At 68.1% G+C, this 113,410-nt stretch carries 107 protein-coding genes, 11 tRNA genes and 1 pseudogene (2 of these 119 only partly in view); 58 read left to right on the forward strand and 61 right to left on the reverse strand.

The genetic code is table 11. From position 1 onward, the window contains the following. The 4 genes from V9K99_RS13550 to V9K99_RS13565 all read left to right on the forward strand — a co-directional run. Positions 1–1,806, forward strand: partial view of a heparinase II/III domain-containing protein gene (locus tag V9K99_RS13550; RefSeq protein ID WP_337001668.1) — the 3' portion only. Its footprint begins 135 nt before the window's first position; only the last 1,806 of its 1,941 coding nucleotides appear in the window; its start codon lies off the left edge, out of view; the stop codon is at positions 1,804–1,806. Between the two features lie 120 nt (positions 1,807–1,926). Further along, the gene (locus V9K99_RS13555; RefSeq protein WP_337001666.1) at positions 1,927–2,736 is read left to right on the forward strand and encodes a hypothetical protein; all 810 of its coding nucleotides are present in this window, start codon (positions 1,927–1,929) and stop codon (positions 2,734–2,736) included. A gap of 39 nt (positions 2,737–2,775) precedes the next feature. Then, positions 2,776–3,552 carry a hypothetical protein gene (locus V9K99_RS13560; RefSeq protein WP_337336392.1) on the forward strand — a complete coding sequence of 259 codons (777 nt, stop codon included), beginning with the start codon at positions 2,776–2,778 and terminating at the stop codon, positions 3,550–3,552. Between the two features lie 347 nt (positions 3,553–3,899). After that, positions 3,900–5,798: a heparinase II/III domain-containing protein gene (locus V9K99_RS13565; protein ID WP_337001662.1), complete on the forward strand. Its 1,899-nt coding sequence runs from the start codon at positions 3,900–3,902 to the stop codon at positions 5,796–5,798. 115 nt (positions 5,799–5,913) lie between these two features. Here V9K99_RS13565 and V9K99_RS13570 read toward each other — a convergent pair whose 3' ends face one another. After that, on the reverse strand, positions 5,914–6,492 hold the full coding sequence (locus V9K99_RS13570; RefSeq protein ID WP_337001660.1) for a mycothiol transferase: 579 nt from the start codon (positions 6,490–6,492) through the stop codon (positions 5,914–5,916). A 57-nt stretch (positions 6,493–6,549) separates the two neighbouring features. Here V9K99_RS13570 and V9K99_RS13575 point away from each other — a divergent pair, with 57 nt between their 5' ends. After that, positions 6,550–7,035, forward strand: coding sequence for a GNAT family N-acetyltransferase (locus V9K99_RS13575; RefSeq protein WP_337001658.1), 486 nt, complete (start codon positions 6,550–6,552; stop codon positions 7,033–7,035). Here V9K99_RS13575 and V9K99_RS13580 read toward each other — a convergent pair. From V9K99_RS13580 to V9K99_RS13600, 5 genes are all read right to left on the reverse strand, one after another. Then, positions 7,032–7,367, reverse strand: coding sequence for a hypothetical protein (locus V9K99_RS13580; protein ID WP_337001656.1), 336 nt, complete (start codon positions 7,365–7,367; stop codon positions 7,032–7,034). The two genes, V9K99_RS13575 and V9K99_RS13580, sit on opposite strands and share 4 nt — an antisense overlap. Next, on the reverse strand, positions 7,364–8,080 hold the full coding sequence (locus tag V9K99_RS13585; protein WP_337001654.1) for a hypothetical protein: 717 nt from the start codon (positions 8,078–8,080) through the stop codon (positions 7,364–7,366). Before V9K99_RS13585 ends, V9K99_RS13580 begins: the two co-directional genes overlap by 4 nt. 102 nt (positions 8,081–8,182) lie before the next feature. Beyond that, entirely contained in the window at positions 8,183–8,587 is a 405-nt protein-coding gene (locus V9K99_RS13590; protein WP_337001652.1) for a hypothetical protein, read from the reverse strand. A gap of 140 nt (positions 8,588–8,727) precedes the next feature. Continuing rightward, positions 8,728–9,681 (reverse strand): hypothetical protein, encoded by a 954-nt coding sequence (locus tag V9K99_RS13595; protein ID WP_337001650.1) that lies wholly within the window; start codon positions 9,679–9,681, stop codon positions 8,728–8,730. A 108-nt stretch (positions 9,682–9,789) separates the two neighbouring features. Then, entirely contained in the window at positions 9,790–10,608 is an 819-nt protein-coding gene (locus tag V9K99_RS13600; RefSeq protein WP_337001648.1) for a hypothetical protein, read from the reverse strand. Between the two features lie 437 nt (positions 10,609–11,045). Between V9K99_RS13600 and mraY the strand changes: the two genes are divergently transcribed. Next, on the forward strand, positions 11,046–12,131 hold the full coding sequence (mraY, locus tag V9K99_RS13605; protein ID WP_337001646.1) for a phospho-N-acetylmuramoyl-pentapeptide-transferase: 1,086 nt from the start codon (positions 11,046–11,048) through the stop codon (positions 12,129–12,131). Positions 12,132–12,651: 520 nt separating this feature from the next. On the opposite strand, the gene V9K99_RS13610 is transcribed toward mraY, so the two are convergent. Continuing rightward, positions 12,652–13,359 carry a response regulator transcription factor gene (locus tag V9K99_RS13610; RefSeq protein ID WP_337001644.1) on the reverse strand — a complete coding sequence of 236 codons (708 nt, stop codon included), beginning with the start codon at positions 13,357–13,359 and terminating at the stop codon, positions 12,652–12,654. Next, positions 13,350–15,311 carry a sensor histidine kinase gene (locus tag V9K99_RS13615; RefSeq protein ID WP_337001642.1) on the reverse strand — a complete coding sequence of 654 codons (1,962 nt, stop codon included), beginning with the start codon at positions 15,309–15,311 and terminating at the stop codon, positions 13,350–13,352. Before V9K99_RS13615 ends, V9K99_RS13610 begins: the two co-directional genes overlap by 10 nt. 134 nt (positions 15,312–15,445) lie before the next feature. Between V9K99_RS13615 and V9K99_RS13620 the strand changes: the two genes are divergently transcribed. Next, a complete protein-coding gene (locus V9K99_RS13620) occupies positions 15,446–16,108 on the forward strand; it encodes a hypothetical protein (RefSeq protein WP_337001640.1) in 663 nt (220 codons plus the stop codon). A 253-nt stretch (positions 16,109–16,361) separates the two neighbouring features. Here the strand turns inward: V9K99_RS13620 and V9K99_RS13625 are convergent. Continuing rightward, a tRNA-Thr gene (locus tag V9K99_RS13625) sits at positions 16,362–16,437 on the reverse strand. 670 nt (positions 16,438–17,107) lie between these two features. Between V9K99_RS13625 and V9K99_RS13630 the strand changes: the two genes are divergently transcribed. The 15 genes from V9K99_RS13630 (at position 17,108) to V9K99_RS13700 (ending at position 22,203) form a co-directional block, all read left to right on the forward strand. After that, positions 17,108–17,176 (forward strand) — tRNA-Trp (locus V9K99_RS13630). A gap of 178 nt (positions 17,177–17,354) precedes the next feature. Next, a tRNA-Pro gene (locus V9K99_RS13635) sits at positions 17,355–17,430 on the forward strand. Between the two features lie 92 nt (positions 17,431–17,522). Then, positions 17,523–17,596, forward strand: a tRNA-Arg gene (locus tag V9K99_RS13640). A 2-nt stretch (positions 17,597–17,598) separates the two neighbouring features. Next, positions 17,599–17,672, forward strand: a tRNA-His gene (locus tag V9K99_RS13645). 190 nt (positions 17,673–17,862) lie between these two features. After that, positions 17,863–17,941: transfer RNA gene (locus V9K99_RS13650), tRNA-Leu, on the forward strand. An 80-nt stretch (positions 17,942–18,021) separates the two neighbouring features. After that, positions 18,022–18,468 carry an HNH endonuclease gene (locus tag V9K99_RS13655; protein WP_337001638.1) on the forward strand — a complete coding sequence of 149 codons (447 nt, stop codon included), beginning with the start codon at positions 18,022–18,024 and terminating at the stop codon, positions 18,466–18,468. A gap of 32 nt (positions 18,469–18,500) precedes the next feature. Beyond that, a tRNA-Gln gene (locus V9K99_RS13660) sits at positions 18,501–18,573 on the forward strand. 106 nt (positions 18,574–18,679) lie between these two features. Continuing rightward, positions 18,680–18,771 (forward strand) — tRNA-Ser (locus tag V9K99_RS13665). A gap of 28 nt (positions 18,772–18,799) precedes the next feature. Then, positions 18,800–19,993 (forward strand): RtcB family protein, encoded by a 1,194-nt coding sequence (locus V9K99_RS13670; protein WP_442914709.1) that lies wholly within the window; start codon positions 18,800–18,802, stop codon positions 19,991–19,993. A gap of 266 nt (positions 19,994–20,259) precedes the next feature. Continuing rightward, a tRNA-Ser gene (locus V9K99_RS13675) sits at positions 20,260–20,348 on the forward strand. Between the two features lie 91 nt (positions 20,349–20,439). Next, a tRNA-Glu gene (locus tag V9K99_RS13680) sits at positions 20,440–20,512 on the forward strand. Positions 20,513–20,613: 101 nt separating this feature from the next. Next, positions 20,614–21,447: an alpha/beta fold hydrolase gene (locus V9K99_RS13685; RefSeq protein WP_337001636.1), complete on the forward strand. Its 834-nt coding sequence runs from the start codon at positions 20,614–20,616 to the stop codon at positions 21,445–21,447. A gap of 5 nt (positions 21,448–21,452) precedes the next feature. Beyond that, positions 21,453–21,875 (forward strand): methyltransferase family protein, encoded by a 423-nt coding sequence (locus tag V9K99_RS13690; protein ID WP_337001634.1) that lies wholly within the window; start codon positions 21,453–21,455, stop codon positions 21,873–21,875. Then, positions 21,872–21,955: transfer RNA gene (locus V9K99_RS13695), tRNA-Tyr, on the forward strand. The genes V9K99_RS13690 and V9K99_RS13695 overlap by 4 nt, the downstream gene beginning before the upstream one ends. Before the next feature lie 53 nt (positions 21,956–22,008). Beyond that, positions 22,009–22,203, forward strand: coding sequence for a hypothetical protein (locus tag V9K99_RS13700; RefSeq protein WP_337001632.1), 195 nt, complete (start codon positions 22,009–22,011; stop codon positions 22,201–22,203). A 158-nt stretch (positions 22,204–22,361) separates the two neighbouring features. Here the strand turns inward: V9K99_RS13700 and V9K99_RS13705 are convergent, their stop codons facing one another. The 7 genes from V9K99_RS13705 to V9K99_RS13735 all read right to left on the reverse strand — a co-directional run bounded on the left by V9K99_RS13705 (position 22,362) and on the right by V9K99_RS13735 (position 32,851). Further along, positions 22,362–23,735: an FAD-binding oxidoreductase gene (locus V9K99_RS13705; RefSeq protein ID WP_337001630.1), complete on the reverse strand. Its 1,374-nt coding sequence runs from the start codon at positions 23,733–23,735 to the stop codon at positions 22,362–22,364. Further along, positions 23,732–24,598 (reverse strand): U32 family peptidase, encoded by an 867-nt coding sequence (locus V9K99_RS13710; protein WP_337001628.1) that lies wholly within the window; start codon positions 24,596–24,598, stop codon positions 23,732–23,734. Before V9K99_RS13710 ends, V9K99_RS13705 begins: the two co-directional genes overlap by 4 nt. After that, positions 24,595–25,851: a DUF2088 domain-containing protein gene (locus V9K99_RS13715; protein ID WP_337001626.1), complete on the reverse strand. Its 1,257-nt coding sequence runs from the start codon at positions 25,849–25,851 to the stop codon at positions 24,595–24,597. Before V9K99_RS13715 ends, V9K99_RS13710 begins: the two co-directional genes overlap by 4 nt. A gap of 92 nt (positions 25,852–25,943) precedes the next feature. Further along, the gene (locus V9K99_RS13720) at positions 25,944–27,776 is read right to left on the reverse strand and encodes an IlvD/Edd family dehydratase (protein ID WP_337001624.1); all 1,833 of its coding nucleotides are present in this window, start codon (positions 27,774–27,776) and stop codon (positions 25,944–25,946) included. After that, positions 27,773–29,224: an aldehyde dehydrogenase (NADP(+)) gene (locus tag V9K99_RS13725; RefSeq protein WP_337001622.1), complete on the reverse strand. Its 1,452-nt coding sequence runs from the start codon at positions 29,222–29,224 to the stop codon at positions 27,773–27,775. The genes V9K99_RS13720 and V9K99_RS13725 overlap by 4 nt, the downstream gene beginning before the upstream one ends. After that, a complete protein-coding gene (locus tag V9K99_RS13730; RefSeq protein WP_337001620.1) occupies positions 29,221–30,123 on the reverse strand; it encodes a fumarylacetoacetate hydrolase family protein in 903 nt (300 codons plus the stop codon). The genes V9K99_RS13725 and V9K99_RS13730 overlap by 4 nt, the downstream gene beginning before the upstream one ends. 13 nt (positions 30,124–30,136) lie before the next feature. Further along, positions 30,137–32,851 (reverse strand): UxaA family hydrolase, encoded by a 2,715-nt coding sequence (locus tag V9K99_RS13735; RefSeq protein ID WP_337001618.1) that lies wholly within the window; start codon positions 32,849–32,851, stop codon positions 30,137–30,139. Between the two features lie 114 nt (positions 32,852–32,965). Here V9K99_RS13735 and V9K99_RS13740 point away from each other — a divergent pair, with 114 nt between their 5' ends. From V9K99_RS13740 to V9K99_RS13750, 3 genes are all read left to right on the forward strand, one after another. Further along, complete coding sequence (locus tag V9K99_RS13740; protein ID WP_337001616.1) at positions 32,966–33,646, forward strand: GntR family transcriptional regulator; 681 nt, start codon at positions 32,966–32,968, stop codon at positions 33,644–33,646. A 36-nt stretch (positions 33,647–33,682) separates the two neighbouring features. Next, positions 33,683–34,324 carry a hypothetical protein gene (locus V9K99_RS13745; RefSeq protein ID WP_337001614.1) on the forward strand — a complete coding sequence of 214 codons (642 nt, stop codon included), beginning with the start codon at positions 33,683–33,685 and terminating at the stop codon, positions 34,322–34,324. Between the two features lie 210 nt (positions 34,325–34,534). After that, positions 34,535–34,879: a VOC family protein gene (locus tag V9K99_RS13750; protein ID WP_337001612.1), complete on the forward strand. Its 345-nt coding sequence runs from the start codon at positions 34,535–34,537 to the stop codon at positions 34,877–34,879. Positions 34,880–34,951: 72 nt separating this feature from the next. Here V9K99_RS13750 and V9K99_RS13755 read toward each other — a convergent pair whose 3' ends face one another. After that, complete coding sequence (locus tag V9K99_RS13755) at positions 34,952–36,436, reverse strand: MFS transporter (RefSeq protein WP_337001610.1); 1,485 nt, start codon at positions 36,434–36,436, stop codon at positions 34,952–34,954. Positions 36,437–36,522: 86 nt separating this feature from the next. Between V9K99_RS13755 and V9K99_RS13760 the strand changes: the two genes are divergently transcribed. Further along, positions 36,523–37,158 (forward strand): TetR/AcrR family transcriptional regulator, encoded by a 636-nt coding sequence (locus V9K99_RS13760; protein WP_337001607.1) that lies wholly within the window; start codon positions 36,523–36,525, stop codon positions 37,156–37,158. A 195-nt stretch (positions 37,159–37,353) separates the two neighbouring features. Here V9K99_RS13760 and V9K99_RS13765 read toward each other — a convergent pair whose 3' ends face one another. The 13 genes from V9K99_RS13765 to V9K99_RS13825 form a co-directional block, all read right to left on the reverse strand. Continuing rightward, positions 37,354–38,550, reverse strand: coding sequence for a Gfo/Idh/MocA family protein (locus V9K99_RS13765; protein WP_337001606.1), 1,197 nt, complete (start codon positions 38,548–38,550; stop codon positions 37,354–37,356). Between the two features lie 310 nt (positions 38,551–38,860). Further along, complete coding sequence (locus V9K99_RS13770; protein WP_337001604.1) at positions 38,861–39,748, reverse strand: RNA polymerase sigma-70 factor; 888 nt, start codon at positions 39,746–39,748, stop codon at positions 38,861–38,863. A 15-nt stretch (positions 39,749–39,763) separates the two neighbouring features. Beyond that, positions 39,764–40,951 carry an NAD(P)/FAD-dependent oxidoreductase gene (locus tag V9K99_RS13775; protein ID WP_337001602.1) on the reverse strand — a complete coding sequence of 396 codons (1,188 nt, stop codon included), beginning with the start codon at positions 40,949–40,951 and terminating at the stop codon, positions 39,764–39,766. 86 nt (positions 40,952–41,037) lie between these two features. After that, complete coding sequence (locus V9K99_RS13780) at positions 41,038–41,286, reverse strand: hypothetical protein (protein ID WP_337001600.1); 249 nt, start codon at positions 41,284–41,286, stop codon at positions 41,038–41,040. Between the two features lie 38 nt (positions 41,287–41,324). Continuing rightward, positions 41,325–42,344: a 2-hydroxyacid dehydrogenase gene (locus tag V9K99_RS13785; protein WP_337001598.1), complete on the reverse strand. Its 1,020-nt coding sequence runs from the start codon at positions 42,342–42,344 to the stop codon at positions 41,325–41,327. Then, positions 42,341–43,804 (reverse strand): FGGY family carbohydrate kinase, encoded by a 1,464-nt coding sequence (locus V9K99_RS13790; RefSeq protein ID WP_337001596.1) that lies wholly within the window; start codon positions 43,802–43,804, stop codon positions 42,341–42,343. The genes V9K99_RS13785 and V9K99_RS13790 overlap by 4 nt, the downstream gene beginning before the upstream one ends. A 9-nt stretch (positions 43,805–43,813) precedes the next feature. After that, a complete protein-coding gene (locus tag V9K99_RS13795) occupies positions 43,814–44,614 on the reverse strand; it encodes a DeoR/GlpR family DNA-binding transcription regulator (protein WP_337001594.1) in 801 nt (266 codons plus the stop codon). After that, positions 44,611–45,228 carry a histidine phosphatase family protein gene (locus V9K99_RS13800; RefSeq protein ID WP_337001592.1) on the reverse strand — a complete coding sequence of 206 codons (618 nt, stop codon included), beginning with the start codon at positions 45,226–45,228 and terminating at the stop codon, positions 44,611–44,613. Before V9K99_RS13800 ends, V9K99_RS13795 begins: the two co-directional genes overlap by 4 nt. Continuing rightward, on the reverse strand, positions 45,225–46,562 hold the full coding sequence (locus V9K99_RS13805) for an FGGY-family carbohydrate kinase (RefSeq protein WP_337001590.1): 1,338 nt from the start codon (positions 46,560–46,562) through the stop codon (positions 45,225–45,227). Before V9K99_RS13805 ends, V9K99_RS13800 begins: the two co-directional genes overlap by 4 nt. Before the next feature lie 181 nt (positions 46,563–46,743). Then, entirely contained in the window at positions 46,744–46,977 is a 234-nt protein-coding gene (locus V9K99_RS13810) for a hypothetical protein (protein WP_337001588.1), read from the reverse strand. 250 nt (positions 46,978–47,227) lie between these two features. Continuing rightward, positions 47,228–47,839, reverse strand: a complete 612-nt coding sequence (locus V9K99_RS13815) for an excalibur calcium-binding domain-containing protein (RefSeq protein WP_337001586.1) — start codon at positions 47,837–47,839, stop codon at positions 47,228–47,230. 47 nt (positions 47,840–47,886) lie between these two features. Next, complete coding sequence (locus V9K99_RS13820; RefSeq protein ID WP_337001584.1) at positions 47,887–50,544, reverse strand: hypothetical protein; 2,658 nt, start codon at positions 50,542–50,544, stop codon at positions 47,887–47,889. Between the two features lie 25 nt (positions 50,545–50,569). Beyond that, entirely contained in the window at positions 50,570–50,794 is a 225-nt protein-coding gene (locus tag V9K99_RS13825) for a hypothetical protein (RefSeq protein WP_337001582.1), read from the reverse strand. 130 nt (positions 50,795–50,924) lie between these two features. On the opposite strand from V9K99_RS13825, the gene V9K99_RS13830 reads away from it, so the two are divergent. After that, a complete protein-coding gene (locus V9K99_RS13830; protein ID WP_337001580.1) occupies positions 50,925–52,331 on the forward strand; it encodes a family 43 glycosylhydrolase in 1,407 nt (468 codons plus the stop codon). 348 nt (positions 52,332–52,679) lie between these two features. On the opposite strand, the gene V9K99_RS13835 is transcribed toward V9K99_RS13830, so the two are convergent. The 4 genes from V9K99_RS13835 to V9K99_RS13850 are packed head-to-tail and all read right to left on the reverse strand — an operon-like array spanning position 52,680 to position 59,438. Next, positions 52,680–56,396 carry a hypothetical protein gene (locus V9K99_RS13835; RefSeq protein WP_337001579.1) on the reverse strand — a complete coding sequence of 1,239 codons (3,717 nt, stop codon included), beginning with the start codon at positions 56,394–56,396 and terminating at the stop codon, positions 52,680–52,682. Between the two features lie 2 nt (positions 56,397–56,398). Then, a complete protein-coding gene (locus tag V9K99_RS13840) occupies positions 56,399–57,226 on the reverse strand; it encodes a carbohydrate ABC transporter permease (RefSeq protein ID WP_337001577.1) in 828 nt (275 codons plus the stop codon). Continuing rightward, the gene (locus V9K99_RS13845; protein ID WP_337001575.1) at positions 57,223–58,155 is read right to left on the reverse strand and encodes a carbohydrate ABC transporter permease; all 933 of its coding nucleotides are present in this window, start codon (positions 58,153–58,155) and stop codon (positions 57,223–57,225) included. The genes V9K99_RS13840 and V9K99_RS13845 overlap by 4 nt, the downstream gene beginning before the upstream one ends. Next, the gene (locus V9K99_RS13850) at positions 58,152–59,438 is read right to left on the reverse strand and encodes an ABC transporter substrate-binding protein (RefSeq protein ID WP_337001573.1); all 1,287 of its coding nucleotides are present in this window, start codon (positions 59,436–59,438) and stop codon (positions 58,152–58,154) included. The genes V9K99_RS13845 and V9K99_RS13850 overlap by 4 nt, the downstream gene beginning before the upstream one ends. 317 nt (positions 59,439–59,755) lie before the next feature. Here V9K99_RS13850 and V9K99_RS13855 point away from each other — a divergent pair, with 317 nt between their 5' ends. Then, complete coding sequence (locus tag V9K99_RS13855; RefSeq protein WP_337001571.1) at positions 59,756–60,457, forward strand: hypothetical protein; 702 nt, start codon at positions 59,756–59,758, stop codon at positions 60,455–60,457. 119 nt (positions 60,458–60,576) lie between these two features. Next, positions 60,577–61,323: a hypothetical protein gene (locus V9K99_RS13860; RefSeq protein ID WP_337001569.1), complete on the forward strand. Its 747-nt coding sequence runs from the start codon at positions 60,577–60,579 to the stop codon at positions 61,321–61,323. 200 nt (positions 61,324–61,523) lie between these two features. Here V9K99_RS13860 and V9K99_RS13865 read toward each other — a convergent pair whose 3' ends face one another. Next, on the reverse strand, positions 61,524–63,044 hold the full coding sequence (locus V9K99_RS13865; protein ID WP_337001567.1) for a serine/threonine-protein kinase: 1,521 nt from the start codon (positions 63,042–63,044) through the stop codon (positions 61,524–61,526). 94 nt (positions 63,045–63,138) lie between these two features. On the opposite strand from V9K99_RS13865, the gene V9K99_RS13870 reads away from it, so the two are divergent. The 5 genes and pseudogenes from V9K99_RS13870 (at position 63,139) to V9K99_RS13890 (ending at position 67,854) form a co-directional block, all read left to right on the forward strand. Beyond that, the gene (locus V9K99_RS13870) at positions 63,139–63,699 is read left to right on the forward strand and encodes an RNA polymerase sigma factor (RefSeq protein WP_337001565.1); all 561 of its coding nucleotides are present in this window, start codon (positions 63,139–63,141) and stop codon (positions 63,697–63,699) included. 200 nt (positions 63,700–63,899) lie between these two features. Beyond that, complete coding sequence (dhaK, locus tag V9K99_RS13875) at positions 63,900–64,904, forward strand: dihydroxyacetone kinase subunit DhaK (protein WP_337001563.1); 1,005 nt, start codon at positions 63,900–63,902, stop codon at positions 64,902–64,904. A gap of 2 nt (positions 64,905–64,906) precedes the next feature. Continuing rightward, positions 64,907–65,530 carry a dihydroxyacetone kinase subunit DhaL gene (gene dhaL, locus V9K99_RS13880; RefSeq protein WP_337002317.1) on the forward strand — a complete coding sequence of 208 codons (624 nt, stop codon included), beginning with the start codon at positions 64,907–64,909 and terminating at the stop codon, positions 65,528–65,530. Then, positions 65,527–65,937: pseudogene (gene dhaM, locus V9K99_RS13885) on the forward strand (dihydroxyacetone kinase phosphoryl donor subunit DhaM); the annotation flags it as partial. The gene dhaL and the pseudogene dhaM, both read left to right, overlap by 4 nt. Before the next feature lie 54 nt (positions 65,938–65,991). Continuing rightward, positions 65,992–67,854 (forward strand): HPr family phosphocarrier protein, encoded by a 1,863-nt coding sequence (locus tag V9K99_RS13890; RefSeq protein ID WP_337336394.1) that lies wholly within the window; start codon positions 65,992–65,994, stop codon positions 67,852–67,854. Here V9K99_RS13890 and V9K99_RS13895 read toward each other — a convergent pair. Both V9K99_RS13895 and V9K99_RS13900 read right to left on the reverse strand, forming a co-directional pair. After that, a complete protein-coding gene (locus V9K99_RS13895; RefSeq protein ID WP_337001561.1) occupies positions 67,836–68,489 on the reverse strand; it encodes a hypothetical protein in 654 nt (217 codons plus the stop codon). The two genes, V9K99_RS13890 and V9K99_RS13895, sit on opposite strands and share 19 nt — an antisense overlap. Further along, entirely contained in the window at positions 68,486–69,034 is a 549-nt protein-coding gene (locus tag V9K99_RS13900) for a GNAT family N-acetyltransferase (RefSeq protein ID WP_337001559.1), read from the reverse strand. The genes V9K99_RS13895 and V9K99_RS13900 overlap by 4 nt, the downstream gene beginning before the upstream one ends. A 112-nt stretch (positions 69,035–69,146) precedes the next feature. Between V9K99_RS13900 and V9K99_RS13905 the strand changes: the two genes are divergently transcribed. After that, positions 69,147–69,761, forward strand: coding sequence for an RNA polymerase sigma factor (locus V9K99_RS13905; protein ID WP_337001557.1), 615 nt, complete (start codon positions 69,147–69,149; stop codon positions 69,759–69,761). After that, positions 69,748–70,596, forward strand: a complete 849-nt coding sequence (locus V9K99_RS13910; RefSeq protein WP_337001555.1) for a hypothetical protein — start codon at positions 69,748–69,750, stop codon at positions 70,594–70,596. Before V9K99_RS13905 ends, V9K99_RS13910 begins: the two co-directional genes overlap by 14 nt. Before the next feature lies 1 nt (position 70,597). Here V9K99_RS13910 and V9K99_RS13915 read toward each other — a convergent pair whose 3' ends face one another. Then, on the reverse strand, positions 70,598–71,089 hold the full coding sequence (locus V9K99_RS13915; protein ID WP_337001553.1) for a DUF1707 SHOCT-like domain-containing protein: 492 nt from the start codon (positions 71,087–71,089) through the stop codon (positions 70,598–70,600). Positions 71,090–71,206: 117 nt separating this feature from the next. Here V9K99_RS13915 and V9K99_RS13920 point away from each other — a divergent pair, with 117 nt between their 5' ends. Genes V9K99_RS13920 through V9K99_RS13935 form a run of 4 tightly spaced genes read left to right on the forward strand, consistent with a single transcriptional unit; the run spans position 71,207 to position 73,632 of the window. Next, a complete protein-coding gene (locus V9K99_RS13920; RefSeq protein ID WP_337001551.1) occupies positions 71,207–71,515 on the forward strand; it encodes a hypothetical protein in 309 nt (102 codons plus the stop codon). A gap of 7 nt (positions 71,516–71,522) precedes the next feature. Continuing rightward, entirely contained in the window at positions 71,523–73,031 is a 1,509-nt protein-coding gene (locus V9K99_RS13925; RefSeq protein ID WP_337001549.1) for a C2 family cysteine protease, read from the forward strand. Positions 73,032–73,033: 2 nt separating this feature from the next. Beyond that, positions 73,034–73,279 (forward strand): hypothetical protein, encoded by a 246-nt coding sequence (locus tag V9K99_RS13930; RefSeq protein WP_337001547.1) that lies wholly within the window; start codon positions 73,034–73,036, stop codon positions 73,277–73,279. After that, entirely contained in the window at positions 73,276–73,632 is a 357-nt protein-coding gene (locus V9K99_RS13935) for a hypothetical protein (protein ID WP_337001545.1), read from the forward strand. The genes V9K99_RS13930 and V9K99_RS13935 overlap by 4 nt, the downstream gene beginning before the upstream one ends. 38 nt (positions 73,633–73,670) lie before the next feature. Here the strand turns inward: V9K99_RS13935 and purL are convergent, their stop codons facing one another. Genes purL through purS form a run of 4 tightly spaced genes read right to left on the reverse strand, consistent with a single transcriptional unit; the run spans position 73,671 to position 78,910 of the window. Continuing rightward, complete coding sequence (gene purL, locus V9K99_RS13940) at positions 73,671–75,932, reverse strand: phosphoribosylformylglycinamidine synthase subunit PurL (protein WP_337001543.1); 2,262 nt, start codon at positions 75,930–75,932, stop codon at positions 73,671–73,673. A gap of 1 nt (position 75,933) precedes the next feature. Next, positions 75,934–77,991 (reverse strand): hypothetical protein, encoded by a 2,058-nt coding sequence (locus tag V9K99_RS13945; RefSeq protein WP_337001541.1) that lies wholly within the window; start codon positions 77,989–77,991, stop codon positions 75,934–75,936. After that, entirely contained in the window at positions 77,991–78,662 is a 672-nt protein-coding gene (gene purQ, locus V9K99_RS13950) for a phosphoribosylformylglycinamidine synthase subunit PurQ (protein WP_337001539.1), read from the reverse strand. The genes V9K99_RS13945 and purQ overlap by 1 nt, the downstream gene beginning before the upstream one ends. Continuing rightward, on the reverse strand, positions 78,659–78,910 hold the full coding sequence (gene purS / locus V9K99_RS13955) for a phosphoribosylformylglycinamidine synthase subunit PurS (protein ID WP_141855837.1): 252 nt from the start codon (positions 78,908–78,910) through the stop codon (positions 78,659–78,661). The genes purQ and purS overlap by 4 nt, the downstream gene beginning before the upstream one ends. Before the next feature lie 124 nt (positions 78,911–79,034). Here purS and V9K99_RS13960 point away from each other — a divergent pair, with 124 nt between their 5' ends. From V9K99_RS13960 to V9K99_RS13980, 5 genes are all read left to right on the forward strand, one after another. Further along, positions 79,035–79,556, forward strand: a complete 522-nt coding sequence (locus V9K99_RS13960) for a PadR family transcriptional regulator (protein WP_337001533.1) — start codon at positions 79,035–79,037, stop codon at positions 79,554–79,556. Positions 79,557–79,674: 118 nt separating this feature from the next. Beyond that, complete coding sequence (locus tag V9K99_RS13965; protein WP_337001531.1) at positions 79,675–80,358, forward strand: ABC transporter ATP-binding protein; 684 nt, start codon at positions 79,675–79,677, stop codon at positions 80,356–80,358. Continuing rightward, positions 80,358–81,683 carry a hypothetical protein gene (locus V9K99_RS13970; protein ID WP_337001529.1) on the forward strand — a complete coding sequence of 442 codons (1,326 nt, stop codon included), beginning with the start codon at positions 80,358–80,360 and terminating at the stop codon, positions 81,681–81,683. Before V9K99_RS13965 ends, V9K99_RS13970 begins: the two co-directional genes overlap by 1 nt. Positions 81,684–81,726: 43 nt before the next feature. Then, positions 81,727–82,356 (forward strand): CDP-alcohol phosphatidyltransferase family protein, encoded by a 630-nt coding sequence (locus tag V9K99_RS13975; RefSeq protein WP_337001527.1) that lies wholly within the window; start codon positions 81,727–81,729, stop codon positions 82,354–82,356. Positions 82,357–82,465: 109 nt separating this feature from the next. Beyond that, positions 82,466–82,954, forward strand: a complete 489-nt coding sequence (locus tag V9K99_RS13980) for a hypothetical protein (RefSeq protein WP_337001525.1) — start codon at positions 82,466–82,468, stop codon at positions 82,952–82,954. 95 nt (positions 82,955–83,049) lie between these two features. Here V9K99_RS13980 and V9K99_RS13985 read toward each other — a convergent pair whose 3' ends face one another. Together V9K99_RS13985 and V9K99_RS13990 are read right to left on the reverse strand one after the other, a co-directional pair. Then, on the reverse strand, positions 83,050–83,916 hold the full coding sequence (locus tag V9K99_RS13985) for a phosphoribosylaminoimidazolesuccinocarboxamide synthase (protein WP_337001523.1): 867 nt from the start codon (positions 83,914–83,916) through the stop codon (positions 83,050–83,052). Between the two features lie 31 nt (positions 83,917–83,947). Continuing rightward, positions 83,948–85,027 (reverse strand): FAD-dependent monooxygenase, encoded by a 1,080-nt coding sequence (locus tag V9K99_RS13990; protein WP_337001522.1) that lies wholly within the window; start codon positions 85,025–85,027, stop codon positions 83,948–83,950. Between the two features lie 53 nt (positions 85,028–85,080). Between V9K99_RS13990 and V9K99_RS13995 the strand changes: the two genes are divergently transcribed. Then, positions 85,081–85,659: a TetR/AcrR family transcriptional regulator gene (locus V9K99_RS13995; protein ID WP_337001520.1), complete on the forward strand. Its 579-nt coding sequence runs from the start codon at positions 85,081–85,083 to the stop codon at positions 85,657–85,659. Here the strand turns inward: V9K99_RS13995 and V9K99_RS14000 are convergent. The 4 genes from V9K99_RS14000 to V9K99_RS14015 all read right to left on the reverse strand — a co-directional run bounded on the left by V9K99_RS14000 (position 85,656) and on the right by V9K99_RS14015 (position 90,336). Then, positions 85,656–86,078, reverse strand: coding sequence for a hypothetical protein (locus V9K99_RS14000; protein ID WP_337001518.1), 423 nt, complete (start codon positions 86,076–86,078; stop codon positions 85,656–85,658). The genes V9K99_RS13995 and V9K99_RS14000 overlap by 4 nt on opposite strands. Before the next feature lie 257 nt (positions 86,079–86,335). Then, positions 86,336–86,848: a hypothetical protein gene (locus V9K99_RS14005; RefSeq protein ID WP_337001516.1), complete on the reverse strand. Its 513-nt coding sequence runs from the start codon at positions 86,846–86,848 to the stop codon at positions 86,336–86,338. Between the two features lie 169 nt (positions 86,849–87,017). After that, complete coding sequence (locus V9K99_RS14010) at positions 87,018–89,102, reverse strand: glycosyltransferase family 39 protein (RefSeq protein WP_337001514.1); 2,085 nt, start codon at positions 89,100–89,102, stop codon at positions 87,018–87,020. A 1-nt stretch (position 89,103) separates the two neighbouring features. Then, on the reverse strand, positions 89,104–90,336 hold the full coding sequence (locus V9K99_RS14015) for a bifunctional glycosyltransferase family 2/GtrA family protein (RefSeq protein WP_337001512.1): 1,233 nt from the start codon (positions 90,334–90,336) through the stop codon (positions 89,104–89,106). Positions 90,337–90,480: 144 nt separating this feature from the next. On the opposite strand from V9K99_RS14015, the gene V9K99_RS14020 reads away from it, so the two are divergent. After that, positions 90,481–91,896, forward strand: a complete 1,416-nt coding sequence (locus tag V9K99_RS14020) for an FAD-dependent oxidoreductase (RefSeq protein ID WP_337001510.1) — start codon at positions 90,481–90,483, stop codon at positions 91,894–91,896. Here the strand turns inward: V9K99_RS14020 and V9K99_RS14025 are convergent. From V9K99_RS14025 to purD, 6 genes are read right to left on the reverse strand one after another with little or no spacing between them, the layout of a single operon-like run. Continuing rightward, entirely contained in the window at positions 91,879–92,271 is a 393-nt protein-coding gene (locus V9K99_RS14025; protein ID WP_337001508.1) for a hypothetical protein, read from the reverse strand. The two genes, V9K99_RS14020 and V9K99_RS14025, sit on opposite strands and share 18 nt — an antisense overlap. Before the next feature lies 1 nt (position 92,272). Further along, complete coding sequence (locus V9K99_RS14030; RefSeq protein WP_337001506.1) at positions 92,273–92,629, reverse strand: hypothetical protein; 357 nt, start codon at positions 92,627–92,629, stop codon at positions 92,273–92,275. Positions 92,630–92,632: 3 nt separating this feature from the next. Beyond that, a complete protein-coding gene (gene purB, locus V9K99_RS14035; protein WP_337001504.1) occupies positions 92,633–94,078 on the reverse strand; it encodes an adenylosuccinate lyase in 1,446 nt (481 codons plus the stop codon). Between the two features lie 12 nt (positions 94,079–94,090). After that, the gene (locus tag V9K99_RS14040) at positions 94,091–94,690 is read right to left on the reverse strand and encodes a hypothetical protein (protein WP_337001502.1); all 600 of its coding nucleotides are present in this window, start codon (positions 94,688–94,690) and stop codon (positions 94,091–94,093) included. Next, the gene (locus V9K99_RS14045; protein WP_337001500.1) at positions 94,683–95,174 is read right to left on the reverse strand and encodes a SigE family RNA polymerase sigma factor; all 492 of its coding nucleotides are present in this window, start codon (positions 95,172–95,174) and stop codon (positions 94,683–94,685) included. Before V9K99_RS14045 ends, V9K99_RS14040 begins: the two co-directional genes overlap by 8 nt. Positions 95,175–95,211: 37 nt before the next feature. Next, complete coding sequence (purD, locus tag V9K99_RS14050; protein WP_337001498.1) at positions 95,212–96,489, reverse strand: phosphoribosylamine--glycine ligase; 1,278 nt, start codon at positions 96,487–96,489, stop codon at positions 95,212–95,214. 113 nt (positions 96,490–96,602) lie between these two features. Between purD and V9K99_RS14055 the strand changes: the two genes are divergently transcribed. Continuing rightward, the gene (locus V9K99_RS14055; protein WP_337001496.1) at positions 96,603–97,451 is read left to right on the forward strand and encodes an SMP-30/gluconolactonase/LRE family protein; all 849 of its coding nucleotides are present in this window, start codon (positions 96,603–96,605) and stop codon (positions 97,449–97,451) included. Between the two features lie 7 nt (positions 97,452–97,458). Here V9K99_RS14055 and V9K99_RS14060 read toward each other — a convergent pair whose 3' ends face one another. Together V9K99_RS14060 and V9K99_RS14065 are read right to left on the reverse strand one after the other, a co-directional pair. Further along, the gene (locus V9K99_RS14060) at positions 97,459–97,734 is read right to left on the reverse strand and encodes a hypothetical protein (RefSeq protein ID WP_337001494.1); all 276 of its coding nucleotides are present in this window, start codon (positions 97,732–97,734) and stop codon (positions 97,459–97,461) included. 3 nt (positions 97,735–97,737) lie between these two features. Next, a complete protein-coding gene (locus tag V9K99_RS14065; RefSeq protein WP_337001492.1) occupies positions 97,738–98,454 on the reverse strand; it encodes a hypothetical protein in 717 nt (238 codons plus the stop codon). A 122-nt stretch (positions 98,455–98,576) separates the two neighbouring features. Between V9K99_RS14065 and V9K99_RS14070 the strand changes: the two genes are divergently transcribed. The 4 genes from V9K99_RS14070 (at position 98,577) to V9K99_RS14085 (ending at position 101,527) form a co-directional block, all read left to right on the forward strand. Continuing rightward, the gene (locus V9K99_RS14070; protein ID WP_337001490.1) at positions 98,577–99,440 is read left to right on the forward strand and encodes an alpha/beta fold hydrolase; all 864 of its coding nucleotides are present in this window, start codon (positions 98,577–98,579) and stop codon (positions 99,438–99,440) included. Positions 99,441–99,583: 143 nt separating this feature from the next. Beyond that, entirely contained in the window at positions 99,584–99,955 is a 372-nt protein-coding gene (locus V9K99_RS14075; RefSeq protein ID WP_337001488.1) for an FKBP-type peptidyl-prolyl cis-trans isomerase, read from the forward strand. A gap of 226 nt (positions 99,956–100,181) precedes the next feature. After that, positions 100,182–100,814 carry a hypothetical protein gene (locus V9K99_RS14080; protein ID WP_337001486.1) on the forward strand — a complete coding sequence of 211 codons (633 nt, stop codon included), beginning with the start codon at positions 100,182–100,184 and terminating at the stop codon, positions 100,812–100,814. Next, complete coding sequence (locus tag V9K99_RS14085) at positions 100,796–101,527, forward strand: MBL fold metallo-hydrolase (RefSeq protein ID WP_337001484.1); 732 nt, start codon at positions 100,796–100,798, stop codon at positions 101,525–101,527. The genes V9K99_RS14080 and V9K99_RS14085 overlap by 19 nt, the downstream gene beginning before the upstream one ends. A gap of 200 nt (positions 101,528–101,727) precedes the next feature. On the opposite strand, the gene V9K99_RS14090 is transcribed toward V9K99_RS14085, so the two are convergent. From V9K99_RS14090 to V9K99_RS14100, 3 genes are read right to left on the reverse strand one after another with little or no spacing between them, the layout of a single operon-like run. Further along, on the reverse strand, positions 101,728–102,966 hold the full coding sequence (locus V9K99_RS14090; RefSeq protein ID WP_337001482.1) for an ABC transporter ATP-binding protein: 1,239 nt from the start codon (positions 102,964–102,966) through the stop codon (positions 101,728–101,730). A gap of 3 nt (positions 102,967–102,969) precedes the next feature. After that, entirely contained in the window at positions 102,970–104,016 is a 1,047-nt protein-coding gene (locus V9K99_RS14095) for a FecCD family ABC transporter permease (protein ID WP_337001480.1), read from the reverse strand. Beyond that, the gene (locus V9K99_RS14100; RefSeq protein WP_337001478.1) at positions 104,013–105,083 is read right to left on the reverse strand and encodes a FecCD family ABC transporter permease; all 1,071 of its coding nucleotides are present in this window, start codon (positions 105,081–105,083) and stop codon (positions 104,013–104,015) included. Before V9K99_RS14100 ends, V9K99_RS14095 begins: the two co-directional genes overlap by 4 nt. A gap of 113 nt (positions 105,084–105,196) precedes the next feature. Here V9K99_RS14100 and V9K99_RS14105 point away from each other — a divergent pair, with 113 nt between their 5' ends. After that, positions 105,197–106,024: a siderophore-interacting protein gene (locus tag V9K99_RS14105; protein ID WP_337001476.1), complete on the forward strand. Its 828-nt coding sequence runs from the start codon at positions 105,197–105,199 to the stop codon at positions 106,022–106,024. Positions 106,025–106,100: 76 nt separating this feature from the next. Beyond that, positions 106,101–107,882, forward strand: a complete 1,782-nt coding sequence (locus tag V9K99_RS14110; RefSeq protein WP_337001474.1) for a PA14 domain-containing protein — start codon at positions 106,101–106,103, stop codon at positions 107,880–107,882. A gap of 120 nt (positions 107,883–108,002) precedes the next feature. On the opposite strand, the gene V9K99_RS14115 is transcribed toward V9K99_RS14110, so the two are convergent. Further along, the gene (locus V9K99_RS14115; protein ID WP_337001472.1) at positions 108,003–109,220 is read right to left on the reverse strand and encodes an alginate lyase family protein; all 1,218 of its coding nucleotides are present in this window, start codon (positions 109,218–109,220) and stop codon (positions 108,003–108,005) included. A gap of 193 nt (positions 109,221–109,413) precedes the next feature. On the opposite strand from V9K99_RS14115, the gene V9K99_RS14120 reads away from it, so the two are divergent. Next, on the forward strand, positions 109,414–110,526 hold the full coding sequence (locus V9K99_RS14120; protein WP_337001470.1) for a glycoside hydrolase family 88 protein: 1,113 nt from the start codon (positions 109,414–109,416) through the stop codon (positions 110,524–110,526). 25 nt (positions 110,527–110,551) lie between these two features. Here V9K99_RS14120 and V9K99_RS14125 read toward each other — a convergent pair whose 3' ends face one another. Continuing rightward, complete coding sequence (locus tag V9K99_RS14125) at positions 110,552–111,142, reverse strand: TetR/AcrR family transcriptional regulator (protein ID WP_337001468.1); 591 nt, start codon at positions 111,140–111,142, stop codon at positions 110,552–110,554. A gap of 88 nt (positions 111,143–111,230) precedes the next feature. On the opposite strand from V9K99_RS14125, the gene V9K99_RS14130 reads away from it, so the two are divergent. The 3 genes from V9K99_RS14130 to V9K99_RS14140 form a co-directional block, all read left to right on the forward strand. After that, positions 111,231–111,932: an SDR family oxidoreductase gene (locus tag V9K99_RS14130; RefSeq protein ID WP_337001466.1), complete on the forward strand. Its 702-nt coding sequence runs from the start codon at positions 111,231–111,233 to the stop codon at positions 111,930–111,932. Positions 111,933–111,984: 52 nt separating this feature from the next. Beyond that, complete coding sequence (locus V9K99_RS14135) at positions 111,985–112,884, forward strand: SAM-dependent methyltransferase (RefSeq protein WP_337001464.1); 900 nt, start codon at positions 111,985–111,987, stop codon at positions 112,882–112,884. 299 nt (positions 112,885–113,183) lie between these two features. Beyond that, positions 113,184–113,410 carry the 5' end (the start) of a serine/threonine-protein kinase gene (locus V9K99_RS14140; protein ID WP_337001462.1) on the forward strand. The gene runs 1,849 nt beyond the window's last position, so only the first 227 of its 2,076 coding nucleotides appear in the window; it begins with the start codon at positions 113,184–113,186; its stop codon lies off the right edge, out of view.

The following is a 113,410-nucleotide window of genomic DNA, read 5'->3' on the forward strand; positions in this document are numbered from 1 at the left end:
GGGGCAACGAATGTGATTCCGGCGACCGAGGTGCCGGCGAAGGACATCACGGCGGAGAGCGCGGCGAAGACGCTGGCGGAAGCGGCGGCGGCCGGGACGTACACGTGTCCCGGGTTCAGCTCGGTCGACGACTGGACGCCACTGTCCTACATTCTGCAGGACTACTACGCCTGGGGCGGGTTCAAGCCGTACAAGGTCGGCAACGGCAGCGGCAACATCAACTGGAAGCTCAACCCGTACGGCAATCCCAGCTGGTACATGTGGTTCCACTCACTTCGTTGGCTGGGGCAAGGAATCATCGCGGCCGGCAAGGGTGACGCGAACGCGATCGCGCACGTCACCACGATCGTGAGCGACTGGGTGCTCGACAATCCGTACTCCTGGAAGGCGAACATCGGCGCCTGGGAGTCGACGATGCACCGCACCAACGTCATCATTTGCACAAGGCAAGCAGTCCTGTCCGGCCTGAAGGTCACCACACTGCCGGCGCGGTACCTCTGGCTCGACACCGCGTTGCTGAACCACGCCAGATTCCTGGTCTACAACTGGAGCGGCGCCTGGAACCACGGCACCGACGAGAGCATCGCCCTGTTCGGAGTCGGCTGCACACTCAACCGGTCGGACTACAAGACGCTCGCTCAGCAGCGTCTCGCGGCCGGCATCACGACCGCGATCGACTCGCAGGGTTCGACCAACGAGCAATCGACGGCGTACGCACAGTTCAACTACTCACTCTGGGGCCGCGCGGTCGACGTACTGCGAGCCTGCGGCGCCGACCCCGGTACGACGATCACCACGAGACGCACCCTGATGGCGAAGTGGCTGGCCTTGGCCACGAACTCGATGGGCAATCTCCACCAGATCGGCGATTCCGAGGTCGTGCGTACGGCGCCCGTCGCCGGGACCCCACTCGAGTACGCCGGCAGCCTCGGCGCGAGCGGGACCGCACCGGCCCAACGTGTCGGGTTGTACTCCGCGGGCTACGTCTTCGGCCGCTCCGGTTGGGGCACGAGCGCCACGTTCGCGGCCCAGGCGTCGTACAGCATCAGGTACGGGCCGTCGCGCAAGCTGCACGGGCACAGCGACCACATGTCGCTCACGTACGCCGCCCGCGGTAGAGACATCGTGATCGACGGCGGTCACGCCGGCTACCAGAACGACGTCTGGCGCACCTGGGCGAAGAGCCCGTTCGCGCACAGCTCGATGACGACACCGCTGTCGGCCGACCGGCTGCCGGCCACCAAGCTGACGCGGTACTCACTGAAGTCGACGTCCGACTTCTACGAGTTCTCCGACGTACCCGGGACCGGGATCAGCCGCGTCCGCGCCGTACTGGTGGTCAGAAGTCCGGACCTGGTCGTCACGCTCGACCGTGCGTCGTCCACGACCTCGCAGCAGTTCCAAACGCTGTGGCACCTGCCGTCGGACCAGAAGGCGACGGTGTACTCGCGGACGACCGCACTGGCGATGCGGGCGGGTGACGACACCCGGACGATCCTGTTCCAGGTGCCGTACCGGCAGGCCCTCCCGCGCGGGGCCATCCTGCTCAAGCAGGCGCAGACCCAGCCGATCCAGGGCTGGCACTACCCGAAGATCACCATCCGGCGGTCGGCCCCCACGCTGATGTTCGCACGGGCCGGGAAGTCGGCGTCGATCCTGTCGTTCATCGCGCCGGTGCGGGCGACCGGTTCGGTCACCTACCGCACCCGCTGGTCGGGTACGACGTACGTCGTCGACCTGAGCGTGGCCGGCGTACGGACATCCATCGGAATCACCGCTGGCGGGTCACTTGTCCGCATTGCTTGAATTGATCGGAAATCGGAGGGCCCGCCACCCGGCGGGCCTTCCGTGATGCAACGGAACGAACCGCTCATCGCGTCGAGACATATAGAGGGGTAGGACTTGAGCCTGGGGGGAGTGGGGTCCTTGAGACACCGACGCGGATTCCGTGAAGCGGTCGTCGGCCCGTTCGTCGCCATGACGGTCACGCTGAGCGTCATGGCGGCGACGGGCGGTGTGCTGGTCTTGCTCGAGCCGGGCAGACCACACGTGACATCACCGGTCAGCAGTGTGTCCGACACCGGGGCGCGATCGATCAGTCCCGGGGCCTTCGGTTCGGGGACGCTGGGGCCGTGGCAGGACCTGGTCAAGCGCATCTCGCCCGATGACGAGATCCAGGACGCGCTGATGTTCAACGGGGTGTTCATGTTCGGCGACAGCATCGCCGTCCAGGACGGCGCGGCCCTGGAGAAGCTGCTCCGAGACCGGAGTGGTGACTCCATCGCCGTACACGACTGGTCCGGTCAGCCGGCCTCTGCGGCCGTCGACGCGCTGGAGGACTGGGAACGACAGTTCGGCCTGCCCAGCCGGATCGTGATGGCGGTGGGCTCGAACGACATCTTCGATCCGCCGGCGTTCGCCGCGCAGGTCGAGCGCGCGATGCACATCGCGGGGCCCTCGCGAACGGTGTACTGGGTCAACGTGCACGTCAGCCGGGTCCGTCAGCCGGCCGCGATCCGGGCCGCCGATCAGGCCAACAGCGCGTGGATCAACCAGCAACTCGGGCAGGCCGCCGTACGGCACCCGAACCTGCGGATCGTCGACTGGGCCGGGTTCGTCGCGACCCAGCCGGGCGGGGCGGCGAAGTACCTGCGGGACGGCATTCACACCTCTGAGCCGGATGGCCAGGACGCTCGCAACCAGCTGATCGTCGAGGCGCTCGAAAGCTCCCGCTGAGCCTGGCAACCTCCTCGCCGGTTCCCGCGTTATCAAGGTGTGCCTCGAAATCACCCGCTCACCGCCCGCGGCACCGTGACATCCGCAGTCATCATCGTGGTGCTGCTCGTCACCCTGCTGACACTGATCCACCTGGAGACGCCGACCGCGCACGCGAAGAACAGCACACCCCAGACGGCAAGCACAGGACGTTATGGGTCGGGCACGCTCGGTCCATGGCAGGCGCACGCCAAGGTGATCTCGAGTGCCGCGCACATCCGGCACGTGGTGGCGACCAACGGGGTGGTGCTGTTCGGCGACAGCATCGCCGTACAGGACGGAGACACGCTCGGGCGGCTCCTTGCTCGGCGAGCTGGTACGACGTTCGCCGAGCACAGCTGGTCCGGTGAGCCGACCTCGGCCGCGGTCGACGCGATGGCTGCCTGGGCGCAGGAGTTCGGGTTGCCGCACCGGATCGTGATGGCGGTCGGGTCGAACGACATCTTCGATCCGCCGGCCTTCGCCCCCCAGGTCGAGCGGGCGATGCGGATCGCCGGGCCTTCGCGGACGGTCTACTGGGTGAACGTGCAGGTCCGGCGGACCGACGAACCCGCCGGGATCCAGGTCGCCGACCAGCGGAACAGCGAGTGGATCAACCTGCAGTTGGCGCAGGCGCAGCGGCGCCACCCGAACCTGCGGATCGTGCACTGGGCCGAATACCTGGCCGCGCGTCCCGGACGGTTGCGGACGGATCTGCGGGACGGTCGGCACACAACGGTGCCCGCCGGGCAGACCGCGCGGAACGACCTGATCCTGCAGGCGATTCTGGACCACTGACCTTGCCCGGACAGGCAACGCCGGAACCGGAGTAGGGAGTCCGGGCAACTTTGTCGGGTGCCAAGACATCAATACAGACAGAGGAACCAATCGACTTCCGGGGGGAACCGATGACGGCGAGCACCATGCTGGAGTGACTAGCGGTACGACGCCTCGGCCGCGATGCAACGTCAGACCTGCCGCCGGGCGTTAGTAAGACAAGACCTGTTGGAGCAACAGCCCTGAGTGCCGCCATCTCGGGCATCGCGACGAAAACCACCTGACCAGTCCCAGGGCCCCGTCCGGCCTGAATTCAGGTCTAGGCCAGAACAAGCATGCCCTTGGGGGGCTGCAGTGAGGAACCAACCATGCTCGCGCAACGCCTTCGCAAGGGCGGAACGACCCTGCGACTCAGCATCGCTCTGCTGCTGAGCGCAGCCGTCGTCGTGACGTCGCTGGTGATTCCCTGGGGTGGCTCCACTCCCGAGGCGGCACCCGACCCGACGGTTGGCCGGACTCCCGAACCAGCCACCCCGACCGTGACTCAGCCGCCGAGGCAGAACGTCTACACCTGCCCGGCGTACAGCGGGATCGACGGGAAGAACCCGGTTGCGAACCTCTATCGCGACACGTTCGCCTGGGGCACTGGAGCGCCGTACAAGGTTGGCAACGGCAACGGTGATGTCGACTGGAGCCTGAACCCGTACCAGAACCCGAGCTGGTACATGTGGTTCCACTCGCTTCGTTGGCTGGGGCAAGGAATCGTCGCCGGCGGCAAGGGTGACAAGCGCGCGTTGGCCCGGGTGAGCGCGATCGCCCAGGACTGGGTCAAGGACAATCCGTACACCTGGAAGTCGAACGTCGGGGCCTACGAGTCGACCATGCACCGCACGAACGTGCTGATCTGCTTGCGGCAGGCAACGTTGACCGGGCTGCGGGTGGCAAAGCTGCCGCTGTCGTACACGTGGCTGGACAAGGCGCTGCAGCAGCACGCGTGGTTCCTGCAGAAGAACTACAGCGGCGACTGGAACCACGGCACCGACGAGAGCCTGGCCCTGTTCGGCATCGGCTGCACGCTGAACCGGCCCGACCTGAAGAAGATCGCCGCCGATCGGCTGTCCAGCGCGATCAAGACCTCGATCGACACGCAGGGCTCCACCAACGAGCAGTCGACGGCGTACGCGCAGTTCAACTACTCACTCTGGGGCCGCGCGATCGACGTACTGCAGAAGTGCGGTGTCGACCCGGGTACGACGATCAAGGCACGCCGGCGCGAACTGGCCAAGTGGCTCGCGCTCGCGACCAACTCGCTCGGCAACCTGCACCAGATCGGCGACTCCGAGGTGGTTCGCACGTTCCCGGTCGAGGGAACGGTGCTCGAGTACGCCGGTACGCTCGGCAAGAGCGGGATCCGGCCGAGCCAGCGGATCGGGATCTTCGACGCCGGGTACATCTTCGGCCGGACCGGGTGGGGTGAGACCCGGCCGTTCACGCAGGAATCGACGTACAGCATCCGGTTCGGGCCGGCGCGGAAGCTGCACGGGCACGAGGACCACACCTCGGTCACGTACACCTCGCACGGTCGCGACATCCTCATCGACGGCGGCCACTCCGGCTACAAGTGGGACGACTGGCGGAGCTGGGCGAAGAGCCAGTTCTCCCACAACCAGATGACGGTGTTGTCGACGGCAGCGGAACACCCGGTCACCAAGCTGAACCGGTCGTCGATCTCGGCAACGTCGGAGTTCTACGAGCTGAGCGACTCGCTGGGCAAGGGGATCAACCGGACGCGTGGGGTGCTGGTGCTGAAGGGCCCGGATCTGATGGTGGTGCTGGATCGCGGTACGTCGCCGTCGAACGAGGAGTACCAGACGCTGTGGCATCTGCCGTCGGACCAGACGGTTCGGGTCGTCGGTGATGGTTCCGCGGTGGCGGCGCGGCCGGGTGATCGGGTGAAGACTGTGTTGCTGCAGGTGCCGTTCCAGCAGGAGACGACGCCGATCCAGGTGGCGACAGGTGCGACCGACCCGATCCAGGGCTGGCACTACGAGAACATCAACACCCGCAAGCCCTCCCCGGTGGTGAAGTTCAACCGCTCCGGGCGGTCGGCGTCGATCCTGTCACTCATCGTCCCGGTCCGCACGAACGGCGCCGTCACCTACACGACAACCCAGCAGGGTGGTCGACTTCGGATCAATCTGATTGTCGACAAAGTCAAGACGACGATCGCCATCGCCCCAGACGGAACCATGCAACGCGTGAAGTAGTCAGGTATGCAGGTTCTGCCAGTGCGCCGCGCCGGGCTGCTGAGGTCAGCTCGCAGCGCTCTGGCGGGCTGGGCGGTTGAGCTCAGCCCGCACCGGCAGCGGGCTCGATTGGTGCTCAGCTCGTCGTGGTGGTGCGGGCGCCGACGGGGTGCCAGCCGGGGGGTGGGTCTTCGCCTACTCGGCCGTCGACGGCCTCGCGGAGGAGGTCGGCGTGGCCGGTGTGGCGGCCGTACTCCTCGATCAGGTCGCAGACGAGGCGGCGGAGGCTGGCATGGCGTCCGTCGGGCCAGGTGATGTGCGCGGGCTGATCGAGTCCGCCGTCGGCGATGGCGGCCGCCAAGGTTGCGCGGGAGCGTTCGACGGCGCCGTCCCAGAGTGCGTAAAGCTCCTCGGGCTTGTCGTCGGCGGCGGAGTCGAACTCCCAGTCGTTGTCGTCCTTCCACCCGTTGCCGACCCACGGCCCACCCATCGGCTCACCGCGGAACTTGACGTTGAACAGGTAGTCCTCGTTCGCCGCCAGATGTTTCAGCAGTCCGCCGATCGTCAACGACGACACACCGATCCGCGTCTGCAGCCCGGCCGCGTCCAGGTCGTCGGCTTTCCAACGGAACGTCGTACGCAACCGATCGAGCGCCCCGACCAGGTGCTCGACGTCGGTGCCGGCAACCGGAGGTTCCCACCAGATGTCAGTCATAGCGCCACGCTAGACCCGGTTCCGGACGATCCCCTTCCGGAACTATTGTCGACAATCATGATCTGCCTCGAGATGACGTCACCGACCCAACTCATCCCCGGCAACCCACCGCCCGCCCCACTGACACTCGAAGAGCCACCCGCGGATGCCGCACCACTGATTCGCGCGCTCTACAACCGCATCTGGGACCCGATCGGTTCGAGCGGCCGAAGCGCCTGGACCGACGCCGAATGGACCGGGGAACTGTCGCAGCCAGGAATCCACACCTGGCTGGCCCAGGTGACCGACGAGGTAGCCGGCTTCGTCGAACTCTCAGTCGAACCGGACGGCGATGTGGGCGTCGTCGTCTTCGGCCTGGTCCCCGAGTACCAGTCCAAGGGGTTCGGCAGCGCCTTCCTCACCCTCGCCACCCAAACCGCCTGGTCCCTCAACTCCCCCACGACGCGCGTCTATCTCCACACCAACCCCGACGAACACCCCCACGCCCTACCCAACTACCAATCCCGCGGCTTCCGAATCGTCGACAACGGCCCGCGCGGTTAGACGTGCACGGGAGTCCACTGCGTGTTGTGATTCCAGCCGGGGAGTTCGAAGGCCCAGCCGGTCAGCAGTTGATGGGCTGCGCGCATGTCGGCGACAGAGGTGCCGTAGTGCCGATCAGCGCTGCCCTCGCGGTGCTCGACGACGTACGAACCGTCCTCACAGCGCAGGGCTTGGGCGTACGTGTGCCCACTGGCATCGGTCGTTCGCTCGATGATGAGGTAGTTGCCTTCACCTCGTTCGACATCCGACAGCAGTTCGAAGAGCAGATCCTCCGACGGGTCGTCCCACCGCTCGTTCGATTCGGTGATCGCGCGCAGTATCGGCGTACTCATGAGGACATGTTGCCAGTCCGACCCTCGAGGTAATCAAGGTATTCGAGGTACTCCGTCAGCCGGGGATCCGCCGCCGGGACCCGCACGAGTCGCGGCCGCGCGTCCTCGAGGAACCATCGCTTGACGTCTGCCGTGATGTCGATCGTCTCGGAATAGCCGACCTTCAGTTCGTTTCCCATCAAGTACGGCGCCCAGTCGAGGAAGAGATCCGCGGCGTGCCCATCCGCCGGACCGTGCGGCTGCGCGTTCCACACCTCGAGCCAATGAACCAGAGGTACGGGCGTCGTCGCGAGGAAACTGAGCACGACACGAGCCTCCGGCTGACGCGGGTACGACGACAACGTCGCCTCCCACCAAACGTTGCATAAGGCAAGCATCGCCGCACGCTCATCCTCGGCCCAAGCACTCCAGCACCCAACTTCGACAAGACGCTCCGCGACCAACTCCTCGTCGACGTGAAGGTCGTCATGAACCAGCAGCGCCATGATGCGAGGTGTCAGCTTCTTGTACAGATTGGCAAAGTCGCCGAAATGATCCGGCACCTCGAGGGCAACCGAAGGCAGCAGATGCGAAGGGATCGAAGCGACTGGGCCGGCGAGCGCAGCCGCGTCCTGCTCGCTGTAGCAATGGCTGCAGTAGTCACTGACATCAGCCTTCACCCCCGCCAGCACATCACCCAACCGCTCCAACGCACCTTCAACCGCAGACTCCATCACACCTGAAATCATCCAGGTGTCCCCTCAATCCCGCCACCACAATTGGCACCAGCGCGACTGGCGGCGATCCAGCGCTCGGCGGACGATCGACCGGCCACGTCACGTCTCGTCGCAGTAGACCTCGACTGCCGTCGGTAGCGCCGACTCCAGGACGGGCCATTCCGGACGCTGGTTCACCGCGGCAAACCACTCCGGCAGCTGTCTTCCGTCGCCGCGGAACCACCACTCCGAGTGTGAACCCAGCACCTCGAGCCGAGGCGTCGGCAGGTACTGGAGATCGCAGTGGAACTGCAGATACTCCTCGGAGTCACGCAAGCCGAACTGCCTGGTCAGATCGAGGTGAAAGCGCGGCTCGCCGGAGAAGTCATAGATCCCGAACTGGTACAGGAGACCGTCGGAGTCCGGCTCCCGCGGCACATCGAACTCGATCCCGCTGAACGAGCCGAACACCGACCACGCGCTCGCCGCGGTCAGCGACTCGACCGTCAAACCCGTCTGACGCACAAGAGTGCGAAACACCTCGGGAGAACCCGACGGACTCGGCTGCCGACCATGCATCACAAGACCCCAATCCCATGCACCAGTTGACCAACCTATGGCAACGAGCCGACCGCTGCGGCCACCGGCGCTGGGGTCAAGCACTTCTACTTGATCTGAGGGTTGGGGAAGAGCCTGATGCCGGTGGATGCGCTGATCACTGCGCGGTCTCCGAGTGGGGCGGCCAGGGCGACGACCGCGGCTGACCGACGCAGTGCCGCCGTACATGCGGTGCCGGCCGGCGGCTGGTCGTGGCTTCCTCCGACGACCACCAGGTCGTCGAATTCGAGAACGTGAGCTCGGAGGTTGCCATCGCAGTCCCCGTGGTTGAGGAAGAAGGTGAGCGTGCTGCCTTCGACCCGGGCGAGGATCTCGGCGTGGAGCAGGCCCGGTGCGGGATCGTCGAGCCCGGGCGGCGGGACCGGCATGGCCGGCGTCTTGAGTACGTCTTTGGAAACTGCGACGACGACGATCTTTCTCGACAGGCGCTTCGCGGTGAAGGACCACGCGGGTACGGTCGCGGGACCCCGGCTCGTGACGACCTCGGCTGTTCCCAGCGAAGCGGCGGTGATCGTGAGGGTGCACGACGATGCCGGTATGCCCCTGCAATTGCTCTGGGTGAACCCGATCTCGCCGGTAAGGGCAGGGCGAGCGTCGACCACGCTCACCGGAACGCTCGATCCGTCCGCGAAATCGATGCGGGATGTACCGCCTGATCCGAGCCGAACGCCCGGGGCCACGACGACCTTCCCGGCCGACCACGCAAGCTTCTGCTCGGTCGTGTCGAACGCGAGGTCCGGCGTCCGGGACGAATGCAGGAAGATCCCTTCCGGAGGCTTCGGGATCCCCGCGGCCCGGACAACCTCCGCGACGGCGCGCGCCCGCTCTTCAAACGCCGCAGTCGCCGGAGCTGCCGGAACGGCACCACGGGGCACCGTCGGCGCCACGCTGGGCGTCGCGTCGCTTGCACCAGAGGTTGGTGGGACCTCGGCTCCACACGCCGTGAGGGCGAACCCGATCACCACGACGGCAGAACCGACGTACCCACGACTGCGGTTCATGAGCCTCATACTCCGTGGACGCCTCAGGCCCGGCGAATCGTTGCATTGACCGTCGTAGGCCGAGTGTCCACTTCCAGGGGCCGCCCGACCGGGCGGCCCCTGCGGTTCCTACTTGCCGCGTAGCAGCACGGGGCCCGACTCGATGCCGAACCCACATTCGATGGGGCTGCAGACGGTCGCGATCGTGTCGCTGGCCGCCTTGCCTCCGGCGAACTTGCTGCCGTCCGGCACCACCTGCACGCTCCATGACTGCACCGTGGTGTCGCACAGAAGGGTGTTGATACCGCTGCCACGAACGGTGAAGCGCCCGGCCTGCTGCGTCAGTCTGACCTCCACGATCCCGAAGGCCGGATCGCCGGTGCACGTCGCGGTCCCGCTCACCGTCGCCGAACCGGTCCGACTGTTGAAGCTTGCGACCGGGTTCACGGTGATGTCCACCGTGGGTGGCGGCGGGAGCACATCGATCGTGAGGTTGAGTGTCCCCCCGTTACCCCCTCCGTCGAACTGGTTGTCGAAGACCAGCATCGTGTACGTCGTACCGGCGGTCGCCGTCCACGTCACCGCACCGAAGCCACAGGCCACCAGGCTCCAGTTCCCCGGGCTGCCGGTCGCAACGTTCGCGGTGGTTGAGTACGTCGACGAAGACACGTCGGCCCGGAGAGGGCCGTCCGCGGTCGGGGTGATCTCGTACCAGACGCTGGCATCGGTCGGCAGCGGCGCGGGTGTTCCACAGAAGTCAGTGCTGATGTCGTCGCTGTCGGTGGTTGCCTCGGTGGTGTCGAGGCTGTCGGTGAACGGGATGGCGCCGACCACGGTGCGGCCGCCGTAGGTGTCGTTGCCCGGCGGGGCCGCGAGCGCCGTACCCGCGGATGTGATCAGGGTGCCGAGCACGAGCGCGGCAAGAGCCGCGCTCCGAAGGTGTCTCATGTTCCCCCTCCTGAAGGTTGCTTGCGGACGCAAGCAGGCGCCCGCAACTGGACGCTGTCCCCGGCGGCCGTCGCCCGGCAGACCCCGATCCCTCCCCGGCCCCAGAGCGGCGCCGGCATCCTCACCCAGCAGGCCTCCATCCACCGGGGCACCGCCCTACCGGCCATGATGCACCGCTGCACCGGCTGGTGTCCGCAGCTGGGAAACGCCGAATCGAACCGACGACCTTCTCATACGAGGAGGAAGCTCAGCGTCGCATTTCGCCCTCTAGCAGCGCTTCCAGCAAGGCCGGCCGCTGACCTGGTTCGATCCACGTCGCGGCCTGCTGGGACCCACGTCTTCGCTATGTTTGACCGACTTGCCGTTTCCCAGAATCGGCGAGACGACTCCCTCTTGCCTTGAAGGGATCGACCACCTGGCCGAGAGGGCGGAATGGAATGCGGGCAATACTCCTGAGCGGCACGCTGGCGACGGTCTGCTCGCTGCTGGGGACCCGGATCGCCATCGGATGGTTCGCCCGGCACGGCTTCGGCCAGCCGATCAGGCACGACGGACCGACGACACATCATGTGAAGCGGGGCACGCCGACCATGGGCGGTCTCGTGATCCTGCTGAGTGCCACTGCGGCCTATTTGGCGGCAACGATCTTGACCGGCGGGTGGCCGAGTGCCAGCGCTTGGCTCCTGGTGTTGCTGTTCTTCGGCTGCGGGGTAGTGGGGTTCCTCGACGACTTCATCAAGGTCTACACCCAGAACAACCAGGGTCTGAGCAGTCGGGCCAAGATGGCGGGTCAGACGCTGGTCGCGCTCGTCTTCGGGGTCCTGTCCACGCAATTCTTCGCCGACGAGCGCGGTGTCAGGCCGGCGTCGCAGTACATCTCCACCACTCATGACTGGGGGATCAAGCTGCCCCTGATCGTGATCCTGCTACTGATCTGGTTCCTCGTCACCGCGACCTCCAACGGCGCCAACCTCACCGATGGCGCCGACGGGCTGCTCGCCGGCGCCTCGGCGTTGATCTTCGGCGCGTACACCATCGTGAACATCTGGCAGAACAACCAGCTGTGCGACTCCTCGCGGCCCACCGTGGTGGAGTCACAGTGCTACCAGGTGCGCGACCCTCTCGACCTCGCGGTCTTCGCAGCCGCCATCACTGCGGCCTGCATCGGCTTCCTCTGGTGGAACGCCAAGCCCGCACGGATCATCATGGGCGACGTCGGCTCCCTCGCCATCGGTGGCGCCTTGGCCGGGCTGGCGATCATGTCTCGAACCGAGCTCCTGATGGCCGTCATCGCCGGACTGTTCGTGCTCGAGACCCTGTCCGTGCTACTGCAGATGATCTGCTTCAAGCTGACCAAGCGACTCACGGGCACGGGCCGTCGCATCTTCCGAATCGCTCCCATTCACCATCACTTCGAACACCTGGGATGGGACGAGGTGACCGTCGTGATCCGCTTCTGGATCGTCGCCGGGGTCTTCGTCGCGACCGGGCTCGGGATCTTCTATGCCTCGTGGCTGGCCTGAGCTCGCACCACGACCCGCACCACGTGATCCGGAAACGACGAAACCCCCGGGCGAGGACCTGGCCTCTGACCTGGGGGTTCGGGTGGAGCCGCCTGTCGGATTCGAACCGACGACCTTCTCATCACGACAAGGAACGTCGTCGTCGCATCCCCTGACTCGCGAGCGAGCACCAAGCTGGGTGGTTCTCGCGATGGTTGGGTTGGACCCGCGAGTGATGCGGCGGAGGTTGCGGCCATGGGGTCCATTGTGCAGAGGGCGCAGCCTTATACACGGGTAGCCCGCTGGGCTGCCTCTGTATCGGCGCCGCGCCGCCGGCGATGGGCCAGCCGCGTGGGCGAGGGATCGGCACGGCCTCAGGGTGCATCCTGTTGTAGCGACCTCCGGGTGCTGGCCACCCGCGCAGCACCCGTCATGCCACCGCCAATGCCCGGTTCCGGGGCGAGTACGTCGGAAGGCCGTTGTGTCCTGTGCGCTCGCGGGCGGGCTGTGTGGACGCATTCGGCCTGCACAGCGAGCGATCTCAATGTGTAGGTGGCGCTGTTGTGTAGCCCGATGCTGCGGAGCGGAATCCGTCGGTGAGGGGTGCGGTGCGCACGCCGAGGTGCAGGAGGACCGCGAGCACCCGCCGGTTGGCGTCCTCGGTGTCGGCGATGCCGAGCTTGATGAGCAGTCGCCGGACATGTGCTTCGACGGTCCGTTCGCTGAGGACCAACCGTTTGGCGATACCAGTGTTGGTCATCCCTTGCGCCATCAAGCGGAGCACTTCGTTCTCCCGCTCGGTGAGCTGAGCGAGGTTTTCCCGGCGTGCGGTGCGGTTGAGTAGTGCGGCGACCACCTGTGGGTCGAGCGCCGAGCCTCCCTCGGCGACTCGAGTGAGAGCGGCGAGGAACTCCGAGACGTCCAGCACCCGGTCCTTGAGCAGGTAGCCGAACCCGCCCAGGCCGGCGAGTTCCACGCTGTGGGCCGTCTCGATGTGTTGCGAGAGCAGGAGGACGCCGAGGTCGGGCCGGGTCGATTTGAGTGCGGCGGCCGCGCGGGTGCCCTCGTCGGTGAAGGAGGGGGGCAGCCGGACGTCGAGAATGACGACGTTGGGTGAGTGCTTCCGGACCGCATCCTCAATGCCGTCGCAGTCGCCGAGCGAGGCGACGACGTCGTGTCCTGCGTTGCGGATCAGTCCGGCAAGGCCTTCGCGCAGCAGTGCCTGGTCCTCGACCAGGATCACCCGCATGGCAGTTCCGCGGTCAGCAGTGTGCCCTGGGTGCCGGACTCGATGTGCAGCCGGCCGCCGACCGCGGCCACCCGGTCGGCCAGACCCGCCAGTCCGGAACCTTCGCGCGCTAGCGCTCCGCCTACGCCATCGTCGGCGACGGAGACGAACAGCGAGCCGTTGCGGTGTACGGCGCGCATGGTGGCCGCGGTGGCCCGGGCATGCTTGATGACGTTGGTCAGGCCCTCACATCCGACGAAGTAGGCGGTTGTCTCCAGATTGCGGTCCAGACGTTCGGGGTCGGCGTCGACGACGACGGGGATCGGGGCGCGTCCGGCAAGCTCTCGGAACGCCGCGGCGATTCCGGCATCTAGCTGGGGCGGGGGTAGCCGGTAGGTCAGCATGCGCAGCTCCTCGATGGTTGCGGCCAGGTCCGCCACCAGCCCGTCGACATGGTCGGCGTCCTCATGTGCGCCCGTGGTTCTCAGCCTGTCTTCGATCCCGCGAAGCCCGATGCCGATGGTCACCAGCCGCTGTTGGGCACCGTCGTGCAGGTTGCGCTGGATTCGGCGCCGCTCGTCGTCCGCGGCCTCGGCGATGCGCGCCCGTGATCGGTCGAGCTCGTCGAGCTGCCGGTTGAGCTCGACGCTCAACCGCGCCACCTGCAGCGCCAGCCGGCCGTGCTCCACCAGGTGGCGGACTCGTGACTGGCGGGATGGGTCCCCCGTGTCGCGGTACTGGACGACGGCTTCCGGCACCCCGGCACGATCCACCTCGACAACCGCCAAGCCGGGATTGAGCTCCGCCGGGCGGCCGCGCATGTCGGCGTAGCCACCGGACGCCGGCAGATAGACCAGCAGCCGCAGCTGCGGGTCACGCAGCGCCTCCCGGAGCACGTCCTGGATGCGGTCCGGGCGGTCGGTACCCGATCGCAGGCGCTCGAGAAAGGCGTCGACGCGTAGTCGGGCGGAATGGCCGTCCTGGTCGAAGCGTCTGTCCAGGACCAGCCGCACGGCCCGCAGGGCGGGCCGGAAGACCGTGGCCGCGGCCAGGGTCGCCGCGGCCACCTGCCAGGCCGAGGACCCTCCGACGACCGCACCCAGCACGACGCTCACGGCCGCATAGACGGCCAGAACCAGGATCGACGCGCCGGCGTAGGCGACCGACCGCAGGATGATGAGGTCGACGTCGAACAGCCGGTAGCGCAGCACCGCGGCGCCGAGCGCCAGGGTCATGACCGACAGCGTGAGCGGCGAAATCTCCCGCAGGAGCGGTGACACGTACCACAAGGCGAAGGACACGGGAAGGAACAGCGCGAGGACTACCCCGGCGAGACTGACCCACTTGAGCTGCTGGCGTACGACCTGCTCCGCGTGCCAGAACCGCACAAACAGCGACACCAGCGCCCCCACCGCCGACAGGGACATCAGCGTAGCGCCGACGACGGTGAGATGCTGGCCGGGCAGCCAGTCAACGGCGAAGCGGTTGCGTTCTCCGGTGTTCGCGTTGATCGACGACGGGCTGAACGACCAGCCGACGACATAGGTCAGCGTACCCGCGACGCCGGCCCATACGACGATCCGCCACCGCCGGCTGGGCAACCGGCCGGTGGGGGTGTACAGCAGGGCAAGGACCCACATCAGGGCCCCCGGACACCAAGCCACCAGCCCGACCCACTGGGCCACCTCGCCAGCGGGCCAGCCCTGCTCGACGGCCCGCAGACCCCAGCCGGTCGCCAGATCCGAGGTCACCGCGCCCTGCACCCCGAACAGACAGAGAATCCACCCAACCGGGTGACGTGGCAGCCGACGCACGATGAGCGCGCCCACTGCGGTCAGCGTGATCTCGTAGAGGGCGAAGAAGACCGAGTAGTACGACGGCAGGCCCCACGACAGGGCCACCGCACCCACCTCGGCGAGCACCGTCAACCCCAGACACGCTGAGGCCAGGGTCACAGGCCGAGTGACTCGCACCCGATCATCATGACCCGCGCGCCGCCCGGAGACATCAGTGTCAGCACTACATAGCAGGTGAAGTGGTACCGCCGATGCCGCAAACGCCCGGCGTACCTAGCGTCGATGGCATCCACTCGACGAAGGGGACTGTCATGACCAGCAACCTCACCGCACCAGCGACCGTGCGGGCATCCGCACGCTCCGAGGCGCGCGCCCTTAGCCGGCTCCTGCCAGGCGCCGCCGGCCTCCTGTACGCCGGGATTCAACTCGACGGCGGGATCTTCGTCGCCGTCTACCGTGGCGTCTCCACCGTGCCCGACGACCGGCTCAACTTTCCGTTCTCCGGAACGCTCGCCACCACGACGTCGCTGACCTGGGGGCTCGGCCAGGCGCTGTTCGTCGTCACCCTGTGGGCATTCGCGCGCAGCGCGGCCGTCGGCGCGAGCCGACCCGGTCGCATCGGCGCCTGGCTCGCGCTAGTCGGCGGCATCGTGTTCGTCGCCGCACACGCGGTGAGCCTGATCTTCAGGGACGCCCGCGTGGACGACCCCGCCGGCGCGGCCGCGGTCACCCTGTTCGCGTCGGCAACCGTGCTGACCGCCGTCGGGTTCATCGCCGCCGGGGTGGCCGTCGCCCGGGCGGGGCAGTGGACCTCCTGGCGGCGCTACACCGTTCTCACGGTCGGAATCTGGCTGCTGTGCCTGATCCCGCTGCAGTTCACGCCCCTGCTGCCGCTCGCGATCGTGGTCTTCGCCGCGACGATGGTCGCCTTCGCCCTCGCTCTCCTCGCCGAGCCCGAGGAGCCTCGGCCCTGAGCTATCGCGCGAAGCCCCTCGTCGCAGCCGGGGGACTCGTCGATGTGGCCGGCGAATCGCGGTGACGACTTGACACGCACCCTGATGGACCCCGATGGCAGTGCCTCATCGTTGCCGGGCTGGCGCTTCTTCTTGCCATCACCCTTAGCCATGCCGCACATCGTAAGCAGCTTCGTGCCGCGAACCATGCCACGCGACTAGGAATGAAGAAACCCCCGGGCGAGGAAACTGGCCTCTGACCTGGGGGTTCGGGTGGAGCCGCCTGTCGGAATCGAACCGACGACCTTCTCATTACGAGTGAGACGCTCTGCCGACTGAGCTAAGGCGGCGGGTGGCCCGGGGGCCGAGGCAAGAGTGTAGCGGGAGGGTGGGGGTGTTTCCGAATCGGATAGCTCGACGGGGGCGATCGGCGGCAGTTCGCGGGGTGCTGCGGCGGGGGCCCGTGGTGCTGCGGCGGGCCGCCGGTGGGGTTCGGCGCGCGGTCGGCGGGGGGGGTCGCGGGGTATGCGGCGGGGGGCTCGGTGCGTGGTCGGGTGCGGTTCGGTTGGCTGTTGGTGGGTGGATGGTGGCTGGTTGTAGTGGGCGGGCGGCGGCGGGTCCGGGGTGGAACCTGTTGTTGGTGGGGTGCGTCCGAAGGGCGGGAAATGGGAGTGGGAACAATTGATTGAGGAAATGCGTTGACTTCTTTGTGGGAGTTGGGTGAGACTAATGCCCGCAAGGAACTACAGACCGAGGAGATCACCGTGTACGGGAAAGCGAACGCACGAGAGGCGTGGCAAGCCGCCATCGTCTTGTCGGCGTGCCCGCGACCCGTGCGCGACGACCGATCCGCCAGTGATGAAGCCTTCTATCACCAGCTCGCCAGCGAGCTGGGCCCGAGCCCGGGCGGCCCACCTGTGTGATCTCCAGCGGGAGATCATCCCAGGAGAGCCGTCTGAGCCGGGCATCCGGCATCAGGCGGCTCTTTTCTTGTGTCCGCACTCAGACACTTCTGACCACGTCGGTGAGCAATGGTTGCTGACCGGATTCCAAACCCGCGTTGCGAGGGTTCGATTCCTTCCACCGATGCATTGTTCGGCATTTACGAATGCCGACTCGAACAATTGACAACTGGATATTCATCGCATTTTCCGCCGGGCCGCCGAGGCCGGGCGGACCTTCCCTGCGGCGCCGTCCGTGCGCCGGGGAAGACGCCCGGGCGCGTCCCGGGCAACCGTCCCTGGGACCGCGCGTCCCGGGGACGCGACCAGCTGTGGGCCAGCGGCCAGGCCACCTCATTTGGGATGAGGACGACGGGGGTTCGAGTCCCTCCAGCTGGACCAGGCGCCCGCAGGATGCTCAGCTACCGGCCGAGCGGGCGCCACGAACGTGCCCTGTGACGGAAATCCGCACCACATCCGGCGCAGGGCACCCGACGCCCGTGGCTCAACAGGAGAGAGCACCGGTCTACGAAGCCGGGGAGTGCAGGTTCGAGTCCTGCCGGGCGTGCTGTGTCCGAAGCGGAAGTGGGCGATGCGCCGGGACGTGGACCCGGAGGAAGCGGGTTCGAGCCCCGCCGGACACCCCGAGTACGGCCAACCACATCACCTCGTACGGCGTACGTCGTACGAGCAGACCCGTAGGACGACAAATCACATCACCTCGTACACCGGACGTCGTACGAGCACACCGTACGACGACCAGCCCACACGGCACGCCGTCGTACCAGCAGCACCTGTGCGGCAGAGCGTCGTACACGGACACAACGAGTACCTGCGGCCCTCGCCCAATTTTGGTAGAGGCAGCTGGCTTAGAACCAGAAGGTTCGGGGTTCGAGTCCCCGGGGCCGCACCACACGACCGACCCACGACCGACACCGAGATCACCGACCTGGCGGCGCGCTGTCGGGCACACTGGAAGGGAGGAGGAACCACATGAGCGGTGTGATCGTGCTCAACGCCTCGTATGAGCAACTGCATGTCGTGTCGATCCAGCACGCCATCCGGATGCTCGTCCGGGAGGTCGCCGTCGTCGAAGAGGCGCACGACGGCGCGAGCATCGGCCCGTTCCCTCTCCCCCGCGTGCTGCGGCTGGTGCGCTACGTCGTGACCAAGTGGCGGTACGCCGCCGGACGGCTTCAGTACACGCGGGCCGGCGTACTGAAGCGCGATAAGCACACGTGTGCGTACTGCGGTAAGCCGGGCGCCACCACGATGGACCACGTGGTGCCGCGGTCCCGTGGTGGACGTGGCGAGTGGCTGAACGCTGTCGCCGCGCACGCGTCCTGCAACGAGAAGAAGGGCTCACGCACGCCCGAGGAGGCCGGTATGCCACTGCTGTGGCAGCCGTGGATCCCCTCGCGTGCTGAGCTGGCGATCTGACGCGGTACCCACCCGGTGCCGCGTCAGCGCGATGCCAGGTGGGCGACGGTGACCCACCCTCGGTTCTGACCCGAGGTCCCGCAGGTTCGAGCCCTGCCCTGGCAGCTGGTACTGCGCTCATCGCGCAGTCCACGGGGATCGCGTCGGCACGCGAGCGACTCTTGCACAGTCGCCTCACCGGGTTCGACACCCGGGATCTCCACGCGAGCCGGGCGGAATAAGCCGAGTTTCGGCCTAACGGCAGCCGTTTCGAAAACGGTCAGCCCTTCAGCGGGCGTGCAGGTTCGAGACCTGCTTCCGCCGCATGCACAGCAACGAGGAGAGTGGGGAGATGAACGTGGAGTTTCCGGTGGAGCTGAGCGGGGCCAAGAGCTCTACGCTCATGTGGGCTCAGGAGCATGAGGTGGGGGCGCAGGCGCTGCAGCAGCTGCGGAACATCGCGGCGCTGCCGTGGGTGCACGGGGTCCGGGTGATGCCGGACGTCCACCTCGGCAAGGGCGCGACCGTCGGGTCGGTGATCGCGATGAAGCAGGCGGTGTCGCCGGCCGCGGTCGGGGTCGACATCGGGTGCGGGATGGAAGGCGTTCTCACCTCGCTGACGGCCGCGGACCTGCCGGACGACCTGTCGGCGATCCGGTCGCGGATCGAGGCCGCCGTACCGGTCGGGTTCCGGGCGCACGAGGACCCGGTCAGCGTGCGCAAGCTCGGGCTGGACCGCGGTTGGGACCGGTTCTGGGGTTCGTTCTCGAGCCTGCACGACGGGGTGCAGGACCGAGAGAAGAAGGCGCAGCAGCAGATGGGGTCGCTGGGTGGCGGCAACCACTTCATCGAGGTCTGCCTCGACGACGAGGACCGCGTCTGGCTGATGCTGCACTCGGGCAGCCGCAACATCGGCAAGGAACTCGCCGAGCGGCACATGCGGATCGCCCGGACCCTGCCGCACAACGCGGACCTGCCGGACCGTGACCTGGCGGTGTTCCTGTCCGGTACGCCGGAGATGGACGCGTACCGGCGGGACCTGACGTGGGCGCAGGAGTACGCGTCGCGGAACCGGGCGGTCATGCTGGCGCTGGTGATGCAGGCGGTGCGGGAGTCGTTCGCCCAGGAGATCCGGTTCGAGCAGCCGATCTCGTGCCACCACAACTACGTGGCCGAGGAGCACATCGACGGGCTCGACCTGCTGGTCACCCGCAAGGGCGCGATCCGGGCGGGGCGCGGGGACCTCGGGCTGATCCCGGGGTCGATGGGCACCGGGTCGTACGTCGTCCGCGGGCTCGGCTCGGAGCAGTCCTTCTACTCGGCCTCGCACGGGGCAGGCCGGCGGATGAGCCGCAACGAGGCGAAGCGCCGGTACACGGTCGAGGACCTGATTGCCCAGACCGCCGGGGTCGAGTCCCGCAAGGACGCCGGTGTGGTCGACGAGATTCCCGCCGCGTACAAGGACATCGAGTCGGTCATCGCCGCCCAGTCCGACCTGGTCGAGGTCGTCGCCCACCTCAAGCAGGTCATCTGCGTCAAGGGCTAGGCGGTCGGTCGGCAGCAGTCGGATGTCGGGCGTGCGCCTGCCTGCCGTGCGCCTCTTCCTTTTCACTAAGCGTACAAGTGAACGGCCGAAAGGCGCGGAAGTTATCCACAGGAAGGGTACGGCGGCCGCCGTCGTCAGGGGAGACGGCGGCCGCCGGGGTGCGGAAGGACAGGAGGTAGTAGAGATCCGGCTCGGCAAGCGAGCGGGAGTCGGGCGGCCGCAGGGTCCGCCAAGGGTGCTACCTCCTGTCGTTCGGTCCCCATCGAGGTGAGGTCCGCCTGTAGGCAGGGGCAGCGGTTTGCTAAACCGTCGGTCGGGTTCGCTTGGCCCGCGAGTTCGAATCTCGCCCTCACCGCGCAACACGAGCCCTGTTGGGCGCAGCACGAGCGCAGTTGGTGCGGCACGAGCCCCGTTGGTGCAGCACGAGCGCAGTTGGTGCGGCACGAGCCCCGTCGGTCTAGCGGTCAGGACGTCCGGTTCTCAGCCGGAAGATCACCGGTTCGAATCCGGTACGGGGTGCGCAGTTCTTCGCAGTGCCGGGTCCACCGGCTTGGGTACTTCTTCCGACGCGGTGCGGCGCAGGCCGTCCCTACGCTGAGCACAGCGAGGGGGTTGGAGCCATGCGAGACAAGGCACGTGATCGGCTGGTGCGGGACCTGCCTGTCAAGGAACGACGAGTCGACGTGAACGGCGTTTCGACAGTTGTTCTGGAGGGCGGCGACGGGCCTCCGATGGTGTTGCTGCATGGCGGCATCGAGTGTGGTGGCGTCTACTGGGCGCCGGTTGTCTCACGGCTCGCGGAGGATCGCCGGCTCGTCGTACCCGACGTCCCAGGGCTTGGGGAGTCCGATCCGGTCGACCGACTGGATGACGCGGCGTTCGCCGACTGGATGGTGGACCTGATGAGGTTGACGTGCGACGAGCCGCCGATGCTCATCGCGCACTCGTTGGTCGGGACGTTGGCTGAACGGTTTGCCGTCAGTCATGGCGATCTGCTGCAGAGGTTGGTGCTCTACGGTGCGCCGGGAGTCGGGCCGTACCGGATGCCGCTCGGGCTCCGAGTCGTGGCGATCCGGTTTGCGCTGTGGCCGTCCGAGGGGAACATGGAGCGGTTCGAGCGGTTTGCCTTCGCTGATCTCGACCGGGTACGACGGCGGGACCCGGACTGGATGGACGCCTTCACCACCTATACCCGGAGCCGAACACGCGTGCCGCACGTCAAGCGGACGATGCGCTACCTGGTGGGGACATGCACCAAGGAGGTGCACGGGCACATCGACATACCGACGACACTGCTGTGGGGCGCGAAGGACCGATTTGTGCCGCTGAGCCTCGCGGAGCAGGCGAGCGGCAGGTTTGGCTGGCCCTTGCGGGTGATCGATGGTGCAGGGCATGTTCCTCATATCGAACGACCCGACGCATTCCTCGAGGAAGTCACACGAACGCCAAGCTGACCGCAGTGCTGCGGAACGTGCCGATCCCTGAGGAGAGCCTGGCTGGGATCGCAGCCGGCCTCGCGCTCGAGCAACTGCGCCCGTGGCAGCTGAAGAGCCGACGGTCCGTGGGGTGGGCCCTCGTCGCCGCGGGAAGCATGGTCGTCGCGGGCTCGTTGAAGGCGGCGGGAACCACGGAGCTGGACAAGCCTCAAAGCCTGGTCACGAGCGGCCCGTACGCCGTGAGCCGCAACCCGATGTACGTCGGATGGGGCCTGCTGCAGCTCGGGATCGGAGTCATCGCCGGGTCCGGGTGGGTGCTGGCGACGTTGCCGCTCGTGGGGGCGGCCGTCCATCACGGCGTACTGCAGGAAGAACGACGGCTCGAAGAGATCTTCGGAGATGAGTACCGGCAGTACGTCGCGAAGGTACGTCGGTACGTCTGGTAGGAGCGCCACCGTGGGAGAGGTGGGGCGGGCTGTAAACCCGTTGCCGCAAGGCTGAGCAGGTTCGAATCCTGTCTCCTGCACCCAGGGGCATCGTTGCCCAGGACAACAACACGAAGAGAGAGGAGGACCGGCCATGGCCGACCTCAGGAACAGGAAGCGAGTGCCCGGCGGTAGGACCGGTGCTCCAGTGAAGCAGGGTCACGCGTTGCGCCGGGTGCGACTCGCCTGTGGGCACGTTCAGCGTGATCGGATCGCCCACGCCGGCGATCACGTCTGGTGTGAGGCCGACTGCTCCGACTGGACCCGCGTCGTCTCGGTCGAGGAGTAGCACTCGGGTACGCCGTCCAAGGCGGCGTACCCACAACCCTCTGGTGACGGATGCACGCCTGGCTCTCCGAAGGCCGGGTCCCTGGTTCGACTCCAGGCAGGGGGACAACGACCGAAGAAATGTGGGTCAGGAGCCACACTTCTTCGGACGCAAGCGTGTCAGAGGAACAACTTGTCGGGGTTGAGCAGGTTGGTGGGGTCGAAGACGGACTTGATCTCGCGTTGCAGGCGCAGGCCGACCGGGCCGAGTTCCCGGGCCAGCCAGTGGCGCTTGAGTTTGCCGATGCCGTGTTCGCCGGTGATGGTGCCGCCGAGGGCGAGACCGAGGTCCATCACCGCGCCGAAGGCTTCCAGAGCACGTGCTTCGGCGGCAGGATCGTCGCGGTCGAAGACGACGGTCGGGTGCATGTTGCCGTCACCTACGTGCCCTGGGCAACAGATCAGGACGTCGTACTTCGTGCCGATCTCGGCGACCCCGCGCAGCAGGGCAACCAGTTTCGACCGAGGTACGGCGACATCGTCGACGAGCGTGACACCCAAAGGCTCCAACGAGGCGTTCACCAATCGGCGTGCCTCGAGCAACATCCGGGACTCCTCGGCGTCCGACGCCTCCGCCACGTCGACCGCACCGAACGACGAACAGATTTCGGCGATCCGCGCGACGTCCTCGGCGGCGCGCGGCCCGCGGTCCGACTGCGCGATCAGCAGCGACCCAACATCCGCCGGCAGGCCCATATCCCGATAGTCCTGGATCGCCCGAGCCGTAGGCCCGTCCAGGAACTCCAGCAGCGACGGCCGCAACCCAGAGGCCATCACCGCGGCAGCGGCAGCGATCCCGTCCTCGATGGACAGGAACGTGGCCGCCGCGGTCAACGCTGCTTCAGGCGCAGGCCGCAGCGCCAGCGTCGCCTCAGTGACGACGCCGAGCGTTCCCTCGGATCCGACGATCAACCGCGTCAGGTCGTACCCCGCGACGCCCTTGGCCGACCGGCGGCCGGTCCGGACGACCTCACCCGACGCCAGCACCACCTCCAGTCCACGCACGAAGTCCGCTGTCACGCCGTACTTCACACAACACAGCCCGCCGGCGTTGGTCGCGATGTTGCCACCCACCGTGGACATTTCCCACGACGACGGATCCGGCGGGTAGAACAAGCCCTTGTCCAGCACGGCCCGGGACAGCACGGCGTTCACCACTCCCGGCTGTACCACCGCGACCTGATCCTCGACCGAGACCTCCAGGATCTCGTTCATCCGCGACGTCGACAGCAGCAAGCACCCGTCAATGGCGTTCGCAGCGCCGGACAGTCCGGTGCGCGCGCCCTGCGTCACCACCGGCACGCCAAACGAGCCGGCGGCCTTCAGCACCTCAGACACCTCGGCCGTCGAGGACGGCCTGACCAGCACCCGCGGTACGCCGGCCGTGCAGAAGGTCGCGTGATCGTTGCGATGAGTGTCCAGTACGTCGGGATCGTCCAGGACAGCCTTGCCACCCAGCGCCGACCGCAGCCGGGCGACCAGCGGATCCGTCATCCTTCGTCCTGCTCGGCGAGCAGGCGGAGGATCAACTCTGCCCGGCGGACTCGCTCGCGGCCGAGTGCTTCCGCCGTACCGGAGAGATGTGCGCCGACCGGGTAGATGTTCGGCGCGTTCCGCAAGCCCATCTTCAGGTAGACCGGCGCCGCGACGCGGACGACATCCGGTACGTCGTAGAAGCGCACGTGGCCGCCCTGGTCGTCCGGGACCTCGATGTACATGTCGATCGGCACCGACGTCACCGACCGGATCTCCGCCAGCACCGACACCGGCAGGTCGGTCGACACGTTCAGGCTGGTCGCACCCAACCGCTCGTACAGCCGCGCCGTCGGAGCATTTGCCAACGGCATCAACACCGACGTCTTCAGCACCAGGTCCGAAGGCAACGATCCGTCGATCTTCAACTCACCAAGGAGTTCCAGTACGCCGAGATCCCCGACGAGCAGGCTGCGCACTCCGAGCTCGACTGCCCGGAACGCGTCACACAGCGACGCGGCAACCATCTCATTGCCTCGGGCAACACCGCCGACGGCGGCCGACACCTTGGCTTGGCCGCCGATGTCCCAGGCGCCGCGCGGCCCGAGGAACAGGCAGACCTCGACGCCGGCATAGGAGCCGAGCGAGAGCATCTCCTCGATCTCGCTGTCGGTCAGCATCATCACGCCGCTGCCCTGCGACACCCGGTCGATGGTCACGCCGCGGGTCTTGGCCTCCTCCAGAACGGCGGCCATCACCCGCGGCCCTTCACAGCTGGGGATCTCGACCTTGTACGGCGATCCGTCCGGGAACGTGGCCGTGGACGTGTCGCCCGGGCCGAAGCCGCGATCGGCCAGTAGCGCGTGTGCCTCGCGAAGGTTCATGTGTCGCTCCAGGGTGCGAGTCGGCCGGCCGACGTCAGGTTCCGCGCCGTCCCGGTGATCTCCAGGTCGAACCGGTCACTCGCCTCGGTCAGCAGGGCAGGCGTGACCATCAAGTCGCTCGGGGACAGGGTGTCCTTGATCCGGGCCAGCCGGAGCTCGGACCAATCACGCCGCCCGCACATCGTCGCGGCGGCGAGTATGGCGGCCTCGTCGTCCTCCATCACCATCGGCAACCGGGACCGACGTGCTCCCCCGGCACCTGACGTCAGCGCGTTCACGTAACTCGCGTGCAGGTCGATCTGCTCCAGCATCCGGGCCGGGATCACGTCGGCCAGGCCGAGGCCGGACGCATTCCCGTGCGACGCAGTCGAGAGCGAGTGCACGGTGATCGCCGCGATCGATGGCGACTCGAACTCGGGGATCCCGTGCACCCAGCACCGGCCGATCACGTTCGTGTCCATTCCGGCCCCGGACTTGTCCTTGCCCATCTCGTCAACGACCAGCACGTCCAGCTCGTCGAACGGCAGCCGCCCGAGCAGACCGCCCGCTTGTTGCAGCAAGGTGGTCTCGGCCGGCCCGGCGATCCCATCCGCGTCGACGAACTCGACCGCCGCCGTACGTTCCAAGGCATTCTCGAGGATCCCGAGACCACCCAGGATCTTGCCCTGGGCAATGACCATCCGGGCCGCGGCCTCGATCGAGCTGCCGAGCGACGGGATCCCACCGGCGTGCAGGGAAGCCGCGCCGGCGTGGTTGCCCAGGCCGATGGCCAGGATCTTCGCCAGCCCGCTCTCGATCGGACCGCGGAAATCGGTGTGCGGTTTGACCCGGTTCACCAGTAGTACGCCGTCCGCTTTGGCGGCCAGCGCGTCGTGATGGACCGGCGTACCGTCGGGCAAGGTGCCGACGACAACGGTCTCCATCGTTGCCTCGATCGGGCAACCAACCGACTCCGGCGTGATGCCGAGGCCGGCCAGCATCTCCCGCTGCCCGTCGGCGGTGGCATCACCGTGCGATCCCATCGCGGGTACGACGAACGGCACCGCACCGACCGACGACAGCCAGTCGACCGCCGCCTTGACCACGGGTACGAGATCGTGGATTCCCCGGCTGCCCGCGGTCACCGCGATCCGTGCACCGGGAAGGATCCGCTCCCGGAGTGGCTCGAGTGCGGACTGTGCGTCGGCGTACGGGTCGGACGAGCTGGGCAGGTCCGGCAGCAGCCGGCGGATCGGCGTGACCTGAGGGATCACGCCGGCCGGCCGCAATCCCCGGATCGCTTCGAAAGGCCCAAGCTGAGCCGAGCGAGGCGGAGGTGGGGGCCCCGGCGGCTGTGCGGGGGACATCAGTGACTCTGCCGGGCCACGGCTGAACCGGTGCGGCCGACCAGGAAGTCGAGGTCGCAGCCCTGGTTCGCCTGGGTGACGTGGTCGACGTACAGCCGGGCCCACCCACGATCCGACGGCGGCGTCGGCGGCTGCCAGTCGGCCCGCCGCTTCTCCAACTCCTCCTCCGGTACGTCGAGGTGCAACCGCCGCGCCGGTACGTCGAGCTCGATCCAGTCACCAGTCCGAACCAGCGCCAACGGACCACCGACGGCTGCCTCCGGCGTGACATGCAGTACGACGGTGCCGTACGCCGTACCGCTCATCCGCGCATCCGAAATCCGCACCATGTCGTCGATCCCCTGCTCGGCGAGCTTGCGCGGGATCGTCATGTTGCCGACCTCCGGCATGCCCGGATAGCCACGCGGACCGGCGTTCTGGAGCACCAGCACGGTGTCCTCGTCGACGTCGAGATCCGGATCGTCGACAGCCTTGTCGTAGTCCTCGATGGCGGCGAACACCAGCGCTTTGCCACGGTGCCGCAGCAGCCGCTCCGACGCCGCCGACTGCTTGATGACGGCACCGTCCGGCGCCAGGTTGCCCTTCAGTACAGCGGTTCCCGCGCCACTTCCCAAGGGATTGCCGACCGCCCGGATCACGTCGGTGTCAACCGTCCGCTCGGCCTGAGCGACGTTCTCGCCGATGGTCTTGCCGGTCACCGTGATCGCATCGGTCTTGAGCAGCGGAAGGATCTCCTTCATCACCGCGGGCAGCCCGCCGGCGTAGTAGAAGTCCTCCATCAGGTACTTGCCCGACGGTTGCAGGTCGACCAGCCACGGCACGCCGCGGGCCCACTCGTCGAGGTCGTCCAGGGTCACGTCGACGCCGACCCGGCCGGCGATCGCGAGCAGGTGGATGACGAAGTTCGTCGAGCCGCCGATCGCCGCGTTCGCCCGGACCGCGTTCGCGAAGGCGTCCCGGGTCAGGATGTCGCTCGGCTTGAGGTCCTCGTGCACCATCTGGACGATCCGCTGACCGGTCTGCTGGGCGATCGAGTAGCGCCGCGAGTCGACCGCGGGAATGGCTGCTCCCCCGGTCAACTGCAGGCCGAGCGCCTCAGCCATGCAGGCCATCGTGGACGCCGTGCCCATGGTCATGCAGTGCCCGTTGCTGCGGGACATGCCGGACTCGGCCGCGGCGTAGTCCTCCTCGGACATCCGCCCGGCGTTGCGGTCCTGGGTGAACCGCCAGACCGCCGTACCCGAGCCGATGTCGCAGCCGCGGAACTTGCCGTTCAGCATCGGGCCGCCGGTCACCACCATCGTGGGCAGGTCGACGCTGGCGGCACCCATGATCGAGCCCGGCGTGGTCTTGTCGCAGCCGGTGAGCAGGACCGCGCCGTCGATCGGGTTGCCGCGGAGCGACTCCTCGACATCCATGCTGAGCAAGTTGCGGAACAGCATCGCGGTCGGCCGGAGCATCGTCTCGCCGAGCGACATCACCGGGAACTCCAGCGGGAACCCGCCGGCCTGCCAGACGCCGCGCTTCACCGCGTCGGCGACCCGGCGCAGGTGCGCGTTGCACGGGGTCAACTCGGACCACGTGTTGCAGATGCCGATCACCGGACGGCCGTCGAACACCTCCTCGGAGAAGCCCTGCGCGCGCATCCAGGACCGGTGGATGAACCCGTTGCGGTCTTTCTCACCGAACCAGTGGTCGAAGCTCCGCCGCCCGATCGGCGCGTCCGGCCTTTCACCGCCGAAGCCCCCGGTCTTCTCGGGCGTCGGCTGACCAGGTACGTCGGCCGGGAGTTCGGCGTCGACCGGGTCGTTGGTCGGAGGAAGATCGCTCATCGAGGCACCTCACCTGTTGTCACAGTCCCGTTCACCCGGCGGCTGATCGCGGCTGGGTTCGCGTCCTTCAGTACGGCGGGCAGCACCACATCGGGTGCGTCTTGGTACGCCACCGGCCGCTGGAACCGGCGGGCCGCGGTCACCCCGACGCTGGTGTGGATCGAGCCAACGGTCGAGGGGAACGGGCCACCGTGGTGCTGTGCCCAGGAGACCGCGACACCGGTCGGCCAGCCGTTCCAGAGCACTCGGCCAGCCCTTGCCGTCAGCAACGGAAGCAGCTCTCCGGCCAGCTCGGTGTCCGACGGCTCCGCGTGCAGCGTCGCGGTCAAGTTGCCCTCGAAGGCCTCGACGGCGGCCTTCAGTTCGTCGAGACCGTCGTACTCGACGACGATCGAAACTGGGCCGAAGCACTCTTCGAGGATCTCGTCGCGGCGGGCCAGTAGTTCGGTGACCGTTGTCTGCAGCAACGTCGCGCCGCCGGACGCCCAGACGCGAACACCTTCGACCTTCTGCAACCGGTCGAGCCCGGAAGTGAAGCCGTCCTTGATCCGGTCGTTCAGCATCGGGGCCTCGGCCACTCCACCGGCAGCCTCGGTCAGCTGCTCCTGCAGGCCGTGGCCCGACGGCAGGAAGAGCAGGCCGGGCTTGGTGCAGAACTGACCGACGCCGAGGGTGAAGGAACCGACGTACCCGGTCGCGATGTCCTTGCCCCGGGCATCGATCGCGGCCTGGGTGACGAAGACCGGGTTCAGGCTGCCGAGCTCGCCGTAGAACGGGATCGGCTCGGGCCGGGTGACTGCGATCTCGTGCAGTGCCTTGCCGGCCGGCACCGAACCGGTGAAGCCGGCGGCGGTGATCCGCGGGTCCTTCAGCGCGGTGACGCCGACATCGAACCCCTGGATCAGGCCCAGTGTGCCAGCCGGAGCACCGGCGACCCGCAGCGCCTCGATCATCACCTCAGCCGTTCGCACCGACAGCGAGGGGTGGCCGGGGTGCGCTTTGACGATCACCGGGCAACCAGCGGCCAGCGCGGAGGCCGTGTCGCCGCCGCACACGCTGAACGCGAACGGGAAGTTGCTGGCCGCAAACACCAGCACCGGCCCGAGTGGGACCAGCACGCGCCGAAGATCCGGACGCGGCACCGGCTTGGCGTTGGGGTCGGCCGTGTCGATGACGACTTCCAGCAGCGAGCCCTCTTCGAGCACCTCGGCGAACAGCCGCAGCTGACCGCTGCTCCGCGCGACCTCGCCGCGCAGCCGCGGTTCGGGCAACGACGACTCCCGCATCGCGATCGGCACCAGCTCGTCGGCGGCCGCGTCCAGCGCGTCCGCCACGGCGCGGATCCACCCGGCCCGGACAGCGGGCTCCGCGGCGCCGAGCGCCGGTGCGGCTGCCGCCGCGTCGGCCAGGGCCTGCTCGAGCTCGGCGGGCGTGGTGTCCGGGATCATCGGTTCTCCTCCAGGTTTTCGGTTGCCAGGAACGCGAACGGTTCCCGGCCTACAGCCACCGTATTCGTCAGCGTTCCGACCTCGGCGATGGTGATCGTGATGACGTCGCCCTCGGCCAGCGCGAAGTCCAGCTCGGGCACGATCCCGGTGCCGGTCGCCAGGATCACGCCGTCCGGGAAGTCGTTGGGCAGGAACAGTACGTCGATCAGGTCCTGCAGCTCACGGACGAGTTTCGCGGTGGACGTCGTGCCCGCGAACACCTCGTCACCCGCGCGCTCGATGACCAGGTCGATGCTGAGGTCCTTCGGGTTCTGCACCTCCCAGACCGGGCGGATCCCGGCGGCCAGCGCGCAGCCGCCGGCGAACAGCTTGGCCTGCGGGACGTAAAGCGGGTTCACGCCTTCGATCGAGCGCGAGCTCATGTCGTTGCAGACGGTGAAGCCGACAATCTCACCGAGGCTGTTGGCCACGACGGCGAGTTCTGGCTCGGGTACGTCGTGACCGGAGTCGACCCGGATACCCACCGGCTCGCCGTCCGCGACCACCCGCCAGGCCGGCGCCTTCTGGAACAGCTCGGGCCGCTCGGCCGTATAGACCTTGTCGTATACGGACTGCTCGGCGCTCTCCTCCATCCGCGCACCACGCGACCGCTCGTAGGTGACACCCGCGCACCAGACCTCACCGCGACCGTCGAGCGGCGGCAAGAACCGTACGCCGTCGACCGGCACCGGCTCGCCGACCTTCGCGACCGCGGTCTGCAGCTCGGCGACGGTCAGCCGGAGCAGCTCGGCGACACTGCCGACTCCTTCGACCGGGGCGACGGTGTCACCGGTGCGCACACCGACGACCGGGCCCTCAGGGGATTGGTAACGGACCAGGTGCATATGTTCGCCCTTCATCTAAAAAGCACAGCTACATTGACGTGCCGAGCAGACCACGGGTGATCTGGAAACCGATGTTGCCGGAAGCAACCGCTTTGGGAACCATCCGCCGGCTCGCCACGGCCGCGATCGTGTCCAGGCCGACTCTGGCCTGGTCCGCCGCGTCGCCGGTGGCCACCGCGTCGAGGTCGTCGCCGTACTTCACCACCGTCTCCGGGTCGTTGCTGAACTCAACGACCGGGACGAACCGCTGCGCGGACAAGGTGCCGCCGGCAACATGCGCGAGGATCTGCTGGACCCCGCCGGCACCGAAACCGGTCGCGGTCTCCATCCAGTCGGTGCCGGGCATCCGCATCACATGCCAGCCCGGCTCGGCGAACCGCTGACCGTGCGCGATCGTCGAATCGACCTGGCCGGCCGATCCGAAGGCGGTGTGACGGAAGATGTCGTGCGCGAGCAGCGCCCCGCGCGAGGACAGTACGACGGAACCGCCTGAGCCCACGATTTCGCGGCCGATCAGTGCCAGCGCCTCGGCCGTCTCGTCGGACAACGGTCCGCGGGCTTCGAGTCCGATGGTGAGGTCACCGAGCGTGCCGTCGTACTCGATCGGAGCTGACAGGTCGAAGCTGTTGAACCAGTCCTTGACTCTCGTGCCGACGGCCTCGAGTCCACCGTCGGCCTGGATGCTGGCCCAGCCGAACCGGGACGGATCCGCGCCGGCCTCGACCAGGCGCGACCTGAAATAGTCGTTGTGGGTCTTCTCGCAGCCGTGCTCGAGGAGCAGCGCCATCCGCGTGTTCGGGTGCAACAGGTAGCCGAGCATCGTGCGCGCGAACGTCTCCTCGGAGGCGCCGCCGCTGCTGCCACAGCCCTCGGTGTGCGGGAGCGCGACCATCCTCGTGACCGCGTCACCGGCCCATTTCTCCAGCTCCGCTTGGGCTGCGAGCCTCAGCGCGATCTGCCCCGAGCACAGGCTGGTCGGCAAGATCAAGCCGACCGACTCTGGCACCAACCGGTCGTCGACCTGGAGCAGTCGCGCGGCGGTCTGACCGGCACCGCTTAGTCCCTGCAGCGGAAGACCGTCGAGAGGGGCGTCGCGGTCCTCGGCGGGGAGGTCGGTCAGCTTGCGGCTCATCCGGCCGTCGGTCGTGATCGAGATGCCCTCGCGCGGTCCGCTCTGCCGCCAGTTCCGCCAGATCGACACCTGGCTGTGGCCGGCCCGCTCCCCCGCACTCGGCTCACCGGACGCGACCCGGACGGTGAGGTCGAACGTCTCCGCGGTCAGGTCGGCCATCGACGTACCGGTGAGATAGCGGCCCGCGTCCACGTCCATCTCGGCGTGCAAACGCTCGTACCTGGCCGAGGTCGTGACGAACTTCAGGGTCGGGACGAACGGGAAGTTGGTGATCGAGCCGTTCCCGGTGGTGAAGAAGATCAGGTTGCAGCCGCTGCCGATCTGGCCGGCGACCGACTCGAGGTCGTTGCCGGGGCTGTCCATGAAGATGTAGCCGTTGCCCGGCAGCGGCTCGCCGTAGTCGATCACGTGGTCGAGCCGGACCTCGCGCGGGAGTTTGCGGGCGGCGCCGATCGACTTCAGCACGATGTTGTAGAGACCGCGGTACACGTTGCCGCCGGACGGATTGCCCTCGGCGGTGTGACCGTGCCAGCCGACGCGCTCCTTGAACGACCGGACAGTCGCGAGGAAGCGCTTCGCCGTCGCCAGATCGCGGACGTTCTTCAGTACGTAGCCCTCAGCGCCGATCAGCTCATCGGTCTCCGCGAGTACGGCGGCGCCACCATGCTTGATCACCTCGGCACCGACCAGACCGGCCAGCGGGTTCGCCGAGATCCCGGAGAACGCGTCGGACCCGCCGCACTGCAAGGCGATCTTCAGGTCCGCGAGCGGGACCTGGGTGCGCATCTGATTGTCGACAATCGGCAGCCAGGGTTCGACCAGCGCACCGGCCGTGGTGAGGTCGTGCTCGAAGCCGGCCTGACGGGTGAAGTACGCGTGCGGAACCTTGATCGACGGATAGCCGTGCTCCGCCATGAAGTCCTTGATCGCCTGGCCGGACACCACGTCGTCCTCGGTGTCGACGATCAGGACGGCGCCGACGTTCGGGTTCAGGGCGAAGCCGGCCAGCGTCGCGAGCAGGAAGTGCAGGTTGTTCGGGACCTCGTCCTCGCCGCCCTCGGTATGTGCCACGGGTACGACGCCATCGCCGGCGGCCGCGCCGTCGAACCGCCGGGCGAGCTCGGTGACGAACCCACTGCTGCGCGAACTGGTCGCCATGATCACCACGTGGTTCCGGGTGCCGGCCGCGCCCTGCTCACGCGGGTACCCGAGGAACGTGCCGGGCTGCTCGACGCTGGTCACCTGGGCGCCGAAGTTCAGCGCGGACTCGTCCATCCGGTACGGGTCGAGCGGCTCGTTCGTGGCCGATGGCTCGGTCGGGAGGCCTTCGACCCCGCGTGCGGTGACTGCGGCAAGGCTGGTCGGCGTACACACGTAGTCGCCGATCTCGAGGTCGCGGGAGGCCCGGGCGAACGGGGTGTTCCAGGAGGTGATCGCCTCGCCGGTACGGACCGGGCGGACGATGAATCGGTGGCCCTCGAGGATGGTGTGCGGCAGCGTGATCACGGTGCCGTCGAGGTCGATCGTCGTACCGGCCTCCACCCGGCGGGAACAGATCGCCGCGTTGTCCTCAGGCTCAGGCAGTACGCCGACCTCGTCGAACCTCAGCATGCGTCGCCTCTCTGGCTCTCGGACCCCAAATCATGCATGATGCATGATTACCAGTGCCACCCTGCCGAAGCCGACCGGCCGGGTCAAGACCGCGACCAGGATCCGGAGAGCGCGATGACGGAGATCGTGGAGCCGCAGGACCGGCGGCTGCTGCGGCGGCAGATGCTCGCCGACGACGTGTACGAGGCGATCAAGACGATGCTGATGGACCACGTCATCCGGCCCGGCGGGCGGATCTCGATCGACGGGCTGGCCCGCGAATTCCAGGTGTCGTCGACCCCGGTCCGCGAGGCGCTGGCCCGGCTGGAATCGGAGGGGCTCGCGGACAAGGAGCCGCTGAAGGGGTACCGGGCGACGCCGCTGCTCTCGCTGGCGGAGTTCGACGACCTGTACCGGTTCCGCCGATTGCTCGAGCCGTGGGCGGCGCGACGGGCGGCCGAGCTGATCGACGACGACGGCCGCGCCCGGTTGAAGGCCGAGCTGGCGACGGCGGTCGAGCCGACGTCGGAGGACTACGCCGGCTACAAGTCCCTGACCGTGCACGACAGCCGGTTCCACCTGCTGATCGCGTCGCTCTCAGGGAGTGAGCAGGTCCAGCTCGCGTTCGAACGGACCCATTGCCACCTGCACATCTTCCGGCTCCACTACGACCGCGACATCGGTCCCGAGGTCCTCACCGAGCACCGCAGCCTGGTCGACGCGATCAGCTCAGGCGACCCGGACGCCGCCGAGGCCGCGATGAACCAGCACATCGACAACTCGATGTCTTTGCGGTTGCGCAAGATCTACGAGTAGGCGTTTCGGAAGGCGCCGTACGGGCACGCGCAGAGGATGAAGGCACCGACCCTGCCGGCGCCGCGCCCGGTTCTCTGGCCGCTTCGTCCGCCGGATTCCGCCACGGTCCGGACCACCGCGGACGAGGGCCGGACCGTGGTCACCATCCGCCACGCCCTGCTCGCCGACGTCACGCCGGAGATGCTCTCGTGGTGGTACGGCCACGTCTCGGGAACGATGCGCTACGCCGGCCAGGTCTGGCCCCGGTACCTGGTCTGGCATCCGCTGGACCACATCGCGTACGACGTCACGAGCCCCGGCAGTGTGGTCGGCCCCGGTGCCCGCCTCCACATCACCGAGGCCCCCGGCCGCGACCTCGACCAACTGATCGACATCAAGGTCGGCGTAGAACAGGTCGACCCCCAGGCCGCGATCATCTCCTCCCGCGTCCTGGGTACAGCGCTGGTCCGCCTACAGAACGAATTCACCGCAGCCCGCGGCGGAACCCGCTACGTGACCCGCATGACCATCGGCGACACCACCCCAGCCGGCCGACTCGTCCTCAACCGCCTCGCCCACACCCGCGCCTTCCCCCCGGCCAAACTCGCCGCCTGGATCCGCCACCACATCGAGGAAATAGGCAACCTCGAAAACTTCCTCCCCGACCTCTTCCGCTACCGCGCCGACCACGAACCGTAACTCCAACCCACGCGCGCCACGGCTGCTGAGAGGCGGACCTCCGCCACTCACCAAGCATCAGCCGCACGCCTGCTGAGCAGCTTGGCAAGCGTGCGGCCGTGCTGTCGGCCCACGTTGATGAGTGGTGCAGGTTCAGCGGCAGGCGCCGAACGTCACCCACGGCTTCGCGAGTACATGCCGCGTGGTCCGGCGTACTGGCTACGATCCCGTATGGCTCTTGATCTGTTTGCCGGTATCTCGGTCAGCGACTACGACACGGCCGTCGCCTGGTACGAGAAGCTGTTTGGCGCGTCGCCGAGCTTCCTGCCCAACGACATCGAGGCGGTGTGGGAGCTGGGCGAGCACCAGTTCATCTACATCGAAGTCGTCCCAGAGCACGCCGGGCACGCTCAGCACACGCTCTTCGTCGAGGACTTCGAAGGCACCCTCGGCGCCATCGCCGACCGTGGCCTGGAACCCGCCGTCCGCGAGACCTACGACAACGGCGTCCGCCACGCCACCTACTACGACCCCGACGGCAACGAGATCTCCTACGGCGGCCCGCCAGTTTCCTGACCAGTAGGCCGAAGCGCCGCCGCTCCGGGGGATGGAGCGGCGGCGCTCAGGGTGCCGGGCGGTTGGGTGGCGTCAGTGCTCGGTGCCGGGGCGGGTGGTTTTGGGGAGGAGGAAGCCGACTGCGAAGGCGAGCAGGATGCCGGCGACGGTTGCGAGGAGGGCGGCCTGGGTGCCGTCGAGGGCGGCCAGGGCGCGGCTTGCGGGGGCGGCGTGGGCGACCTTGCCCATGAAGATGGTGCCGATCACCGCGATTCCGAGGGCGATGCCGACCTGCTCGAGCGAGCCCAGCATGCCGGTGGCCGAGCCGACCTCCTGGTCGCGGACGCCGCTCAGGATGATGTCGAACAGGGGGACGAAGACCATGCCCATCCCGGCCCCGCCGATCAGGTTGGGTACGACGAGGTCCCAGTGCCCGACGTTCAGTCCGGTCAGTGACAGGACGCCGTACAGGCCGATCAGTCCGAGCGCCATCAAGGCGAGGCCGATGTGCAGGAGCTTGCGGCCGTACTTCTGCATGGTGATCCCGGAGACCGCCGAGCCGATCAGCGCACCGAAGGCCCAGGGCGCCATCGCCAGGCTCGCGTGGATCGGGGTGTAGCCGAGGCCGACCTGGAGGAACATGCCCAGGACGAACGTGCCGGCCAGCGCACCGAAGAAGACGACCGCGAACAGTACGCCGGACAGGTACGAGCGGCTCCGCAGCAGCCCCGGCTCGATCAGCGGGGTCGCGCCGCTGCGCTGCCGGCGGGACTGGTAGACACCGAACCCGGCGAGCATCGGCACCGAGGCGACCAGCAGCGCCTTCGACCACAGCGGCCAGCCGATCTCGTGACCCTGGACCAGCGGGTACACCAGGGCGACCAGGCCGGCGCCGGCGATCAGCAGGCCGGGAATGTCCAGCGAGATCCGGCGGCCGGTGGGCTGGGTGTTCGGCAGGTACTTGGCCGCGACGACGAAGGTGAAGATGCCGACCGGGATGTTGACCAGGAAGATCGCTCGCCAGCCGGTACCCAGCAGGTCCGCGTCGAGCAGCGTGCCGCCGACGATCGGGCCGATCACCGCCGACAGACCCATCACCGGACCGAAGAACCCGAACGCCTTGGCTCGCTCGTCCGGTTCGAACAGGTCTCGCGCCAGTCCGAAGCCCTGCGGCAACATGATCGCGGCGAACGCGCCCTGCGCCACCCGGGCGGCGATCAGCATCTCCGATGACACGGCCAGACCGCAGAGGAACGAGGTCACGGCGAACCCTCCGACGCCGATCAGCAGCGCCCGCTTCCGGCCGACCAGGTCACCGAGGCGGCCGCCGACGAGGAGCAGGACGGCCAGGGCCATCGTGTACCCGGCGGCCATCCACTGGAGGCTCGCGTAGGAGCCGCCGAGGTCGGCGCGAATGGCGGGAGCGGCGACGTTCATCACGGTCGAGTCGAGGAGGTCCATCACCGACGCGGTGATGACCGCGGAGAAGGCGAGCCAGCGCCGGCGAAGGCGCCGCGGGGCGACCTCGGGGACGGCGGTGGCTGCTGCGCTGCGGGGGAGTTCTACGACTGCGGTCATCATCGTCTCCAGTTCAAACGGAACGAAGTGTTCTGTTCCAAGACTAGCGGAACGGAGCATTCCGTTCAAGTGCTAATCTTGGTGACATGACGAGAGCTCTCAGCGGCCGGCAGGCGCAGGCGGCCCGCAACGACGAAGTGATCCTGGCCGCGGCCCGGGCGGTGTTCATCGCCGATCCCGGCGCCCCGATCTCGGCGGTGGCGGAGCGCGCCGGGGTCGGTATCAGCGCGCTCTACCGGCGGTACGCGAGCAAGGAGGAGTTGCTCCGCAAGCTCTGCAGCGACGGTCTGGCCCGGTACATCGAGGAGTCGGAGAAGGCGCTCGCCGACGACCGCGAGCCGTGGGTTGCGTTCGAAGCGTTCCTGCACGCGCTGGTCGACGCCGATACCAACTCACTGACCCAGCGACTCGCGGGGACCTTCACCCCGACGCCCGACCTCTGGCAGGACGCCGCCCGGGCGGGTGAGCTGAACCAGGCCATCTACGCGCGGACGAAGGAGTACCTCCGGCCGGGGATCGTGGTCGAGGACTTCGGCGTGATCCTGGAGCAGATCACGTCGATCAAGCTCGGCGACGAGGCCCGGACGAACCAGCTCCGGCATCGGTACCTCACGTTGATGCTGGAGGCGATGCATCGGCCCGGGGAACAACCGGGCGACGGTTCGGAACTCCCGGGACCGCCGCCCAGCAATGAAGAACTGACCAACCGCTGGCGGGCCTGACCGGCACCGCAACCGCGATTGCGCTTGGTTTCCCGCGTACGTTCGCTACTTCCCCGGGCTGAGCCGAGGGCCTGACACGACGACCGTCGTACCCGCGCCACAGCACCGCCCAGCTGAGGTCGGGGACTGACAACGTCCGAAGAACTGTGGGTTATAGGCCACAGTCCTTCGGACGTAACTTGCCGGACGCCTGGGTTAGGCGGGGGCGTCTCCGTGGTCGGGGATTTCTAGTTGTACGCCGCCTTGGAGAGCGGACTGGTGGGCGTAGATTCCGGGGAGGGTGTAGCGGGCGGCGACCCAGGCGTTGACCGGGGGAAGGGTTTTGTCGGCGATCGCGCGGACGAAGTCGTCGGCGAGGAAGTGGTGAGAACCTTCGTGGCCGTTGTGCAGGCCGTCGAACTCGGCCGGCAGCCGGCTGCGGTCGTGGACTGGTGAGAGCCCGGACCGGAACGCGTCCCGCAGGGCCGGGTCCACGTTCGCCAGGTCCTCGTCTTGCAGCGAACCGCTCGGCTTGGTCTCCATCAGCTGGCTGACGTCCTCGACGCCTTCCTTGGTCTGCCAGAGCGTGGTCGTGGCCAGCTGCTCGAAGCTGCCCTCGGTCCCGAACACGCGCAGCCGGGACTCACGGATGTGCGACGGGTAGCCGACGCGGCGCATCTCGTTCGTCCGCATCACGCCGCCGTCGGCGAGCTTGAACAGCGCGGTCGCGTTGCTGAAGTCGTTGTCGAACTGGCTGATCTCCTTGTCGAAGACGCCGTCACCGCGGTCGTCCTGGACACCGATGCAGGACACGTGCGTGGCGTGCTGCCCGGTCACCGAGAGCACGTTGCCGACGGCGTGCGTCGGGTACAGCATGGGCGGGAACGAGGCGGTCTTCTTCCAGTCGTCACCGCCGCTGTACTGGTACGCCGCGTAGAACCCGAGATCCATGTCGTGGACGTAGTCGCCCTCGGCGTAGAAGACCCGGCCGAACTCACCGGCGGCCAGCTTCTGCCGGCAATACACCGATGACGGGTAGTAGTAACTGGTCTCGCCCATCATGTACGTCAGGCCGGTCTCCTTGACCAGCTCGATGATGCGGGCGATCTGGTCCGCCTCGATCGCCATCGGGACGGTCGAGTACACGTGCTTGCCGGCCTCGAGCGCACGGATCGCCATCTCGCCGTGCAGCCACCGCTGAGTGAAGATCGCCACCGCGTCCACGTCGGACGCGAGCATCTCCTCGAACGACTGGTACGTGAGGGTGATCCCCTGCTTGGCCGCCATCTCCGCGGTTCTTTCCGGTACGACGTCGGTCAGCCGTACGTCGGACACGTCAGGATGCGCGGACCACAGCCGCAGGAACGACGGGGCGAACTGCCCCGCTCCGACCACACCAATGCTGATTCCCATGCGCCAAGGCAATCACACATTTATGTTCCACGGAAGAACAAATTCACACGTTGGAATCTGTGGCCGACGCCGGCCCGAGAGCACTTTGTGCACCAGATTCGCACTCGAGGCCCCCCGACGTACGCATCTCGTGCACAAAGTCAGCCCGGAGACCGGCCGGTGAGAGGGCTGGGAGGTGGAGGGCTGGGAGGCCGTGGAGCGGTGCCGCGCGTTGGCCGGCTGGGCGGTTGCGACGGGCGGAGGGGTTGGGCACGCGGAGCTGGCTGTCGCGGCTTGAGGTAGGTACGGCGGGTGGTTCTTGGGGCTTGGGTCAGTGGAGGGTTAGGGGGGTTTCGCGGGTGAGGCGGGAGAGTTTGGCTGGGTTGCGGATGTAGTAGATGCCGGTGATGTGGTCGTCTTCGATCCGCAGGGCGACGACGCCGTCGAGGTTTCCGTCGAAGCTGAACAGGAGTGCTGGGCTTCCGTTGATCACGGTTGGTTCGGTGGTGAGGGTGCCGCCGATCTTCTGCATGCTTCCGACGAACATGCGGATCACCTTCTCGGCGCCGACGATCGGCTTGAGCGCGGTCAGTTTGAGTCCGCCGCCGTCGCTGACCGCGACCACGTCGGGCGCGAGCACGTCCATCAGGCCCTGCAGATCGCTGGCCTCGACCGCGCGCTGGAAGGCCTCGAGCACCGCCTGTCCTTCGCGCCGGGAGACCACCTTGCGGGGGCGGCGGGCGTCGACGTGCTGCCGGGCGCGGTGCGCGATCTGGCGCACCGCCGCCGGACTCTTGTCGACGGCCGCCGCGATCTCGTCATACCCGAGTTCGAACGCCTCGCGCAGCACGAAGACGGCGCGTTCGGTCGGCGAGAGTGTCTCGAGGACGAGCATCATCGCCATCGAGACACTCTCGGCCAGCTCGATGTCCTCCGTCGAGTCGGGTGTGGTGAGCAGCGGTTCGGGCAGCCAAGGACCGACGTACGCTTCCCTGCGCCGCTGCAGGGTGCGCAGGCGGTTGAGCGACAGGCGGGTGGTGATCCGGATCAAGTAGGAGCGCTGATCGCGGACCTGATCCAGATCGACCTTGACCCACCGCAGCCAGGTCTCCTGCAGAACGTCCTCCGCGTCGGCCGCCGATCCGAGGATCTCGTAGGCGACGGTGAAGAGCAGATTCCGGTGGACAACAAACGCCTCGGTCGCCGGTTGGTCGCTCATTCTCGCCATCCCTCCTCAAGAGGGCCGGACAGCCGGCGCCAACCCGGCCAGCACCTTCTGGCGTCGCCGATCCTTGAACCATAGGTCGAGCTGGCCGGGGTGGCGCGCCTCCTGCCTCATCTGCCAGACAGTGCTCCAGCAGACAGTCTCCTTGAGCATGGCCATGGATTTGCCGCCCTCGTAGTACGCCCTGGACACGGTGTCGTCCTTGCCGGCGAGCTGGACGATCCCGGCGCGGCGACCCAGGCTGATGCACTCGCCGAAGAACCCGACGCTGAAGTTCTTCGGCTGCTTGCCGGCGATCCGGCTCAGCACTGTCTCGCCGGCCTGTGGGCCCAGCTGTACCGCGGACTGGCAACTCATCCGCACCGGCAGGTCCGATGGCGCCACCGAGTCCCCGGTGGCGATGATGCGTGCGTCGTCGACGCTCGTGAGCGTTTCGTCGGTGAGCAGCCGGCCCAAGGCATCTGTGCTCAGCCCGCTCCGGGCAGCCAGGTCAGGTACGCCGAATCCGGCGGTCCAGATGGTCACGTCGCTGGCGAACTCGCGGCCGTCGGCGAGCTGGACCGCATCACCTGTCACGCCCGTCACCGTCGCGCCGGAACCTTCGAGTACGGTCACTCCGAGCTTGGCGAACCGCTTGGCCACCGCCCGCCGAGCCCGCGGATGCAGGTAGGGCCCGAGGATCTGTCCGCACACCAGCGTCACCTTCCGGCCCTGCTCCGCCAGCTCCGAAGCGGTTTCGAGGCCGGTCGGCCCGGCTCCCACCACTGTCAGCGCGGCCGACGCGGCCGCGGCCTCGATGACCGGCTGCAGCCGTTGGGCTTCTTCAAGGGTGGAGATCCGGTAGGCGTGCTCCGCCGCGCCGGGCACGTTCGGTACGGCGCTGCCGCTGCCGACGGCGTAGATCAGGTAGTCGTAGTCGAGGCTGCCACCGCTCGCCAGGATCACCCGACGCCCGGCCGCGTCGATCCGGGTCACGGTGTCGACCACCAGCCCGACGCCGCCGGCCAGAATCTTCTGGTAGTCCACCACCGCGTCGTCCGACCCGGTGACGAGCTGGTGCAGGCGGATCCGCTCGACAAAGGCCGGACGAGGGTTGATCAGGGTCACATTCACGCCGTCGCGCCGGGTCAGGCGGTTGGCTGCCATCACGCCGGCGTATCCGCCGCCGACCACGATGACATCGGTGTTCTCGCCCATGGCTACTCCTTCGATCCAAGGTGCAGCCCTAAAGACACCGGCCACCCGGCGGTTGTGACAGGTGTGACCTCAGACGTTGGAGCGGGTCAGGACGTGGGGGTTGTCGGTGGTGATGCCGTCGACGGCCAGCTCGACTGCCCGTTCCAGGGTCGCCGGGTCGGGAACTGGCCACGTGGTGACGTCCAGTCCGGCCGCCTGCAGCTCCTCACACCCTCCGGCGTCAGACCGGCGATACCGCAGAGCGCCGTACCTGCCTCCGCCGCCCGGGTCAGCGACAGTACGTCGGCGATCGCGGGAGTGCGGCCGAAGATCAGGCCGGTGCTTGCGGAAGGCATGGCACGCCGTACGGCGAGGAGACTAGAAAATCACGTGATCAGGCAGAGACCAGGCCCGCCGGATCCTTTCCGGCGAGGTAGGCGGCTACGGCCTCGGCGGCGATCGAGCCGGCCCGGTGGGCCGTTTGGCGGGTTGCGCCGGCCAGGTGCGGCGTCATCACGACATTAGGGGCCGTTAGCAACCGTGAACCGGCCGGCAACGGTTCGGACGGGAACACGTCGAAGGCGGCCGCCCCGAGCTGACCGGATTCCAGCGCGTCGACGGTCGCGTCGTAGTCGAGCAGACCGCCGCGCGCGGTGTTCACGAGTACGGCGCCTCGTGGCATCAGTGCGATCTGGTCGGCGCCGATCATTCCCCGGGTCTGGTCGGTCAGTCGCGCGTGCAGGCTGACCACGTCGGACCGCCGCAGCAGACCGTCCAACTCCACCAGCTCGATGCCCTCCGGTGCCTGGTCGATGAAGGGATCGGCGACCAGGACGTGAGCACCGAAGGCGAGCATCACCCGGGCGACCCGTTGCCCGATCGCGCCGTACCCGACCAGCCCGACCGTCGACCCGTCGAGCTCCACGCCGCATTCGTCGTACGCGTAGAGGTCGCTGCGCCACTCCCCTTGCTCAAGCGTCCGTTGCAGCCGAGGAAGGTTGCGGAGGGCCCCCATCATCAAGGCGACCGCGTGCTCGGCGGCGGCGACCGCGTTGCGTCCGGGCGTGGAGGCGACGATGATGCCGCGCTTGATGGCGGCGGGCACGTTCACGTTCACCGGTCCGCCGCGGCAGACGACGAGGAACCGCAGGTCGGTCGCGGCGGCCAGGACGCGTTCGGTGAACGGGCCCATCTGGGTGACCGCGATCTCGACCCCGGACAGCGCCTCGATCAACTGGTCCTCGGCATCGCTCGCCTCGTCCACCTCGGCCACCCGCCCGTACGGCGTCAACGGCCACGGCAACGTGACTTCGCGGAAGTCGAAGCTGACGTCGTCGAGGGAGGACAGAGCCGTCGCGAGCAGATCGTTACGGACGAAATGGTCACCGGCGAGCAATGTCTTGACGGTTCTCATCGAACTCCTGAAGTGAAGGTGGGTGCTGGGTCGGACCAGCGTGGGCGGGCCGACTCGATCCGGCGCAGGTAGTGGGCGTAACCCTCGGCGTAGAAGGCGGCGCGGGCGGGATCGGGATCGACCTGACGGGTCTCCGCGATCCACTCGGGCCCGGCACTGTCCGGGTCGACCGCACGTCGCGCGCAGATCACGGCACCGCGCGCGGCGACCTGCTCCGCCTCGGCCGTGTGCAGCGGCGCGTTCAGCACGTCCGCGAGGATCTGCGTCCACTCGGTACTGCGGGCACCACCGCCGCAGACGGCCACGCGTCCGGTCCAACCGGCCGCGTCCAGGCAGTGGCGAGCGGCGTACGCGATGCCCTCACAGGTCGCGCGGACCAGGTCGGCCGTGGTGGTCGACAGCGAGATCCCGTCGATCGTCCCGCGAGCCCCGGTGTCGACGAACGGCGCCCGCTCGCCGGCCTCGGAGAGATAGGGAAGGACAGTCACGCCCTGCGCGCCGACCGGGCTCTCGGCAAGCAACGACGGCAACTGGTCCGTCCCGACGCCAACCAGTGCCAGCACCCGATCGAGCGCGGCAGTGCCGACCATCGCGGGCATCGCCCGCAGCCAGACGCCGGGGGTCCACGTGCCCAGGAACAACCCCGCCGGCTCGCCGTCCACGGGCAGCTCGCGCGTCACCACTTGGCACGCGAGCGTCGTACCGACAGTAAGTAAGGCATCGCCGGGCTCGTCGACGCCGGCGCCGGCTGCTGCAGCTGGGAGGTCATACGGTCCAGCGGAAACCCTGGTGCCGCGGGCCATTCCGGTCGAGTCGTCGCGCAGTTCACCGACCGGACCGGCGGGGTCCACCGGCGCCAGCAAGTGCTTCAGCTCGGAGAGTCCGGTCGCCTTCAGGGCCTCGTCGTCGTACTGGTTCGTCCTCGGGTCGAGGAACGGCGCGGACGCATCGGACACATCGGTCGCACGTACGCCGGTGAGCTGCTGCATCACCACGTCCTTGCAGTACGCCGCCGTGCCCGCACGGGCGATGACGTCGGGCTCCTCGGCGAGTACGGCGGCCAGCAGCGGACCGGCGGCACCGGGGAACATCCGGTTGCCGGATCGCCGGAAGACGCGTTCGGCGACACCGTCGGTGGTCCAGCGGTCGAGGATCGCGCTGCTGCGCGCGTCCAGCCAGGAGATCGCCGGGCGGACCGCCGTACCGGCCGGGTCGACCAGCCAGAGGCCGTCGCCCTGGGCGGTGATCGCCAGGACGCCGGGCCGGTCCCCCACCGTGCCGGCCAGCTCACCGACCACCTCGTTGACCGAGGCAACGATCTCGGCGGTCTCGTGCTCGAACCGCCCGATCCCGGGCCGGACCAGTCTGGTCGGCCGGGACGCCTCGGCCACCGGCCGGCCGTCGTCGTCGAACGCGACGGCCTTGGTGACGGTGGTGCCGACGTCCACTCCGACGTCCATGCGCCCTCCCTAGAGTTTGGCTACCTCCACGGTGGCGCCGTGGTCGCGCAAAGGTTTGATCAGGTCTTGAGGGGTCTTCTCGTCGACCACCACGACGTCGAAGTCGGTGAGTGGGGCGAGGCGGTGCAGGGCGGTGCGCTGCAGCTTGGCGTGGTCGACCAGCAGCACCTTGGTCTTCGCCGACCGCAGCATCGCCCGCTTCACCAGCACGATCTCCTCCTCCTGGTGGAAAGCGTGCGTCGGCGACACCGCGGAGACCGAGCAGAACAGCAGATCGGTGTGCAGCGCCTCGACCGCCTCAGCGCACGGCATCCCGCCGAACGAGTCGTGCGTCGCGGAGTAGATGCCGCCGAGGGCGAGCAAGGTGATGTCGCGCAGCGCGGTCAGCTTGGTGATCGCGGGCAGGAAGTTCGTTGCCACCGTCAACGGGGTGATGTCCTCGAACAGGTCGACCAGGGCCAGCGCGCTGGTCGAGTCGTCGAGCATCACCGACATCCCGGGCTCGATCATCGCGCGGGCGTGCCGGGCCAGCGCGGCCTTCTCGGTCTGCGCGGTGTTCAGCCGGTACGCGACGTTGCTCTCGAACACGCTGGTCGGCTGCGCGCTGACGCCGCCGCGGTACTTGCGCACCACGCCCTGCCGCTCGAGCTCGTCCAAGTCGCGGTGCACCGTCATCACGCTCACCCCGAACGCCTCGACCAGATCGTTGGCCGAGACCGAGCCGTGCTCGACCACGTAGGCCGCGATCTCGGCCTGCCGGCGGGCGGGACGACTCAGTTCGGTGGTGTCACCGTCGACGTCGGATGTCATGCCGGGGTCTCCATTCGGACTGCGGGAACGTTGTACGCCTCGAGACCCACTGTGCCGTCCTGCCAGCGGAAACGCACCAACGCCGCGGGACCGAGAGCAGGTAGCAGTCTCCTGTAGTCGTTCAGCCGCAGTCCGAGCACCCGGCAGGTGAGCAGCCGGATGAGGGTGTTGTGAGCGACGACGAGCACCTTCTGGCCCTGGTGTGCACGCCCGATTTCCTGAAAGACCTCGTGCACCCGATCGGCCGCGTCGGCCGGATTCTCGCCGCCAGGGAAGTGGTCGCGCACCGGGTCCAGCTGGAAGGCCTTGGCCACGGCCGGCGGAAGTTCGCTGAGCATCTTGCCCTCGGCCGAACCGAAGTCGACCTCCCGCAGCCTGGCGTCGAGCGTCGGCGTCAGGCCGAGCGCTTCCGCGGTCGGCGTGATGGTCTGGCGGGCTCGCAGCATCGGTGACGCCCACAGCGCGTCCGGTGCGTAGTCGGCCGCCCACAGCGTGAGCTGTTGTGCCTGCTGTACGCCGACCTCGTCGATCGGAAGGTCGGTCGAACCGGTGTACCGGTTGCCGTGGTGCCATTCGGTCCGGCCGTGCCGGGCCAAGACGATCGTGGTCCTCATCCGCGATACCCCCGGCGATCCAGTTCGGCGACGAACGCGCCGTACAGATCCTCGAGCCTGTGTGGCCTTGGCTCGAGGATGTGGTCTGTCCTGACCATTCTGCGCGCGGTCTCGGTGAGCGAGCCGCCGGACGACGCGGCCAGGACGGCCATTCCGTACGCCGGGTCCGGGGCGGCCGGAAGCTCGACGGGTACGCCGAGGACGTCGGCGCGGAGCTGGTTCCAGTAGCCGCTGCGGACGGCGCCACCGGTGAGGGAGACGGAGCGGAGCGGGTCGGCGCCGAGGTTGACCAGGTGCTCGAAGGCGAGTCGTTCGATGAAGGCGACGCCTTGCAGGACGGCGGCGTACGTGTGCAGGTCGTCGGGTACGTCGCCTAACGTGAAGCGCTCGGCCTGCGGCGCCACGAAGGGGAAGCGTTCGCCGGTCTTGGTGAGCGGGTAGATGACGGCGTCGATCGGGCCGGCCGCTTTGTCCAGAGCGTCGAGGTCAGCGTTGGGGAGTAGTTCTGTGAGTACGCCGGCGCCAGTGCTGGATGCGCCACCGGGGAGCCAGCCGCCGTCGGGGTGACGGTGGCTGTAGACGGCACCGGTGGGGTCGACGAGAAGGTCGTCGCTGACGCCTTTGAGGACGAGCGTCGTACCCAGGACGGAGTTCCAGGCGCCGGGGGTGAGCGCGCCGGCGGCGATCTGGGCGGCGCAGCCGTCGGTCATGCCCGCGTAGACGGGGACGCCGGCCGGAGTGCGGCCGAGCTCGGTGCCGGGGAGGACGACGTCGGGGAAGATGCCCGCCGGGAGGTCGAGCTTGTCGAAGGCGGCCTGCGGCCAGGCGTCGGCGACGAGGTCGTAGCCCGTCTTGAGCGCGTGGCTGGTGTCGGTGGCAACCGGGTGGCCGACGAGGTGGGCCGCGACGAAGTCTGCGCTGTGGACGATCCGGTGGCTGTCCGATGCGTTCAGCCAGAGGAGCTTCGGCAGGGCCCAGGTGGGTTGCATCGCGGTCGCCCAGCGATCCGGGTCGGCGTCCACGATGCGGTCACGCTGGTCGGCTGCACGGGCGTCGTCGTACATCAGAGCCGGGGTGACCGGGCGGCCCCGGTCGTCGGTCAGCAGGAAAGTGCCGGAGGTGGAGCAGATCGCGATGCCCTCGATCTCAGGGCCGGCGACTTCCGCCAGGACGGCATCGACGGCGTCGAGCCAGCTCTGCGGGTCTTGCTCGTGGCGCGGTCCGTCGCGGTGGCTGACCAGCGGCCGGGCGGCCCGGGCCAGGACGGTTCCGTCGGCATCGGCGAGTACGGCGCGCACACTCTGCGTGCCGAGGTCAACGCCGATCCAGCCCACGTCAACGCCTCCCGAATCCAGTGTTATCTACGCTGATAACATAACATCAGAAGACGATAAGAACACGCCAGTCCGCGTCCGAACCCGGACACAACACGGCTCCCGCAGCTGGGAAGCATGCGGGAGCCGGGCGGTCCGGCCGACTGCGCCTGTGCCGGCGGGACGGTCGAGAGTTGGCAGGTCAGGAGTGCATCAGGAGCAAGGACGGGTCGATGGCGGCGAACTCGACCCGGCCGGCGCCGACGGCTCCGTAGGCGCCGATGGGCCCACTGGCCGGGCGGCCGTGGCGGTTGATCCAGAAACCCCAGCCCGCCGGCGCGGCCGGCCAGTCGGGGTCGGGCTCCCAGCCCGGCGGCGGACGCCAGGTGTCGGTGGGAGGTTCGGGCCAGTCAGGTGGCGGGTTGAATCGATGCACGGGCGGTCCTTCCCAGATTCCCCAGCAAAATCTGCCCCAGCGATCCGCTCTGCACGGAACTGTCTGACAGATCAACGACCTAGCGCGCCGAACGTCACGCCCTAAGTTTCGGTAAAGATTCTCCGACGCACGGCCACCAATCCCACCACCGCACCGGGCGATAGGCAACCATCCGCTCACCAGGCGGACTGCACGTGCATCCGCACCCGCATCGTTGCCTTGTCCACAGGGTTATTCACAGGCAACCGGGTCATTCACAGGCCACACCGTCGTGGTCTCGATCCAGGTGCGAGGCATAGCCGGGATCCCCGGTGTACAAGGGTGTGTCACCCGCGGCCCGGGCCTCCGAGCAGTTCGCGTAGTAGACGGAACCGGCGTCCTCGGTCGACCTGGCCTGCGGTGCCTCCCGGGTCGCCGTGATCGTTGCCTGCGGCGCCTTGACCGTCACGGTTCGTGCCGGGAGCGGCGGCTGGGTGATCGTTGCCGTCGGCCCAGGCACTGTCTGTCGCACGGTCGTGGTCGCCGTCGTCGTCACCGTCGGCCCGGTGACGGTCGCCGTCACGGTGGGGCCGGGCACCGGCGAGGACGAGGCCGTCGACGATGCGCTGTTGCTCCCCCCGATCGCGGCGAGGATGGTGATGAAGGCGACGCCGGCCGCCACCCAGCCCGCGACCAGTCTGACCGGCGTCTCAGCGCCGTACCGGCCGTTCGGGCCGCGGGTCCGGAGACCGCGGGCGTTCAGCCAGAAGCTCCAGCCAGGTGGCGCGGGCGGCCAGGCCGGGTCAGGTTGCCAGCTGGGTGGTGGTTGCCAGTCCGGCGTCGGCGGATCGGGCCAGCCTGGTGGTGTATTGAACGTGTGCATGGTGAGTTCCCCCTCAGGGGGTTACATCCAGTTACCGTGACGGAGTGTTACAAGTCCTCGAGCCGGTCACGGACCCGGTGGTGCTCGGTGAGTGATTCGGCCAGGTTGTACCCGAGTGAGCGGTACGCCTCGAAGTCCCACTCGTCGTACAACTGGTCGCCGGTGGTCCGGCGCGGGAAGTCCGGGTGACCGACGGCGTACTGCTCGATGTCCCAGCCGAGGTGACCGGCCAGCACCGCCTTCAGGAAGAAGATCTCGGTCTTGTACGGCTTCTCCTGACCGTCCTTCAGCGGATGGGTGGCGATGCCGTACGCCCAGGCCCGGTCGGCGCGCGGTTTGCTGCCGCGGATCATCGGCGACGGGTCGATCTCGATCTGGATCCCGTGGTCCATCCGGGCGGTCGCGATCGCCTCGGCCAGCGCGGTGAACCGGTCCTCGGCATCGTTCGACGCGTCGATCACGATCACCTGGGCCGGCTCCCGGCGCAGCGCCTCGACCAGGCCGAGGTTGTCGTAGTGACCGCCGTCGGTGACGTAGATCCGCCGGTCGTACATCGACGGCTGCCCGATCCCCTCCAGCAGCAGCCGGTACGGCCCGGGTTTGTCGATCACGCTGCCGAAGTACCGCCGTACCTTCTTGACGACCCCGTGGACCTCGGGGAACGCGGGGTCGGGCCGGTTGTTCCAGTACGGGTTCGGCAGCCACACACCCAGCCGCGCATTCAGTACGGCGAGCAGCAGCCGGACCGGCCGGGTCCGTGCGTTCACCCGACCGGTGAGCGGACTGAACGCGGCACCGCTGATCGCCATCGCGGCCGGCACGGTCACCTCGCGCTTGAGGACGTCGGCCTCGCGCTCGTAGTCGCCGGTCGTCCGCCGGCCGCCGTCCGGAAGTGAGCGGTCGCCGACGATCCCGATCTGCTGCGCGTCGAAGACGAACGGCACACAGTCGCGTTGGCTCGGTACGAAGTCCGCGTCGGACACGTTCGCGACGCCCGCGATGACCAGCTGCGGTCCGCCGTTGACCGGCTTTGCCCAGTCGGAGTACCGCAGCCGCAGGTGGTAGTCGAGCGCGACCGCGGCACCGTTGTCCTTCCGCGTCACCAGGAACGCGCGCGACAGCCGCTCCCGGTAGAACGAGTGCAGCGAGGTCCGGTTCGCGTCGGTGAGCACCTTGATCGCAACCGCGATCGCGGCCAGGATCAGCGCGACGTTCCAGTCCTCCTGGTAGCCACGGTCGATCGCGTAGCCAGCAGTCCAGCGCAGTAGCACGACGACCGCCGCGACCACGATGATCGTGGTGCCGGCCCATGGTGCGAGCTTGGTCCGGCCGAACGCGAGCAACCGGGCTCGCATCCCGGCCGACTCCTTGCCCTCGACCGCGAGTCCGTTCCACACGGTCTTGCCGAGTCCGATCAGTACGACGACCAACGCGCTGAACGACGCGAGTCCCTGTTTCGTGGGGTCGACCAACGCCAGCAACGCCGACGGGAGACTCGGCTGGTCGGCGGACTCACCGGGCAGTTGTCCCAGCAGATAAAGGCCTCCCGGTACGCCGAGCAGCAGTACGGCGAGCGGGACACCGAACCGGAGTGACACGTTCCCGATCGTGGTCAGCACCATCCGGACCACGTCGGGCATCCGGGCCCAGCGGTCCCACACCTTCTCCAGCACGAACATCGCCGCGCTGAGGGCGAGCGCGAACGACGACAGCCCGAGGAAGAACCAGGAGTCGTTCGGCGTCCAGTCGACCCGGAGCTCGGTGGACCGCTCGACGATCACCTGCTGGTCGGCGAGGAACCAGCCGAGCACCCAGGCGATCGCCCGCAGCACGATCCCGATCAGCAGCAGGTTGACGACCAGCCCGAACAGCACCGACAGCGCGGCCCGGAACATCGCCCGGCCGCCCTGCAACAGGTAACGGGTCTGCCGCCGCAACCGCGCGAGCTCGGGTGATCCCGGCGAGAACGGATCGGCGCAGGTCCGCCGCAGGATGTGGAATGCGGCGGCCATGTAGCCGCCGCCGCTGACGCCGATCACGGTCGACGCCTTGTCGTAGAAGCCCTTCTCCCGCAGGAGTTGCAGCGCGCCGAGGCAGAACGACGCGGACCGGATGCCGCCACCGGAACAGGTGATCACCAGCCGGCCGTCGTCCTTGCCGTCGTCCGTGATCCGCCGGAACGTGGCCGGCGGATCGAGCCGGACGCCGTACAACTTCCGCTGGCCGAAACGGCTGGACGCGAAGTAGGCGACAGCGAGGATGAGTGCGCCGACGAGACCGGTACCGCGCATCAGCCAGGTGAACCAGCCCGTCGACAGATCGGCGCAGGCGCCGGTCGAGGCACCGAACTCGGTCCACAGCCGGACGTCCTCGATGATGTCGAGCACCGCGGCGACCAGGACCACCCATGATCCGATCGCGGCGATTCGCTTCCACGACTGGCGATTCAGGAACTTGATGTACTTGTAGGCCCGGTACGCCGCGTAGACGTAGGCCATGATGAACGTCGCGTCGAGCAGCAACGACAGCCGACCGGGAACTTCGCAGAGGTACGCCGAACCGGCCGCGTCGTGGACGGCGTCGCGCATCGGCCACTGGACCACGGCGAGTACGACAGCGAGTTGGAGTGTCCTGGTGAACGTCCGACGCCGGCCGATCTGCTCGATCGTGGCGTCGCCTTTGGTGCCGTCCGATTCCCCGAGCATCGCCCCATGATGCCGGTCGCGCGGTTCAGGCGGCGACTTGAGACTCGCTGATGCGCAGGAGCGGGCGGCCGGTCTGCTCCAGGGCCGCCAACTGGGTGCAGGCGAGGGTGATCGCTTCGGCCTGCGAACGGCAGCCGTCGACGTACCAGAACGGGTCGTCCGGCTGACGGTCGTCAGCGTCATCGATGTCCGCGTACCAACAGTCGCGCCCCTGACAGCGGTAGTGCACGACCCTGACCTTGAGCTTCATGCGCGATACGACGCCGTCCACGGGCCGCCGGTTCCGGGTTTCGATCCTGGTGCGAAGGGTTTACAACGATGGCAAAGTCGCAGTACAAACGACGAGACCGGTCCGCCCCTCCGGCTCGAGAGGTCCTGCCATGAGATTCGTCCGCTCCCTCGTAGGCATCACGATCGTTGTCCTGCTGACCGCCGTACTGGCAGGTCCGGTCGAGGCTCGAGAGGAGAACACAGTGGCGTCGCAGACCTTCCGGAATCCGGTGAACCCGTCGGCGGATCCGTCGCTGATGTTCTTCAACGGCCGGTACTACGTCGCGACGACCCGCGGCGACCGGATCGGGATCTGGTCGTCGCCGAGTCTGGCGACGCTGCTGGTCCAGCCTGAGCAGGTGGTGTGGCGGGATTCGGATCCGAGCCGCAACACCCAGATGTGGGCGCCGGCGTTCCGCCAGGTGGGCGGCCGCTGGTACATCTACTACACCGCGTCCGACGGCGTGGACGCCAACCACCGGATGTACGTGATCGAGTCCGAGGGTTCCGACCCACTGGGGCCGTACCACTTCAATGCGAAGATCGCGGACTTCGGCGAGTACGCGATCGACGGTGAGCCGATCACGGTGAACGGGCAGCAGTACTTCGTTTGGACCGGACCCGGTCGTGGTCAGGGCGGGCCGGCGCAGTTGTACATCGCCCGGATGAGCAACCCATGGACGGTCACCGGCGCGCGGGTCGCCATTCCCGCTTCGGGCGGCTGCACCGAGGTGCGCGAGGGACCGACCCCGATCTACGGGAACGGACGCGTGTTCCTCACGTACTCCACCTGTGACACCGGCAAGCCGGACTACCAGCTGTGGACGAAGAGCATCGCGAACGGCGCCGACCCGATGGTCGCGTCGAACTGGGTGCAGCACCCCGGACCGATCTTCTCCCGCAACGACGAAACCGGCGTCTGGGGTCCGGGGCACCACTCCTTCTTCAAATCCCCCGACGGTACCGAGGACTGGATTGCTTACCACGGCAAGAACACCAGCACCTACACGTATTCCTTCCGCACCAGCCGGGTGCAGAAGATCAGCTGGAACGCCGATGGCACTCCGAACCTGGGCCGGCCACTGGCTGCCGGTGCGACCCAGACCTTGCCTTCTGGCGATCCCGGCTCGGCGAACTACTGGATCAACGACTTCGACAGTGCGGTCGTCTACAGCGGCAATTGGAACTCCGGATCAGGCTGTGGCAACCAGTGCTTCTGGGGTAACGACCACTGGAGCGGCGAACGGGACGCCTCCGCGACCATCCACTTCAACGGCACCAAGGTCGCTCTGCTCAGCGTTGCCGACAAGGGCAACGGCATCGCCGCCATCTCCATCGACGGCGGCCCCGAACAACGCATCGACTACTACAGCTCGATCCGGGTCGGCGAGCAGTTGATGTACGTCAGTCCGACCCTGCCCGCCGGTCCGCACACCGTGAAGGTCCGTGTCACCGGCGACAAGAACCCTGCGTCCGGCAGCACAGTCATCAGCCTGGATCGCATCGAGGTCTACTAATGCCTCGTCAAGCAATAGTTGGATAGGTAATCTGGGTCGGCAGATCGCCTGGTTGACGGCACGCGTCGTGTCGCAGGTCGGCCCGAGTGCTTCATCGACTGTGACTATCGTGCCGCCGGCAATCGTTCGCCGACGGCAATCTCCCCACAGTCGACGATCCGACGGGCGCTCCACAGCCGCGACTGAAGCCACCGTGCCGCGACCCGGCCGGGTACCGCGCGGTGGGCCGCGAGACTCGACTGGCCATCGGAGCTGCGCGGGCATCCGGCGGCTTCTTTCCGGTCCACCGACCCACCGCCACGGAAGAGCAGCAGCACCGGCCCAAGGGGCGTGGTCGCCGGCGTGGGGTTATGAGGTCCTCAGGGTGACCGGGCCGAGGAGGCCCGACGTCTTTTGGCCGGGGAAGATGAAGTGGGTGGGGCTGATGGAGTCGAGGTAGGGGGCGGCGGTGTTGAAGACCTCGATGGTTAGGTGGTGTTCTCCGGGTGTGATGCCGGTCAGGTCGAAGGTGTAGGGGGAGCAGAAGCGGGCGCCGATGCTGGTGCCGTCGATCAGGACTTCGGCGGTGCCTCGGACTCGGCCTAGGTTCAGGGTGCCGGTGGTTGGGAGGTCGAGGCGGCGGGTGTAGCGGACGCCGCCGCTGTATTCGGACAGGCCGTGGGTTTCCCAGTCTCCCAGGGGGATTCGGCCGGGTCCCACGGTTGCTCGGATGGGTCCGGTCAGCGCGGCGCCGGACTCGTGGCCAGGGGTGGTCATCAGGGTGAGCCAGCCTGTCTTCGCACCTGCTGGTACGTCGGCGACGACCTTGCCTGATCCGGTGGCGAGTTGCCGGCCGTCGACGCTGAGGACGGCCTCGCCGACCAGGTTGACCTCGAGGCGCGTGGTACCTGGCGGCAGGTCGAACCGCAGGTGCTCGATCCGATCCGGAGACGGGCGCGGCACGGCGAAGGTGATGGGCTCGACCACCGTGGTGTCCGTGCCGTCGAGCCAGGCGGCGGCCGGCAGCGGATGCGGTCGGCGGGTGAGGTAGAGATCCGCCACCGCGCGATGCCACGGCCGCCGTCGTACTGTCGGCACAGTCGATCCGTCGACCGTCGCCTTCCAGTCGTGGTCGGAGATCACCAGGCCGTCGACCAGGATCGGGCTCGGCCGGGTCACCTCCACGACGACCGTGTTCTCGACGTCCGGTCGCAGTACGGCGGCCGCGTCGTACCGTCGTACCCGCGGAGTCGGACGCTCGTACGGCATGAAGCCGCCCTGACGACCCACTTCGACATCGTTCACGAACAGCCGCGCCGATCCCCACGCGGTCAACGTGAGCTCAGTGCATTCACCGGGTACGACGGTCGTGCTGTAGCGGATCGCCGTACCAAGGCCAGCCGAGTCGACCGCGATCCATTCCGGCCGACGGTACGACGCCAGGTCGCGAACGAACGCCACATTCGCCCGAAGGTCTATCCGCTCGGATGGCGTCAACCGCAGCTCGAGCTGGTGGGTGCCGGCCGAAAGAGCCAACGAGGCCGACCCGAAGAGTCCACCGTCATCGGCGATCGGCAGCGGCCGGCCGTCGATCAGCAACTCCTTGGCCGCGGGCGCGCCGACGACAACCGTGGTTTCCAACGCCGAGGCCAACTCGAAGGCCGCGGCGAACGTCACCGTCTGGCCGGCCTCGACGGTGCCGAAGTCCAGGAAGTCCTCCGGGACGTGACCCTTCGGGCCGAGCGCGTGGTGATGGATGTGGTCCTTGCGGATCCCCAACGACTCGGAGTACGCCACCGGCTCGCCGTTGATCAGACCGTGCGGCCCGAAGGTCGCGTGCGCCGGTCGCCAATCGGCCGAACCTTCGACGCGATGCTCGAGCGCCCACCGCTCGACCACAACCTCATCGGAGGCCTTCCCGGCCGGCCAGGCGAAGTCGCCCCACGTGTTGTCCAGGGTCGGAATCAGCTCGACGTCCCAGTCCCCTTCGAGCACAGACTCCTTCAGCAAGACCGGCGCGTCAGCCTCGACCGAAGGGTTGCCCTCAGCAAACACCACCAGCGCGGCAGGACCGTGGTCGAACGGAACGACAACCTCACCGTCCTGACAAGCAAGAGGTTTCGAGGAACCGTCGAACGGATTCACCAGCAACGGCGGCCCCGGCAGATCGCGAACTCGCAGCCGAACCTCATCCAAATACCGCGACGGATCAAAGGAGTACCCGACACTCGCCCACTCGTGGCTGATCCCCCGCCCAACAGGCTGACCATCGATCTGAGTCGCACTCCACTCGGTCGGCGTCACGAACACGACCAAGGCATCGTCGACCTCCCGGGTCAGCACCGGCACCTCCGCCTCCACCCGCCGCGGCACGCGCGTCAGCGCCGCCGGCACCTCGGACGCCGAGTCGACCACCACAGCCCCCGACAGCCCGTCAGGTACGGCGCCCACGGCAACCACCAACCCACCGGCGGCAACGAACTCGTTCAACCGCTCCAGCACCGCATCCTCGAGCACCGTTGCCGCAGGCAACACAACGGCGACGAAGGACTCCGAAGCAACAGACAACCGCGGCCCCTCGCCCACGAAAGCTCCGGCCAGCGAATCATCGTCGATCACGTCCGCGTCGATCCGGGCCCGATCCAGTACCCCCAGTACCGGCGCGAACCAGGTCGCATCCCCGATCAGCTCGCGGTACACCTCCTGAGCCCGCTGCGCCCCGGGACCAGGCCCGTCCATGGTCAGGTCGGCCTGAGCCGTCGCATTCGGGAACAGTACGGCGACCTCACACACGTGCCGCCCCAGCGACAACGCCGCACACAGCCGCGTCACCGCATCCGCAAAGGACTTGTGATGCCGCCAATACGGCTGACGCCAATCAGTAGAAGGCGGCGCCCATTCCCACCACCCGGCTCGCGTCGTGTAGTAGACGGCATGCGGGTTGTACAACGTCGCCCCGGTCCGCAGCCACGGCAGCAACCAGTCGAACGTCTCCTCCAGCGTCCCGCCCCATCCGGTGGAGTGAAACGCCTCGATCCACGTCCGCGGCCGTTCATACAAATGGGCCAATGACGAATGGATCCGCGCATCCCCGTGATGATCCGATCCCGGTGCGCTGAACCACCGGTGCGTCCGCGCATAGTCGGCGTACAACTCGACACCTTCGACAGGCAGCCCCGCGCGCGCCGGATCCTGCTGGTCGCAGCCCACCACGAGCCCATGCTTCTCATGCCACTCGTGCAACGGCCGGAAGAACGCCTCCTCCGCGAGTGACGCCCTCAGCGCGTGGTAGTGCCGCCGTACCCGAGCCCCATCCGGTACGGCGGAATCCCACAGCGCACCGAGTCGGTCGCGGAGGTCGTAGCCGTAACGTGCTTCGAAACGAGAAGCGAAGTCGGCGGACCACGTGGGCACCGACGGCAGCTCGTCCTGGAACGACCCGACGACGACCTGACCGAGGCGATCCCCCAGCCGCCGCTCGAACTCACCGTGCACCTGGTCAAGCAACGCCGTACACGCTGAAGAACTCAGGTAGTCGAAACCATGGTCCGTCTCGTAGAACAATGACAACTGCGACTCGACAACCGCCTCAGCGGAAGCGCCGACACCATCAACAACCACCTCACCCGAAGGCTCCACCGCCGCAGAGATCACCCGGCCACCAGCGGGACACCGCAGCTCCAGCCGACCAGTCCCACTCACCGTCAACCGCTGCAACCGCCGCCCGGCGTACGACGGCTGCCGAGCCACCAACCGCGCCTGGATGTCCGCGCCGGAGAACCCCAGCTGGTCGTAGAACCACAGCGAGACACCCAGCTCGGCCGCGTCATCACAGACCCCGAGAAATATCGACCACCACTCTTCCGAGAAGAACGGCGGATCGTCCGCGTCGCACCCGTGATCCGATCCGGCCGGAGCCAGATTCAGTACGACGAGCTGGTACACCCCACCCTCGACGAACCGCTCGAGCTGCCAGCGCAGCCGGGCCGGGTCGAGCGGCTCGCCGCTCCACCACCAGATGGGCGCGGGTGAGTACGCCCTGGGCGGGTCGGTCAGGACCGACGCCAGGCGAGGGGGAAGTGCCACGGTTATCCCTTCAGGCCGCTCGAGAAGCCGCGAATGACGTACCGCTGGAGGATCAGGAAGACGACCAGGATGGGCAGCGCGGCCAGTACCAGACCGGCTGCGACGAGCCCGTAGTTCGAGGTGTATTCGTTGACGAAGGCAAACACCCGGACCGGGACGGTCTCCCGCCCGGAGCCGCCGAGATAGAGCAGCGGGGTGAAGAAGTCGTTCCAGATGGTCACCGCGTTGAGGATCAGCACGGTGCCGGTGATCGGCCGCAGCAGCGGGAAGATCACGTACCCGAATGCCTGCAGATGCGACGCGCCGTCGATCAGCGCCGCGTTGGTGTAGTCGGCCGGCAGCGACCGGATGAACCCGGTGTAGAGGAACACCGTGAACGGCAGCTGGATCCCGGTGTAGAACAGAATCATCCCCTGGTACGTGCCGAGCAGGCCCAGGTCGTTGACCAGTTGATACAACGGGATCATGCCGAGCTGGAACGGCAGGATAATGCCGACCAGGAACAGGATGTAGAGGCTGTAGCTCAGTCGCGACGCCGTCCGGGCCAGGAAGTACGCCGCCAGCGACCCGAGCACGATCAGGATCACGACACTCGACACCGTGATCAACGTGCTGTTCAGCAACGCGGATCCGAGTGAGGCCGACTGCCAAGCCTCGCCGAAGCTGGCGACGGACGGCGGATCCGGCAGCGACAGCGGCTTGTTCGCGATCTGCTCCGGATCCTTGAACGCCAGTGTCACCAGGGCGTAGACCGGGAACAGGAACATGATCGCGACCGCGATCATGACGAGCTCGCGCACCAGCGTGCGTGGCCGGTAACCGGTCCTCATGCCGTCGTCTCCCTCGAACGCAGATAGCCGATCTGGATGAAGGAGACCGCCGCGACGAAGATCGCCAGCACCAGTGCGACCGCGGTGCTGTAGCCGAACTTGCCGAACACGAAGGCCTGCTTGTAGAGCACCGTCGACAACGTGTCGGTCGCGTAGCCCGGACCACCGTTCGTCATCGCGATGATCTGGGTGAACAGCGTCAGGCCGCCGACCGTCGACAGCATCACGTTGATCGTCGTCGCCGGCGCGAGCAGCGGCCAGGTGATGTGCCGGAACCGCGCGAACATGCCGGCGCCGTCCACCATCGCGGACTCGCGCAGCTCCTGCGGTACCCCTTCCAGTCCGGCCAGGAAGATCACCATCGAGTAACCCGCGCACTGCCAGATCACCGTGAACGCGACCGACCAGATCGCCAGCGACGGGTTGCCCAGCCAGTCCTGCCGCAGCGAACCGAGACCGATCGCGTTCAGCGCGGCGTTGAGCCCCGCGTCCGGCGCCGGGTTGTAGACGTACTTCCACAGGAACGACACCATCACCGGGCTGACCACGACCGGCGCGAAGAAGATCACCCGCAACGCCATCCGGCTCTTGATCCCCGTGTGTACGCCGAGCGCGAGCAGCAGACCGATCCCGTTCTGGACGACGACGATCGCGATCGTCAGCAGCAAAGTGTTGCGCAAGGCACCCAACGCCTGGTCGTCCTGTGCCAACTGCTTGAAGTTCTCCAGCCCGATGAACGAGCGCTGCTCGCCGACCCCCGACCAGTCGGTGAAGGCCGACCCCGCTCCGACGATGCTCGGGTAGAGCATCACCAGCGCATACACGAGCAGCGCCGGCGCCGCGAAGTACCACGGCGGCGTGATCCCGCCACCTCGACGCCGCGATGACTTCACGGCGTCGCGTCGTACCGCATGTAAGGAGACTGTCATGCCGTCTTCCGGTAGGCCTCGTCCATCTTCTTGAGGGCGTTCGGGACCGTGGTCTTGCCGCCGAGGAGTTCCTGGACGACGGCGAAGTGGGTGGGCTGGACCTCGGCGTTCGGCCAGCGCTGGTCCATGAACGGGACGGCCTTGTCGTCCTTCAGGTAGGGCAGGAACGGCTCCAGCACCGGGTCCACCTTCAGCTCGCCGTCGGCGTACAGCGGCACGCACGCGACCGCCTCGGCCCAGGCCTTCACGGTGTCCGGCCGGCCGCAGTACTCGAGGAACTTCTTCGCCTGGTCGGCCTTCTTACTCTTCGCGCTGATCGCGATGCCGACCACGACACCGCCGGGGATCCAGTTGTCCGCCTCGACGTCGGTGGCGGGGAACGGGAACATGCCCAGGTCGTCCGGCGTCGGCGACGCCTTGCGGAAGGCCGGCAGGACGGCGGACACCTGGACCGCCATCGCGGCCTTGCCGGTGCCGACCAGCGAGGTGGCCTGCTCGTACGTCGTCCCGTTCGGGTTGTCGTTGAAGAAGCCCTTCTTCTGCAGCTCCAGGTACTTGTCCATCGCGTCGGCCCAGCCGGAGTCGGCGAACGACGCGTCGCCGGCGATCATCTTGTCGTCGAAGTCCGGCGTCTTGGCGTACACGGTGCCGGGCACCAGCGCGTAGTCGATCAGCTGGGTCACCCACGGGGTCTGCGCGCCGAGGGCGATCGGGACGATGCCCTTCTTCTTCAGCTTGTCGCAGACGGCGAGCAGTTCCGACCAGGTCTTGGGCGGCTCGACCCCCGCGGTCGCGAACGCCTTCTTGTTGTAGATCGCCCCGAGCATGCTGGTGCCGGGGGAGAAGATGTAGGTCTTGCCGTCGTTCTGGAAGGCACCCTTGAAGCCGGTCGGGATCTTCTGCGTCCAGGACTGGTCGCTGAGGTCCGCGAGCAGGTTGGCCTTGCTCAGCTGAACCATCGACATCGCGCTGCCGTTGCCCGGGTAGACCACGTGGATGTCGGGTGCGTTGCCGGCCGCGAGCTGGGTCCGGAGGGCGGTCTGCACCTGGTCGGCGGGCGCGAAGGAGAGATTGAAGTCGAAGTCGGAGTTCGCCTTCTTGAATTCGTCGAGCGCCTTGCGCAGGCCGGCCTCCTGGTCGCCGACGCCGATCACCTTCAGCTGTCCGCCGGACGACGACGAGCCGCCGCCGTTGCCGCCACAGGCCGCCAGCGTGCCGACGGCGGCGGCGCCACCCATCAGCTGCAGGAGACGCCTCCGACTGACGGACTGATCGAGTGCCATGGTTCCTCCTGAGCCGCGGGGCGAGAGCCACCCCTGAATTACCGCTGAGTGATGTGAAGTAACCGCGATGACGTGTTACTTTCTTCACGCGGGACGCTACGGACGGCCCGGAGGGGTGTCAAGACCTCGTTGAAAGGATTCAGAGGGCCCCGGCGACCCGGCACGGTTTGGGTCACTGCCCGGGTCGCCTGAGAAGATGTCGCCGTGCCCGCGACCGCCTGCGCCCTGCCGGACAGCACGCCGTACGACGTGCTGCGCCCCGTCACGCCGTACGACGGAACCGGCCGGTACCGGATGACGCCCGGACCGGTGCACGGGTGAAACGTCCGATTCTGGTCAGCGCACTCGTCCTGATCACCCTGCTCGGCGCCGCCGGCGGCTACTACACCGGCGACCGCACCGAGCTCCCCGTCCCCACCGCCGCCGGCGAGGCCGTCCCCCTGGGGGTCGCCTCTCCGTCGCAGCCGCAGCTGACCCGGAAGACACCGGAGCCGAACAACCTGACGGCCCTGCAGGCGGACGAACTGGACTTCCGCACGCAGAAGTTCACGGTCCATCAGGATTCGCAGCCACCGGTGCGCTTGTCGGTGCGGGTGCCGGAGGGTTGGCAGAAGTCGGTCAACAAGGACGCGCCCGGCGAGGTGAAGTTCCTCGACTCGCTGCGTGAGCGCGGAGTGCGGGTGGAGGCCGGCTTCCAGCCCGGCCTGACCACGGCGCAGATGCGGGACAAGCTGATCCAGGGCCTCGAGTCGAGCCAGCCGTACGAGAACAACCTCCAGATCGTGGCCAAGACCGACGACACGATCACCGGCTCCGACGGCCGGCCGCGGGAGACGTCCACCGTCGCCTACACCTTCATCCCCGGCAAGGACGTCCGGTACGTCATCGTCCGCTGGGTGGCGACGGCCGGCGACTCGATGGCGACGGTCGAGATGTCGATCACCGGGCTGCCGCAGGACAAGGCGGCGCTGCAATTCATCGCGGACCAGGCGTCCAAGTCGGCGACGCCGGAGGACTGAACTATTCGGCCCTGCTCGAAAGGGGTCGGGTTTCACGGAATTGTTACTCGCACGGCGCAACCTGACGGCGGGCTACGGTGTCTTTGGGTAGTAGGGGAATCTGGGGAGGTGAGGCAGGCGTGGCTCGTCGGGGGACTGTAGGCGCTCTGCTGGGTTCGGGGCTGGTGGCGATCACCGCGATCGGCGGAGCGGGCGGATACGGAGTCGGCCTACTGACCGCAGTCGAGCGATCGAACGCGGCCACCGGTACGGCGGCTCCGCTCGGGAAGATCCAGGCGTCGACGCCATCACCGTCGGGGACACCGTCACCGTCGGAGAAGCCGCGCAAGGTCGTGCCCGACAACTCACCCCCGCTCGACGCGGCCGACCTGGACTACAAGACCAAGACGTTCACGGTGAAGTACGTCTACAAGTCGGAGGTCTCGGCCAGGTTGCCCTCCGACTGGGGGATGACCCAGCCGGATCCGCCGCGAACCGCCCGGTTCACCGATCTGACCGGCAAGCGCTGGATCCGGATCGAGGCCGGATTCACCATCCAGCGGCCGCCGGCCGCGTCGATGCAGGCGCGGATCGCGGAACTCAACCGGCTGCCGAAGAACCAGATGCTGAAGTACATCTCCAGCACGGTCGAGGGCGACTACGCCACCCTGGTCTACACCTACGTGCCGCCCGAGTCGCTGGCGCCGATCGCAACGGTCCGCTACGTGATCGTCCGCTGGGTCGCCGACGACAGCGGCCTCTGCGCCGTCGAGATGAGCTCCACCGGCCTTCCGCAGGACAAGAAGGCGCTGATGACGGTGCTCGACAAGGCCTCCTCGACTGTCGAACGACGAGACAGCCCGCTCGACTCAGAGAAGCCCAGCTAAAGCTCGGCGACCGGCGTCGGTGAGGTCGACGGCCCGTTGCCGTGGCCGGGGCCTGGCGATCACCTGGCTGACGGCTCAGTCGACCGGCCAGATGGTTCGGAAGATGGTGGACCGGAGCCGGTAGAACCGCCGCCGGGTGGACTGGATGAACGCAGGCGACGGCCGGAGCCGTTCGCTGGGAAAACGCATGAGGGACTTCCTCAACCGGAGTACTTCACCGAATCGGCCACCTCGACTGCGCGCTGACGGTCCGATTCCGGCACCATGACCTGGACGAGTATCGAGCCGGCGTCCTCCCGCTCAACGACTCGCTGGAGGAGCACCATACCGGCCTGCCCGCAGCCGGCCGAGACGCGGTCCGTCCATGGCCAGCCGTCGTACGTCTGGCCGCCCTGCTGTTCGTTGTTCTGGCTGCAACCGAACTGGCCGCTGTCCGGCAGCGCGAGCTTCGAGTCCGCCACTCCGACGAAGATCCCGGGAGTGCCGGTCGACACCCAGTCGGCGTCCTGGCTCACCCGGAGCGCAGGAAAGCTCTCGGTGCCGCCGGGCGGCTGCCAGTCCGATTGGGCGACGGACTTCGCCCAGCCGCGCGGGATGTCCACGGAGAACCCGCCCTGCGAGACCGTGATGGATTCGCGCTCCGCCAGATAGCGCTGCCCCAGGAACCCGGCTCCCCCGCCGACGATCAGTGCGAGCACCGCGGCGACCACCCAGCGCCCTCGCCGTCGCTTCGGCGGCTCAACCGAGCCAACTGGCTCACCTGACTCGACCGGCTCGGCAGTGGCCGGCGGCTCGGTCGGCGCGGTCACGGTCTCTGCCGGCGCAGGGGTTTTCACGATCGTCGGCTTGTTCGCGTCGCTCAGCGCGGTGTTCTCGCCGAGATCGGTCGAGACCTCGATCGTCTCGCGGATGGAGACGTTCGGGGGGACGAAGTCGCGGGTCGTCTCGTCGAGGGCACCGACCAGTTCCCGGGTGAACGACTGGACGTCCGGCCAGCGCTTCTCCCGGTCCGGATCGAGGGCGCGAACGATCGCGGTGTCGACCAGGTCAGGTAGCTCGAACCCGAGGGTGCTCGGCGGCGGCGGTGCGGTCACCCGGGAGGCCGCGCTCAGCCCGTCGACCTGATGCGGTGAGCGTCCGGTCAGAGCGGCGTACGCGACGGCTCCGAGGGAGTACTGGTCGGCGCGCTGGTCCAGCCGCTCACCCATCGCCTGTTCGGGAGCGACGTACGACGGGGTGCCGCCGGGCATTGTGATTCGCGACACTTCGTCGAGCGATTTGCCCAGGCCGAGGTCGGACAGGACGGCCCGCTCACCCTCGTCCGTGCTGCGGAACAGGACGTTCGCCGGTTTCACGTCGCGGTGCAGCAGACCGCGCCGGTGCAGGGCCTGGAGCCCGCGGCCGACCTGGACGACCACGTCGACCGCGTCGGCCAGTTGCAGCGGTTCCTTCTTCAGCCGATCGGCCAGCGTGCCGCGGTCGGCGTACGTGAGCACGAGAAACGGCCGGCCGTCCTCCAGTTCGCCGACGTCGTGGACCTGGACCACGTGCTCGGACTCGACCCGGCGCAAGAACCGGCCCTCCTCGAGGAACCGGCGGCGGACCGTGTCGTCGTGGCCCCAGTTGTCCGCCAGGACCTTGATCGCGACCTCGGCGTCCAGTTGCTCATCGTGAGCGAGCCATACCGTAGCGAAACCGCCAGAGCCCAGGCGTCGTCGCACGACGTAACGGCCTAACCTGCTTGGGACCCCCATACAGGGCATTATGGATCACTGGGAGTCCCATGCCGGGGGCCTGATGACAGCAAAGGCACAGATGAGCGACAGCAGCAACGCGACCGACGACCTCGCGGCCCTGGCGGAGCGTGCCCAGGGCGGGGACAAGCACGCGATGGACGACCTGCTGCGGCTGGTCCACCCGCGGGTGCTGCGGATCTGCCGCAGTGTGCTGCCGTACTCCGCCGACGCCGAGGACGCGGCCCAGGAGGCCCTGCTGAACATCGCCACCAAGATCAACTCCTACTCCGGCCGAAGCAGCTTCTCCACCTGGGTCCACTCGGTCGCGGCCAACTCGGCCCGGTCGACGTACCGCAAGCTCAAGCGCACCGCCCAGGCAGCTCACAACCCGGAGACGATGGAACGGCCGGACCCCCGCACGACCAGCGTCATCGCCGGCACCCGCCTGGACCTTCTCGAGGCCCTCGAGACCCTCGAGCGCGACCGTCCCCAGATGGTCACCCCGCTCGTCCTCCGCGACGTCTACGGCCTCTCCTACGAGGAGATCGCCGCCGTGGTCGACGCCCCGCTCGGCACCGTCAAGTCCCGCATCCACGACGCCCGCGAGGTCGTCCGCCCCCTGCTGCGACCCAAGGACTGACCCCCCCACCCGGCGTCCCCCTCTGGTTGGCTGACCCACCGGAGAGTGGGTTGACGACCCAGAATCCGGTTGGCCAACCCACACTTTGGTGGGCTCACCCACCTCAGTTGGCTGACGGGGCCGGGTCGGGGCCGCGCGGTTTGGGGAGTTCGTGGTACGACGGGCTCCCGCTCGGGCATCTGCTGTGTTGGGATGGGGGCATGAAGAAGCTCATCAACGAACCTGGTGATGTTGTGAGTGAGGCGCTGCAGGGGATGGCGGCAGCGCATCCGGATCGGTTGCGGGTGGATCACGAGAACCGGATCGTGTACCGCAAGGACGCACCGAGGTCGGGGAAAGTGGGGCTGATCTCCGGTGGCGGGTCCGGGCACGAGCCGATGCACGGCGGGTTCGTCGGGCTCGGGATGCTGGACGCGGCGTGTGCGGGTGAGGTGTTCACCTCGCCGGTGCCGGACCAGATGATGGCGGCGACCAAGGAGGTCGACGCCGGGGCCGGCGTCCTGCACATCGTGAAGAACTACACCGGCGACGTGATGAACTTCGAGATGGCCGCCGAACTGGCCGCGGCCGACGCCGGCACCGAGGTGCTGTCGGTGGTGACGAACGATGACGTCGCAGTCCAGGACAGCCTGTACACGGCCGGCCGACGCGGCGTCGGCGTGACCGTGCTGCTGGAGAAGATCGTCGGCGCCGCGGCCGAGGAGGGCCGCTCACTCCAAGAGGTCGCGGACCTGGCCAAGACGGTCAACGACAACGGCCGCAGCATGGGTATGGCGCTCACCTCGTGCACCGTCCCGGCGGCGGGCAAGCCGACCTTCGAGCTGGCCGAGAACGAGATGGAAGTCGGTATCGGCATCCACGGCGAGCCCGGCCGGCAGCGGTTGCCGCTGGCATCGGCCAAGGACATCGCCGCGATGCTGGTCGACCCGGTCGTCGGCGACCTGCCCTACCAGCAGGGCGACTCGGTGATCGCGTTCGTGAACGGCATGGGCGGTACGCCGCTGATCGAGCTGTACCTGATGTACAACGAGGTCGCCCAACTGCTCGACCGGGCCGGCATCACTGTCGCCCGCTCGCTGGTCGGCAACTACATCACCTCGCTGGAGATGGCCGGCTGTTCGGTCACCCTGCTCAAGGTCGACGACGAACTGGTCCGTCTCTGGGACGCCCCCGTGAACACCCCCGGCCTACGCTGGGGCGCGTGAGCATGGGAGTACAGAACTTCGAGGGCTGGCTTCGCGATGCCGCGAGCACCTTGCACGACAATGCGTCGTACCTGACTGAGCTGGACTCGGCGATCGGGGATGCGGACCATGGCGCGAACATGGATCGCGGGTTCCAGGCGATCGTCGCGCTGCTGGACGAGTCCACGTTCGAGTCGGCCGACGAGCTGCTGAAGAAGGCCGGGATGACGCTGGTCAGCAAGGTCGGCGGAGCGAGTGGGCCGCTGTACGGGACGTTCTTCCTGCGGTTCGGGACCGCGCTCGCCGGTGTTTCGCCGATCACCCCGGAGGTGATCGGCGAGGCGTTCAAGGCCGGCGTCGGCGGCATCCTCGCGCGCGGGAAGCCGGAGCTCGGCGACAAGACCATGTACGACGCCTGGGCACCGGCCCTGGACGCGTACGACGCTGCCGTCGCGGGCGGATCGGATCTCGCCGGTGCGCTGAACTCGGCGGCGGAGGCAGCCGCGAAGGGCCGCGATGCGACGGTGCCGCTGGTCGCCCGGAAGGGTCGCGCGAGCTACCTCGGTGAGCGGAGCGCCGGGCATCAGGATCCGGGCGCGACGAGCACCACACTGCTGCTGGAGTCGGCCGCGCGCACACTCGCATGATCGGGATCGTGGTGGTGTCGCACAGCCACGCGCTGGCGATCGCTGCGGTCGGGCTCGCCGCCGAGATGGTTGCTGAGGACAACCGTCCGGTGATCGCGGTGGCGGCCGGGCTGGACGAGAAGACGTTCGGCACCGACGCGATGGCGGTCTCCGAGGCGATCACGGCGGCTGACAGTCCCGACGGCGTACTCGTGCTGCTCGATCTGGGCAGTGCGGTGCTGAGTGCTGAGATGGCGCTGGAGTTCGTCGATCCCTCGCTGGCTGAGCGGGTGCGACTGTCCAGCGCGCCGTTGGTAGAAGGGCTGGTGGCGGCGGTCGTCACCGCGTCGACCGGCGCATCCCTCGACGCGGTCGTTGCCGAGGCCAACCGTGGATTGGTGGCCAAGCAGGACCATCTCGGCGACGCGACACCCGTCGAATCCACTGCGGCGGCAGTCGCTGACCAGACGCTGGAAGTTGCGGTGAGCAACGAGCACGGCTTGCATGCGCGGCCGGCTGCGCGACTCGTCGCCTTGGTCAACTCCTTCGATGCCGCAGTCACGCTGACCGACCTGGACACTGGTCGCGGGCCGGTCGACGCCGCGAGCCTGAGCATGGTCGCCACGCTCAACGCGTTGCCGGGTCACCGCCTCCAGGTCGGCGCCTCCGGCCCGCAGGCCACCGAGGTGCTTGCCGCAATCAACGACCTGGCCGCCCAGGACTTCGGTGACACACCCACGGCAGAGGTCCCTCAGCCGGCCAGCGGTTCTGGACTGGACGTCGCCATCGGACCGGCGGTCGTGGTCGACGCCGAGGTGGACCTGAGCGGGTACACACCCGGACACGACGAACGAGGCCGGCTGGACGACGCCCTGTCGACAGCAGCCGTCGAGCTCGAACACCTCCGGGACATCAGCCCGGATCACGGCGAATTCTTCGACGCGCACCTCGCGCTGCTGAACGACCGCACCCCACTCGACGCCATCTCCACAGCGATCTCCGCGGGCTCGTCCGCCCCGGACGCGTGGAAGCAGACGTACGACGAACTGGCGGCGACGTTCGAGGGACTGGACGACGCGTACCAGCGGGAACGCGCACAGGACGTCCGTAGCGTGCGTGATCGTGTGCTGCGTGCGCTGACTGGTGCTACCGCCGAAGAACCGGCTGCGGCCGGCGGCATCCTCGTCGTGCCCGAACTGGATGCGGCCACCGCCGCCACACTCGACGCTGTCCAGATCGCCGGAGTCGCGGTGCGCGCGGCCGGGACGACCGGGCACGGTGTCATCGTGGCGCGGTCTCGAGGGATCCCGTTGATCACCGGGATCGGCGACGTCGAGGTGCCTACCGGAGCGACCGTCGCCTTCGATGCGCGCTCCGGGTCCTTCAACGTGTCGCCGGATGAGGAGGCCGTCCGGGCGACGATCACTGAACGGGTGACGGAGAGAGGGCAGGCCCTGGCCGACGCCGGTCGACCTGCGACAACCGTGGACGGCCGGACGATCGACGTACTCGTCAATGTCGGCTCGGTGCAGGACGCGGTCGATGCGCGCGGGGCGGACGGGTCCGGTCTCGTGCGGACCGAGGTGCTCTTCGGCGACCGGCGTACCGCTCCGACCGTCGATGAGCAGGTCGAGCGGTTCCGGGCGATCGCAGCGGCGCTGGACGGGAAGCCGATCACGATCCGCACCTGGGACATCGGTGGCGACAAGCCGCTGCCGTTCCTGCCGCAGGACCGCGAGGCGAACCCGTTCCTGGGCGAGCGCGGTCTCCGTGTCTTCCGGCGCCGGCCGGAGTTGCTGCGGGATCAGCTCGAAGCGATCCGCTGCGTTGCCGTGGAAACCCCCGTCCACGTGATGTTCCCGATGGTGACGACCGCCGACGAGGTCGCGTGGGCGCTCGACGAACTCGGGCCGCGGCCGGACGGGCTGGAGGTCGGCATCATGGTCGAGGTCCCGGCCGCCGCACTCCGGATCGAGACGCTTGCCGTGGGCCTCGACTTCGTCAGTATCGGCACCAACGACCTCACGCAGTACACGACCGCCGCGGACCGCACCAACTCCGCCGTCGCTCCCCTGGCTGACGGCCTGGATCCCGCCGTACTGCAGTTGATCGACCACGTCGTACGCAAGGCCGGTGTGCGGGTCGCCGTGTGTGGTGATCTGGCCAGCGACCCGCAGAGCGCCGTACTGCTGGCAGCGCTTGGTGTGCAGGAGCTCAGCGCGGTTGGTCCGCAGATCCCACTGGTCAAGGCACTACTCCGGCAAACAGACCTCACTCAGGTGCCAACTGCCGCAGTGCTCGGAGCTCGCGACGCTGCCGAGGTACGTCAGTTGGTACGGCGGTAGTACAGCAACTCGACCAGGTTGAAGCCGGACGTGCGAGTGGGCTTGGCAGGGAGCGTGTAGCTCTGGCCCGGCTCCAGATACGTCACGTCCGGGTGGTCCAGGTCGAGGTCGACCACCAGCGCCGGGTACGCGCCGGTGTGCCACGTGTAGGACTCCCCCGCGTCCGGTGTGACGTGCTGGACGCGTACGTCGGCCTCATCGACGACCACCTTGGCAGGGACCTCACCGACCTGCTCGAACCCGGCGTCGGCCGGGACACCCTCGATCACGAAGTACGGATCGCCGGACGCCTCTTCACCGAGGTCGAGCACCTCGATCAGCCGGTTGAGGTACAGCGACTCCCCGTCGTTGGTGAGCATGTGGACCGGCGACACCGGCCGGTAGACCGAGCCGCCCACGGTCTCGTTGAGGTACCGCGCCGGACTGCCGTCCAGCCAGTCCATGTGACACGGGGAGGTGGACAGGCACAGCACGACGTACGGGTTGTGGTGCAGGTGCCAGCCCTGGGCCTCACCGGGCGCGAGGGAGACCTCCCAGACGCGGACCCGCGAGTTCTTCAGCAGGACACGCGTACCGATCTCACCGAGGACGACCTCGGTCCCATCCGGTGCGAGGACAGTGGTGCCTGCTGTCATGTGGTCTTCTCCTCGTCGATAGGGCGTTCCATAGCTACACCGCCGAGCACCACGCCGTCCGGCAGGGTCAGCTCGGCGGTCTCGACCTCGGTGAACCCGAAGGCCCGGTAGAGCGGTACGCCGGGCAGTGTCGCCATCAGCGCGAGCTGGGTGAACCCCTCGGCCCTGGCCGCGTCGACACAGGCGTTCAGGATCGCCCGGCCGAGTCCCCGCCGGGTCCAGTCGCCGCGGACGAACATCGCCCGGATCCGGGCCGGCTCGGTCGCCGGGTCCAGGAGTCGCTCGTCGGCGCCCGCCGTACTGGCGTTGAACAGCTTGTTGCGCCGGCTCCACCCACCGCACGCGACGATCTCGCCGTCCGCCTCGTGCACGTAGTACGTGCCGTCGTCGATCAGCGTCTGGTCCAGGACTCCGATGTACTGCACTGCGCTGGCCGTCTGCACGTCGTCGTAGTACGCCGGGAACAGAGTCCGCACCGACGCCCGCATCAACTCGGCAATCTCCGCAGCGTCCCCCGCCACCGCCAACCGCTGCTTGGCCTCCATACCAGCAGGCTAGTTCAAGCGTTGGAGGTCATCGAAACCACATTGACCCTTCGGGCAACCGCAACATGGCTGGGGTGAAATGGGCGGGGAGGGTGCCGGACATCTGTTGGGTATGACGCAGACACCGATCGAGGCCCGGCCGGGGCCGGTGAGTGAGGGAGTCGTGCACGACCACCCACCACCAGACGGACGCCGTGAGCGGTTCGAAGAGGTGTTCGGCGCGCACCGGGAGGCCGTACTCGGCTACCTGCGCCGCCGGACCGACAGCGGCCACGACGCCGCCGACCTGCTCGCCGACACGTTCCTGGTGGCCTGGCGACGGCTGGACGACGTACCACCCGGCAACCAGACCAGACCATGGCTGTACGGCGTGGCACGCAGAGTGCTGGCCAATCACCGCAGAGGTGAGGGCCGACGGCACGCACTGGCCACGAAGCTCCGCCAGGAGCTCAGCGACCTGGAGACGACGGATGCCGCGTTGCCGGACGACACCCCGGCCGCCCGGGCGTTCCGCGCCCTGCCGGAGCAGGACCGCGAACTGCTGTCGCTGGTGGCCTGGGAAGAACTCGACACCGCCCAGATCGCGACGGTGCTCGGCATCTCGAACAACGCCGTACGGATCAGGCTGCACCGCGCCCGGAAGCGGTTCGCCAAGCTGCTCACCGCCCCGCTGGCGAACCGGAACCTGGTCGCCCTCAGAGGAGAGACTTCACATGAAGACGCATGACATCGACGCCGCCGTACGCGGCCTCGCCCCCACCATCCACACCGAGGACCCGATCAGCGAGTCGGCCTGGGCCCAGCTGGCCGAGAACGTCACCAGCGAGCACACCCCGGCTCCGGTCGTCGATGGCGCACCCGGCCGACGCCCGGTCCGGCGACCCCGCCTACTCATGGCCGCCGCGGCCGGCCTGCTGATCGCCGGCGTGGTCGCCGCGACCCTGGTGAACCGGCCCGGTCAGAACCAGCCGCAGGCGCTCTCCTTCACCGCGCAGGGCGACAAACTGATCGTCCGCGTGGTCGACCCGAACGCGGACCCGAAGCGGTACAACGCCGACTTCAAGCGGATGGGCCTGGACATCACGGTCAGGATGATCCCGGTCAGCCCACCGTCGGTCGGCACCATGGTCAGCTACAGCGGCCGGAACGAGAGCGACATGGACCAGCTCCGGTGGCTCGAGCCCGGTGAGAAGTGCCCAGGCACGCTGAACGCGGCGGACCCCGGCTGCCAGGCCGGTCTGGAGTTGCCGAAGGACTACGACGGCGAGACGGTGGTCGACTTCGGCCGAGCCGCGAAGCCGGGCGAGGCGTACCAGCACATGTCCTCGTCGGCGACCGAGAAGGGCGAGGCGCTGGCCGGGCTGGCGATCAAGAACAAGACGGTCGCGGAGGTCCTGCCCCTGATCGAGGCCCGTGGCGTCAAGGTGCATCACTACCTGAGCGGATCGACCCCACACCTGGACTCCAGCGACTCGGCTCCGGCCGGCTGGTACGTCCACGACGCGACGCCGTACGCACCCGATGAGGTCAGCCTGTTCGTGGCCGCCACCCCGGAGAAGTAGGTCAAGGCCGGCGGGACCGTTTGGTCTTGCCGGCCGCCCACCGGTACGCGACAAAGATCCAGACCAGAGCGGGCAGGCCGAAGATCGCGGCGGCGATCTCCCGGCCGAAGACCAGGAACACCAGCCCGGTCAGGAAGAACGGCGCGGCCAGCCAGACCGCACCGGCGAACGCGGCCCACCGCCAGCGGCCCGGCTTGCGCGGCTCCACCTTGTACAGCGACGGCGCCGGCAGACCGGCGAAGATCGGCTGCAGATCCCCATGGGTGACGGCGTCGTTCAGCCGGTCGACCCGCGAGTGCAACTCGTCCTCGTCCAGCCGCCCGACCGCGAACTGCTCGGCCAGGTCGTCGGTGCAGATCCGGCGCTCCTCGTCGGTCAGCCGGATATTCGCCGCCCGCCGCCGGGCCGCCGCGACCCGAGCCTCCTGCCCCGCGGCAGCCGCCAGCCCCATCAGCTCACCCACCGCCGGCTTCCCAGCCCGCCGCTCCGCCATGCCCTCACCTCACCCGTCCACTCCGAGTGTGCCAGACCACTCCAGTTGGGCTGGGGAGAGTGCTGGGAGGACCCTTTTGCCGGATAGCGTTCTGCCGGACGAGAGGAGTCACGGACTGTGGCACGACCGGACGAGCCCGGTGCGGAGACGCCGGAGGCGATGAAGAAGCGCGCTGCCGCACTGCGGGAGGCAGCAGGCCGGGCGAAGACCCTGGCCGGTCCACTCGGCACCCATATGGACCAGCCGGTGAAGTCCGCCACCGCCGACGACGTATGGCACGGGCCGTATGCGAAGGACTCGACCCAGCGGCTGCAGAAGGACCAGAAGACCGTCCGCAACCTCGCCGCGGACCTGACCGCGAGTGCTGACGCGTGGATCCGTGAGGCCGAACGACTCGAGTCCGAAGCCGACGCGGCCCCGAAGTAAGGACGAGATGAACACATACGTTGGATTCGACCTGCCCCGGGTCCGCGGGCTGGCCAACGACCTGCGCAAGGTCGCCGGTGCCTCCTCCAGGCTGCACAGCGATGTGAAGAAGGTGCTCGACGACGCCGCGAGCCACCTGAACGGCAAGCCGGTGACGAACAGCGACCAGCTGGCCGCGGTCCAGCTCGGCAGCATCGGTTTCTTCGGTGGGATCACCTTCGCGCCGCCGGGCAACCTGGCCGGGCCGCTCGAGGACATGGCCGGCAGCATCGACCGCCGGGCGAACCACCTGGAGAAGTGCAAGGAGCTCCAGGACGCCTGCAAGGGCACCGTCGATCCGTCGCTGGTGTTCGTCGACGAGCCGCCGCCGGACCCGGAGAAGGTCAACGAGGCGCTCGAGGCGCTGCGCGACATGCAGGACAAGGACACCGGCATGAACGGCAACCGCGACGACCTGCAGTCGGTCGCGGACAAGCTGAAGGGGCTGACGTCGGCCGAGCTCGACATGTTCCTGAACGCGGCGAAGCCGGAGGAGCTGGAGAGCCTGCGCAAGCAGATGGAGGCCACCGGCTCGGCCGGCTTCCTGTGGATGGGCGACAACGGCCTGCCGGTCGGCGAGCGGATCGAGTTCGCCAGCGCGCTGCTGGCGAAGGCCTCCCCCGAGAACCAGGAGAAGCTGCTGGCGGCCTTCCCCTGGCTGCAGCCCGGTTTCGACTCGACCGACGTGTACCTGGACAAGTTCAACGACCAGACCGGCAAGGCCACCAACGGCATGCACTACGGTCTGCCGTCCGACCCGCTGTTCACGAACAAGCCGCTGGGCGAGGACGTCTACCAGGGCCAGATGGGCGACTGCTGGTACATCGCGTCGCTGACGGCGACCGCGCAGCGCGACCCGGACTTCATCCGCGAGGGCATCAAGGAGAACCCGAACGGGACGATCTCGGTGCGAGTCTGGGACGCCGACGGCAACCAGCGCTGGGTGACGATGAACCGCGAGCTGCCGCTGGACGAGAACGGCAACCCGGTCGGCGCGCACGGTGACGGCTCGACCTGGGCGGCGTACTACGAGAAGGCCTTCGCGATCGCCTACGAGGGTGACGAGGGCGGAGCGCCGGACGGCAAGGAAGGCAACGACGCCTACGACAAGTCGGAGCAGGGCACGTACGGCGCGATCGAGTGGGACTACACCGAGCAGGCGCCGCCGTACGTGACCGGCCAGGACTCCGAAGGCATCGGCACGAACTACGACGACGTCAAGGAGGCCTACGACTCGGGCCACCCGGTCATCGTCGCCTCGAACAGCGACAAGGACGGCGTACCGGACAACTGGTCCCAGGAGCAGAAGGACGCCTACGTCACCCGGCACGTGTACTACGTCAAGGAGTTCACCCCGGATGGCAAGATCGTGCTGGGTAACCCGTGGGGTCCTGACTCGCCCACGGTCACGGTCACCCAGGATGAGTTCGAGGACATGTTCGACGACGCTCAGTCGCTGCAGATCAAGGGGAACTGACGATGGAGACCTGGCGGATCCGGCAAAGCGTGCCGTATCGGATCACCGCCGACGGCCATGAGCTCCTGATCGGCCTGGCGGACATCGACACCGAGAAGGCGCGGCTGACCGTGCACAGCGACGGCGAGTGGGTGGCGGGATACGACCTCACGCCGGGCGTCGAGTGCGAGATCGGCGGCAAGCGGTGGAAGGTGAACTCGATCGCCGGACCACCCCGGCGGTACGTCGAGCTGGAGGAACAACCGTGAAGACCGCAGGTGTCCTGGTCCTCCTGCTCGCAACCGTCACCGCCTGCTCAGGCAGTGACGACAAGACCGAGTCCACCCCGACGCCCCCGCCCAGCTGCGTCGGCAAGGACACCCCGGACAGCACGCACGTGCTGTCGTCCGGCCCGGTCAACCTGCCGTCCGGCGGCCGCGCCGTACTCCAGGAGACGCACCTGGACGCCACCCCGCCGACCGCACGTCTGTCGCTGCTCGGCACCGCGGCGGGCGAGCCCACCGCGGCCGACGTCAGCGTCGGTGGGACGGTCACAGTGAAGGCAACGAAGTACTCCGTGGTCGAGATCTGCTCCGACCGCGTTCAGCTCGCCAAGAGCTGACCTGTACGGCCCCCGGTGGACGCCGGGGGCCGTCGTACTCAGTTCAGGGCGGCCGGGAGGGTCGCGGTCCAGGCCGTGCGGAGCTCGGTCAGCGGCAGCTCGAACTGGTCCTGGACGTCGAGGGTGTCACCGGTGATGACACCGATCTTGGCGTGCGGGAACCGACGCGCGGTGCACATGTCGGTGAACCGGACCTCTTCGGTGCGCGGTACGGCGACCACCGCACGGCCGGCCGACTCCGCGAACAGGAACAGGAACGGGTCCAGCCCGTCCGGCGCCCAGACGCGAGCCCCGACACCACCACGCAGGGCCGACTCGACCAGGGTCTGAGCGACCCCGCCGTCGCTGACGTCGTGCGCGGCGTCGATCAGGCCGTCCCGCGACGCGTTGATCAGGATGTCGGCCAACTGCTGCTCGGCGGCCAGGTCCACCGCCGGCGGGCGGCCACCCAGGTGACCGTGGATGACGTGCGCCCACTCCGAGCCGGACAGCTCCTCCTCGGTCTCACCGAGCAGGTACAGTTGGTGGCCCTCCATCTCGGCCGTGAAACCGATCGTAGTACGACGGGTGACGTCGTCGATCACGCCGAGTACGCCGACCACCGGCGTCGGCAGGATCGGGGTGTCGCCGGTCTGGTTGTAGAAGGACACGTTGCCGCCGGTGACCGGGATACCGAGCTCGATGCACCCGTCGACCAGCCCGCGGATCGCCTCCGCGAACTGCCACATCACCGCCGGGTCCTCGGGCGAGCCGAAGTTCAGGCAGTCCGTCACAGCGGCCGGCCGAGCGCCCGTGGTCGCCACGTTCCGGTAGGACTCGGCCAGCGCCAGCTTGGCGCCGGTGTACGGGTCCAGCTTGGCGAACCGTCCGTTGCAGTCGGTCGACACCGCGACCCCGAGGCCGCTCGTCTCGTCGACCCGGATCATCCCGCTGTCCTCGGGCTGCGCGAGCACCGAGTTGCCCAGCACGTACCGGTCGTACTGATCCGTCACCCAGGACTTGTCGCACAGGTTCGGCGACGCGACCAGCTTCAGCAGCGTGTCCCGCAACTCCGCGCCCGTGGTTGCCCGCGGCAACTTCTCCGCGCCGTCGGCCTGCAGCTCGTCCTGCCAGTCCGGACGGGCGTAGGGCCGCTCGTACACCGGGCCCTCGTGGGCGACGGTCCGCGGCGGTACGTCGACCACCCGCTCACCGTGCCAGTCGATCTGCAGCCGGCCGGTGTCGGTGACCTCACCGATCACGTCCGCCTGCACGTCCCACTTCGCGCAGATCTTCAGGAACGCCTCGACGTTCGCCGGCGTGACGACCGCCATCATCCGCTCCTGCGACTCGCTCATCAGGATCTCCTCCGGAGCGAGCGAGGCGTCCCGCAGCGGCACTTTGTCGAGCGACACGAACATCCCGCCGTCACCCGCGCTGGCCAGCTCCGAGGTGGCACAGGACAGGCCGGCACCGCCGAGGTCCTGGATGCCCTCGACCACGTTCGCGGCGAACAGCTCGAGCGTGCACTCGATCAGCAGCTTCTCCATGAACGGGTCGCCGACCTGGACCGCCGGCCGCTTGGTCGGGCCGCCTTCCGCGAACGTCTCGCTGGCCAGCACCGACACCCCGCCGATCCCGTCGCCACCGGTCTTGGCGCCGTACAGGATGATCTGGTTGCCGATCCCGGTCGCATTCGCCAGGTGCAGGTCCTCATGCCGCATCACGCCGACGCAAAGCGCGTTGACCAGCGGGTTACCCAGGTACGTCGGGTCGAAGACGACCTCACCGCCGACGTTGGGCAGGCCCAGGCTGTTGCCGTAGCCGCCGACGCCGGACACGATCCCGGGCAGTACCCGCTTGGTGTCGGGCGCGTCCAGCGGGCCGAACCGCAGCGGGTCCATCACCGCGACCGGGCGGGCTCCCATCGCCAGGATGTCGCGGACGATACCGCCGACCCCGGTCGCCGCGCCCTGGTACGGCTCGACGTACGACGGGTGGTTGTGCGACTCCACCTTGAACGTGACCGCGTAGCCCTCGCCGATGTCGATCACCCCGGCGTTCTCACCGATCCCGGCCAGCATCTTCCCGGCCGGCGTCTCCTGCGGGATCTCGCCGAACCTGCGCAGATGCACCTTGGACGACTTGTACGAGCAGTGCTCGCTCCACATCACGGAGTACATCGCCAGCTCGCAGCTGGTCGGCCGCCGGTCCAGGATGTCGCGGATCCGCTGGTACTCGTCCGGCTTCAGGCCGAGCTCGGCCCACGGCTGCTCGACGTCAGGGGTGCTACTGGCGTTGCTGACGGTGTCGGTGGACACGTTAGGACTCCTGCACTAGGTGGGACTCAGGTGAAACGGTAGCGGGCTGTTCGGAGGCCACGAGGTGGGCCACCAAGAGTGGAAGGGTGAAGCCGGTCATGATCGCGGGCAGTGCGACGCCGGCGTCGTTCAGCAGCATGCCGACCAGGCCACAGGTCGACAGCGCGAGCAGGGTCGGCCGGACCATCGGCAGACTCGTGTAGAAGGCCCGGTACTTCTCTGACGGCACCCGGTCCGGGAGCACGGTGGCAAGCATGGCCAGCACCACACCGACCAGCATGGCCCAGCCGGACGGGCCGGCGAAGAACTGCACAGCCATCTCGAGCTTGCGGATCAGAACATCGCTCACGTCGCCGTCCAGCAGCCTGGCCACGAACGTACCGAAGTGACTCCGCTCGTCCTCCGGCCGCAGGTAGTCGAGGAAGGCGACCGCGGACACCGCCGCCACGCCGGCCGCGCCCACACCGAGCAGTGCGCGCCAGGTGATGCTGCCACGCCAGGTCAGCCAGGCCATGAGCAGTACGGCGGGTGTCAGCGCGAGGATGCCACCGAAGTCCGTCCCCCAGCCCGGTCTGCCGTCCACGACGATCGCAGCGCCGCCGATGCCGAGCACAGCGAGCGCAGCGTGCTTCCTGCTCTGGTCGATGAGCTTCTGCGCCGCCCAGCCCGCCGTGACCAGCGCGGCGACCGCCAGCGTGGCAAAAGTGGAGTTACCGAAGCCGTAGAACCGTCCGCCGATCACCGGCCCGTCGGTGAACATGCTGCCGAACTGCAGGGGTGTCCCCAGTACGCCGTCCACCAGCAAGATCACGTACGCCGCCAGCAGGATCCCCAGGAACGCATAGCGTTTCAAGGCGATCTGGGCCACCGCCGCGAGCAGTGCGCTGATGCCGATGACCACGCAGTACAAGGAGAATCCCGGTGCCGGCCACCGCCACCACATGGTCGCCGTGGACAGGAAGACGGCGATGAAGAACCCGCCCTGCGTCAACAACGTGAAGACGAAGGTACGACGGGACCGCGGGCTGCGCGTGATCACGAACCAGGCGAGGGCGATCAGTTCCGCGGCCAGGATCGTCATCGAGACCGCGACCAGCATCGGCCGCGGCTGCTCGAACCGCTGATTGGTGTCGAGCCGGTCCTCGATCACGGCGGCCGCATCGGTGTGCCGGTCCCCGGTGAAGTGGATCTCGTTGCCGTCCAGCGGGCCGGCCTTCTCGGCGCCGGCCGGGTCGACGTCGGCGACGTTCCGCTCCTTCAGGATGGTCGCGGTGACGTCGGTCAGCTGGACCAGACCGGGTCGGCGGGTGCTGTCACTGGTCAGCCAGCGCGGTCCGTCGTCCGGCGGGAGTTGCAGGGCCACCAGTGGTTGCTGGTGCTCGTTGGCCATGGTCTGGCTGATCCCGACCAGCAGGACCCAGCCGTCGGCCGCTCTGGCCTGTGCGACGAGGTCAGCGACCCTCTTGCGGGCCTCGTCACGGCCTTCCCTCGGTGGCATCGCGCCTGCGTCGACAATTGCGTCACCGCAGTCCGGGCTGGCCAGCCTGGACGCGGAGAACTCGGGCTGCCAGTTGGTCACCGAGCCGTCCGTGCGGGCCAGTGCGACCGCAGCACCTGGGCCGAAGCCGCAGATCTTGTAGCCGGTCTGGCCGAGGCGGCCGATGGGTGCGCCGGTGTGGTGCTCTGCCTGGCGGTCGACGTACGTCTGCCAGTCTGCGACCTTGCCGTCGGCCACAGCGGGCAGCTCACCGCAGGGCTGGTCGGCCACGCTGCCCCACGCCCGGGTGCCCGCGCTGATCGTCAGCCAGCCGTCGACCGGGCAGGTGTGCGGGCCGGCCGTCTTCACCGTGATCGAGCCGACGTGGGACTGGTTCACCAGCGCGGTCAGCTCGGGTGAGGCCTTGACGTCGTTCCAGGTCAGGCCGGGTACGCCGATGACCACGACCTTGGCCAGCAGGCTGCTCGGCTGGGCGGCCGCCGTACCGGTGGTGACGAACAGGACCGCCGCGGTGAGTAGGAGGGTGCGGAGCAGGAGCTGCCGCACCCTGGTCGACTTCATCAGGAGGCGACGACGGCCTTCAGCACCGAGGTGAAGAAGCCCAGGCCGTCGGTGGTCGGGCCGGTCAGGGTCTCGACGCAGTGCTCCGGGTGCGGCATCAGGCCGACCACGTTGCCGCGCTCGTTGCTGATGCCGGCGATGTCGCGGTACGAGCCATTCGGGTTCTCGTCCAGGTAGCGGGCGACGACCAGGCCCTCGCCCTCCAGCCGGTCCAGGGTGGCCTCGTCGGCGACGTACGAACCGTCCTGGTTCTTGACCACGATGGTGATCTCGTGGTTGGCGTCGTAGTCGGACGTCCACGCGGTGCGGTTGTTCTCGATCCGCAGCGGCTGGTCCTTGCAGAGGAACTTGCGGTGGTGGTTCTTGATCAGCGCGCCGGGCAGCAGATGCGACTCACACAGCACCTGGAAGCCGTTGCAGATCCCGAGCACCGGGAGGCCCTCGCCCGCCTTCTTGATGATCGTCTCCATCACCGGCGCGAACCGGGAGATGGCGCCGGCGCGGAGGTAGTCGCCGTACGAGAACCCGCCCGGCAGGACGACCGCGTCCACCCCGTGCAGGTCGGCGTCGGCGTGCCAGAGCGCGACCGGCTCGGCGCCGGCCACCGCGGCCGCGCGCCGGGCGTCGGCGTCGTCCAGCGAGCCCGGGAAGGTGACGACGCCGATCTTCACTGGTCGTTCTCCACGTGCAGGGCGTAGTCCTCGATCACGGGGTTGGCCAGCAGCGTGTCGGCAGCCTTGCGGATCTCGGCGACCCGCTCCTCGGTCGCCTCGCCGTCCAGGGTGATCTCGAACCGCTTGCCCTGACGGACATCGGCCACGCCGTCGAAGCCGAGCCGGCCGAACGCGCCGTGCACCGCCTTGCCCTGCGGGTCGAGGATCTCGGGCTTGAGCATGACGTCGACGACAACGCGAGCCACTGACTACTCCAGGTCTCGTTCCGGGGTGACGCCCTGAATCCTACCGACCGATCCCCAGTTCCCCCGCATCGGCCGGAATACCGGACTATTCACTCAGTACATACACGCGGTGTATAGTCGGGTCATGGCCACTGCGGAGCTGGTGCTGGGACTGCTCTCACGCGGCCCTGCCCACGGGTACGACGTGAAGCGGGGCCATGACTCCTGGTTCCCGGACGGGCGGCCGCTGGCGTTCGGGCAGGTGTACACGACGCTCGGGCGGCTGGAGCGGGACGGACTCGTCGAGGTGGTGGACAAGACCTCCGGCGGTGGGCCGGACCGGACTGTCTACGCACTGACCGACAAGGGCCGGAAGCATCTCGCGGACTGGCTGAGCGATCCGGTGCCACCCGCCTGGGGCAGTGCGGACGAGGTACTGCGGAAGCTGGTCGCAGCGATCCGGACAGGTGGGGACGCTGCCGCGTTCCTGGCCCGGCAGCGCGCGAGCCACCTGCGCCGGATCCGGGAGCTCCGCGAGACACCGGCCGAGGACGACCCCACGTCACCACTGGTCCGCGAGTACATCGTTGCCCACCTCGACGCCGACCTCCGCTGGCTCGACACCGCCCTGGAACACATCTCCGAACAGAAAGAGACGCACCCATGACTGTGCCTCTGGCCGGGCCTTCGGCGCCGGCGTGGTCATGGGGCCCTGGCTCCCGGCCTTCCCTCGTCACTCCAGTCGCTTCGCTCCCTCCGCTCCTCAGTCCAGGCCGGGAGGCCCCATGACCGCATCGCAGCCCGTCCTGGCACTGGACGGCATCGAGTACTCCTACCGCCGCAACGCGGCGCTCAGGGGTGTGACGCTCCAGGTCAAGCCCGGCGAGGTCGTGGCGATCACAGGTGCGAGCGGCTGCGGCAAGTCCACCCTGCTGCACTGTGCTGCCGGGATCCTGAGTCCGGACGCCGGCACGGTCCGGGTGGCCGGAGAGGACCTGGCTGCGTTGCCGGAGGACCAGCGTGCTCGGCTTCGTCGTACCAAGGTCGGCATCGTGTTGCAGTTCGGTCAGCTCGTGCCGGACCTGCCATTGATCGACAACGTCGCGTTGCCGTTGCTGCTTGACGGTCATGAGCGAGCAGTGGCGCACGAGACCGCACTGGACTGGCTGAAGCAGGTAGGCGTCGCCGACGAGGCCGACGCGGTGCCGGCCGAGCTTTCTGGCGGTCAGACCCAGCGGGCCGCCGTCGCCAGGGCTCTCGTCACCGGACCATCCGTCGTACTGGCTGACGAGCCGACAGGCAGTCTGGACAGCAGAGCCGGGCAGGAGCTGCTCGAGGTACTGCTGAAGGCATCGCGGTACCGCGGTTCGGCTCTGGTGATGGTGACGCACGACAACCTCGTCGCGGCCTCGGCGGACCGGGAGATCAGGCTGCGCGACGGCGTGATCCAGCACGAGGTCGCACTCTGATGACGCTCGAGACCCTGGTCCGCCTGGCCCGGTCCCGCACACCGGCCGACCGCAGCCGCATCCAGCTGGCCACAGCAGCTCTAGGCCTCAGCGGAGCGCTCCTGCTCGGCGCCCTGCGGATCGCCCGCCTAGGCAGGGGCGAGCTGGACAAGGCCATCTACAGCAACTACGTCGCCGAGAGCGGACTGCGCTCCGGACTGATCGCGATCCTCGTGATCCTGGCCGCGCTCACCGCCGGCCTTGCAGTACAGGCCTTGAGGCTCGGTACGGCGGCCCGCGAACGGCGACTCGCCGCGCTGCGACTGGCCGGAGCCTCGGGGAAGCAAGTGCGGCAGTTGTCCGTGACAGACGCGGCCATGGCGGGGTTGGCAGGCGGAGTGCTCGCGGGACCGATCTATCTAGTGCTCAGTCTGCTGCTGGGCGCGCTGCCGCGGATGGCCCAGGTTCTCCCGGGTGCTGAGCTGCTGGACCTGCTCATCTGGCTTCCGGTGGTCGTGACGACGACCGCGGCCGGCGCAGTGATCGGCGGCCTGTTGCACCGGGACGAGCTGGTGCCACGCGCGGAGCAGCCAGCCCAGCAGCGCCGCACCGGGATCATCGCCGGTCCGGTGATGATCGTGCTCGGCCTGGCCGCCGTCCGCTGGTTGGGGTACGTCGCCTCGACGCTGCTGGTTATCGGACTCGCGCTGACGTTCTTCAGCCTGACCTCGATGTGGATCCGCGCCATCGGACGCGAGCTCAGCCGGTCCGGCGACCCCGCCAATCTGCTCACTGGCATCCGCCTCGTCGCCGACTCGCGCCCGGCCGGGCGGATGGCGACCCTGCTCGCGTGCTGCGGCTTCCTGGTCGGCACCATGGCCAACGCGATCGCGGGCATCCTGGGCGAATTCGACCGGTACGGCGACCGGGTCTTCTACATCACCGGCTTCGGGCTCGCCGTGGTCGGACTGCTGCTGGTCACCACGACCGCACTGGCCGCACTGATCGTCAGCGTCGCCGACCAGTTGGTGGACCAGCGCCGGCAGCTCGCCTGCCTCACCGCGCTCGGGGTCGACGCGCGGTTCCTCCGCCGCGTCATCCGCCGCCAACTGACCGCGATCGCGGGACCGGCGCTCGCCCTGGGCCTGTTCCTGGGCTCGCTGTTCGGCCTCGCCCGGATGGTCGGCGCGGCCCCCGACCCGTTCGAACCGAGCATGCTGGTCACCACCGCCGGCCTGACCCTCGCCGGCTGGCTACTCGGCCTGCTAGGCGGCGTCGCCGCCGGCTTCCTACTCCGCAACCAACTACGGGACGCCTTAGACCCCGAAAACCTGAGGGCAGCCTGATGACAGGTGCTCCTCCGCTCGTCAGTCCAGGCCTGGAGGCCCCATGACCACGACCACCTCGATTCCGTTGGCCAACCGGCCGGCGTTCCTGCTGGGCGTTCCGAATCGCATCACCCTGGTCCGCACGGTTGTCGCGATGGTGATTGCTGCGATCGCGTTCCGTACCGGCGCCCTGAGCTGGCTGGTGATCGGGTACGCCGCCTACTGGCTCGGCGACATGGCCGACGGAGCGGTCGCTCGCTACCGGAACGAGGAGTCCGTGGCCGGTGCGGTGTTCGACATCGTCTGCGACCGAGCCTGCTCGTTCCTCCTGGCAGCCGCGTTCATGGCAACCTTCCCAGCGACCATCGGGCCGTTGGCGATCTTCTTGGTCCAGTTCGGCGTACTGGACACGATGCTGTCGCTGGCCTTCCTGCTCTGGCCCGGCACGCTCAGCCCCAACTACTTCTACAAGGTCGACCGCCCGATCTGGCTCTGGAACTGGTCGAAGCCCGCCAAGGCCGTCAACACCGCGGCCGTGGTGATCTCGTTGGTGATCGCCCACCAGACCGGCGCCCACTGGCTCCCGTACGGCGTCGCGGTCGCCGCACTGGTCGTGAAGGTCGCGTCCACCTACCGTCTGCTGACCATCCTCCGGGGCCGCCGGGCCGCCGTACCGTCTCTGACGGCTTGAGAGGTGCTGTCAAGGGTGGGAGGGAGTGGATGGGGAAGGGCCCTGGTTCTGCCCTGGAGTGGGGGTGACTTGCGTGGCAACCGTGCTGGTAGCGCATAGCCTCGGAGTCATGTGGGTGTGGCAACTGGTGCTGGCGGTGGGCTTCGGGATCGGGTCCGCTGTCATCCCGGTGATGAACGCTGAGGCGTACGTCCTCGGCGTCGGCGTTTCCGGCGCGCTGGACCCGGTGGTCGCGGCGATCGGGGTTTCGGTCGGGCAGACGATCGGCAAGGTCGCGATGTTCCTCGCCGTCCGGTACCGCCCGGGGTACGCCGCCCGCAAGACCAAGGAACCGAAGGCGGTCGACCTCACTACCCGCTGGGGCCGCTTCGTCCAGTGGAACCGCGACGTCAGCAAGCGCCTGCTCGACGCGATGAGCGACCGCCGCTGGGGCGTCCCGGTGACCCTGCTGAGCGCGTCGGTCGGCATCCCACCCCTGTACGGCGTCGCCCTCATCGGCGGCGCCTCCCGGATGGGCGTCGTCACCTTCACCCTCTCCGTCCTCGCCGGCCGAACCGCCCGCTTCGTCCTCCTGGCCCTAGGCGTCAGCCTGTTCTAAGCGGACCGCCGGCCCATCACAATGGCGCGCCCGACGACGCCCTCCCGCGAGCACCTGGCACCAACCGCCGATTGTGATGGCGTGGAGGTCCGGCCTCACCCGGTGAACGTGCGACCGGTCAGCTGCTCGTACGCGTTGATGTACGCCGAGCGGGTGCGTTCGACCACCTCGTCGGACAGTGGCGGCGGGGCCTCGCCGGACTTGCGGTCCCAGCCGGACTCGAACTGGAGCCAGTCGCGGATGATCTGCTTGTCCAGCGACGGCTGCTGCCGACCCGGCTCCCACTGATCGGCCGGCCAGAACCGGCTCGAGTCCGGCGTCAGCACCTCGTCGGCCAGCACGATCGTCCCGTCCGCCCGCGCCCCGAACTCGAACTTCGTGTCGGCCACGATGATCCCGCGTTCGGCCGCCATCCCGTGCGCCCGCGTGTAGATGTCCAGCGTCGTGTCCCGCAGCGCGGCCGCCGTCTCCGCGCCGACCTTTGCGACCACAGCGTCGTACGAGACGTTCTCGTCGTGCTCGCCGAGCTCGGCCTTGGTTGCCGGGGTGAAGATCGCCTCGTCCAACCGGGAGCCCTCGACCAGTCCGGGCTTCAACGGGATGCCGCAGACGCTACCGGTGGCGTTGTAGTCGAGCAGGCCGGAGCCGCTCAGGTAACCGCGGGCGACGCACTCGACCGGGAACATCGCGAGCTTCTCGCAGATCACCGCACGGCCGGCCACCTCGGCCGGTACGTCGGTGGACAGGATGTGGTTCGGCACGTCCAGCACCTCGAACCACCACAGGCTCATCGCCGTGAGTACCTTGCCCTTGTCCGGGATCGGCGTCTCCAGGACCCAGTCGAACGCGCTCTGCCGGTCGCTGGCGACCATCAGCAGTTCGCCGGACTCCAGCTCGTACAGGTCGCGGACCTTGCCGGAGTGGATGTGCTTGGCACCAGGAATCTCAGGGGCTGTGGTCACACCGCGATTCTTCCATCCGCCACGGGGACGGCTACTTCCGCCTCCGCAGCGACACCAGCTTGGCACCGAGCGCGAACAGTCCGTCCCGGACCGCACACACCACCGGGTTCTCCATCTGGCCGAGCCGGCCGACCGCACGCGACCGCCGTACCAGCTGGGTCGTCGCCTTCCGCCGGTCCCGGTCGTACGCCGCCAGCGCCGTACTCACGTCATTGGCGCCGGTCAGGTGCTTCGCCAGGGAACCGGCGTCCTCGATCGCCGAGCAGGCACCGCGGCCGAGGTTCGGCGTCATCGCGTGGGCGGCGTCGCCGAGCAGGACCACGCGGCCCTGGACGAACGGCACCAGCGGCACCGGAAGGTCGTGGATGTCGTTCTGCAGAACGGCTTCCGGCGGCGTCCCCGCGAGCAGCGCCGGGATCGGATCATGCCAGTCGCCGAACTCCTTGGTCAGCGTCGCGTGATCGCCGAGCTGACCAGCAGGCTGATTGGCCGTCGCGTACCAGTAGACCCGCCCGTCGATGAGCTGCGCGAACCCGAACCGTTGCCCACGGCCCCAAGTCTCGCCACCACCGTCATCGATCTGTACGTCGGCAACGCCTCGGTACGCCGTGTATCCGGAGTACTGCGGTCCCTTGTATTCCGGGTAGAGCGTTTGGCGGATCACACTGCGGATGCCGTCGGCTCCCACCACCAGATCCGCCCGCAGCTCGTCGTTGATCGTCACCCCGGTCTCGTCCTGAGCGACCTTGGTGACGGTGTACCCGGTCCGGACCGTGATCGCCGGGCCGAACTGATCCGTGATCAGGTCGTGCAGCTGCGCCCGGTGGATCATCACCGGGATCTCGACCCCGAGGTCCGCCGCCTCCACCACCCAGCGGCCGTCGGGCTTGCGCATTCCAGCCGGCTTGGACGCCACGGACGCCTTCTCGACGCCCTTCACCCCGAGCTCCTCCAGTACGGCGACCGCCGACGGCCAGACCGAGATCCCGGCACCCACTTCACCCAACTCCGGCGCCCGCTCCAGCACCGTGACCTGCCATCCGCACCGCTGCAGTGCGACGGCCGCCGTGACCCCGCCGATTCCCGCTCCTACCACTATCGCCGTACTCATATGCGAGACTCTACACTTGTAGAGGATTCCTGGGAAGTGGGAGACTGACGGCCGTGACGAAGCAGGTTCCGCTCGGTGCGGATCGACGGGACGCCATCGCGGACGCCGCGATTCATCTGGTCGCCACCCGCGGGCTGCGCGGGCTGACACATCGCGCGGTCGACACAGAGGCCGGGCTGCCGCCGGGCTCGACGTCGTACTACCTCCGCACCCGGAGCGCGTTGCTCACCGCCTGCGTGAACCGGATGCTCGCCCGCGATCTGAGCGAGTCGCCGCCGGTCGGCCCTGGGATGTCGCCGCTGGAGCTGATGATCGAGATGGTGGTCAGCTTGGCGCGGGATCGGCCGGACGACCTGGTCGCGCGCTACGAGTTGTCGCTCGAGGCGAGCCGTCAGCCGGAGCTGCGGGCGGCGATCACCGAGGGCGGGCGGCATCTGCGGGCGATGCTGGGCCAGTTGCTCGACGGACTCGGCGTACCGAACCCGTCCGAGGCGGCGTGGCCCGCGGCGGCGATGATGGACGGACTGCTGTACGACCGGGTCGCGGGCGCTGGGGCGTCGCTCTCACAGGAGGAGTTCGAGACCGGCGTACGGCGATCGATCACAGCGCTGGTGGACGGTTTGGTGCGTTAGAGCCTGTCCGTCACGGTGACGAAGGTGAAGTAGCAGACGCCGAGCAGCATGCCGACGTGACCGAGGACGGACAGGCCGGCGCCGGAGCCCCAGGCGTCGCCCTTGGTGTCCTCGGAGTGTTTGCCGCCACTGGGCAACCAACGGGCCAAGAGCAACAATCCGAAAACTGTCAGCAGCCACCACCCGGCCAGGATCAGCAGGGCGATCTCACGACGACCGGTGACCAGGGCAACGACCCAGCCGATCAACGTGATCACACCGACAACGGTGTGCAGGCGTAGCAGGACGGCAGAGTACCCGTGCCGGCCGGCGCCGTGACCGGTGCCGTCGACAACGGTCGCGCCGAGCCGGACGCGCGTCAGCAGCACAACGACCGCACCGAGAGCGGTCAGGAACCAGGTGACGTTCGACCATTCCACCCCCGATCCTTACCCCACCCAAGGCCACCGCGAACCGTTCAGCGCGTGTCGCCACCGACAGTGACCGACCGACGAACGCCCGGACCAACCGGAAGTCAATCCCAGTTGGGCCGGGCGACCACCCTACGAACCACCCCACGAAGTGGTCCTCCCCGGCGCCCTGCGAAGCCCAGGCGGGCGGCACCTGCCCGACGAGCCAGCCTGTCCACCCTCACAACCCGCCGGGCTGCTCCACCGCCACCACGTGGTTTGGTGGGTTAGCTGGTTTGGGTTTGGCCTGTGCCGGTGCTGGGCTGGCCTTGGCCTGGGTCTGTGCGTTGACCCTGGCCTTGACCGGGGACGGTGCTCTGACCTTGGCCGGTGGTGCCCTGGCCCTGGCCGGTGGCGCCTTGGCCCTGGCCGTTCATGCCTTGGCCCGGGACCTGACCCTGCTGACCCTGCTGGCCTTGCTGGCCGGGGAACTGGGGGAACTGGCGGCCTCCACCGCCTGGGCCGCCCTGGTTTTGCTGGGTGTTGAAGCCGTCCCAGGCGTGCCCGACAGCCGTCCCGCCCAGGAACGCCAGCACAGCCAGCAGAGATCCGGCGCCCGCCAGCACCAGGTTGCTCGGGCGCCCGTCGCCGTTGCCATTCCCAGCACCCGGCACGGGTGCAGCGGCGGCGGCAGCACCCTCGGCGGATCCGGCGGACGCAGTTGGGATGACCGCGGTGTCGTCGGGGTTGCCCGCGTTGCCGGTACGGGCGGCCTGCCAATGGGCCTCGTTGGGCGGCACCTGCGCTCCAGGAGCCGCGTCAGGGATTCCCGGGCCGGCGAGCTGCGGACCGGGGGCGCCCGGGTGGGTGCTGGGTGCAGGGGCGCCCGGGTGGTTGGTGAAGCGGTGGGCGGGGCCCTCGGGGATCGGGGGGTTGGTGTTCTGAGTCATATCTCTGCGCTCCGATTTCTCAGCTGGTGGTGCTGGTGGTCAGGTCGTACACGGTGGTGCTGCCGACGGTCTGGGCCTGGAAGTTCTCCGCGACCCAGGTGGCGATCTCGCTCGAGGTGCCGCTCCGGCCGCCCATCCCAGCGCCACCGCTGCCGATGAAGTAGTGGACCTTGCCCTGAGCAACCAGTTCCTGGAACTCGGCCAGCGACGGCGCCGGGTCGGTGCCGTTGAAGCCGCCGATCGCCATGATCGGTTCGCCGGAGGCGATCTGCAGTGGCGCGGCCCCGTTCGCGGTGACTGCCGCGGCCGCCCAGGTGTAGCCCTTGGAACCGTTCTGCAGCAGCGTGATCAGCTCACTCGACACTCCGCTGATCCCGCCGCCACCGAGGAACCCGCCGATCCCACCGCCACCAGTCCCCCGGCCAGTCCCGGTGGTCCCGTTCCCAGTCGTCCCCGGCACACCGTTCGTACCGTTGCCCGCACCGTTTCCAGTCGCCGGACCGCCCGTCGTACCATTGCCGTCCTGCCCAGGCGGAGTGCCCATCCGGCCCATCCCGCCACCGCCGCCGGGTCCGCCACCCATCCCGCCGGCACCCGAGGGCCCAGCGGACGGGAGCGCACCAGCGTGCGCCGAGTTGATCGTCGCCAGCGAGTACGCCGCCGGTCCGGTCAGTGCACTCACCGCCAGCAGCACCCCGGCGAACACACCGGCCCGCTGAGCCGCCGTACGGTTCAGCTTCAGCTCCGGCAGCATCATCACGGCCCCAGCTCCGAGTACGCCGGTCAGCAGCACGACCCACCGCAGCCACGGGTGCCAGGACGGCGTCTCGTTCAGCAGCGCGAAGCCCCAGCCGCCGGTCAGCAGTGCGCCACCGGCCAGAGTTGCGCGCGGCAACCACTCGGTCCGCCGTCGCCACAGCACCGACATCGCGGCACCGACCAGCGCACCGATCGCAGGTGCCAGCGCGATCATGTAGTAGCTGTGGATGATGCCCTGCATGTAGCTGAAGGTCAGCCCGGTGCCGACCAGCCAGCCGCCCCACAGGATCGCGAACGCACGCGTCTTGTCCGTCCGCGCGGCCTTGCCTGCGGCAACGACCAGGACGATCGTCGACAGCAACGCGGCCGGCAGGAGCCATGCGATCTGACTGCCGAACTCACCGCCGAACAGACGCTGCAGACCGGTCGCACCACCCCACCCGGCGCCACCGCCACCGCCGACGGATCCGGTCTCGTTGCCGTTCAACCGGCCGAGACCGTTGTAGCCGAGGGTCAGCTCGAGAACGCTGTTGTTCTGGGATCCGCCGATGTACGGGCGGGCCGAGGCCGGCATCAGTTCGACGATCGCGATCCACCACCCGGCGCTGACGATCAGCGAGACGAGCGCCAGCACGCTGTGCACGATCCGCTTGCCGAGCGCGGGCTTCCCGGCGATCAGGTACGCCAGTCCGAAGGCCGGCAGGATCAGGAACGCCTGCAGCATCTTGGTGAGGAACCCGAACCCAACAAGGGCGCCGGCCAGCATCATCCACCGGGCCGCGTGCTTGTCCGAGTCGATCGCCCGGGTGACCGCCCACGCTCCGGCGCAGAGCAGCATGACCAGCAGCGCGTCCGGGTTGTTGAACCGGAACATCAGTACGGCGACCGGCGTCAGCGCAAGGATCGCACCGGCCAGCAGACCGGCGTTCGCGGAGAACCACCGACGCACCGACACGTAGACGAAGCCGACGCTCGCGACGCCCATCAGCGCCTCGGGAACCAGCATGCTCCAGCTGTTGAAGCCGAAGATCCGCCCGGACAGTCCCATCACCCACAGGGCGGCCGGGGTCTTGTCCACGGTGATGAAGCTGGACGCGTCGAAGGAGCCGAAGAACCAGGCCTTCCAGCTCGTCGACCCGGCCTGCACCGCGGCGGCGTAGTACTCGTTGGCGTAGCCGTTCTTGGACAGGCCCCACAGGTACGCGATCGCGGTCAGTGCCAGCAGGCCGCCGTACAGGACCTTGTCGCGGCTGAGCGTCAACGGGGTGGCGACTGCCCGCGGTCCGGCCCGGCGGGGTGACGCCTCGACGGGATCGGCCTCGACCGGATTACTCAGCGTGGCCATATCAGTTGCTCCTCGTTTGGTCGAGAACCGCCTGGGGTTCGAAGGTGGGCAAGGTGGGTGCGTCGTCGTCGAAGACCCACGTCTGGAAGAGGCTGAACCGGACCACGGTCGCGGCCAGGTTCGCGAGGGTGAGGACAGTGATCTCGACGGCCTGGTGTGGCGTCGAGACCGCGGTGTGCAGAAGCCAGAGGGACGAGGCGGTCAGGCTCCACCCGATGCCGAAGGCAACGAGTCCGCGCAGCTGATGCCGCCAGCGGTTGTCCAGGCCGCGAACGCCGAAGGTGATCCGCCGGTTGAGCGCCGTGTTGCCGACCGCAGTGATCAGCAGCGACAGCACGTTCGCCGCTTGGGCCGGCATGCCCTGCCGCAGGACGAGATAGAGCAGTGCGTACGCCGCTGTGCTCAGCACCCCGATCGCGCAGAACCGCAGAACCCGCGCGGCCAATGCCGTCCGAGGATCGAGGATCCGGGGCCGGCCGAAGGCCTGGCGTACCGGCTCGAGGTCGATCTGGCCGCGGCCCAGGTTCCGCCACAACCGAGCGATCCCGCGCAGGTCCTCGCCGACCGTCTTGGCGATCGCGACCCGCGAGTCGAGGTCGTCGACCCAGTCCACCGGCACTTCGTGGATCCGCAGCCCGGCCTTCTCGGCCAGCACCAGCAGCTCGGTGTCGAAGAACCAGCTGGTGTCCTCGATCAGCGGCAGCAGCTGGTGGGCGACGTCGGCGCGGATCGCCTTGAACCCGCACTGGGCGTCGGAGAAGTGCGCGCTCAGGGTTGCCCGCAGCAACAGGTTGTAGGAGCGGGAGATGAACTCCCGCTTCGGCCGCCGGACGACCCGCGAGCCGTTCGACAACCGGGTGCCGATGGCAACGTCACTGTGGCCGGCGAACAGCGGCGCCACCAGCGGCAGCAACGCGTTCAAGTTGGTGGACAGGTCGACGTCCATGTACGCGAGCACGTCGGCGGTGCTCTCGGACCAGACCTTCTTCAGCGCACGGCCGCGGCCGGACTGCTCGAGCCGGACGATCCGGACCCCGGGCAGCTCGGCCGACAGCAGCGCACCGATCTCATATGTCGCGTCCGTGCTTCCGTTGTCCGCGATGCAGACCTCGGCCGGAAACGGGAAGGCGGTGTCCAGGAACTCACGCAGCCGCCTGATGTTCGGACCGAGGTCGTTTTCCTCGTTCTTGACGGGTACGACGATCTCGACCCGAGGATGACCTGAAATCTGCATGCCACCGATGCTGGCCGGTGAACCTGAGCCAGCCCCTGCGCTGACCTGGCAGTTTCCTGGGAGTCGGCGACATGCGTTCGGGCCGCGGGCCTCCGGTCGCCGACCTAGAGTTGAGTTTCCGTCATAGCTGCCTGGGGGCTGGTCATGGTCGCGTCCGCTGCTCAACGTTTCGCCCGGATCGCCACCGCGGAGCGCCCCGCCGGCACCAGGATCCTGATGCGGCGCGCGATCGTCCTCGGAGCGAGCATGGCCGGCCTGATGGCGGCGCGGGTGCTCAGTGACCACGCCGACGAGGTGCTGGTGATCGAGCGGGACACGTCCGAGGAGTCCACCTTGCCCAGGCCCGGCGTACCGCAGGGAAGTCAGGTGCACGCGCTGCTGCCGGCGGGCCACACGCAACTCGACCGCTGGTTCCCGGGTTTCACGGCCGAGGCGATCGCCGCGGGGGCGACGAATCCAGACCCGGAGACGGTCCGGAACTACGTCAACGGCGCCCTCCGCCCGCTGCCACCCCGGGACTCGCTCGGCATCTCGCTGGTGAGCACCCGGCCGTTCCTGGAATCGCTCGTACGACGGCGGACGCTTGCGATCGGCAACATTCGGCTGATCCACGGACGGGCGGACGGGATCGAATTCACCGGCGACCGGGTGAGCGCGGTCCGCTACCAGCCGACCGGTGCCGGTCAGCCCGTGGACGCCCCGCTCGTCACCGAGACCGCCGACCTGGTCGTCGACGCGACCGGACGGTCGAGCCGCCTCAGCGATTGGCTGGGTGCGGCCGGCCGGCCGCAGCCGCCGATGCGGCGAATGCCGATCAAGCTCAACTACGCGAGCGCCTTGTTCAAGCAGGATCCGAAGATCTCCGACATCGGGATCTCCATCGCCCAGAACCAGCCCGGCAGCGGACAGCCACCGCGACAGGGCGGCGTCCTGTCGGTCGAGGGCTATCGCTGGCTGGTGCTCGTGGCCGGGTACGCCGACGACCGGCCGACCCGCGATCTCGAAGACTTCCGGAATCGCTGCCGGGCGGACTTCCCACCCGCATTCGGGCAGATCGCCGATCACGGCGAACTCATCGGCGACGTGATGACCTATCACCAGGCCGACAGCCGGCGCCGCGACTACGACGAACTCGAGCGCATCCCAGCCGGCCTGATCGTCGCCGGTGACGCGGTGGCGTCGTTCAACCCGGTCTACGGCCAGGGGATGACGTCGGCGACGCTCCATGCGTCCTGCCTGTCGGCGTACCTGCGCTCGGCTCCGTCGCTCGACCAGCCTGCCCGCGCGTACTTCGACGAGGTCCGCGTCGTGGTCGACGCGGCCTGGCAGGTCTCGACGTTAGCCGATCTCGAGCTACCCCATGTCGATGGACCGTACCCCCGCGGCTACCGACTGGTGAAGTGGATCGGGGGCCTGGTCTTCCAGGCCGCGGCCGGCGATCCGCACGTCAACATCCAGTTCAACCGCGTGACGACGATGCTCGACCACCCGAGCGCGTTGGCCCGCCCACAGACGCTACTGCGGGCCCTGCGATGGAAGCTGCTACCGGGTACGACGTAGCCAGAGCAACCCGAGGACGGGAAGAACCAACGGGACGAACCCGTACCCCTGCCCGAAGTGCGACCACACCGTGGCATCCGGAAAGTCCTCCGGTACGGCGTAACTGAACGCCCCGATCCCGATCACACCGGCCAGCTCGATCGCGATCGCCACGGTCGCCACCCGCCGGGAGATGTTGGTTGCCTTGGCCAACGCAAAGGTCGCCGCGCAGTAGATGACGGCGGCAACGGCCGACAGGATGTAGGCGATCGGCGCCTCGTCGAACTGGGTCGCGATCTGGACCCCCGCCCGGGCGGTCGCTGCCAGCGCGAAAACGCCGTACACCAGGATCAGGATCCGGCCAGGGCCGTGCCTGGTCGCCTCCGGGTCGGTCATCTCAGGTGGTCCAGATCACGTGCAGGCGCTGCTCGACGACCGGGATCACCAGACAGGCGAACGCCAGCGCGCCGGCGCCCCACCGGCTGCTCTCCGCGAGTGCCCACAGCGCGCCGAGGGGCAGCACGATCAGCCCACCGATCAGATAGCCAACGAAGAACACTCCGGAGACATCCCGGTCGGTGCCGGCCAACTGGACGATGCCCACGACGAGCTGGGCCAGCAGCCCGACCTCGACCACACCGAGGATCGCCAGCAGAGTCCAGTTGATCCGCTTGTCCAGCGCGGCCAGCACGATGGCGAACACCATCGCGGCCAGCGAGAGGGCGACCAGTGCCCAGGTGAGCGGTTCGAACACGGACTAGAGGATGTCACCCGGGCTGTAGGCGGCGGCTTCGGGGTGGCGCTTGGCCAGTTCGTCGATCTTGGCGACGAGGATGTTCACCTGGTCGACGGCCGCGCCGGTGAAGGACAGCGGCTCACCGACGATGCCGACGATCTGCTCCTCGGTGAGGCCCAGGCGACCGTCCGCGCCGAGGCGCCGGAACAGGTCGTTCTCCGCCAGGCCCTTGCGCAGATCGAGGGCGGTCGCGACCGCGTGCTCCTTGATCACCTCGTGCGCGGTCTCCCGGCCGACGCCGTTCTTCACCGCGGCCATCAGCACCTTGGTCGTGGTCAGGAACGGCAGGTACCGCTCCAGCTCCCGGCCGACCACGGCCGGGTAAACCCCGAACTCGTCCAGCACGGTCAGGAACGTCTCGAACAACCCGTCCAGCGCGAAGAACGCGTCCGGCAGCGCAACCCGCCGTACGACGGAACAGAAGACGTCACCCTCGTTCCACTGGTTGCCGGCCAGCTCGCCGGCCATCGAGGCGTACCCGCGCAGGATCACCGCCAGGCCGTTCACCCGCTCGCACGACCGGGTGTTCATCTTGTGCGGCATCGCCGAGGACCCGACCTGGCCCTCCTTGAAACCCTCGGTGACGAGCTCGTGCCCGGCCATCAGCCGGATCGTGGTCGCGAGACTCGACGGGCCTGCCGCGAGCTGGACCAGCGCCGATACGACGTCATAGTCGAGCGACCGCGGGTACACCTGGCCGACACTCGTCAGCGTCCGGCTGAACCCGAGGTGCTCGGCGATCCCGCTCTCCAGCTGCGCCAGCTTGGCCGGGTCGCCGCCGAACAGGTCCAGCATGTCCTGCGACGTACCGACCGGGCCCTTGATCCCGCGAAGCGGGTACCGCTCGATCAGCTCCTCGATCCGGGCGATCGCCACCAGCAGCTCGTCCGCGGCCGAGGCGAACCGCTTGCCCAGCGTGGTCGCCTGCGCGGCGACGTTGTGCGAGCGCCCGGTCAGCACGAGCGCCGCGTGGTCGGCCGCCTGCTGCCCGAGTCGTACGGCGGTCGCCACCGCGCGATCGCGGACGAGTTCGAGCCCGGCCCGGATCTGCAGCTGCTCGACATTCTCGGTCAGGTCCCGGCTGGTCATGCCCTTGTGGATGTGCTCGTGCCCGGCGAGCGCGCTGAACTCCTCGATCCGCGCCTTCACGTCGTGCCGGGTGACCCGCTCACGGGCCGCGATCGACTCCAGGTCGACCTGCTCCAGCACCCGCTCGTAGTCCTCGACCACGCCGTCCGGCACCGCGACGCCGAGCTCCTTCTGCGCCTTCAGCACCGCTACCCACAGCCGCCGCTCGAGCACGATCTTGTGCTCCGGCGACCACAGCTGAGCCATCGACAGACTGGCGTAGCGGGAGGCGAGAACGTTGGGGATCCGGGGCTTGCTCGAGCTGGGCACGAACCCCATTCTCCCAGAACCTCACCGCCTGACGGTCAGCAGTCCACAGACCTGGGTGCCGGCATTGGCCGTGCAAAGACGGTAGCTGCCGTCCGCGGCCGTGTCCGGAACCACGACGCGGTCCGGCCCGGGACCGGAGATCCCGACGTCCTCCCAGCCCTTGCCCTCGCCGTCCTCGGCTGCCCACCACGTCGGCGTGTGGTTTCCCCGCGCCCCCCAGTCCGAGGTCAGGTAGTACAGCACCTTCTCCGGGTCCGCCGCCGTTGCCAGCTGAAACGCGATGCCGCGAGCGTTCTTCTCCGGGAAGGTGAGCGCCACCGTCGCACCGGGCTGGGCGGTCGCCGGGGTGACCGTGATCGGATTCGGCCACCTGGGGTCGAACCTCGGACTCTCGGCGGCCGCCGGCGGCGTCTCGGTGGTCGCGGGCGGCGTCTCGGTGTTGGTCCACGGCGTGAGCGCGATCACGGTTGCCACGGCGACTGCGGCGGCCACAGCGGACACAGTGGCGGTACGGCGACGCCGCCTTGACGTAGCCGTGGTCAGCACAGAGTCGAAGTCGATGCTCGACTCTGCGGACCGGCGGTCGGCGAGCGCCTGGAGCTCCTGCTTGAGGTCAGGCATGGTCCTCACTCCTCAAGGTCGTGGACAGGGCCTCGCGGGCGCGGGACAGGCGCGACTTCACCGTGCCTTCGGCGATCCCGAGGGTGTCTGCCACCTGCGCGACGCTCAGATCACAGACGTAGTGGAGGACGACGACCTGCCGCGCCGGCATCGGCAGTCCGGCCAGCGCGCGCTCCAGATCACCGTCATACCCCTCTGCCGGATCAGGCGCATGCTCATGCGGCAGCCGGTGGAAGAGCCGGGTGAACCGGTTGCTGTCGCGGTGACGGTTGGCGGCCAGTCGTACGGCGACCAGCCTCACCCAGGCCTCCGGCACGTCGTACCGGGAGACCTTCGACCAGCGCGGTACCAGCCGGACGAACGCCTCCTGGACGATGTCCTCGGCCTCGGCCCGCGATCCCGTCAGCAGCGAGATCACTCCGACCAGGCGAGGCTGCTGCGCAGAGTAGAACTCCCGCAGTCCCTCCACCTCCGCCGCCCTCATAATTCAGTACACACCTGGGCGGGCGCCGCGGTTCCGCTCAGACGGTGATTTCTCCGCGGGCGGCCTTGAGGGCGATGTCGGTGCGGTGCTGGGAGCCCTTGATCCGGATCTGGCTGACGGCGGCGTAGGCCCGCTGCCGGGCCTCGTCGAGGTCCTTGCCGGTCGCGCTGACCGCGAGGACGCGGCCACCCGACGTGACGAGTTCGTCGTCCTCGAGCGCCGTACCGGCGTGGAAGACGCGAACGTCGTCCACCTCGGCCTGGTCGATACCGGTGATCACGTCACCCTTGCGCGGGTTGGCCGGGTACTTCTTGGCGGCGACCACGACCGACACCGCCGCGGCGCTTTTCCAGCTCAGCGGCTCGTGATCGGCCAGCTTGCCGGTCGCGGCGGCGTACAGGACTCCGCCCAGCGGGGTCTTGAGCAGCGGCAGCAACGCCTGCGTCTCCGGGTCGCCGAAGCGGCAGTTGAACTCGATCACCCGGACACCGCGTGACGTCAGCGCCAGACCGGCGTACAGCAGGCCGCTGAACGGCGTACCGCGGCGGCGCAGTTCGTCCACGGTCGGCTGGAGCACCTTCTCGGTGATCTCCTGGACCAGATTTTCCGGTGCCCAGGGCAACGGTGTGTAGGCGCCCATGCCACCGGTGTTCGGGCCTTCGTCGTTGTCCGCAAGGCGTTTGAAGTCCTGGGCGGGCTGCATCGGCAGCACCGTCGTACCGTCGGTGATCGCGAACAGCGACACCTCCGGGCCGTCCAGGTACTCCTCGATCAGCACCTGCTCGCACCCGGCCGCGTGGGCCAGCGCCTCGTCCCGGTCCGACGTGACGACGACACCCTTGCCGGCGGCCAGACCGTCGTCCTTGACCACATACGGCGGCCCGAACGCGTCGATCGCCTCGGCGGCTTCCTCGGGCGTCGTACACACATAGGCCCGGCCGGTCGGCACACTCGCGGCGGCCATCACGTCCTTGGCGAACGCCTTCGATCCCTCGATCTGGGCGGAGTCCCCGGACGGCCCGAAAACGGCGATCCCGGCCTCGCGCAGCGGGTCGGCCAGGCCGGCCACCAGCGGCGCCTCCGGTCCGACCACGACCAGGTCGGCGCCGAACTCGGTCGCCAGCGCGACCACCGCGTCGTGGTCGGCGATGTCCACCGAGCGGCAGACGATCGTCTGTCCGTCGTGGGCCGGCCGCAGCACGGCGATACCGGGGTTACCCGGAGCCGCCACGATCTCTTCGACATCCACGTCCTGGGCCAACGCCCAGACCAGTGCGTGTTCGCGGCCACCCGAGCCGATCACCAAAACCTTCACGGGCCATCAGCCTAGTGCACCCGGCGCGGGCCGCCCGCCGACGTCCGAAGAACTGTCGATCCGGGGCGGTGCCAATCGTGTAGAGGGTGACACTAGGTGAGAGGAGCCTTGACATGTCTGCACCTGAGGTACTGCTGACCGGACTCATGATCGGCGAGTCGGCGCGCTGGCACGATGGACGACTGTGGTGCTCGAACTGGGGTGCACAGGAGGTGCTGGCCGTAGACGCGTCCGGTAAGCGCGAGGTGATGGCTCGCGTGCCGACTACTCTTCCGTTCTCGATCGACTGGCTGCCGGACGGCCGACTGCTGATCGTGTCCGGGCCGGAGGGGCTGCTGCTTCGCCAGGAGGCCTCTGGTGACCTGGTCACGCATACGGACATGTCGTCGTACGGCGGTCTGAACGAGATCGTCGTCGACGGCCGCGGCAACATCTACGTCAACGGCGGCTGCGACTTCGAGCCAGGCTCGGACGAGCGGCCCGGGTTCATCCTGCTGGTCACCCCGGATGGTTCGGTACGACGCGTCGCCGACGAACTGGCGTTCCCCAACGGCATGGTGATCACGCCAGACAACTCGACCCTGGTGATCGTCGAGTCCTTCGCCGCCCAGCTAACGGCGTACGACATCGCCGACGACGGCACGCTGTCGAACCGCCGAGTCTGGGCGCCACGCACCGGCGACGGCATCTGCATGGATGCCGAAGGCGCCATCTGGGCCCCCAGTTGGACTGAGGGCCAGCCATCCTGCGAACGCATCGCAGAGGGCGGCGAGATCCTCGAGACGGTCCTCCTGGACCACGCCTGCTTCGCCTGCACCCTGGGCGACGGCACCCTCTACATGCTCACCGCAGACTGGCACATGGACGAGCCCTTCGACGCCAACCTGGACCGACTCCTATCCAGCGCCACCGGACGCCTCCTGACCCATAAAGCCTCCACTCCCAAGGCCGGCTGGCCGTGAGCGATCACTAGCGGAACCGCACCACACCGGTGATCCACGCCGCGCCGGCACTGATCAGCCCGACTGTTGCGCCCTGTCCCGGAGCGTCAAGGAAGTTGCCGGCGAAGGCTCCCACAGTGGAGCCCAGCAGCAGGACGACGGCCAGGAGAAACCAGGCGTCACCACCCTCGCTCAGGTCCCGGAAGCGCTTGCGGACGGGGACACCACGATCCATGAGGATCAGCAGCTGACTACTGATGAGTGCTGCCAGCAGGACGAGCAGCAGGTAGGCAACCGTGCTCATCAACTAGTAGTGCCAGTAGTAGCGAGCGTCAGCGTTCCAGGTGACGGGGACCGTGGTGCGGTTAGTGAAGGCCATACCGAGGCCTCGGGCTATCTCGATCGTGCGAGAGAGCTGGAGCGAGTACAGGTGCTGGTTGTCGTCCCACCACTGCTCGAACTGGGTGATGCAAGTCTGGCCGGTGAAGTAGGGGTTGGAGCACGGGTGCGGCGGCAGCCACTTCTGGAGGTGGCGGAACTTCACGGTGGTGGAGCCGTTCGGCGGCTTGATGGTGCCCGTCGCGTCCAGGCAGTAGCCGGTAGTGGGGATGTTCCACTGGACGTAGTGCTGGCGGCCGTTCGCTGACGGGATGTCCTTCAGGTTGGCGCAGTTGGCGTCGCCGATCTTCTCCGACGTAACGCGCTGGATCTGGGTGAGCGGACGACCGGCTCCGTCGTTGTAGCCGTCGAGCAGGACCCAGTCGCCGTCGTGGATGAAGCGCTCGGCGGACTTCGGCGGCCAGGCTTTCGGGTCGCCCCAGGAGATGTCGGACTCGGTGGCGCTCAGCGGGGTCCAGGCCCACTGCCCAGCCGCGGACGGGCCCGCCCAGTATTGGCCGGCCGCCTTCTCGAACATGAGCGAGTACAGACCGTAGTTCTCGGCTGCAGGCGCCGCAGTCGAGGTGCCTACCGGAAGAGAGGTTGCGAACATCACCGCAACGAGCAAGACCAGTTTCTTCCGCATGGAGTTCGAGATTAATGCCGGTTGGGTGCAGGTTGAGGTCCTGGTCTGTACCACCGAGACCGGTCTAGGCTCGCGGTCACGAGTCCCACCTAGGGGGATGGGACGCTCAACGAGGAGCTGTCATGCCGGACCCAGTCACCAGCACGATCGACGTACCCGGAGCCACCCTGACGTACGACGTACGCGGCGAGCTCAGCAATCAGCCGGTGCTGCTGCTGATCGGGTCACCAATGGGGGCGAGCGGCTTCCCCACCCTGGCGTCGTACTTCACCGATCGCACGGTCGTCACCTACGACCCGCGTGGCGTGGAGCGGAGTGTCCGCAGCGACGGTGCCGGCGAGCTGTCACCCGACGACCACGCCGCCGACCTCGTCACCCTGATCGAGACGCTCGACGCCGGCCCGGTCGACCTCTTCGCCAGCAGCGGCGGCGCGGTGAACGCGCTGGCACTGGCGGCCAAACGGCCTGACCTGATCAACATCCTGGTCGCTCACGAGCCACCACTCGCCGGGATCCTGCCGGACCGCGAGGCAGCCCTGGCCGCCTGTGAGGACATCTGCGAGACGTACCAGCGCGACGGCCTGGGCGCGGGGATGGCCAAGTTCATCGCGATCGTCAGCTTCGAGGGCGAGATCCCGGCCGACTACACCAAGCAGCCCGCGCCGGACCCGGCGATGTTCGGCCTCCCCAGCGAGGACGACGGCTCCCGCGACGACGCCCTCCTCGGGCAGAACATGCGCGGCTGTACGTCGTACCAACCCGACTTCGACGCCCTCGACAAGGCCAAGGACCGGATCATCCTCGCCGTCGGCGAAGAGTCCTCCAACCAACTCGCGGGCCGCGGCGGCGCCGCAGTCGCCGAACGCCTCGGCCTGACCCCGGTCGTCTTCCCCAGCAACCACGGCGGCTTCCTCGGCAACGAGTACGGCATGCCAGGCAAACCAGAGGAATTCGCCACCAAACTCCGGGAGGTCCTGGCCCGCTAGGTCTCGCGCGAGGTGTCGCGTGGCGCCGTACCTTCACTCCACCGGTACGGCGCCACTCGACAACTCCGGCAATCGGACGGGATCCGGCGCGTGGAACCGGCCCTGGGCGGACGCCGGGTGGGACGTCTGCTTAGCTGGGGGGCATGACTGACAAGCCAGAGATCGACTTTCCGGACGGACCGCCGCCGGCGGAGCTGGAAATCACGGACATCACCGTCGGTGAGGGTGATGAGGCCAAGGCCGGGTCGCGGGTGAACGTGCACTACGTGGGTGTCGCCCACTCGACCGGCGAGGAGTTCGACGCGTCGTACAACCGGGGCGCCCCGCTGGCCTTCCAGCTCGGCGTCGGCCAGGTCATCCAGGGCTGGGACACCGGCGTCCAGGGGATGAAGGTCGGCGGCCGGCGCAAGCTGGTCATCCCGCCGCACCTCGGGTACGGCGACCGCGGCGCGGGCGGCGCGATCAAGCCCGGCGAGACCCTGATCTTCGTCGTAGACCTGATCAGCGTCAGCTGACCACCTCGTCGTCGACCCTTCGTCCGACCTGGTTGGCGTGAGCTGACCGCAGTACTTCCGCTCGACCGCACAGCTCTCTGAGCGCACCATCGATCCGCTCAGCCGGAGTCGCGGTCTGCCTCTGTCCCAGGACCCCCGCGATCCGCCACAATGGCGAACATCGCGGGGGTCCTTCCCGTAGTTGTACTCATCCGCCTCGCCCAGCGGTTCGGTTTCACTGGGAGGCATGACGACGATGGTTGCCACCACGGTTCCCACCGCACGGGTGAACGGGGTGCGGTACGCCGCTCTGGCCGCGAAGATCCTGCTCTTCGGTTTGTTGCTATCGGCCCTGATCTGGCCGGACCTGAGCGGTATCAAGGGCAAGGCGACGACCGCACGACTGATCGTCTACCCACTCGGTGCGATGGTGCTGCCGCTGTGGTGGTGGGCGTACGGCCAGGCGCGCAGCAAGCTCCACAACCGCTTCCCGTGGCACGCCGACCTGCTGATCACGCTCCCCTGGCTGGTCGACCTGATCGGCAACCGCCTAAACCTCTTCGACACGGTGCCGTGGTGGGACGACGCCATGCACTTCATCCTCTGGGCCCTCCTCACCGCCGGCGTCCTGCTGGCCTTCGCCCCACCGACACTGTCCCGCGGCCTCACTGCCTTCGTCGCACTGGGCTTCGGCGCCACCGCCGCGGTGATCTGGGAACTCGGCGAGTACGTCGCCTTCATCCGTACCTCCCCCGAACTTCAAACCGCCTACACCGACACCCTCGGCGACCTCGGTCTCGGCACCCTCGGCGCACTCTTGGCGGGCCTGACTCTGTACCAGGTCCGTGGCAGGGTGACTGGATGGACGTCACAGTCGTAGGAAGTGGAGACGCGTTCGGATCGGGTGGGCGATTTCAGACGTGCATTGCGGTCGCCGTCGACGAGGTGCCGCGCGTGCTGGTCGACTGTGGTGCGACAAGTCTGACCGCGCTTCGTGCGCAACAGTTCGATCCGAACGAGATCGAGACGATCGTCATCACCCATCTGCACGGGGATCACTTCGGCGGGCTGCCGTTCCTCATCCTCGACGGACAGTTCCGTCGGCGGACGCGTGACCTGACCGTCGTCGGCCCGCCGGGAACACGTGACCGGCTGACCGCCGCAATGGACACGCTCTACCCCGGCTCATCCCAGGTACGACGCCGCTTCGAGGTGGACGTACTCGAGCACACCGACCGTCGTCCACGCGAACTCGGCGACCTCCGCATCACGCCGTACGAGGTCCGCCACGCATCCGGCGCCCCGGCCTACGCCGTACGACTGCAAACACCCACCGCATCGCTCGCGTACTCAGGCGACACCGAGTGGACCGACGCACTCCTCGAAGCGGCCGACAACGCCGACCTCTTCCTCTGCGAGGGCTACAGCCCAACCCCCATCCGCTGGCACCTGGACCTGCAAACCCTCGAAACCCACCGCCACCGCCTCACCTGCAACCAACTGATCCTCACCCACCCATCCCCCACAGCCCTATCCCTCGACCAAACCCCCTGGCCCACCGCCCAAGACGGCCTCCACCTCCCGCTCCCCTAACCACCCAACCGGACATCCCCTCAACCCCCACCAACCACCCGCCGACCCCACCACTCGGACCATCCCGTACGACGCTCCCCCTTCGCCGACCCGAACACGAGGGGATATCCCCAGCACCCCAGGCTCCTCCCCTCCCACACGACCAGAGAACCCTCAACCCGGGGGATATCCCTCGAATGCGCGACAGTCGGCCGCGTGTGTCAGCGGTCGGTGGGGCGACAGATTCCGTTGGCGAGAGCGCTGGCCGCCAATGCCTGAGCAGCCGGGTTGTCCGACAGGGCGCCACGGTCCGCGCCCGAGCCTGACGCACCCTCGTCGGGGGTCGAGGTGGTGTTGGCGGAAGCATCGCTCGAGCCCGCACCACCTTCCCCTGATCCCGACGGGGCGTCGCCAGAACCCGGCCTACCCTCACCCGAGCCCGACGCCGGGTCGGCGGAGGCCGACGCACCCACGCCCGAGCGCGACGCGGTGTTGTCGGAGCCCGATGGGGCCTCGCGCGGAGCTGAACCAGCTACGCCTGCGGCCGACGCGGGGGCGGTGGGGGCCGACGCGCGTTCGGCCGAGGGCGGCGGGGTGTCGGTGGGAGCCGGCTCGGTCTCGGGTGGGAGGGTGTCTTGGGGGCGGTCGTGGCGGGTGGTGTGGCGGCCTAGGGGGACGACCATGGGGGTGCCCGCGACGGGGTCGGGGATGACTTTGACGGCCAGGCCGAAGATGTCGTGGACGACGGGTTCGGTGATGACCTCGCTGGGGTCGCCCTCGCAGACGATGGCGCCGTCCTTCATGGCGATCAGGTGGTCGCCGAAGCGGCAGGCCTGGTTGAGGTCGTGGAGCACCAGCACGATCGTCCGCTCGTGCTGCTTGTTCAGGTCGACCAGCAGGTCGAGTACTTCGAACTGATGGGTCAGGTCGAGGAACGTCGTCGGCTCGTCCAGCAGCAGGATGTCGGTCTCCTGCGCCAGCGCCATCGCGATCCACACCCGCTGCCGCTGCCCGCCGGAGAGTTCGTCGATGGGCCGGTCGGCCAGCGACAGTACGTCGGTCGACGTCATCGCGGCCGCGACCGCCTCGTCGTCGGTCTTGGTCCACTGCCGGATCCAGCGCGTCCGCGGGTACCGCCCGCGCCCGACCAGGTCGGCGACCGTGATCCCTTCCGGCGCGGTCGGCGACTGCGGCAGCAGTCCCAGTTTGGTGGCGACCTCGCGGGTCGGGATCGACTGGATGCTCTTGCCGTCCAGCAGCACCGTTCCGCGTGCGGGCTTCAGCAGCCGCGCGAGCGTCTTCAGCAAGGTCGACTTGCCACACGCGTTGGCGCCGACGATGACGGTGATCTTCCCGGTCGGGATCCGCACCGACAGGTCATGGATGATCTCCCGCTGGTCGTACCCGACCGCCAGGTTCTCAGCAGCCAAGCTGTGCGAGCGATCCACAGGGTTCTCCATCTCTCAGCCACCACTCCCGACTCGATTGGCCCGGGCCAGCAGGAACATCAGGTACGGCGCTCCGACCACGCCGGTCACCACACCGACGGGCAACTGGGTGTCGCCGAAGGCGTGCTGCGCGATCAGGTCCGACAACGCCACCACGAGCGCACCGAGCAACGCGGACGCGATCATCGCCGGCCCCGGCGACCGGGTCAGCCGTCGTGCGATCGGCGGCGCGACGAATGCCACGAACCCGATCGGCCCGGCCGCGGCCGTGGCGACTGCCGCGAGCAGGACGCCGATCACGATCAGCCCGAGCCGCGAGCTCTCCACCCGCAGCCCCAGCCCGTACGCCGTCTCGTCGCCGAGTTGCAGGATCCGCAGCCGGTGGACCAAGTAGACGATCAGCGGAGTCAGCACCGCCAGCGTGATCCCCATCGACCGGACGTTCGACCAGTCCCGGCCGTTCAGGCTCCCGGTCAGCCAGATCAGCGCCTGCTGGGCGATCTCGACCCTTGCCTTGGTCAACAAGTACGACGTGATGCTGGTGGCGATCGCACCGATGCCGATCCCGATCAGGATCAGCCGGTAACTCGACACCCCGTTCCGCCAGGCCAGCACGTACATGATGAACGCGGTCAATACCGCGCCGGCGATCGCGAGCATCGACACCGCCACGCCGGTCAGGCCCAACGTGATGATGGCGAACACGGCGAACGCACTGGCGCCGTACGTGACACCGATGATGTCGGGGCTGGCCAGCGGGTTGCGGGCGATGCTCTGGAAGATCGCGCCGGACATGCCCAAAGCCGCTCCGACCATCAGGCCGGTGAGTGCCCTGGGCAACCGAAGCCGGTTGACGATGAACTCGGTCGCCCGGTCGCCGCCGCCGAACAGCGTCTTCACCACGTCGAGGACCGGGATCTTGAAGTCGCCCAGCGACAGGGAGACGCAGAAAGCGATGAAGACGAGTACGGCGAGGACCACGATCACCGCGAGCGAACGCGCCTGCCGGACCGCCCGCGCACGGGCGATGATCTGAACTGCCTCAGCGGTCGTCGTCGTCACAGGTCCGCCAACTTCCGCCGCCGCACCAGCGCGATGAAGAACGGCGCACCGATCACCGCGGTGACGATTCCGACCTGCAGTTCACCGGGCTGGGCGACGACCCGGCCGAGGACGTCGGAGCCGAGGAGCAGGATGGGTGCGAGCAGCATCGAGTACGGCAGGATCCAGCGATAGTCCGGACCGGTCACCAGCCGGGCCACGTGCGGAATCGTCAGCCCGATGAAACCGATCGGTCCCGCGGCCGCGGTCGCGGCTCCACAGAGCAGTACGACGACCACCGCGACGAACAACCGGGCCAGTCCGACCCGCTGACCGAGCGACTTGGCCACTTCGTCACCCAGGGACAGAGCGTTGAGCACGCGCCCCGAGACCAGCGCCAGCACGATCCCGATCAGGATGAACGGCGCGACCTGCGTGGCGATGTCCCAACCGCGGCCGGCCAGCGATCCGACCGCCCAGAACCGGAACTGGTCGAACGTGTCGACGTCGCCGATCAGCAGCGCGGTGGTGAGCGAGCCGAGCATCGCGGTCATCGCCGCACCGGCCAGGGCCAGCTTCACCGGCGTCGCACCCTCACGGCCGAGCGACCCGAGCAGATACACCGCGATCGACGCGGCGGCCGCGCCGGCGAACGCGAGCCAGACGTACGACGTGAGGCTCGTCAGACCGAACCAGTAGATGCCCGCGACAACGAAAAGGGCGGCACCGCCGTTGACGCCGAGGATGCCCGGGTCGGCCAGCGGGTTCCGGGTGACGCCTTGCATCAGCGCACCGGACAGCCCCAGCGCGGCGCCGACGAGCAGGCCGATCACAGTCCGCGGCACCCGCAGTGAGCGGATGATCACGTGATCGGTATTCGCCTCGTTGTAGTGGCGCAGAGCATCGAACACGGTCGACAGCGGGATCTGCTTCGAACCTACCGCGATGCTGAGCAACGTCACGAGCACGAGCAGGGCCAGACAGCCGAACAGTCCGAGGAACAGGGTGGCCCGCCGGGTCCGCCGCGGGCGCGACGGGGCAGCGGCGTCTGGGCTTGTGGCGTCGGCCACAGCGGTGGGCGGGGGCATTGGACTTTGGGATCCTCTTAGGTAAGGCTAACCTCTAGACGCCTCAGAATAACCCGGCCGTCCGCGGGTCCGCATCTGAGCCCTCCCCCTGCGTAGTTTATGGAGAAACCACGATGACGACTGTGCTCGAGCGGCCGATCGTGTTCGACGCGGTGCTCGCCACCGTGGCGGCGGTCGACGACCTCAGCCCGCACCTGCGCCGGGTGACCTTCGTCGCACCGCGGATCGCCGAAGCGGTGACGGCCGGGCCGGATCAGCGGATCAAGGTGCTGCTCGCGCCGCCGGACGGCAGTGAGCTCAAGCTCCCGACCGGCCCCGAGTGGTACACCCAGTGGTGCGCGCAGCCGGTCGACGAGCGTTTCATCATGCGGACCTACACCGTGCGTGCACTCCGTCCCGAGGTCGCCGAGATCGACATCGAGTTCGTCCTGCACGGTGTCAACGGGCCCGCTTCCGCGTGGGTGAGCGAGGCCGAGATCGGTGACCAACTCGGCCTGATCCTGCCGTTCGCGGTCGACACCAGCAGCACCAAGGGCCTGCTGCACTCGGGCGTCGACTACGTCCCGCCGACCACCAGCATCCGCCGCGTGCTCGTCGCCGACGAGACCGCGCTGCCCGCGCTGGCCGGGATCCTCGAGCAGTTGCCGGCGACCGTGCACGCGACCGTATTCGTCGAGGTCCCGGACCTCCGCGACATCCGCCCGCTGCCGACCCCGGGCACTGCCGACATCACCTGGATCGCACCAACGCCTGACGGCCCGAAGTCGTTGCTCGAGGCACTCAAATCCGCCGATCTCCCGTACGACGCCGACTACGCCTGGGTGGCCGGCGAGTCGTCGATGATCAAGTCGGTACGCCGCCACCTGGTCAACGTGGCCGGGATGCCGAAGAGCGCGATCTCCTTCCAGGGCTACTGGAAGCGCGGCGAAGCGCAGATCTGACCAGTTCCGGAAACTGACCGGAACCTGACAGCGACAATCGGGCCGACCGCGGTCCGGAGCTGACACACTCCGCGCCATGCGCACCAAGCTCACGGCGGCTGCCGCACTCCTGACAGCCGCCTTACTCAGTCTGCCCAGCACCCCCGCCCAAGGCGCGGCGACCGCCACCGTGACGGTCGACTTCACCACACCTGTGACGCAGCTCGACGCAAACGACTACGGCCTCGACATCACCGGGTACGGCAACCAGCGCTACATCACCAACGACACCACGCACCGTGAGAACCTCCGCCGCCAGGGTTTCGGCATCCTCCGGATGGAGCTGACGTACGACGCCAACGGCCAACTCGTCTGCGGTGGCTCGTACTGCGACACCGCCATCACCGGCGACGCCTGGGTCACCGCGATCCGCGAGCTCGGTGCCGAGCCGATGCTCATCCTGCCCGCGGACGGACGTCGTACCGCGGCCGAAGACCTTGCCGACGCCAAGAGCATCTACAACCACTTCAAGGCGACCGGTACGCCGGTCCGGAAGTTCATCTACGGCAACGAGCACGACAACAACGACAACCCGAAGAAGATGACCGCGGACGAGTACAGCGCCCGCTACAACCAGGTGCACGACGCCCTGCACGAGCTGGACCCGTCCGTCGAGGTGGGTGGTCCTGCGCTGGCGTCGTACGAGCCGCAGAACGGTACGCCGTACATGGACACGTTCCTGGCCGTTTCGGGGAGCCGGGTCGACTTCATCGACTACCACGACTACGGCGCCGGGTACACGCGCTACACCCCGGAGCAGCTGCTGACCACGGCGATCGACAGCTACAGCTCCGCCATCGCCGACCTGAAGGCGCGCATCGCCAGACTGGTGCCCGGACGGCAGATCCCGATCCAGATCGGTGAGTGGAACATGGACTACTCCGATCCGGAGGGCACACTGATGCTCTCGCACCTGGCGACTGTGTGGGGCTCCGCCGCACTCGGCACGATGCTGGAGTCGGGTGTCTCGACCCTCCTGTACGGCGACAAGAACGGCAACTTCGCCAAGAACACCGGACTGGGCATCACCAGCACAGAAGGCGAAGGCGGCATTCCGGTCAGCGCACCGACACCGATCTACCACGGTCTGGGCATGTTCACCGGCGAGGGCCTGTTCCGCCGCTTCGGTGGCACCGTCGTGAGTACGACGTCCAGCAGCAACCTCCTGCGTGCCTTCGCATCCACTGGAGGCAAGAACATCGTCCTGGTCAACGCAGACACCGCTGCCACGACCACAAGCCTCAACCTGACCGGCTACACCAGTGGGAGCGCCCAGGTCTGGCAGAGCACCAACGACAACTGGACCCCACACCAGACTGGCACCCTGTCCATCTCCAACGGCACAGCCAACCTGACACTGCCAGCCCGCTCAGTCACCACGCTGGTCCTGGCCGACCAGGGCCTGAAGGGCGAGTACTACGGCTCACGCGACCTCACTGGACCTGTCGCCCTCACCCGGGTCGACTCGACGGTCAACTTCGACTGGGGCATGGGTACGCCGTCGGCCGCCGTACCCGTGGACAACTTCAGCGTGCGGTGGACCGGACAGGTCGACGTACCGGCTGCAGCGACGTACAGCTTCATCACCACGACGGATGACGGCGTACGGCTGTGGGTCGACGGACAACTCCTCATCGACGCATGGACCGATCACTCCAAACGTGACGACGTCGGCAGCATCGCCCTGTCGGCCGGGAAGCACGACATCAGACTGGAGTACTACGAGAACGGGTACGACGCGATCGCCCAGCTGGCCTGGTCCTCGCCGAACCTGGCCCGCCAGGTCATCCCAGCCGCTCGCCTGACCCCAGCGGCCTGACACCAGCGGACCTGCCCCACTCATCAAACACCGGAATCGCGAGGTGCAGACCGGCGTCTGAGCGCCGAGTGCACGCACCATGCGTGGTTGGTGAGTGGTGCAGGTCCGCTTCACCGGTCGTCAGGACGGGTTCTCGGCGTGGGTGAGGGTTTCCCAGGCGACGAACAGGTTGTTGGCGCCGGCCGGGCGGCGGGACTCGGTCAGCGCCTGGGTGTTCGCCATTGCGTAGCCGAGGCGGGTATGCATGGCGTTGTAGCCGACCTCGGTGATCGGGCCGAGCCCGCGATGCACCGAACCGTCGCACAACCAGGACGGTACCGGCTCGAGGTTGCGTTCCCAGCGGGACTGGAACCCGAGCGCGTGCCGCAGCCGCTCACCGAACTCCGGGTAGAGGTCGATGCCCTGGATCCGCGAGGTCTCCAGCACGTGCGAGATCGACGAGATGCCGTACCCGGTGTGGGTGAAGTCGCGGCAGGTCTCCTGGGTCAGCCCGTTGACGAAGGTGTCCTGTCCTTGCCAGTACGCGATGATCTTCTCGCGGGTGTTGAGGTTCTGGCTCGGCTTCGTCTTCGGCAGCGGGCCGTCGGACTCCAGATAGACGAAGGCCGGCACGCGGACCCGGTAGAGCGAGATCGCCTTGTCGTAGACGGTCTTGTCGTCGAGGAACACGCCGATGCCCTGGATCGCCTCGGTCATGCTCAACTCCCAGTTGCCGTTGGAGTTCGAGCCGTTGATGATCTCGGGCAGGTAGACGTTGCGCAGCATGGTGGCGAATCGGCCCGCGTTCGGCCAGTTGCCGTACACGTGCTTGATGATTTCGGCGGCCTTCGGCCACGACGACGCCGACCATGCGGTCTGCAGCGGAGCGTTGCTGTTGGTGTGATCGCGGATGGTCGCAGACCACGCGTCCATCAACTGGATCGCCTTCTGCGCATAGCGATCGTCACGGGTGATGTACCACAGCAGCGCGTCGGTGTAGGCCGCGATCGCGTCCTCACGTTCGTCGGTGCAGCCGTAGTTCGGGTTCGAGTACGAGCCGCATTCGACCACCGCACGCGGCTTCGGTGTCCGGCTCAGTGAGGCATAGCTGCTGCTCTTGGCCTGGTTGAACGCATTCGTCCACGGCTGCGCACCGGCCTGCACCTTGGCCCGGACGAAGTCCAGCTGCGCCCGGCTCACTCCCACACCGGGATGGGTGAACACGGCCGGCGCGTCAGCCGGCGCGGGTACGGCGGTCTGCTGCGGCTGAGGGCTGGATGCGGCGACCGCTTGGTTGCTGAGGGCACCGGCCGCCAGTAACGCGCAGGCAGCGACCAGGACCAGGGGTTTCTTTCGCATGGCGGATGTCCTGTTCTTCGGGGCGGTAGGACACTGCGTCTCCCCCGTGTGCCCGAAGGCACTACCGCAGGGTCTTTGCGAAAGTTTGACGACGGACGGTGAGCGCGTCAATATCCCAGCAGGTACGAAATTCACAATGGAACAACCCAAGAAAGTGTCCCATTTCCCGTGGAACAGAGTGAGGTCTTGTCCCGTGAAACGACGCCAGTTCCTGACCGTCGGAACCGCAGTCATGGCCGCCCCGGCACTACCCTCCGTCACCGCCACCGCCGCCCCACCCCCGAGCGCACTGCCCAGCCGGGCCGACATCATCGCCATGGTCCGGCGGGTCGCCGACCATTGGATCGCCACCCACACCGACTCCGGTGACAACGGGTGGGCCAGAGCCACTTTCTTCAGCGGCCTGATGGCGGCCCACCGGCTGACCGGCGAGGCCCGCTACCACCAGTACGCCCGCGCCTGGGCCGAAAAGCACAACTACGGCATCCCCGGCGGCGTCACCACCCGGCATGCCGACAACCACAACTGCATCCAGACCTACCTCGACCTGTACGAACTCGAACCGTCGGCGAACAAGTTGACCGCGGCAACCGACACCCTGCGCCGGATGGTCAACAGCACCAAGATCGACGACTGGTGGTGGTGCGACGCGCTACACATGGCGATGCCGCCGTTCGCCCGGATCGGCCGGCTCCGCGGCGATTCGTCGTACTGGACGAAGCTCTACCAGCTGTACAACCACACCAAGCGGACCCGGCAACTGTGGATCCCGTCGAGCGGATTGTGGTACCGGGACGAGCGGTTCCGGCCGGACGGAATCGTGTCACCGAACGGGAAACCGGTCGTCTGGTCGCGCGGCAACGGCTGGGTCGCGGCCGGTCACGTCAAGACCCTGAAGGTACTCCCGGCGAACCAATCCAACGTCGCCGAGTACAAGACCAGCCTGGCCCAATTGGTCACCGCACTACGGCCCATCCAACGCACCGACGGCTTCTGGAACGTGAACCTGACCGACCCGCAACACCTTCCCGGACCGGAGACCAGCGGTACGGCGTTCTTCGCCTATTCGGCCGGCTACGCGGTCCGGACCGGGTTGTTGCCCGCCGCAACATATCTGCCAGTTGCGGCCAAAGCCTGGAACGGGATGGTGGCGACCGCGGTCCACCCGGACGGCTTCCTCGGCTACGTGCAGAAGGTCGGCGACCGGCCGGAGTCGAGCCAGCCCGTCACCTACGAGTCCACCGCCGACTTCGGCGTCGGCGCCTTCCTATTGGCCGGCGCGGAACTCGCCGCTCTCACCACCTGACCTGCGCGAGCGACCCGGGCGGGGTTCACCCTGCCTGGGTCGCCAGCTCGCCAGAGCGCACACCGGCGGCGTCCAGCAGTGCCGCGGCCGTTGCGACGCCGACGCCACCGAGGGGTTGGGCTCGAACGACCGCACGAGCGCTGACACCGTCGAAGATGATGGTCAGCTGGATCGCGAGCGTGCCCGCATCCTCCGCGCCCGCCTTCACCAGCTCCCGGTGGAAGAAGTCGGTCAGCTGCTGCTTGAAGTGCCGGGCGACCACCGAGCCCGGGTGCTCCGGGTTCTTCAGCTCGATCGCCGTACTCACGTAGGGGCAGCCGAGGTAATTGCCCTCCACAACCATCTGGTCCTGTCGCTCGAACACCGCCAGGATCCGGTCCCGGGCCGGCCGGTCGTCCTCCGGGCCCGGGTGCAGCAGCGTCTGGTACGACGGCCCGCGGCTGGCCAGGCTCTCCGCGATCAACTCGTCCTTGGAGCGGAACAGTTGGTACATCGACTTCTTCGACACCCCGGCCGCCTTGCAGAGCGCGTCCACACCGATGCTGACGCCGTCGCGGTAGAAGAGTTCGCCCGCGGCGTCCAGGAGCCGCTCGCGGGGTGTCGCCGAGGTGGTCATGCAACGAGAGTACCGGCTGGATTTGCTTCTGGAAACCGATCGGTTTACTGTGTGGGAAACAGATCAGTTTCCTCTCAAGGAGTTTCAGATGACCACACTCGAAGGCGCCGTCGTCCTCGTCACCGGCGGGCAGCGCGGGATCGGCAAGGCGATCGTCGAGGACCTGCTCGACCGGGGCGTCGCGAAGGTCTACGCCACCGCCCGCGATCCGAAGCCGAGCACCGACCCGCGCGTCGTACCGCTGCCGCTCGAGATCACCGACCAGGCCTCGATCGACGCTCTGGTCGCCGCGGTGCCGGACGTCACCGTCCTGATCAACAACGCCGGCGCCAGCTCGCCGGAGACCTACCTGGACGCGCCGATCGAGGACGTCCGCGCCGTCTTCGAAGCGAACTTCTTCGGTCCGCTCAACCTGACCCGCGCCCTGGTCCCGGTGATCGAGCGCAACGGCGGCGGCCACATCCTGAACGCCCACTCCGCCCTGTCCTGGGTCGCCGCGCACGGCGCCTACGCCGCGACCAAGGCGGCGTTCTGGCTGCAGAGCAACGCGATCCGGCTCGAACTGCTCGGCCGCGGGATCGGCGTCACCGGGCTACACATGGGGTACGTCGACACCGACATGGTGACCGCGGTCGACGCCCCGAAGTCCCGCCCCGAGGACATCGCCAAGCAAGCACTCGACGGGATCGAGGCGGGTGCCTTCGAGGTCCTCGCAGACGACACCGCCCGCGGCGCGAAGGCCGCCGTCTCCCAGGATCTGACCGTCCTCTACCCGCAACTCGTCAACTGATCGACACGCGGCCGACAACTTTCGGCAAGGACGTTGCGTAAACTGGACCAGGATGATTGACGTCCTCGCCGTTCTCCGTCCCGAAGATGCCGTCACCGATTTCCTGTCCGTCCTGGACCCAGCGCATGGCCGTGAGGTTCACCTGGTCGCCGCCGAGCGCGGGGTCTATCTGAAGCTGCCCGCCGGCATACCGCTCGAGGGTCGTCTCGCGGCGATCGCGGCCCTGCACGCCAGCTCCGGTGAGAGCGACAAGCCGTTCTCACCGGCGACCGCGGCCGCCGCGATCGTCCGCGAAGCCGGCGCCATCCCGTTCACGGTCTGGACCCACCACCCGTCGGACACCCGGGCCACCCACGGCCGCTGGGCCCTCGACATCACGGCTGCCGTCGGGGGCCCGGTCCGGCAGACTCCACCGGCCGGTGCACCAGTTGTCCTGGACCCGGTCGAGGTCGCGGAATCGCCGTACGAACAGGAACGCCTGGACGCGACGGTTGCGTGGGTGCGGCGTCACCTCGATCCGATCGCGGGTCGGGTGATCGAGGTGGGAGCACACGAGGGTGCGTTGACACGACGCCTGCTGGCCGACGGGTACTCGGTCGACGCGACCGAGCCGAACGCGCTCCTCCTCGAACGGCTGCGGTCGAACGTCACCGGCGACGTACGCGTCCACCCACACAGCTTCGAGGATCTCGCCACCACGGCCCGACTGACGGGGTCGGCGTACCTGCTGATCGAGGTCCTGTACTACGGCCAGGACCTCAGCCTGCTCGATCGATTCCCGACCGATCACCTGTTCGTCGCGCTGGAAGCCGGCGAGCTCACCCGGCAAGTGTGGCCGCCGGGATGGTCAGCCGAAGAGGAGATCGAGCTCGTGCCGCCGCGACTGGAGGAGCTGGCCGGCGCGCTACTGCGCAAACGCGGCAGCCGCGGCGTCCTCCTCCGCCGCCGCTAACTCAGTTGCCCGCAGCAACCACATGCAGGTCGCGGTCGCGGGCGCACTCGATCGTGGCAGCGATCCCGTCGGCGACCTCGGCGGAATGCTCGCGCCTTGAACTGCAGGCCGTGCAGCCCGGTCACCTCGACCGGCCCGTCCAGTCCGACCAGCACCAACTCAGCCGTGCCAGTCAGTGACCGAGCGGGCGCTGTTCGCAAGGATCTGGCCAGCGACCTCAGCCCAGCACGCCGGTGGGCTGGTAACGGGTCGGCCGCCATCGCGGTTGATTGGTCTGGTGCCGACGTACCGTAGATGGCATGTCAGCGACAGGGGGACCTCCTTCCACGCCGGTGGAGGAGGTGGAGGAGCGGGTCGGGCCGTACCGGTTGATCCGGCGGCTCGGGCAGGGCGGCATGGGTGTCGTCTACCTGGCCGAAGGACCCGAGCACCAAGAGGTCGCGCTGAAGGTACTGCGGCCGCACGTCGCGCATGACCCGATCGCGCGGGCCCGGTTGCAGCGTGAAGCGACCACACTGCGGAAAGT

The sequence above is a fragment of the Kribbella sp. CCNWLW201 genome (assembly GCF_037203805.1).
GTDB lineage: Bacteria > Actinomycetota > Actinomycetes > Propionibacteriales > Kribbellaceae > Kribbella.

Coding starts and splice junctions, on each gene's coding strand:
- V9K99_RS13765 (WP_337001606.1), bottom strand. CDS start 38,550: ATGGGAATCAGCATTGGTGTGGTCGGAGCGGGGCAGTTCGCCCCGTCG.
- V9K99_RS13870 (WP_337001565.1), top strand. CDS start 63,139: ATGAGCGACAGCAGCAACGCGACCGACGACCTCGCGGCCCTGGCGGAG.
- V9K99_RS14020 (WP_337001510.1), top strand. CDS start 90,481: ATGGTCGCGTCCGCTGCTCAACGTTTCGCCCGGATCGCCACCGCGGAG.
- V9K99_RS13815 (WP_337001586.1), bottom strand. CDS start 47,839: ATGCACACGTTCAATACACCACCAGGCTGGCCCGATCCGCCGACGCCG.
- V9K99_RS14025 (WP_337001508.1), bottom strand. CDS start 92,271: ATGACCGACCCGGAGGCGACCAGGCACGGCCCTGGCCGGATCCTGATC.
- V9K99_RS14010 (WP_337001514.1), bottom strand. CDS start 89,102: ATGGCCACGCTGAGTAATCCGGTCGAGGCCGATCCCGTCGAGGCGTCA.
- V9K99_RS13905 (WP_337001557.1), top strand. CDS start 69,147: ATGACGCAGACACCGATCGAGGCCCGGCCGGGGCCGGTGAGTGAGGGA.
- V9K99_RS13565 (WP_337001662.1), top strand. CDS start 3,900: ATGCTCGCGCAACGCCTTCGCAAGGGCGGAACGACCCTGCGACTCAGC.
- V9K99_RS13850 (WP_337001573.1), bottom strand. CDS start 59,438: ATGGCACTCGATCAGTCCGTCAGTCGGAGGCGTCTCCTGCAGCTGATG.
- V9K99_RS14080 (WP_337001486.1), top strand. CDS start 100,182: ATGACGACGATGGTTGCCACCACGGTTCCCACCGCACGGGTGAACGGG.
- dhaK (WP_337001563.1), top strand. CDS start 63,900: ATGAAGAAGCTCATCAACGAACCTGGTGATGTTGTGAGTGAGGCGCTG.
- V9K99_RS14045 (WP_337001500.1), bottom strand. CDS start 95,174: ATGAGGGCGGCGGAGGTGGAGGGACTGCGGGAGTTCTACTCTGCGCAG.
- V9K99_RS13830 (WP_337001580.1), top strand. CDS start 50,925: ATGAGATTCGTCCGCTCCCTCGTAGGCATCACGATCGTTGTCCTGCTG.
- V9K99_RS13960 (WP_337001533.1), top strand. CDS start 79,035: ATGGCCACTGCGGAGCTGGTGCTGGGACTGCTCTCACGCGGCCCTGCC.
- V9K99_RS13620 (WP_337001640.1), top strand. CDS start 15,446: ATGACCAGCAACCTCACCGCACCAGCGACCGTGCGGGCATCCGCACGC.
- V9K99_RS13685 (WP_337001636.1), top strand. CDS start 20,614: ATGCGAGACAAGGCACGTGATCGGCTGGTGCGGGACCTGCCTGTCAAG.
- V9K99_RS13840 (WP_337001577.1), bottom strand. CDS start 57,226: ATGAGGACCGGTTACCGGCCACGCACGCTGGTGCGCGAGCTCGTCATG.
- V9K99_RS13730 (WP_337001620.1), bottom strand. CDS start 30,123: ATGAAGGGCGAACATATGCACCTGGTCCGTTACCAATCCCCTGAGGGC.
- V9K99_RS14105 (WP_337001476.1), top strand. CDS start 105,197: ATGACGACTGTGCTCGAGCGGCCGATCGTGTTCGACGCGGTGCTCGCC.
- V9K99_RS13700 (WP_337001632.1), top strand. CDS start 22,009: ATGGCCGACCTCAGGAACAGGAAGCGAGTGCCCGGCGGTAGGACCGGT.
- V9K99_RS13740 (WP_337001616.1), top strand. CDS start 32,966: ATGACGGAGATCGTGGAGCCGCAGGACCGGCGGCTGCTGCGGCGGCAG.
- V9K99_RS13760 (WP_337001607.1), top strand. CDS start 36,523: ATGACGAGAGCTCTCAGCGGCCGGCAGGCGCAGGCGGCCCGCAACGAC.
- V9K99_RS14125 (WP_337001468.1), bottom strand. CDS start 111,142: ATGACCACCTCGGCGACACCCCGCGAGCGGCTCCTGGACGCCGCGGGC.
- V9K99_RS13600 (WP_337001648.1), bottom strand. CDS start 10,608: ATGAGACACCTTCGGAGCGCGGCTCTTGCCGCGCTCGTGCTCGGCACC.
- V9K99_RS13610 (WP_337001644.1), bottom strand. CDS start 13,359: ATGCGGGTGATCCTGGTCGAGGACCAGGCACTGCTGCGCGAAGGCCTT.
- V9K99_RS13785 (WP_337001598.1), bottom strand. CDS start 42,344: ATGAGAACCGTCAAGACATTGCTCGCCGGTGACCATTTCGTCCGTAAC.
- V9K99_RS13975 (WP_337001527.1), top strand. CDS start 81,727: ATGACCACGACCACCTCGATTCCGTTGGCCAACCGGCCGGCGTTCCTG.
- V9K99_RS13735 (WP_337001618.1), bottom strand. CDS start 32,851: ATGCTGAGGTTCGACGAGGTCGGCGTACTGCCTGAGCCTGAGGACAAC.
- V9K99_RS13595 (WP_337001650.1), bottom strand. CDS start 9,681: ATGAACCGCAGTCGTGGGTACGTCGGTTCTGCCGTCGTGGTGATCGGG.
- V9K99_RS13580 (WP_337001656.1), bottom strand. CDS start 7,367: ATGAGTACGCCGATACTGCGCGCGATCACCGAATCGAACGAGCGGTGG.
- V9K99_RS13980 (WP_337001525.1), top strand. CDS start 82,466: ATGTGGGTGTGGCAACTGGTGCTGGCGGTGGGCTTCGGGATCGGGTCC.
- V9K99_RS14055 (WP_337001496.1), top strand. CDS start 96,603: ATGTCTGCACCTGAGGTACTGCTGACCGGACTCATGATCGGCGAGTCG.
- V9K99_RS13795 (WP_337001594.1), bottom strand. CDS start 44,614: ATGACATCCGACGTCGACGGTGACACCACCGAACTGAGTCGTCCCGCC.
- V9K99_RS14060 (WP_337001494.1), bottom strand. CDS start 97,734: ATGAGCACGGTTGCCTACCTGCTGCTCGTCCTGCTGGCAGCACTCATC.
- V9K99_RS13930 (WP_337001547.1), top strand. CDS start 73,034: ATGGAGACCTGGCGGATCCGGCAAAGCGTGCCGTATCGGATCACCGCC.
- V9K99_RS13910 (WP_337001555.1), top strand. CDS start 69,748: ATGAAGACGCATGACATCGACGCCGCCGTACGCGGCCTCGCCCCCACC.
- V9K99_RS13820 (WP_337001584.1), bottom strand. CDS start 50,544: ATGCTCGGGGAATCGGACGGCACCAAAGGCGACGCCACGATCGAGCAG.
- V9K99_RS13720 (WP_337001624.1), bottom strand. CDS start 27,776: ATGAGCGATCTTCCTCCGACCAACGACCCGGTCGACGCCGAACTCCCG.
- V9K99_RS14135 (WP_337001464.1), top strand. CDS start 111,985: ATGATTGACGTCCTCGCCGTTCTCCGTCCCGAAGATGCCGTCACCGAT.
- V9K99_RS14065 (WP_337001492.1), bottom strand. CDS start 98,454: ATGCGGAAGAAACTGGTCTTGCTCGTTGCGGTGATGTTCGCAACCTCT.
- V9K99_RS13790 (WP_337001596.1), bottom strand. CDS start 43,804: ATGGACGTCGGAGTGGACGTCGGCACCACCGTCACCAAGGCCGTCGCG.
- V9K99_RS14070 (WP_337001490.1), top strand. CDS start 98,577: ATGCCGGACCCAGTCACCAGCACGATCGACGTACCCGGAGCCACCCTG.
- V9K99_RS13655 (WP_337001638.1), top strand. CDS start 18,022: ATGAGCGGTGTGATCGTGCTCAACGCCTCGTATGAGCAACTGCATGTC.
- V9K99_RS13780 (WP_337001600.1), bottom strand. CDS start 41,286: ATGCCTTCCGCAAGCACCGGCCTGATCTTCGGCCGCACTCCCGCGATC.
- V9K99_RS13755 (WP_337001610.1), bottom strand. CDS start 36,436: ATGACCGCAGTCGTAGAACTCCCCCGCAGCGCAGCAGCCACCGCCGTC.
- V9K99_RS13750 (WP_337001612.1), top strand. CDS start 34,535: ATGGCTCTTGATCTGTTTGCCGGTATCTCGGTCAGCGACTACGACACG.
- V9K99_RS13670 (WP_442914709.1), top strand. CDS start 18,800: ATGAACGTGGAGTTTCCGGTGGAGCTGAGCGGGGCCAAGAGCTCTACG.
- V9K99_RS14015 (WP_337001512.1), bottom strand. CDS start 90,336: ATGCAGATTTCAGGTCATCCTCGGGTCGAGATCGTCGTACCCGTCAAG.
- V9K99_RS13585 (WP_337001654.1), bottom strand. CDS start 8,080: ATGGAGTCTGCGGTTGAAGGTGCGTTGGAGCGGTTGGGTGATGTGCTG.
- V9K99_RS13800 (WP_337001592.1), bottom strand. CDS start 45,228: ATGAGGACCACGATCGTCTTGGCCCGGCACGGCCGGACCGAATGGCAC.
- V9K99_RS14040 (WP_337001502.1), bottom strand. CDS start 94,690: ATGCCTGACCTCAAGCAGGAGCTCCAGGCGCTCGCCGACCGCCGGTCC.
- V9K99_RS13965 (WP_337001531.1), top strand. CDS start 79,675: ATGACCGCATCGCAGCCCGTCCTGGCACTGGACGGCATCGAGTACTCC.
- V9K99_RS13900 (WP_337001559.1), bottom strand. CDS start 69,034: ATGGAGGCCAAGCAGCGGTTGGCGGTGGCGGGGGACGCTGCGGAGATT.
- V9K99_RS13575 (WP_337001658.1), top strand. CDS start 6,550: ATGATCTGCCTCGAGATGACGTCACCGACCCAACTCATCCCCGGCAAC.
- V9K99_RS13845 (WP_337001575.1), bottom strand. CDS start 58,155: ATGACAGTCTCCTTACATGCGGTACGACGCGACGCCGTGAAGTCATCG.
- mraY (WP_337001646.1), top strand. CDS start 11,046: ATGCGGGCAATACTCCTGAGCGGCACGCTGGCGACGGTCTGCTCGCTG.
- V9K99_RS14075 (WP_337001488.1), top strand. CDS start 99,584: ATGACTGACAAGCCAGAGATCGACTTTCCGGACGGACCGCCGCCGGCG.
- purB (WP_337001504.1), bottom strand. CDS start 94,078: ATGGGGTTCGTGCCCAGCTCGAGCAAGCCCCGGATCCCCAACGTTCTC.
- V9K99_RS13990 (WP_337001522.1), bottom strand. CDS start 85,027: ATGAGTACGGCGATAGTGGTAGGAGCGGGAATCGGCGGGGTCACGGCG.
- V9K99_RS14085 (WP_337001484.1), top strand. CDS start 100,796: ATGGACGTCACAGTCGTAGGAAGTGGAGACGCGTTCGGATCGGGTGGG.
- V9K99_RS13745 (WP_337001614.1), top strand. CDS start 33,683: ATGAAGGCACCGACCCTGCCGGCGCCGCGCCCGGTTCTCTGGCCGCTT.
- V9K99_RS13895 (WP_337001561.1), bottom strand. CDS start 68,489: ATGACAGCAGGCACCACTGTCCTCGCACCGGATGGGACCGAGGTCGTC.
- V9K99_RS13770 (WP_337001604.1), bottom strand. CDS start 39,748: ATGAGCGACCAACCGGCGACCGAGGCGTTTGTTGTCCACCGGAATCTG.
- V9K99_RS13970 (WP_337001529.1), top strand. CDS start 80,358: ATGACGCTCGAGACCCTGGTCCGCCTGGCCCGGTCCCGCACACCGGCC.
- V9K99_RS13705 (WP_337001630.1), bottom strand. CDS start 23,735: ATGACGGATCCGCTGGTCGCCCGGCTGCGGTCGGCGCTGGGTGGCAAG.
- V9K99_RS14130 (WP_337001466.1), top strand. CDS start 111,231: ATGACCACACTCGAAGGCGCCGTCGTCCTCGTCACCGGCGGGCAGCGC.
- V9K99_RS13915 (WP_337001553.1), bottom strand. CDS start 71,089: ATGGCGGAGCGGCGGGCTGGGAAGCCGGCGGTGGGTGAGCTGATGGGG.
- V9K99_RS13775 (WP_337001602.1), bottom strand. CDS start 40,951: ATGGGCGAGAACACCGATGTCATCGTGGTCGGCGGCGGATACGCCGGC.
- V9K99_RS13945 (WP_337001541.1), bottom strand. CDS start 77,991: ATGAAGTCGACCAGGGTGCGGCAGCTCCTGCTCCGCACCCTCCTACTC.
- V9K99_RS14090 (WP_337001482.1), bottom strand. CDS start 102,966: ATGGAGAACCCTGTGGATCGCTCGCACAGCTTGGCTGCTGAGAACCTG.
- V9K99_RS13825 (WP_337001582.1), bottom strand. CDS start 50,794: ATGAAGCTCAAGGTCAGGGTCGTGCACTACCGCTGTCAGGGGCGCGAC.
- V9K99_RS13725 (WP_337001622.1), bottom strand. CDS start 29,224: ATGATCCCGGACACCACGCCCGCCGAGCTCGAGCAGGCCCTGGCCGAC.
- V9K99_RS14100 (WP_337001478.1), bottom strand. CDS start 105,083: ATGCCCCCGCCCACCGCTGTGGCCGACGCCACAAGCCCAGACGCCGCT.
- dhaL (WP_337002317.1), top strand. CDS start 64,907: ATGGGAGTACAGAACTTCGAGGGCTGGCTTCGCGATGCCGCGAGCACC.
- V9K99_RS13925 (WP_337001549.1), top strand. CDS start 71,523: ATGAACACATACGTTGGATTCGACCTGCCCCGGGTCCGCGGGCTGGCC.
- V9K99_RS14110 (WP_337001474.1), top strand. CDS start 106,101: ATGCGCACCAAGCTCACGGCGGCTGCCGCACTCCTGACAGCCGCCTTA.
- V9K99_RS13710 (WP_337001628.1), bottom strand. CDS start 24,598: ATGAACCTTCGCGAGGCACACGCGCTACTGGCCGATCGCGGCTTCGGC.
- V9K99_RS13570 (WP_337001660.1), bottom strand. CDS start 6,492: ATGACTGACATCTGGTGGGAACCTCCGGTTGCCGGCACCGACGTCGAG.
- V9K99_RS14115 (WP_337001472.1), bottom strand. CDS start 109,220: ATGCGAAAGAAACCCCTGGTCCTGGTCGCTGCCTGCGCGTTACTGGCG.